Genomic DNA, 82,470 nt, shown 5'->3' with positions numbered 1-82,470 from the left:
CCAGCGTGTTTTGCCGTGCCGTTATCTGACCATGGGGCGCCGTCTGAGGATTTCAACAAGAGACGGGTTAACATACCGTCACCACCGAAGAGTTCGTACGGAATGACTTCGTTCACGCCTGCCGTAAAGGGACCAGGGTGGTTCGCGTTGGCTAGGAAAGAAGCCGGAACATCTGTACTGCCCTTGATATTGTCCGTTATAGATTGCTTAGCTTGAGCAAGAGATGGATCTTCTTGCGCTTTTGAAGCTGTTTCTTTTGCAACTGTTTCTGACGCCTTTTGGATTTTTTTCGCAGCTTCTGCAATGGATTTTCCTGCTTTGTTTTCTTTTGTAACTTCTTGTTTTTCTTGCACCTTTTTATCTGGTGTTTGAGTTGTTCTGCCAGACAAATCTTGTGAGGGCTTAGTTGCATCTGGCGCTTCTTTCTTGTCAGCTGTTGTTTTTTCAGATTGTCCTACTTTCGAATCAAGTATGGATTTCCCAGAGTCTGTTGGACTATTTGACGGGGTTGTTGTCACCACCTTGTTTTGCGTACCAACTTGGGCATTTACCGGATTGCTAATAAGAATAAAGAATCCACTTGCCACAACTACGGACGCAACACCTACACTTAACCGACGGATAGACCATTTTGTATATTTTTCATTATTTGAACGATGATTTTTGTCAACCATATTATTTACTCCTTTGATTATTTTTAATGGTTGATTAAAGTTTACCAAGCTCTTATTAACTATCCGTAAGACAAAGTTAAAGTTTTTCTTAAATAAGCATTATTTCTTACTTATTTATAGAATTTTCAAATGTTGTGATATACTAGATTACATGAACAACACCTATTATTTTGTCCGTCACGCGCACTCAACTTACACACCTGACGAATGGACACGCCCTTTGTCATAAAAGGGACTCACTTCCCTCTCACAATTAAAAATACTAGAGAATAAGCCAATCTCTGCTATTTATTCTAGTCCTTACCAACGAGTAATTGAAACGATTGAGCCTTTGGCACTAACCTTTGGGCTTCCGATTCAACTTGATAAGCGATTGATTGAACGAAAACTAAGCAGTCAGCCGGTTTCCGACCAAACATTTGAAACTACACTCAAACAACTTTGGCAAAATCCTGACAGTTCTCTACCGGGTGGCGAATCAAATCTCATAGCTCAAAACCGAGCTCTATCATTTCTGCAAGAATTAGAAGAAAACATACTAAGATTAGTAGTGAAGAAATCTCCGACGGGAGAGAGTACTCACTACTTTTTCTTTATGTTAAAGTAGTGGTGTCTTGTAAAGTCGTAGGGCTCTATGGCGCTAGACGTCGCTTGACAAACTGGCAAGACACCTAGTTTTAGGTGGAGTTTGATCAAAGTATGTGGGACGCTAAACGTCGCGTATTGAAAATAAAATCACTAAAACATGGAATTATTCAAGACAAAAGAGGTAATGTCATGCGTGCAGTATTTGGAATTGATGTAAGTAAAACAAGTTCTGAGGTGGCAATTTTAGTCAACGGTGAGAAGGTTCATGGCTACTCCATACTCAATGATGCCATTGGATTCAATCGCCTGTTGGGGGACTTGAAAACTGTTCATAACCCTGAGATTATATTTGAGGCCACAGGCGTCTATTCTCGATGTCTTCAGGCTTTTCTTGAGGAATGTGGTTACGCTTATACACGGCTAAATCCACTGGAAGCTAAGAAGCAATTGGACAGTCTGCGAGTTCGTAAAACAGATAAAATTGACGCTGAAAAGTTGGCTAAATCTCAGCTTGTGCACAATCGTAAACCAACTTACGTGCAGGAAGAAGTTTATCAACACCTGCGTGATTTAAGCCGTTTCTATCAAAATATGACTGAAGATCTTGTTCGAGCTAAAAACCGTCTGCACAAGGTTCTACAAGTCACCTTTCCTGAATTGGAAAATCTCTTATCCACACCAACTGGAGAGCAATATTGGAACTTAGTGATGGCTTTTCCATGTAAAGAGTTTGTATTAAGCCTATCTCAAAGTGACTTGTATGAGATTATCCGTCAATCTACCTCCAAACGCATCTCTGAAAAGCGTATTGCTTACCTGACTGATAAACTTATAAAACTCGCTAAACAATCTTTTTGTGCGGTCAAGAAAAACTCTCCAATGCTTGAAGAGGTTCGTTACTATGCTCAAGAATTGCTTCGCCTTTCTGAACGCAGACAAGTTGTCTTAAACGACATGGTAACTCTAGCTCAGCCTTTACCAGAGTATGACATCTTACGGTCAATTCCTGGCATCGCAGAAACCACAGCGACATCTATCATTGGAGAATTGGGAGATATTCGTCGCTTTCAGTCTTCCAATCAAATCAACGCTTTTATTGGCATTGACCTGAGACACTATGAATCTGGGAAATTTCTCGCCAAGGAACACATCACTAAAAGAGGTAATCCCTATGCCAGAAAAATCTTGTTCAAGTGCATTCACAACATCGCTTCAGCTAGTCATACCAATCCCTGCCATATCGCTGACTTTTATGAGAAACGAAAAAGACTATCTACAATAGCTTCAACTAAGCCTCATGCGATTGCCTCTATACATCGTCTCATTCGAACAATGTATTACCTCATTACGCATAACAAACTTTACGATTACTCTTTGACCCAAAATCGATAAGGCTGTCTATGCCGTATTATTGTAACACCTTGTTTCAAAAAATACCAGATGAGGTGTTTTTTTTTGCATGCCCTTTTATGGCTCAAAAAGTGTTAAAAATAAGACAGTAACCTCGGAATAGCTACTGTCTTATCTCATTTTTCACTTAAAGCCTTGACAGACTTGAAAAATGGTAGAAAAAATGGTAGAAAAGAGCCCTTATTTACCATGGGCTGAAACTATTCAGGAAAAGTGCAAATAGAAAACGTTCCAGAGTCAAATCAACTTTGGAACGTTTTTTCAATATACCTTGTTATTGGGCGGTTACACTCAACCACTGCGTCTTGCTCGACAATCCAAAGACAATTTAGAGGCTAGGACTTTTGTCCCAGCCTCTAAATATCAAGCCGAGCTCAGCATCAAGGACTGCAAATACCAGCGATAAGCTGCCCGATAATGATAGGCATTAAAAAACTTCATCTCCCCGATACCGTAGCGTATCAGGTAGTATATCAGATAGTGCAGACGCAGGCTTTCCCACTCCATGCTAGCCTTTTGACAATGGGCATACTCAGCCTCAAGCTCCCCATAGTAATCTCTGAATTGATTATAAATTTCTTGAATTTCCATCATAACTCCAATCTTTTTGCTTTAACACTAGTTTAGCGCAAAAAGGAGAGGTTTCGGGACAAGAAACATATCTGGTCTCATTTTAGAGCCAAAAGGTAGGTAGGGCGCTAGAAAGTGACATTTCAGGGAAGAATTTTGACATTTGGGAGTTGGGGAGTAACCTTTTTGATAATCATTTACGATTAAATACTTTACTATGTTGAAATTTGAGATTGGCTAATATTTTAATGGTTCTTGCACAAACTCACCAACTGCCTCATAAACTGTAAAATGAATCACTGCATCAATATGATTTTCCTCAAATACCTGACTCATAAACTTTTTGTCTGCAATAGAACCTTGATAAAAAGGAACCGTCACACCTGTAATAGTTTTTAATCTATCTAAGACCTGAAGCGAACTATTTGAAAAATCATCTACAACTACAACATCATAGCCACTTTTTAATAATTCCACTACTATGTAGCTACCGATATAACCTGCACCACCTATGATTAAAATCTGTCTTATAAGACTATCACTTCATAATAACAATCTCACTTCAATTTTGATAGTGCAGTCCTCAAATATTGCCCTTGCCGAAGTTTACTACCAATTTGTTTAGCATTTTCTAACATTTCTTTGTATTGCTCTTCTGACAAGGTATCTAAATTTTCTTTTAAATCAGAAAGAGAAGAAACAACTAGACCACACTGTTTATCTATCACAAAATGAGCCAGTGCTGACTCTTCCCAAACAACTACAGGGAAGCCTGCCGCTAAATAAAGTGAAGCCTTGTGCGAGTTGTTATAGCGAAGGTACTCACCAAATACACCACTACATGTCTCAGCGCTATCACCATCCCAGACAAGACCAAAACCACCCTCAAGAGCTGCTGGTAGCTCGTCAGGTAAGAAGGATCCAAAGTAAGTCTCATTCGCAAGAGCTCTGCTCTCGTCGAAGCCAACACCATAAAGGTTATAAGCAGGTTCTTCAGGAAGAGAGTAAAGATAACCAGCTTTTTCCTGAGCCAAATTGCCAGCTACAATGATTGGCTGGTCTTTTGTCAGTCCACTTTTTTCTTGGAAATTTGGAATCAAATAATCAAAAATTCCAAGACTCACAATCTTATCTTCTGCAACTCCTTTATTTACCAAAACAGATTTCATAATAGGATTATGGGCAATAATCCCATCAGCTGCACCAAGCAGACCTGACTCTTGAATTTGAACTCGAATCTTATGCTTCAAAGGTACTGTATCCAAATTGGCATAGCGTAAAGCTTCCAAATCGTGGATAATAAAATGAACTTTTACGCCTTTTTTCTGTGCTTTCTTTACATGATGTGTTGTGAAAAAACTATGATGAAGCATTGGGAACTGGATCAATAACTCATCACCTTGCTTTAGTTGAGCCAAGGCCTGACCAAAAGCCTTGGATTTATGAAGCTGTGCTTTAAGTGTACTCATCTCGTACCAATTATCAACTGAAAGAACCAAGGCTTGATAACCTTCTCTCTTTACAATTTCTTCAACATCATTACGTGCCTTATTCCCGGCATTTTTCACATTATTATCGTGTAAAAATTCTTCTTTTAAATAGTATTTCATCTCTTATTTCTCATTTTTCAAAAGCTGATTTTTCAGGATAGCGTTCTTTCAATATTTCCTTAAAACGAATGATATTCTCCTCTTTAGAGTCAACATCATCATTTACACAAAGCAGTTTTTTATGTTTATCTTTAAAGATACTCTCTAATCGATCCACTTGATTCAGGTCTATCGACTCTCCAAAATTCTTTGACATAGGATAAAACTGATTACTTTCAATCTGCCAATGCTGACAGATGTATTGATTAACATCTACTCCATAGTCTCTAATTTTATTTCGTGACGTTCTATCTAATGTTTCACCCTCAATGTCCCATAAATGTGCCAAGGTACTCTTTTTCATAGGTGCAGCTAAATGGTTATTCACATAGCCCGTTGGCCCCCATGGCAAAAGTAGCAAGTTTTTCAAAACTAAATACCCATAACGATGATTGAAAAATTTCCAAGGCGAGGACTTTAGTGCCTTCTTATTAGGAAAATGGCGATAAATCAATTCAACATTATTGTGATAAGTATTCGTAAATGGTGACCAAGGAACTAAAGCATCATATACAGCTAAAAGCTTAGGTTGCCCATTCTTATAAAAATCCGAAGGTTGACTATCTCTAATCAAGTACACATCATCATTGAAATACAAATAATTCTCCGACAAGCCCTCAATCCGATGGAGGTTGAGTTCAATAGCCGCTGAATTATAGGTAGGTAGATACTCTTTAGGGATAAACTCCTTATGAGTGACCAACTTGAGTTTTGGATGCTCCAAGTTCAACCATTCCGGTTTTTGGCCATTGGTGACTAAGTAAACACGATTTACCCAAGGAGCATGATTTTCAATCATTCGAAACCAGTAATTAAAAATCCCGTAATCACGATAACGCTGCTCTCCGTCGATTTCTTGGTCCAAATCTGCCACTTGACCAGTCACAGCTTGTTTCTCACGGATAAACTCCGGATCACTCCCGTCAACCCAGAGAACCACGATATCAATCTTATCTTCTGTCATTTAGTAAATTCTTTCTCTACGACTTCCAAAGCACGCTCAATGACCACGTGCATGTCGTAGTATTTATAGTCTGCTAGACGTCCACAGAAAATGACCTTGTCATTTTTCTCAGCTTCTTCTTGGTACTTGGCAAACATAGCATTGTTCTTTTCATCATTGATTGGGTAGTATGGCTCATCTCCACGTTTCCAATCAGCTGGGTATTCGCGGGTGATGACCGTCTTCGGTTGGGTTCCATACTCGAAGTGCTTATGCTCAATGATACGAGTGTAAGGGATCTCACGCTCTGTATAGTTGACTACAGCATTTCCTTGATAGTTTTCCTCATCCAAAACTTCATGTTCAAAACGCAGGCTACGATACTCAAGCTCTCCGTGTTTATAATTAAAATACTGGTCAATCATACCCGTAAACACAACCTTTGCTGCTGAGCTTTCCAGTTCTTCTCGGTTGGCAAAGAAGTCAACGCCTAATTCAACTTCTACGTCGCCAAGCATATTTTCAATAATGACATTGTAGCCACCGATTGGAATCCCTTGGTAACGGTCGTTAAAGTAGTTATTATCGAAGGTCAAGCGAACTGGAAGACGTTTAATGATAAATGGTGGAAGGTCTGTTGCAGAACGTCCCCATTGTTTTTCCGTGTATCCTTTGATCAATTTTTCATAGATATCTGGACCAATCAACTTGATTGCTTGTTCTTCCAAGTTTTTAGGTTCAACATCTTTCATATCAGCCGTTTGCTCAGCAATCTTGTCTTTAACTTCTTGCGGAGTCTTAGTGCCCCACATAGCATAGAAGGTATTCATGTTAAATGGAAGATTATAAAGACTGCCCTTATAGTTAGCAATAGGGGAATTGATATAGTTGTTAAATTCAGCAAATTGGTTGACATAATCCCAAACCTTTTTGTTTGAGGTATGGAAAATGTGGGCACCGTACTTGTGAACATTGATTCCTTCAACATTTTCACAGTAAATATTTCCGCCAATGTGATCACGCTTGTCAATCACTTTTACTTTTTTGCCACGTTTTGTAGCTTCGTGTGCGAAGATTGCTCCAGACAAACCAGCACCAACGATAAGATAATCGTACATTATAAACTCCTTTTTATAATTTAACTATTCGATTGATATAAGGGATTTTCATTAATGTCATACTTATTAGAAAACTAATCATTAATGTGAAAACAGGGAAAAATAAGTATGCACCCACTATGTTAAACCCTATCAACTTTTGCCATATTTGCATAACATAGGTATGTATAATAAATACTCCCATCGTTTGGACTGATAACAAGTAGATCATTCTATGTTTAGAAGCATCAATGGTTAGCGTCAATAAGGTAAGAAATAGTCCTAAACTAATTACTTTTACCAAAAGAATGTCATAAAAATATTCAGCAAAAAGATTATGATAAATATTTTTTGCTATGAAAAATAATATTATCGGTGAAATCAATAACAAAAGTATGCTAACTATTTTCATCCATCCCTTAAAGATTGATTTTAAATTATCTATATTGAATTGTGCTACAAAACCACCTAAAATGTAGTAAAAGAACCAAGTCCATAATCTAAACGTTTGTATAACATAAATTTGCACTGGCATTTGAAGCAAAAAATTTATCAATTCAAAAAACAAACCAATAATTGTTAATACAGATAGAAAGTACAAATAACTTCTTTTTGAATGTAAATACTTCTTCAATATCGGCAAACATAAATAAATTAGTATCAATGAGCCAAAAAACCAAAATTGGAAGAAATAACCCTCTTGTATCAAAGAAGCCAAAATTTTTTTAATTGGATTAATTGTGAAGTCTCTTTTAAGTAACCAGATGATAACAGTCCATGACGACACTGTTATTAGAACCCATTTTATTTTATGTTGTATATAGGGATATGTTATCTTGCTTTTGCCCAATAATAAATAACCATTCACCATAAAAAACAAGGGAATTGAATAAGTACCTAAATAATATAAATAAGATGAGTAATTCCATTGCCCTGTTTCCTTAAACCCTGGCATCGTAGTGTGAAGCAAAACAACTCCGATACAAGCAATTATTTTAATCAAATCTAAGTTTATATTACGTATTTTCTTCATTTCTAATTTTTCCCTATTATTTGTTTTAATTCTTTCACATCTACTACTTTCAGAGCTAGAATAGCAAACAGGTAAATGAGGCCGCCAAGCACTGCATACACAAGAACATTTAAAGTAGGTGAAAAATGCAAGAATGGTTTTGCACATAGCAACAAGCCATACATCATAGCAGATGCGCATACAATTTTTGCCATAGACCCAAGAATCGGTACTTCCTTAAGATAAGGAAGGGTATAGTACAATTGAATGAACCATACCAGTGACTCCGTTAGAACTGATACAATAGCCGCGCCGATAAAACCAAAATGAGGCAAGAAGAGCAAATTCAACCCCACACTGACAATAGCAGGAATGGTGGTGGATAGCATAAATTCTTTGTTTTTATCATGCGGGATGAGAATTTGAATCCCCATGATATTGGTCCATCCGATAAAGAACATTCTAAAAATCATGATGGCAATGGCATAACGCGCATCCTGGAAATCCTTCCCTAGGAAGAATTGAACAAAGTCATCATTGACAATCAGCATGCCAGCAATAATCGGGAAAATGACCAAATTATAAATCAAAAAAGACATCTGGTGCATCTTGTTGACAGCCTTGTGATCTCCTGAGGACAAGAGGCTTGATACCCGAGGCAACATGACACTTCCCAGAGACGTCACCAAGGTCAACAAAATATTGACGAGTTTTAAAGCCTGGTCGTAAATCCCGACATCCTTTGTAGAGGCGAGAGCCCCCAGCATGGTCCGGTCAAGAGTAACATAGAGGGAAATGGCAATCTGCGGTAAAAAGAGCAGAATGACCGGTTTTAAATGCACCCGTGCATAGGCCATATCGAAATAGGCTTTCCCAATAAATTCGCGGGCAGGTAACCACATGCTCAGCTGACCTAACAGCTCAAAGATGGTTAGTAAGAATACATAGAGATAAAGATTATTGGCAGATTTAACGAACAAGAAGATGGAGATGACTCCGACTAGCTTAACCGTAATATTTCGCACCGTAATCTTGCGGAAGTCCTCTAAGCCCTGAAAAAGCCAGGAGATATCGAGCCCTTTTGAAACCAAACTGAGTCCCAAAATATAGGCTACAGGATTTTGCATGGATGGAAGCATCAAGCAAAACAAAGCATAAAGGAGGAGAGATACAAATGTTGCGACTAACTGGAGGGTATAGATCCCCCAAAAATTTTTTCGGATGTCTTTCCGGTGTCCTGAAATTTCCTTAGTACCGTAATTGGCCACTCCTAAAGTCGCTAAAAGGATAAAGTAGGTAACAATGGAGTTGAAATAGCCGTAAGTTCCTAAATCTTCAGAGCTAAATACCCGAGTGACATACGGGGTGGTGATAATCGGTAAAATAATCACCAGCAGCTGGTAGGAGAGATTGTAGGCGTAATTTTTTAAAACTTTCATAAGTACAATAACTTGTTTTAGCCTTCCTTTGAATTTGACGAATACTCTTCTTTATTCAATTTTTGTATCCTCATTCACAATAAATAGGCGACTGATAAATAAGATTAATGGAGAATAACGAAGAACTAACATCTGAGGATCAAACATACCATGGATAATCATAATTCCTAAGCAAGCCAGTACGATATCTTTTTGAATAGACACAAAATAACGCATCACTTTTGTCAATGCAAACAACATAAATGCACTGACAATCAAGCCATCAATAACCAATAATTGAACAAAAGAGCTATCAATAAAATTGTAATTACTAGTGAAATTTCCAAACATATCAAGAGTTGTAAAGGAAATTGGTTGCCCTAACCAAGATACCCCAAAATTTTGAAAACCATTGACACTGAGACGCAAGCGATTATGCGTAAATTGATCGACTAAGTGAAATAAATTCCCAGATGAATAAAAACAAAAATACAAGACAATCACTAAAGCTAAAATAAAACCGTACTGCACAAGTGTCTTTGTCCAGAAGTTTCCAATGAGAAACTCTTTTTTAAAGATTTTAATACTCAACAAAGCATAGGTTAGTATCAAAATGCTTAAGTAAAATGGACTAGATGTCGAAGTCTGTTGATACATATAAATGGTAGACATCAACAGAGCTAACAACTCAAGGTAGGAAATCTTCTTCCCTCTAAACATAAGATAACTACATAATGCAAAGAACATACGTTGAGAAGCAAAGGAAACATAGTTAAATCCAAGACTATAACGATAACCACCATCTGCACTCATCAACATATTTGAAATAATTCCCATCTTACTAGCCAAAATAGTGACAATGAGAACTGAGAATGTCGCTAAGGAGAAGGTACCTAATAATTTCTTGAACTCTATATCCCTAGCCGAAAATACTAACAGTAAGACGTTTATATCAGGAAGACCATCACGATTTTTTGACACAATTAACATTGTCAGGGTAAATAATAAGAAAACTAATAATTCCTTCAAGTGAAATCTGAAATAATTAATTGTGTTAGGAAGGTTGATGAGTTCTTTTATCGCAATCATTACTAACGTAAAATAAAGTAATATACGATAAAGTGCCAAGAAACCGTCTAGTCTAACGAAATAAGTTGTAGTTACCAGAGATGCAAATAATACCCAAACAAAGAGTGTAAATAAATAGATTTTCTCTGAAATAAAGCGACTGCTATTCACAAGTACTTTCCATACCTTTCAATTATTCTTATTAATGCTGTAATATCATCTGCATTTTCTTGAGGTAAATCAAAATAATATAAATTCGACATTTTAACAGCATTTTTATGAGGGGATTTAATAGTGAAGAATCATTCCTAATAAAATCTGCCATATCTTTGCTTTTACAAATTTCTTTAACGAGCTTAACTTTTTTTGTAACTGGTAATTTTTGCTTAGAAATATTGTGAATATTGCTCATCAATATTCTTGCCTTTACAGTATTATCAAGATTTGAACTATCTATATGCCAATCCTTTAATAAGTTATCAACCAACTTCAACTCTTGAAGCTGATACTGAAGACGCTTAGGGTTATAGCCCGACATAGCAGAACCCTTCCTGCCGATGACATAAACATAGTAGGACTCTTGAGAAAGATAAACCCTGTTCACATTACGATAAACATTCAGATTGAAGCGCACATCTTCACCCAACTCATACTTCTCAAAAGAAATATTATTTTCAAGAAGAAACTCTCTACGATAAATTTTATTCCACACAGTATAAAGCATATCTGATAAAAATAAATCTGTAAATATCGTGATAAAATCATTTTTATCGTATAATCCACTATGAGGAAGACACTTTTTCGTACGATACTTCTCAGTTAACTCTTGCTCAAAAGAATTGTAATAACTAAATACCACTAAATCTAAGTCTGATACCAACTTATCAGCAAAGTCCGAAAAGAGATTTCCTACAAGATAATCATCGCTATCAGCGAAGTAGATGAACTCTCCCTTAGCTTTGGATAAGCCAAAATTACGGGCAGAACCAACACCGTGGTTTTCAATATGATAGACTGAAATATTATCATATTGGCTAGCATAAGTTTCACAGATATGACCACTACGATCTGTAGAACCATTATCTATCACTATAATCTCCAAGTCATCATAATTCTGAGAAATAACACTTTTTAAACAACGATCAATGTATTTCTCAACGTTATAGACTGGAATAATAACAGAGTATTTCAAATTAAACTCCCATATCATATCAGAAAATGTTTTGAATACTGAAGGCTAGTTTTAATACTTTAAGTCTAAACAGTATATATTTTAACTTATTTGGTTGGTCTTTCATTTGAGAAAGAGAAACACTATTCTTAAGTAATTCTTGTTTCACTTCATTAGTAATGTCTATATATTTTTTATCTAATTTAGATTTATATAAACTTGCCAAGATATGAGTCAAGCCATTCACATAATATAGCTGTGAAATTTGTAATTCTTCTTGATTTAATTGTGAACAAACAAAATCAGAATAAAAAACTTCTTTGTAGAACCCAAACATATCTCTAAACTTCTGCTCATTCCAAGACTGTGTGATGGAATCAGGATTATCAATTAAATAGTGATAATACTTTTGATTGGTAGCAAAGACATTCTTAGCTGAGAGGAAGAGCTTGTAATTCGTTCCCAAGTCTTCATAATATTTTCCTTTCGGAAAAGAAATATTATTATCAACAAATAAAGACTTTTTATATATTTTGTCGTTGGCAAAACCTGTGATATAACTATGCTTGAGCATTTGGACAAAAGCGTCTTTACCTTCAAAGACTTGAGTCACTACTGAATCCGAAACTATAACATCTTCTTCACCTTTGACAAACTCACGATTAAAAGAAATAATGTCAAATTCTCGAGATTCCAGCACCTCTGCTAATTCTTTAAAAGTTTGTGGTTCCAGCCAGTCATCAGAATCAGGGAAATAAACATAGTCACCCTTAGCATGTGAAATACCAGTATTGCGAGCTTCAGAAAGCCCTCCATTTTCTTTATGAATAACTGAGATAAAGTCATACGCCTTAACATAATCATCACAGATTTGAGAAGAACTATCAGTACTTCCATCATCTACAAGTAAAATATCATAATTATGCCACTCTTGGACAAGAACGCTTTCTACACAACGTTTTAAATACTTTTCAACATTATAAACTGGAATGACAACAGTTAAAAGTGGTTTCATGGATTCTTCACCTAAATTTTTATTTTATGTTAAATCTTCCCCACCCTTATTCAACCAAGTAACAGCATTAAAATATCGGTGGTAAGTCTTCAAATCGATACCAACATGCCCTTGCTTCTCGGCTGATTTAAAATGAATCAAGGAAGGTAAATCACTATAATTCTTCGAAGAAAAAATAACCTTACTCTTATATGGAAGTTCTTCGAACTCTTTCATCAATTCATAAGTACAAATATCATTATCATTGAACTTAAAATACAAATTATCTCAATAAATTCTTTCCAAACGGCGTTGCCATTTTTGAGTTGCTTCTTCCTCATCTGCATAATGCAGGAAATGAAGTTCAATATCATCAAGTAGTGCTAAAGGATAGGCATTATCAAAGTCTTTGATATATTTTGATTCTTTAACAAATTTCAAGGGGATGTTCCCGCTCAAATAATGTTTTAAATTCTTGAGCATCTTGATGTAATCAGGAGAAAAGACAAACATCCCTACAAATGGAGTTTGGTAAGGCAAGCCCAATTCTTGATAAACCTTTCCAGCCCAACAATTATCACAAATAATCGTAAAATTTTTATTCTTTAGTCTTCGTCTAGGAATAAAGTTAATAATTGGATAAATAATTGGTTTTAATTTATTCTTAATTTTTTCAGTATTCATCTTAGTATTTCCTATACAACTCCGAAAAATTCCGAATATAACTTTGTAAGGAGAAGAGTTCTTTTTGGCGTTGGACAGAGGCCTTACCAAATTGCTCTCTCTTCTCGGTATTGTCAGCCAATTCTTGAATAGCTTTAGACAATTCTGCAGGCTGATTCGGTGTAGCAAGAAGACCATTTTCCCCTTCCTTGACCATCTCACAGACACCTCCATGACGATATCCCACTACAGGTTTGCCACAAGCCATAGATTCGAGGACGACTGTTGGTAATGGATCTGGATTGGTACTTGGCAAGACAAAGATATCAAACATATTATAGAGTTCTGTCGTCTTGCTATAATAGTCAATTCGCTTGATTTGTCTAGCTACTGGTGAGTCTGAAATGGTTTTTTCCAGCTCATCCACACGCCACTCTTCACCCTCAAATGCACTACCTGCCAAAAAGGCAACTGCTTTTGGATTAGCCTTCAAGATTGGAGTCACAGCTTCTAAAAAGTCGCCTTGACCTTTCCAGGCATTAACTCGTCCGATCATACCGATGACAAGCGCATCTTGTGCGATACCAAACTGATCACGGACGGCGGTGGCATCCATTTCGTGATAGACGGCATTGTCAACACCATTATAGATGACTTGAACTTGGTCATTTTTTACAAAGCGAGACTGCTTGACGTGGTTGGCTACAGCATTTGAAACCGTCACAATCGTATCAGCATAACGTCCCATCAAAAAGTTGATAAAATCTGAAATTGCTTTTGGTTTGACAATAATTTCATGAACATGCCAAATCAAAGGAAGGTTCAACTTACGTTTGAGATAAATTCCCTCAAGTACTGCAGTAGTATTGTTGTGAATGAGAGTAATTCCATTTTCCTTAGCATATTCAGCGATTTGCTTTGAATAACGGTTATATGAGCCAAAATACTCAAGAATCCCCTTAGGATTAAAATATTTACGGCGCAAGATTGGATAATCGATAACTTTAACTTTAGCACCAACATTCTCCAGAGCACCCACCAAGACACCAGCATTGGGTAAAATAACGTGCGTTTCAAATTCGTCTTTATTCAAACCTTTAATAAGCTCCAACAAAACCTTGTCGGCGCCATACATTTCGGCACCAGCATGGAGATATAAAATTTTCTGCATTTCTATCCTTTAAATACTTTTTCGTAGTCTGTAACAATCTTTTCCCATGTGAAAGCTGAGAGAATTCTTCGGCTTGACTTGAAATCCAAGTCAGTTATTGCTGCCTGATCAAATCCCTCTACTTCCTCAATGACGCGTGCCAACTCGTCTTTTTTCCAATAAATAGCCCCGTCTTCACCAACCTCACGGTTAAAGCCAACATCTAGCAACAAATTCAGTTTTGTAGATGCTAGAGCTTCCAGTAGAGAAGGATTGGTCCCTCCAACCTCATGCCCATGGAAATAGGCAAAAGCATTTTCACGAATGTACTTGAGCAATTCTTGGTCATAGACAGTCCCAACAAATTTGACTCTCGGATCTTTGTCGAAGCCTGTATCCTTGAGCAACTGATCGTAAAACTTATTTTGTTCCACATTTGTAATGAGAACAAAGTCTTTTTTAGAATTAGACTTCATAAATTCACGAATCATGGTCTCATAGTTGTTTTCGGGAACGAATCGTCCCACAACTAGATAATATCCGTTTTCAGCAACACCCTTTTCCTGATACCAACTACGAACTTTTTCGTCCTCAGGTTTTAAAACAGACTTACTTGTATCTGTCCCGTAGGCGATGTAAGTCGTCTTGGGCCGATACTGTTTATAGTCTTCTCGGATATATTTTTCGATATTTTTACTATCGCAAACCAATAAGTCCGCATGCTTGACCATGAGTTGCTCTGAGTATTTCCAATACTTACGGACGGGGAAACTCCATTTTGATCGGAGCCACTCATGTCCATCAGGATTGACAAATAAACTGCCTCCGATAGCTTTAATTTTTTTCTTGAGCCCAGCGATAAAAGGCCCAATACGACAAGCTAAAATATAGAAAATAGGAGCCTCATCCCTATTTGCTTTAGCGATTTCAATCGCTCTATTTACAGCAGCAATATCATAGGCAATGGCTCTAGCTGGCCCAATATTAGGCACGTCAATATTGAAACAAATTGCCCCGTTATGCTTAAACTGGTCATCTGTGATTCCAGACTTAGCTGAATTTTCACGCATACAGGCTACATAGTACTGTATACTACTATCTTGCTGATATTCTGTTAATTTCTCAACAAAGGTTTCAAAGCCACCATACTTGGCAGGGATTCCTTTTGAGCCTATGATATAAACTGACTTCTTCATCTTTCTCCTATCAAGGAAGCGAAGTCTCACCTACTTCGCTCCATCTTTCATTAATACAACTTTGACAGTCTTTAGTAAAATTTTAATATCTGACCAGATAGTCCAATCATCAATATAGGACACATCTAGCTTTACAACATCATCAAAATTCGTGATTTCACTGCGGCCGCTGACTTGCCAGAGGCCTGTGATGCCTGGTTTGAAACTCAAACGTTTTTTCTGTTCAGGTGTGTATTTTTCATACTCATCCACAGTTGGCGGACGCGTACCAACTAAGCTCATATCACCTTTAAGAACATTCCAAAATTGTGGAAGCTCATCTAGACTGGTTTTCCGAATGAATTTTCCAATAGGTGTAATCCGTGGGTCATCATCCATTTTGAACATCCCACCACTCATGGTATTATGTGCCATCAGCTCTTTTTTGCGTTCCTCGGCATCTACGTACATAGAGCGAAATTTGTAAAATTTAAAAATCCGACCGTTTTTTCCAACACGTTCTTGAACAAAAATTGCTGGTCCACCATCTTTACGAATCATTGGAACTAGGAAAAGTGCTGCAATTCCACATATAAGAAGTCCAAAGAGAGAACCAATGACATCCAAAACTCTTTTAGCAATGATGTGACTATAATTGTAGAAATTTGTTGAAAAAGTGACCACGCTAAAGCCAGCAATTTCTTGAAGCTTCTTCTCACCAATTTGAAAATCCAAGGCGTTAATATTCACATTAACGGTGATTCCCATATTCTCAAACTGAACAACCAAATCTTCAATGGAATAGTAATCGCTCGGCAAGCTAATAAAAACTTCATCTACAACAGAGCGAGTTGCAAATTCAATGAGGCGTTCTTTTGGTATCGTTTGAATTGTCGGATGTTGGTAATGCGAGTTATCAAATACTGAGATAGCTACTATACATTCATTAAATGTGCGCGCTTCGGTTAATTGTTTTAAAATTCTGTCTAGACGATTAGAAACCGTAATGATGAGTACTTTTTTACTGCTTTTTAATCTTGGATGTACTCGTGCATAATATTGCTTGATTGATAGATTAATGCAATAAACACCCAAAGCATTCAACAAGATAAAAAAGATGAGATTGCTACGGGATAATGAAAAGTTGCCTCCCAGCATAAAAGAAGAGAATGTGATAATGACTGCATAAAAAGCACTGTATTTCAGTGTCTCGGTAAATTCAATTAAATAGCCACGTTGAAAAAAATGATAGTTATAATTACTAATATAAAAAGCAACAATATGTAGCAACATTAACATCACAATTTCTTTATTAGTTAGACTAAAGTTTGAAATTAAATTTATGATTGTAATCACAACAAAAACTGCAACTAGTTGAATAAAAGCAATTCCTGTTTTTTGAAACTCATTTCTATTTTCAAACATCCCTACTCCTAAATGCTAATCTCTACTTTTTCTTTCCGTAATTTCCGTAATTGCCATAATTTCCATAGGAGCCATATTTTTCTAACTGTGTATCATATTTATTTAGAATAACTCCCAAAAATGGCGTCCCGGTTTGTTCTAATTGTTCTTTTGCCTTTTGCAATGTTTTCCGTTTTACATTTCCTGACTCGACGACTAAAACGCTAGCATCACATTTTTGAGCAATGATAGCCGCATCAATGACCAGTCCAATCGGTGGTGTATCAACAACGATATAATCATAATGGTTTCTGAGAATATCAATCATGATACCAAAGTTTTTACTTTGCAATAAAGCTGTTGGATTGGGTGAGACTTGTCCAGCTTCAATCACAAATAGATTGTCAATATTTGTTTCGCATAAACCGTTTGACAAATCTGTCGCACCAGCTAGATAATCTGTCAGACCTGTGATTTTATCACGCGTTTTAAAAATCCCTGACATGACAGAGTTACGAATATCTGCGTCAATTAGTAAAGTATTATAGCCTGAACGTGCAAAAGCAATGGCTAGGTTTGTAGAAGTCGTTGACTTCCCTTCTCCGGACTGTACAGAAGTGACAGCAATGACCTTAATATTATCCCCACTAAGCTGAATATTAGTTCTTAAGGCATTGTAGTATTCTTCTGTTTTCTTTATCGTTTTTTCTTTATTTTTAGCTAATTCTAAACTCGGCATTATTTTCCCCTCTTATAGTTTATTCATATTTGGCACAACTCCAAGAAGAGTAATTCCCAGCGCTTCTTCCACATCTTCTGGCTTTTTCACTCGGTCATCTAACACTTCAACGACAAGAATCACAACTGAGATTAAAAACCCTCCTGCAAGAAAACCAATCAAGGTATTGCGTCTAATATTTGGTGAAGAAGGGGAATTTGGTACTTCTGCCTCTTCTAACGTTGTTACATCGGATACTTTGGTAACAGCAATAATTTTTTCAGCTGCAATTTGACGCAAACTATTAGCAATACGCGCAGCTTCTTTGGCATCCCCATCTGAAACAGCAATAGACACAATACGCGTATCCGTTGGGACAGTGACATTGATTTTTTTAGCTAATGCGCTTGGTTGTACATTTAACTTCAAGTCATCAATCACTTTTGCTAACACATCTTGAGATAAAATAATTTCTTTGTAGTCTTTTACCAAGTATGTCCCAGCTTGAAGGTCTTGATTGGTAAGAGTGGAATTTTCATTGGCTTGTCGATTTACAACGTAAATACGAGTTGTACTAGTATAATTCGGTTTTATAATAAAGGTACTATAGCCTAAAGCAACAATAGCCATTACAAAAGCGGTCACAACGATGAGAAATTTTCGTCTCCACAGGGTCTTAACTAATGATAGAACATCAATTTCCACCGTCTGATTATCTTGATTTTTCATTTCTTCTCCTAAATTAATTCGTCTTTTAATAATATTTCTTGATTTTCGCGAAATAGTGCATCAGCATATGCTTTGCCATACTTTTTAGAGATAATTTGGTAGGCTTCCTGCATATAAGGAGGTCGTGGACCTAAATTGTGCATATCACTTGCCACAAAGTGCACTAAATCCTGCTCCATAAAGAATTGTGCCCGCTTCTTCATGAATTTATACTTTTCACCAAATAACTTCGGCTTGAGGACGCTAGAGCTGTTGATTTGCATATAACAACCCATGTTAATCAAATCCTGCACTTTTTTCGTTTCATTCTCCAAGCAATGATAACGCTCAATATGAGCTACAACTGGTGTAATTCCTAAACGGAGCACATTGTTTAAAGCGCTGTGGATTTCCCTATATGGTGTCGTCATACTAAATTCAATTAAAGCATAACTCGTTCCGCCTAAAGTTGGGATGATTTTCTTATCGAGTTTTTCTAAAATATCGCTGGTATAATAAATTTCAGCCCCATACAAAATAGTGAGATCATCTGCTACTTCTTTAGCGATTTGCTGAACTTCATGAAAGTTTGCTGCGATTTTTTCTTCAGGTGTTTCAAACATCCCTTTTCTACGATGAGACGTTGAAACAATCGTTCGAACTCCTTGACGATAACTCTCTGTCAAAAGCTCTCGTGTGTCCTGACGTGTCTTGGGACCGTCATCCACATCAAACACAATATGCGAATGAATATCGATCAATCTTATTTCCCTTCCATCACTTTCTGAATTGCCGCTTTGGCTGCATTCAAGCTATCTTGATTTAACTCCATCATGTAAAGATTGGCATCCGGCATGGCATAAGACGGAAGGTCCGTCCGACCTTCTCCTGTAACTGCCTGAGAAGTCACGGTATAACTACCACCAGATTCCAGTTGCGTGTTGATTAGACTCATCATGGTTTCAAGACTCATATTGGTTTGAACTGAATCTTGTAGTCCTGAAATAATAGCATTGTAATTCTTCAAAGCACTTGTTGAAGTCAATTTTTTAATAATAGCCGCAATGACCTTTTCTTGGTTTTTACCACGGTCATTATCGCCACCACTCAATGAATAGCGTTCTCGCACAAAGCCTAGAGCCTGCTCAGAATTTAGATGAACATCTCCTACACCAAAATGATAATTACCGTGTAAGCTTGTAAACTCTTGATCATTATAAACGTCAATACCACCTAGCAAATCCACGAGTTTAAGGAAAGAAGTGAAATTGAGTCGGATGTAATAGTTGGTTTTAATGCCATAGAGATTTTCCAATGTATGAATGGACGCTTCCACACCATAAATGCCAGCATGCGTCAATTTATCATTTTGACTGTTGCCACCATCAGCAATCGGTACGTAAGCATCACGCGGTGTTGTTGTTAATAACACTTTTTTTGTTTTGCGATTCACTGTCATGATGATATTCACATCCGAACGAGATACAGACGAAACGGGACCATAAGTATCAATACCACTGACATAGATGTTAAAGACATCGTTATTAGTAGCTGGTGACTGAGCGTTTTCAATCTTTTTACTAATCTTGTAAGTATAGATTTTCTTAATTTTTGAAGCGTAATCTGGATGCTCGTTTTCGATAACACTTTCAAAAACACTATTTAGCACCATAGCCTTCGCTTCACCATTCCTCAAAGAGTTATAAGCTGCCAGATAAGACGAAGACTGATCAACCGTTAGATTGACTTTCTTGGTTTGCGCTAAGTTATCTGTCAATGCTTCAATATTTTTTCCGTCATTCGCTGTCGGAGCGAGGATATTTTTGACCTGACTAATATCTTTGATATCGCTATTTTTCGGTACTACCACACTCATTTCATATTCAGAGTAGTTGGAAGTTGCATTTAGCCCATTAGACAAATCTAGCACTTCTTTAACCGCATACATCGCACCTGAACTTGCCAGAATCGCTAAAATCAGTATAATCGTCGTTGTGACACGCGCTTTGTTTTTAAAAATTAAAAAGCCAGTCCCTAGTGCTACAACTGCTAGCAAGATTGATACCAAAACATTCATGTACCGAAAGGCTAAAATGTTATATCGGAACATTGAAGAAATCAACAATGCTGCTAACAATGCAAAGATGACTAGTAAAGCAATATTTAAGATCCGATTGCTTTTCTTCTTAGAAGAGCGCGATCTTTTTTTGGCCATTTGAAACTCCTATGCAAAAATATCCATTTTATTATCCCTATTATAGCATAAAATAACTGAAAGTTAAACATTCTTTAAGAATTACAAAAACCTTAAATGATAAATGCGTTTTCAATGCGGTTCTTCGCTGTTACATTCCAAACAACAAAAAAGCAGGAACATTCAGTCCTGCCTTGATTCAAATTTATTCTGTTTTATCTCGATTGACTTGTTCAAAACTTTCTGTGCCATCATTCAGTCTATCCCAAATGATCACTTTCCCAGCTTTGAGAGACTTTTGCACATCAATGATTCGTTGATTAGAAGAACCGCGAAATTGCAGCATGAGATTTTTCTTGGCTTTGTCAAACCGTCCATCAACAAGGATATCAATAAGACTCAGCAGTTCCAGCTTATCGGGTGTTTCCAACATCATTTCTTCCCATGTGTAGCCCGTCCAAGACCAAATATCTTTATTTGGCAATTCCTTACGAATCCGCTTAACCAAGGGAATGAGAATACCTGTATTGAGAAAAGGCTCTCCGCCAAGCAAGGTCAAACCTTGAACATAGGGCTCTGCCAAATCTTTCATGATTTGCTCTTCAAGCTCCTGCGTATAAGGAATCCCTGCATTAAAAGACCAAGTTGCTACATTGTAGCAGCCCTCGCAATGGAACATGCAGCCGCTGACATAGAGGGAATTACGCACCCCTTCGCCATCTACAAAATTAAAGGCTTTGTAGTCAATAATGCGACCCTTGCTTAACTCTTCACTTTTCCACTCACCTGGCTTCGGTGTATTCCATGTCATTTTTCTACCCCAAATCTATCCAATAGCGCTCTTTCCCAGCTCGTACATCTTCCAACACTCCACCATTGGCCAAAATCACTGCTCGACTAGCAGCATTATCCATATCGCAAGTAATCAGAACGGGAGAGAGCGCTAATTTTTTGGCTTCAAGTAAAGCCAAGGCTAATTGTTGTTTACCATACCCTTTCCCCCGCTCACTAGGCCGAATGCCATAGCCAATATGCCCGCCCAACTCTAAGTAAAAATCATTTAGTGTCATACGAAGCCCTAAAAAACCTAATGCACGATCATCTGCAAAGGAAGCAAACAAAATAGCTGGAACACGCCCTTCTTTCAAATTCAGTCCTGCCTCTTGATCACGATTGATTTGCAACCAATCTTCGTAATTTTCTGCCCATGCCCAAGTGCTTTCTACACCGCCATTCATGAGAAGCCCCTGCTCTTTGTATTCTGCAATCATTTCAAGTATCGCTTCTTTATCTGCCAATTCTGGTCTTCGTAATTCCATAAATTACTCCTAATTCAAATCTATCCAATAGCGTTCGGTGCCCTGTCGGATGTCTTCTAATATGCCCCCGTTTTTTAAAATAACTGCCCTACTAGCAGAATTGTCCTCCGCACAAGTAACTAGCACTCGGTGGATATTCTTTGAAGCAGCGACAAGAAGCCCTTCTTTCAACATAGCGGTCGCATAGCCCTTCCCCTGCATAGTTGGACGAACGCTATAACCAATATGACCGCCATGTCCGCGTAAATGTTCATTCAGACGCAAGCGTAAATTTAGAAAGCCAACAGCCTGTCCTTTATCAAAGGCAACAAACTGTATAGCCGGCACCCATGTATTAGGAATATTGAGACCCATTTCCGCATCTTGGTTTCCAGCAATCCAATCTTCATAAACGAAATTTTCCTTGTCCCAAAAACCGCCATCGTGTGCAGCATTCGACCTTTCAAATTCTAGTATGAGGTCTATCACCGCCTCTTTATCTTCTAATCTTGGTCGTCTTAATTCCATTTTTCTCACCTTGATAGAAAGAGAGTGAGACTAGCTTCATGCAAACCTCACTCTTTCTCCTATTTTTTCTTTGTTTTTTGTAAGAATTGTTCTCGCAAATTTGCAACACGATCTTTTTTATTGACTCCGCCTTTGGAATGCTTTTCATGATAGCATGCCACCTGCGCTTTGCCCTTATCGTCTAATTGATATTTTCCCATTAGAATTCCTACTTTTCTACATGATGCCCTTCAAATTTAATCGTCGAGCCGTTCATGTGTTTAACACGAGCTGAAATTTCCTTGTGACGCCCATTCACCATTGGACGAGCTTGAGGGTTACCAAGATAACCACAAGTTCGCTTCACAACATCAACTGTCTTTGGATCGCTATTACCACAGTTTGGACAAGTAAATCCGCGCTCTGTTGGTGTGAAATCCCCTTCAAAATCACACTTGTAGCAATGGTCAATCGGCGTATTGGTTCCTAGATAGCCCACACGGTCATAAGCGTAGTCCCAAACAGCTTCAAGCGCCTTTGGATTCTGTTGCAAAACAGGGTATTCACAATAGTGGATAAAGCCTCCCGACGCACCCGCTGCTGGGTAATCTTTTTCAAAGTCTAACTTTTCAAATGGTGTTGGATTCTTACGGACATCATAGTGGAAACTATTGGTGTAGTATTCCTTATCTGTAATATCTTTTACAAGACCAAATTTTTCTGTATCCAAACGACAGAAACGGTCGGTCAGACTTTCAGACGGTGTAGAATAAACAGAGAAGTGGTAATCATATTGGTCAGACCATTCTTCTACACGGCGTTTCATTTCACGAACAATGTCTACTGTAAATTTCTTGGCTTCTGGATTATGTTCCCACTCACCACCATAAAAGACAGTCGCTACTTCATACAGGCCAATATAGCCGAGAGAAACCGTAGCTCTACGATGTTTAAAGAGTTGATCCACCTTATCATATTTGCCAAGACGTTTTCCAAAAGCACCGTATTGATAAAGAATAGGAGCATTGGCTGGTGTTGCTTCTTTTGTACGTTCCACACGATAGACAAGGGCATCTTCAGCGATGTTCATCCGTTCATTGAAGATTTCCCAGAATTTATCCATATTACCTTCAGATTCGAGGGCAATTCTTGGAAGGTTGACAGTTACAACCCCAAGATTCATACGACCAGAATTGACTTCTTGACCATTTTCATCTTTCCAACCTTGTAAGAAAGAACGACAACCCATTGGAACTTTGAAAGAACCTGTTAATTCCACAATTTTGTCGTAAGACAAGACATCTGGATACATCCGCTTCGTAGCGCATTCCAAAGCCAGCTGTTTAATGTCGTAGTTTGGACTACCAGGTTCTAAATTCAATCCACGCTTCAACGTGAAAATCAATTTAGGGAAGATAGCTGTACGGTGCTCAGAGCCAAGACCTTTGATGCGGATTTGAAGAATAGCTTTTTGAATTTCACGCTCAAAACGATTGGTTCCAAGTCCAAAACCAAGTGAAGTAAACGGCGTTTGTCCATTTGATGTAAACAAGGTATTGATTTCATACTCCAAAGATTGCATGGCATCATAAATGTCTTTTTTAGTCTTTGTCCAGGCAAACTCTTCTTGCTTTTCAGGAAGCACCCATTCACGCGCATCCTTCAAATGTTTTTCATAATTTTTTTCAGCGTAAGGCGCCAAAACTTCATCAATTCGATCAGCAGAGCAGCCACCATATTGGCTAGAAGCTACGTTTGCAATGATTTGAGAAATTTGCGCAGTCGCAGTTTGAATTGACTTCGGACTTTCTACCTCTGCATTTCCAATCTTGAAACCATTTCCCAACATGCCTTTGAAATCAATCAAACAGCAATTTGTCATTGGCGTATATGGACTGTAGTCCAAATCGTGATAGTGAATGTCTCCTTTTTGGTGCGCATTTGCCACATGTGGCGGTAACATTTGCAAACCGATTGATTTTCCAACAATCCCCGCTGTCAAATCTCGTTGAGTATTGAAAACGTCGCTATCTTTGTTTGCATTTTCATTGACAACTGCTTGATCTTTGTTGAGCAATTTGCCAATTGTGAAGTTGATATCTGTTGCTTTTGAGCGCGCAAAATCACGTTGAGTGCGGTAAGTAATATAGCTTTCTGCAATGGCATATTCATTGGCATTCAGTAATTCATGCTCAACGATATTCTGAATTTCATAAATTTTAACGCCCGCAGGAAAACGTGCAATTACTTCTGCTACGATTTTATTGGTAATGCCTTCAAGTTTTGCTTCTAACAACGGAGTCATCGTCGTTACTTCTTGACTGGCTTTAACAAGCGCTTTGTAAATCTTATCTGCGTCAAAAGCCACACGACGACCGTCACGTTTTTCTACATAAATATCAGCAAATCCTTGTACTGTGTCTTCTTTTAATGCAATCATGAGCTCCTCCATTCGTATAAGACATATTATATCACTCCAACAAAAAAAATCAATATCTTGTGGTGAAAAACTTTATTTTTTGTTTCAAACACAAGATATTGATTTGTTATTTCAACTTATAGAGCTTGAAATGATTGAGTTTTAGGTCTGTCTGCTGATAATTTTCTTTTAATTGTTTTTTGATATCTTGCAGAAGAGACACTTGATTGTTGACTAAAATATAAGTTGGTGTCGTTTCTTTCAATCTATTCACTAGGGACATTTGATTTTCATCTGTTCCTTGATATAAGCTAGGCGTTAAAATCGGTACAGCAGATAGGCGCCCACTCGCTTGGTAAAGAGCTGCTGTTGTGTCCCAAGCATAGATTTTATCAGTAGTCTTTGATTTACTCTTGATATAATTTGCCGCAGAAATACGCTCACTTGTTTCGCCTGTCGATAAAACATACTGATTGACAAACGGAAAACCAATTAAATAAATCATGGCTAGAAGCGGTAAAAAAGCATTCTTTGTAATATAAGTTCCGAAAACAGACGAAGATTTTTGAACTCTACTGTGCCTTCCACCTCTATTGAACGACTGTTTCCCAAGCCACATACTGACTAGAACCATAAAAAATGGCAAAATCGGCAACAGTTGATAAGCTCCCCAATCTGGCAAAAAGAAAACAAATCCAACAAGAAAGAGAGAAGCTAAAAAACTAAAGAGTTGTAGAAATCGTTCTAAAGAATTCGTTGGCAATGAAAAACTTCTCACCCAAGTCACAACTACGCCAAGCCCAATAATGAGTCCGCCATAAAGCAAACCATTATACAACAAGTGCTGCCCTGAAAAATGCAGACTTTCCAACGGATAAAGAATCTGACTAATGGCGAGACCAAAACTACCATTTAAAACTGTATAATATCCCAAAGGATAAAACACAAGCGAAAAGCCTACAAGTGTAGCTAAAAATTGATAAAGACCACGTGCTTTTTTCTTTGCCCCAATATTATAGACTAACAAAGCAATGAAAGCCACCAGATAAAACACAAGACTTGTCATTGGGTCCGTCATAAACATCAGCGCACCAAGAGCACCAAAACCAATAAAGCCTCTGTCACTAGCTTCTCCTGCCACGTAGCGCATCAGAAAGTATAGCGCACCAAATACAAAAGGAAAAGCAAAAATACTAGAGTATAAGCCGCCCCAGCCTAAAGCGAGCGTCAAACAATAGAATAAAGAAAGGATTTTGATAGAAGTGTTTTTTACAGCCGTTAATTGATATACGATTTTAAACAGATAAATTCCTGCAACAAACAAAGCCAAGCATTGCATTACCGCAAAGAAAATATTGCCAATGAAGAGACCCCCCGCCCAATTAGCTAGATAATAAAGCAGGCCACTCGTTCCATAGATATTTCCATAAATAACCTGCCCTTGCGCCATTGCCCAACCTGCATATAAATTTTGAGATTGCAGGTTTGTGGCAAGATTAGTTAGCAATGGATTAGCGACACTCAAAACGCTCAATAATAAGCTCCACAAAAATAAAACGACAAAAGGAGTCGACGTTAGCTCTATAAAAACCGATTTTTTCTCGTTCTCTTCGTGAAGCGTCTCTGCTACTGTCTCTTTCATCTCTTGTTCAGGCGTTGTATCATACATAAAGATTCTCCTTGATATCAGTCTTATCTAGTATATCAAAATCTTCCCTATCTGTCAGCTTGATTCTGACAAGTTCTGCATCTTTTGCAAAAGTAAAGCATAGTATTCCAATTCTCGAAAACGATGATAACTTACAGCCACATACTCTTTCAAAAATTCCTTTTCTTCACGTGATAAACCTATGACCATTCTGCCTCCTTTTACTAGATTATTCGTAAAAAAGAAAAAATTCCTCTCATTGCAAGAAGAATTTTATAGCATCGGTGCAAATAATTCGACAATTTCTTTAATCAAGCGTTGATACCAGGTATTTTTAATGGTATCTTCATGTATTTCTTGTGAGGTTTCAAACAACTCCTCAAAATCTCGCTTCAAGTCAAACATAGAAGGCGTTTTATACATCAAAACAGCATTTTCATAGTGATGAACTAAGCTGCGGTAATCAAAATTGATTGTTCCGACAACACCAAAGTCATCATCAGCCACTACATGCTTACTGTGAATAAAGCCCGGTGTATATTCGTAAATCCGAACCCCAGCCGCCATTAAATCTGGATAAGCTCCTCGCGTAATGAGCTGAATGATTTTTTTATCTGGAATATAAGGTGTCACAATTCGGACATCTACCCCCCGCATAGCAGCATTTTTGATGTCTTCCGTCAAATCATAATCAATGATTAAATACGGCGTGGCAATATACACATAATCTGTCGCCTGGCTGATTATATTTTGATAGACATTTTTACCCACTTGAGCTTTGTACATGGGCTTCGGTCCACTCCCGTACGGAATATAGAGCCCTGGCGCATCTACAGCTTTGTTATCCAAATGATAGCGATCGAAATCACTGATTTTCCCACGGTTGATATACCAGTTCATCAGAAACAGCCGTGTCAAGGCTTTCACAGCGCGCCCATTCAGACGAATCCCGCCGTCTTTCCAGTGACCAAATCGCTCGATGTGATTGATGTATTCATCTGCCAGATTGATGCCACCAGTATAGCCAATCTGCCCGTCAACGACGAGGATTTTCCGATGATCTCGATTATTATAAGCCACCGTCATCCGCGGAATCACTTTGTTAAACTTATGAGCGTCAATCCCCATAGCCTGCAATCGGCTGGTATAATCTCCCGAAAGAGTTGCCATACAGCCAATGTCATCATAGAGCATTTTCACTTCCACACCTTGGGCTGCCTTTTCACGCAGAATATCCAAAATACTATTCCACATGAGACCTTCTTCTACAATGTAATATTCCAAAAAAATAAATTTTTCTGCATTGCGTAAATCTTCCAGCATTTTCTGGAACATCGCTTCTCCCAAAGGGAAAAATTGCGATTCCGTGCCGTCGTAAACATCCGCATTATGATCCATGCTGAGAAGCGACTTGATAATCCCGTAAGCTGATTTATCTGTCTTTTTCAAGTCTAACCGCAACTCATAGCTATTGTCCTCACGAAATTTCATCTGATCCATATTTTTTAACTGTTTCAGCTCACTTCTGGACAATCGGCGCTCACCAAACATCAAATAAAGCAAGGGGCCAATGACTGGAACAAACGCTACCAAGAGCCAAGTTACTTTGCTTTCTGGTGTCATTGAGCGATTGACAATCGCTAAAATCGTTGCCAAGCTGAATAAAATCACAAAGACAATCCATAAAGTAGGTGTCCAGCGACCAAGCCAAAAGAAAAACCAAAAAATGAGTGCAAGTTCTAGTACCATGATAATAATACTAAAACCATATTTTGACATCAATAGCTGAAATTTCCTAAGATTCATTTTCTCCCCCTGCTTTTACTTAGTACTAGTATAACGGGGATTTCCTAATAAATCAAGCCAGAATCACTCATTCTTCTATATTCAAAGTATTTTTTCATTAGAGCAAAAAAGAGTAAAAGCAAAGTTGTGATTCGTAACCATCAACTTTCTCTCCTACTCCCTATTTCTACATTTTAACTAGAATACTGATTGTTGTCCACTACCAATTTAGAAAGCAGTTAAAGGCAACAGATAAAGTTCATGAAGCAAGCCCCTTTGTGAATAATTCGCTAAAACAAATGCAACTTCTCCTATCGACTTGTATGAATCAATAAACTTAAATCAAACGCGTCCTAGTTTTCACAAGATCATATCAAATTTTGATCAAGAAATTTTGCACCAACATTAGACAGGTTATTGCTTCGTTAAAACGACTGTATCATTTTCTCCATTTTCTTGCTCAATATCCTCAATCGTTAACCGATCGCCATCAATCATATAACGATCAATGTCATCACCAATCGTCATTCTCTGATTTGTCGAATCAATGCTTACTTGTTTTACTTTCTCTTTACCGTTTGGCTCTTTTTCTGTCCACGTACCACTATTTCCTTTGATAACCAAAGTAATCTCATCTTCTTCGTCCATACCTTTATAAGTACCGTCTAATTTTTCTGACGAATTTTCCGCAATAGTTGACGAAGCACTACTCTCACTTGAGACTGTAGTTGATTGGCTGCTTGAGACAGATTGAGAAGACGGTGAAGTTTGGTTAGACTTGGCGCATGATGCCAAAATGATAAGTCCTATCAGAAAAAATGCGATGTAGCTGAATTTCTTTAATTGTACCATTTTTATCCTCCTTTGCTTACATTTCTATTATACTATCCACCATTCTAATCAGTCAATTTCTTTCTCCAAAAGAAAAGCACGAACTTCCGCAATGAAATAAAGAGAACCTGTCACAAAAAGAAGCTGATTATCAGTAGAATTTTTAATGAATTGTTCAATAAACTCCCGATAAGAGGAAACGTAGGTTTCGGTTGTAAGATTCTGCTTATCTATTGCACCGTCATCCTCAAAAGTCGTTACGAACAACTGCACATGAGGCAATTCCTGCTGAAGATAAGACAGCATCCCCTGATAATTTTTGCGTTTCAAAGCACCGAATAAGAGAAAAATTTCTTTTTGTTCTTGCTGGTGAATAAACTCCACCAAACGGGACAAAGCTGGTAAATTGTGAGCCCCGTCCAGATAAATTCCTCGCTCAAAATATTCCAGCCGCCCTGCCCAATGTGTCTCTTGCAGAGCTTTTCGTACTAGCTCTATTTGCACTTGCCAGCTGTGTTGCCCCATAAACAAAAGAAAACTTTGCAAAGCAACAGCGGCATTTTCTTCCTGATAAGTACCTGCTAGGCTCAACTTTAGATGAGGAATATTCACATCTGGGCTGAAAAATTGTCCTTTTGAAAACGAAAAATCTCTGCCATATTCGTACAAAACAACATCTAGCTTTTTCGCACGCAGTTCACAGATCCTTCTCGCTTCTTCAGCCAGTGGTCCGATGACAGCCACTTTTTTCTCCTTAAAAATCCCTGCTTTCTGCTCCGCAATGGCGGCTATGGAGTCTCCTAAGGTTTCTTGATGATCCAAACCCACAGACGTCACCACCGCAATATCTCCTGCCACTACATTTGTCGTGTCTAAAAGCCCACCAATGCCCACTTCAATTAAAGCCACATCTACTTGCTCTTCGTTGAAATACAATAAAGCCATAAGCGTTAAAATTTCAAAATAAGAAAGTAGGTTATGCATCGGTCGAAGCTGTTTTTCCATTTCCTGAACTTGGCGTCCCAGCCGAGTGAAATCTTCATCAGAAATGGGTTCATGGTTGATACAAATCCGGTCATGAACACTTGCCATGTGAGGCGACGTAAAGGTCCCTACTTTCTTTTCGTGCTGCACGAATAGCTGACTCATAAACGCAATCGTTGAGCCTTTCCCGTTCGTTCCTGTCACATGAATAATGGGATAATTTTCTTCAGGATGATTCAAAAGACTTACCGCCTGACTCATTCGGTCTAAACCAGAGCGAAAGTTTAGTCCAATGCGACTTTCCAACCACATTTCAATTTCATTCATATTCTTCTCCCAGCAAAAAGAGGGTGAAACAGAACCAGACTTTGGTTCATGTCACACCCCACAACTCACTTGAATAGTTAGCACTCTTGCTCCACATAGGAATTAAACCAACCATTCATTCGTATACCATAAAATAACGATTCACACAGCCTTTTAATCTCTTCATCGTCTGTAATATGAAAAGCTAGTATACACAATTTTTATTCTTCCATAAAGCTATTGAAAACTTCTTCAATCATGTCCCATTCAGCATCTGAATCTTCTGGGATTGGTTGCAAATCACCTTCTGTTCCGTCTTCATTTTCAGTAAACGAGTAGGCTTGAATTTCTACCTCGCCATTTTCATCTTCTTCTGCGCTAGCTGGAATCAAGAGAACATAGTTTTTACCAAATTCTTCTTTTCCGTCAATGGTCAAGAGAATTTCAAACAAAGTTTCATTCCCTTGCTCGTCTACTAGCGTAATCAATTCACGCTCTTCGTGTTCATGGTCATGGTTATGATCGTGTGCCATGTTTTCTCCTTTATTTATTAAAAATTTCGATCTAAATAATTCTGCAATATGAGCTGCGCTGCGAGCTTATCAATCACTTTTTTCCGCTTCTTTCTGCTCACATCTGCCTGCTCAATCAACATTCTCTCCGCAGCTACCGTTGTTAGGCGTTCATCTTGATAGTCAACAGGAAGCTGAAACAGCTGTTCCAGTCTACCACCATAGGCCTGACTTGCTTCGACACGCGGACCACTTGTATTGTTCATGTTTTTTGGGAGTCCTACAACGAACTTGTCAACCTTATATTCTTTTACAAGCTCACTCAAACGATCAAAACCAAATTCCCCTTTTTCTTCATCAATAGGAATAATTTCAAGTCCTTGAGCTGTAAAACCAAGTGGATCACTAACCGCGACACCGACTGTTTTTGAACCAACATCTAACCCCATCATTCTCATTAGAGATCAATGCCTTGCCCTTTCAAATAATAACGAACTAATTCTTCTACAATCTCATCACGTTCATATTTACGAATTTGATTTCGTGCATTATTATAGCGAGGTACATACGCAGGATCACCACTAAGCACGTATCCTACGATTTGGTTGATTGGGTTATACCCCTTTTCATTCAGCGACACATAGACATCTTTCAATGTTTCGCTAATCTCTTTTTTGTTTGAATCATCAAGATTAAAACGTACTGTCTCATCTGTAAATCCCACAATTACACCTTCTTTCACTAGAATACCTATATTATAGCACATTTCAAGGCTTTTCACAAATGAAAGGGGTTGAAAAAAGCTGAATAAATTCAGCTTTTTTTGTTTCATATACACCTATAAAATCATGGATTTGCAACTTCTTTAGCACCAGCTGCTTTGACAGATTCAATATATTGTTTGGGTGTTAAATTTTTGATAGTTGAAAACATAGAGCCATATGTATCCAGTTTTGATGCTTCATCAAGGTTGATTTTGCTCATATCAATATTGATTGTAACTTTAATAATATAGTCTTTTGTAATGTCTGTTTTAACATCAACACCGCCCAAAGACTTAAATTTATCCAATCCTGCAGCCTTTTCAAAAGCAGAAATCAAGTACGGCTTAGTGCTTTCTAAATCTTGACCCGCTAATGCACTCTTCATATTTTCAGGAAGTATTTGTTCAAGATTTATCACAAACTTCTTAAAGGTTTTTCCTTCATAAGAAATAGTTTGCGTAAGTGTTTGTTCAATCCCTTGGACAGTCTGTTTTTGTTGAAAAGACTTGGTCACAACAGAATCCTTTTTCACAACACTCGAACCAGTCTTACTATTCCCTGACTGATTCTGACCGGATTTTTGACCACAAGCTGTGAGTAGCAACAAACTTGCTCCTAACAAAACAACCGATTTTCTCATAAAAATATCCTCCTTGTATTTTAGAGCTTTATAAGAATAGTATACCATCTTTTGTAAGCGTTGTCAAAAAGAGCCGTCTAAAAAATCAATTCGTGTTTAACAAGTTATTGATTGACTTCCGTTGCACCACTGGCAATCTGATCTTCAACATATTCTTTTGGTTTCATTTTTAAAAATTCTTTTAATTTCATATTCTTTAAATACTCAGTATTTGCGGCTTTATTAACATCCAAAACTTGAAAATCAAAAGTATGAATTCGCTTCAATTCTTGCTCATTTATAATTTCCAAAGAGGTCGAAAAACCTTCCAAACTTTTTGCTTGTGTAAATTTTTCATCTTCAGACAAAGATTTCTCCAATAATTTTTGTGCCTCAGCAACTCCAACTTCCGCAACTACTTTTTTCATTTCTTCTTTCATCGGCATGATTTGCTCAATCGTTAAACTTAAAAATTGATCGCCTTTGTAAGTAATTGTTTGTGTTTGTTGAACCCCTTCAGCTGTTTTAGGGAATGATAAGGTTTTTGTCACAACTGTTTCTTTTTCAGCGTTTGCAATAACTGGCAACGTACTATCAATTGATTGCTTGCTTGTTTTTGATTTTGTTTCTTTCTTTTGACCACATCCTGCTAAGACTGTAAGAATAATGGTTAATAGAATCAGGCTTCTTTTCATGGATTAACTCCTCCTCATTCTTTATTTTATCATATTTTTAATATCAATAAACATCGAAATAAAAAAAGAGTGGAAATTCCACTCTTTACAAGGCTGCGCGTAAACGCGCTTCTGTATTTTCAACATTACGAACCGAGCGAGGTAAGAATGCACGAATATCGTCTTCTTTGTAGCCCACTTGTAGGCGCTTGTCATCTACTAAAATAGGGCTTTTCAAGATGCGTGGAGTTTCCATAATCAAGTCAATCACTTCATTCACACTTAATTCTTCAATATCTACACCTAAGCCTTTCGCATAACGATTTTTTGAAGAAACAATGCTTGCAACCCCATTTTCAGTTTTTGTTAGAATATCTAATAACTCTTCTTTTGTAATTCCTTCTTTACCAAGATTTTGTTCTTTATAAGTTAACTGGTGAGCATTGAGCCATGTTTTTGCTTTTTTACAACTAGTGCAACTTGAGACAGTATAAATTGTAATCATGTAAGTACTCCTTTCGCCACACGGTACTATTATCATACTATATTATACCACAAAATCCCTCCGTCTTGCGACCTATTTTTAAAAAATTATTCCTCAATCTCAATCGCGTCATCCAAGTCTAGCGTTACTTCCTCCACCTTGTTTGCTGATTTAGTTGCTTCTGCATTTTTTTCATCTTCAGCATCATCCTCAATCAAACCGTAATGCACTCGAACTTTATGATCAATTTCATCAAAAATTTCTGGATGATCCGCCAAGTATTTCTTAGCATTTTCAGACCCTTGACCAATCTTTTCATCATTATAAGAATACCAAGCACCCGCTTTTTTGATAATATCAAGGTCTGTCGCAATTTTAATCAACTCGCCTGTTTTAGAAATTCCTTCGCCATACATGATTTCTACGAAAGCTTCCTTAAATGGCGGAGCAACCTTATTCTTCACAACCTTAATCTTAGTTTCCTTACCAACATTGGTATCTTTTTCATCACCAGTTCCCTTGATTTGGGTATTTCCGCGAACATCCAAACGAACAGACGCATAGAATTTCAAGGCACGACCACCAGGTGTTGTTTCTGGATTTCCAAACATAATACCAACTTTTTCACGCAATTGGTTGATGAAAATCGCAATTGTCTTCGTTTTGTTAATAGAAGCAGACAATTTACGCATAGCTTGACTCATCATCCGCGCTTGCAAACCAACGTGACTATCTCCAATGTCTCCATCAATCTCAGCACGTGGTACGAGGGCTGCCACGGAGTCAATAACTACCAAATCTACCGCACCAGAGTCAATCAATTTCCCAGCAATCTCAAGACCTTGCTCACCAGAGTCTGGCTGAGAAAGTAAAAGTTCATCAATATTAACTCCAAGGGCTTGTGCATAAGCCGGGTCAAGAGCGTGTTCTGCATCAATAAAAGCTGCAATACCGCCTTCTTTTTGAGCCTGCGCTACTGCATGAAGAGCTACGGTCGTCTTACCAGAAGACTCTGGTCCATAGATTTCAATAATCCGCCCCTTTGGATACCCTCCTGCACCAAGAGCGATATCTAGCGCCAAGCTACCTGAACTCATGACTTGAACTTTTTGTTCAGCGCGCTCACCTAGGCGCATAATCGCTCCTTTACCAAAATCTTTTTCAATATTTTTAAGTGCAGCATCTAGCGCTTTTTGACGTTCCTCGCCAAATTTCTTTGAAATTTCTTCTAATTTTTTTTGTTTTTTTGCCATTTATTTCTCCTGTATAGTGATAAATTATTTTTTTGCCTACCTAATCATTATAGCATATTTTCGTTTTTTAATAAAGTTTTTCGCAGCAGATTGAAAGCATGCAGAACGGCTATTTCACGTACATCTTTCCGACTGCGACCGGCAATATTAACCTTAATAGACTGAACGTCTTCTGTGGTTGCTAGGCCGATATAAACTGTCCCTGCTGGATGTCCTTCTAAGCTGTCTGGACCTGCGACACCTGTTAAGCTCACCGCATAGTCACTAGCGGTCAATTTTCTTGCCTGCTCAGCCATTTTCTCAGCTGTAAAAGCTGAAACTACCCCATGCTTTTCCAAGCCTGCCAATGAAATGCCCAGCATTCGGCTCTTTTCTTCCATACTGTAGGTAACAAAGCCACCACTAAAGACATTGGAGGCTCCAGCAAAGTTTGCCAAAGTTGCTTGAAAGAGTCCTGCAGTCAAACTTTCAGCTGCTGTGACAGTCTTTCCTGCTCTTCTCAACAGTTCAAAAGCTGTTTGTCCCAGAGAATTATCATCTCCATAAGCATAGAAAAGATCAGCTAAATGTTGTTTCTCAAAAGTCTGTACTGCCAAAATTTTCTTTTCTAAACGAGTAAACTTAACATCCGCTTCCTTTTGACTAGTAGCCTTGGTGGACAATCGCAATGTCACTTCTCCCGTCTTAGCATAAGGAGCAATTGTCGGATCCGTTTGAGTATCAATTAAATCCCCTAAAAGGGTTACTAATTGACTTTCACCAATACCAAAGAAACGCAAAACTCTTGAATACAATTTTTGACCAGTTGCTAAGAGCGGAACCAGCTCATTATTTACCATAGGTTTTAATTCACTAGGCGGTCCAGGCAGAACGACATAAGTCACGCCACTGACTTCAATCACGCCCCCCACCGCAAGTCCGGTTTCGTTTTGGAGAGGAGTCGAGCCTTCCACTATCTGAGCTTGTCGCTCATTATTGGGTGTTCGCACATAGTCTGATCTACTTGCGAAGAAGCGATCCAATTTCTCCGTAGCCATTCGGTCAAATACCAACCTACGATTTAAGAATTTTGACAAAGTCTGCTTAGTCAAGTCATCTTCTGTTGGACCTAATCCTCCAGTTAAGATGATCAAATTACTACGATTTCGAGCGATTTCTAAAATGGATAACAGACGAGCTTCATTATCTCCGACCGCTGTTTGGAAATACACATCTACTCCCAGACTCGCTAATTTTTCAGATAAAAATTGGGCGTTTGTATTGACAATCTGACCTGTCAGAATTTCAGTACCCACAGCAATAATTTCTGCTTTCATAGAACCTCCTACCTTACTATTCGCAATTGATTTTATTTTATCACAAAAAATCTTAAAAAAGTTGATTTTCATTTCAGGAAATAAAAAGAGCTGTCAAGTTCCTTGACACACTTGTCAACATGCTGTGGAAAACTTTAAAAATATTGTTTGTTATGGATAATAACTGGATTGTTAGGTCAATGCTATTGGCAAATAGTTTGAATATTTTTATAATGGAGATGAAAAAAGGAAATCGTCTAAATATTTTTATTCAAAGAAAGGAGATTATCATGAAAATTTCACAAGTGCTCAAAGATATTCGTCAACAAAATCAGCTCACTCAGGAGGCTTTGGCAGAAAGACTCAAGGTTTCCCGCTCCGCCATTGCTCGCTGGGAAAGCGAAAAAGGTATCCCTGATATTGGAAATCTCATTGCCATCAGTCGGGAGTTCGATATCAGACTGGACACACTCATCAAGGAGGATGAGCGCTTGGAGAAAAAGGTCATCGAAGATAGCAAGGCCAAGAAATGGCATTATTTAGTCATTTTCTATCTCTTCTCCGTTTTGGTTGAGATTGCTATTTTTGCCTATTTGCATCATATCTTTATGGCTGGCTTCCTCATCTCCACCCTCTTTATTCTTTTCTATGAACTACGCATCTTTATCAAGGAAAAGATTTGGATGCAGAAAGGAGAATGAGGAAATAAAGAAAATGACAAAAAAACCTAGAGATCTGGAACTTCTAGGTTTTCATTTAATTATGGTCAATAAGGAAATATACTGGATAATTCAGCTATTTTTGTCCAATAAGCTGCAACCCTCTGCCTAGGAATAAAATGGTATATAGAGAGATAAAAATGAGCTGAAATTTTCTTGTTTTCATTGTTCTACTTCCAGTCACAATCCTTTTCGTGATCATTGATAAGGCCGGCTGCTTCTAGGAATGAATAGACACAAACAGGACCGACAAATTTGAAGCCTTGCTTTTTTAGCTCCTTAGACATGCTTTCTGACAGCTCTGTCTTGGCTGGCGCTTCCTTGTAGTTCAAAATTTCATTGTCAATCGTTTTGAAGTCTACAAAAGACCAGATATAGTCATTAAACGAGCCAAACTGCTTTTGAACAGCCAAAAAAGCTTGGGCATTAGCCCTGGTCGCATAAATTTTCATCTTGTTACGGATAATATCAGGATTGCCTAACAAACCATCTAGATCTGCATCTGTCATCTGAGCAATTTTCTGAGCATCATAGAAATGAAAAGCTTCCCGAAAAGCCTGGCGTTTATTCAGAATGGTCTCCCAAGAAAGTCCAGCTTGATAGGTCTCCATGCAAAGTAGTTCAAATAATTTCTGATCATCATGGAGGGGCTTGCCCCACTCCTCATCATGATAGGCTACATACAAGGGGTTATTCATTTTTACCCAGCCGCAGCGTTTGGTCATAGCTTTCTCCTATTTCACTAACATCTTAAGAGCAGACTTGATATAGTTTTCTGCTGTATCCGTCGTTCCTTCAAAGAATTTCTTGATTTTCTTGAGCTCAGCAGCTTTGTAGCCCAAAGCCAGCATGGCTTCCATGGCTTCTTCCAGCTCCTGATTATCCACAGTCTGGATGGGTGCCTTGCTTTCTGACGGACCATCCGCAGCCACTACCTTGCCTTCTAAGTCCAGCACCATCTGCTGGGCTGTTTTCTTACCAATCTTAGGAAACTTGGTCAGGTAGGTGATGTTTTTCTGCTCAATGGCTTGCACTAAGCCCGCATTATCATCTGCCGCAATGATGGCTAAGGCAGACACTGGGCCAATACCTGAGACTGAAATCAAGCTGAGAAAGAGTTGCTTCTCCTCCTCGGTCGCAAAGCCGTAAAGGAGCTCAGCGTCTTCTCTCACCACCTGGTGAACATAGACCTTAGCTTCCTGATGGAGATGTCCTGAGTAAGCATAGGGGTTAGCCACATGAAGAATATAGCCGATAGAGTTGACTTCCAATACAATATATTTAGCTGTAATTTTGCTGATGATTCCTTTAAAATATTCGTACATGACTTCTCCTTTTCAACCCTTTTAGTATATCATATTTTCAACTAGAAAAAATTGAAGCTGTTGGAAAAACCTCACATTGGATAGAAAAAAGCTAAAAAACAGAGAATATGGTAACTCTCTGTTTTCAGGATATTTAGTATTTCCCCAATTCTCTCAGACTGGTATGATTTTCCTGAATCCGACGGAACATTTTTTCCATATCAGATTTGGTAAAGTTGACCAAAACGGGACGACCATGTGGACAATTGTAGGGATTGTCACATTGTGATAACTGAAAAATCAAATCACGCGCTGAATAGTCATCCAAACTGTGATTGGCTTTAATAGAGCGTTTGCAACTCATCATAATAGCTAGCTCAGCGCGATATTTCTTGATAGAGACTTCCTTGGTTAGAAGCAGCATATCGCACATCTCATAAATACCTGATTCGATCTCCTCTTCCTTAAGCCAAATGGGATGTTCACGAAGAATAAATTGATTAGTTCCGTATTCTTCAAGGAAAACACCGACTTCTTCTAAAAGAGTCATTCGTTGTTTCAGACGCAACATATCATCAGCTGGAAATTCAAAGATATAGGGAACCAGAAGCTGCTGCTGACTAGCATCTACATCTCCGATTTTTTCGCGGTAATATTCATACTTTACTCGCTCTTGAGCTGCATGTTGGTCAATAATATAAAGACCACCGTTTCCTTGAGCAAAAAGGTAGGTGCCGTGCATTTGCCCGAAATATTCCAATTCTGGAAACGTTGAAGTTTCTTCTCCACCCAACTTATCTAAAGCTCTCTCTAAGCTCGCCTGATCCAGCTCTGGATGATCTAGTTGATTGTAAGAAGGAGATTGCCTTTCTGCAAATTTGACAGAAGCAACTTTTGAATTGAGTTCATCTGTATCAGCAGATTGTTGGTCTAATCGGGCAGATTCCTCAAAAGAAGGTTGAGCTTCTGACACTTGTGGTTTCACAAAGAAGTCATTTCTTTCTTTATCGTAATAGAGTCGGTTTGCTTTGAGTGGGAGACTCGTCTGCTCAGGTTTATTTGCTCGGTTAATGGTTGATTTTGCTAAATTTTCCAAAGCGTCCGGAATCAAATCCTGCTCTCTTAAACTCGCAGAAATGGCTTGCGAAATCAAGGCCATCAGTTCTCTCTCTTTTGAAATCCGCACTTCTTGCTTGGTCGGATGAACATTGACATCAGCAAGATATGGGTCAATCCGAATATCAATCACAGCAATCGGAAAACGTCCCACCATGAGCTTGCTACCATATCCATCTAAAATAGCTCGATTGAGCAGGAAATTCTTGATGTAGCGACCATTGATGAGAATGGTGATGTAATTCCGATTAGCCCTTGTTAATTCTGGAAAACTAATATAGCCTGATACTTCAAAATCCAAATCAGATGCTGAAATTTCAATCATTTTTTTTGCTGTTGTTAATCCATAGATACCAGCAATTGCTTGACGCAAATTTCCTGTTCCTGCCGTCCGAGTCAACTCTTTACCATCATTGAGCAAGATAAAAGCGACCTCTGGATGTGCTAGACTCAAACGGTTCATTACATCTACAATGTGAGACAGTTCTGCTTGTTGACTTTTCATATATTTTAAGCGAGCAGGTGTGTTGAAAAAGAGATCTTCCACCTTGATTTTGGTGCCTCTAGGACAGCTACTTGGTTCTATAGTTTCAATTTCTCCACCTTGCGCAATCAGAAGCGTTCCATGTGTTCCACCATTTGTCGCAGTTTCAATTGTCAAGCGTGAAACAGAAGCAATCGACGGAAGCGCTTCACCGCGAAAGCCCAATGTCCGAATTCGAAAAAGGTCGGCTTGTTTCTTGATTTTACTAGTAGCATGCCGCCGCAAAGCCAAGGAAACCTCCTCATGCTCAATTCCTTCGCCATTATCAATGACTTGAATGCTCTTGAGTCCCGCTTCTTCAATCTCAATTGTAATTTGGCTAGCGCCCGCGTCAATAGAATTTTCTACCAACTCTTTGGCAACGCTGCTAGGCCGCTCAATGACCTCACCTGCCGCAATCTGATTGGCAAGATTTTCTGGTAGTTCTATAATTTTTGACATAGTTTTTGGTTTTACCCTTTCTAAACGTTGATTTAATAAGGTTCTGATGATGTTTACAGCTATCAAAAACTCAATTTGTTCACCTTTTTGTGGACTAAAGGGAGCTAATGGCTTTCTCAAAGTAAGCTACTGCTTCTTTTTCTTTGTCTCTTGATAGGTGGCTGTAAATGTCTAAGGTCATTGTAATATTTGCATGACCTAAGCGATATTGTAATTCTTTGTATGAGATACCAGCATTCAGCAATAAACTAGCGTGAGTATGGCGGAAAGCGTGAAAGGTAAAGCGAGGGATACCTGCTTCTTTACAACGGGTATCTAAAGCGCTTTGCCTAATTGCCAAATCAAAATATTCTCTTGTAGGGGCGGCAAAGACTACAGACGGAGCACGCGCCCCGGTTTCGAAAAATAGCTGGCGTTGCCTATTCTTGTATAGACGCAGCATATTGACCGTTTTCTTGTCTATGCTAATGGTTCGATTGGCTGACTTGGTCTTAGCTGTACTAACCGCCTTTAAGCCTTTGTTATACGTTTTATTTACTGTGATTGTACTCTTATCAAGGTCTATGTCAGTCCATTCTAAGGCGCAGGCTTCACCAATCCGTAACCCTGTAGACAAGAGCAAATGATAAAGGACATACTCATAATACAAACTATAACGCTTGTACTGCTTCTTTTCTAGATTATCAAGAAAAGCTTTCAAGTCATCTGGAGCAATAAACTTTACCTTGTTATCAGCCTTCTTTTGTCTTCTAGGAAGTATAATATCTCTAGCTGGGTTATTGGTGACAAATTGCAGCAATATTCCTTGCTGAAAAATCCTCCTGATGATTGACCGTATTGTCACAAAGTTTTCAAAATATCTTGATAACTGATTGATAAAAACTTGTATATCACTAGCCGTTATCTTGTCAAGTTGTCTGTTCCCAAAAACTGGGTAAATATGGGTTCTTAGATTGCTCAATGTTGCCTCATAGGTTTGTGGCTTAACGGTCAGCTTATAGCTTTCTAGCCATATATCAGCCAGCTCTTGAAAATTCTTGACCATGACTGCCTTTTGAATGGTTGAGCCATTCAGTTTAAAATCTATCTGGGCTTGTTGAGCTTTTGATTTAACCTCTTTTCTTGTCCGTCCTGTTACGCTGGTTTTTACTTTCTTACCTGTTACCTGGTCAACACCGAGATAAACACTAGCACGGTATACAGTTGTACCGTTTTTCTTTTTGACTTCTGTTATTCTCATGATATCCCTTTCTATCAGCAGGCAAGCCGTAAAAGTTTTAGATTGGGTTTATATCATGCTAGGAGCTACGAGAACGCCCCTATTTTCGTTTGTTTTATGTAAGACGGTAAATTATACCAGAAAAGAAAACAAGCGCTTAAACGGGCTTATATTACGTTTTAAAACATGGCATGTTTTGAGGTAAATAATCTAGGTCAATAAATGAGATTGTGAGGGTATGAGACTATTGATCCGATAGGTGCTTGATTTGTTTTTCTATAGATTGAATTTTACAATCCTTGTTTTACTTGTCACTCTAACATCCAAACCTTTTGCGTAAGATTTTTTGTTAACGTTCAGATATTTTTTCAACATTCTTTAATTATTTAATTTCTCTATCTAAATTGCGTTTCACCTCATTTCTTGGTAAAATAGGTACAAGAAAACGACCTTTTGAACGGTTGTTTCTTATACATGTTTTCCTCACACTCAACGTTTGGCGATGGCGAGTGTGAGGTTTTTTAATAGTGTATCCAGATAATGTCTTCAGGATGATTTCCAAAATCTCTGTCATGACTAACAATTTTTATGTCACTTGTTAACATTTTTGTATAAAGCAAGTCATTGTAGTCTTTCATTTGGTCATAGTCATTTAGACTGCTATCGATATGCGATTGTTTGATTGGTAAAATTTCACTGTACTTTAAGATTTCATTTTTTACACTTTCACAAGCTAGTTGATAGTAGTGTGAGAAGTCTGAAGTCTGTTGATAATCACGTTTGAACTTAAAATTATTCTTATTCAATCTATAAGTTCTTGCGTAGTTCTCGTAAGCGGTTCTACAAATGACATTGATATATTCTGAAATGATTTGCGAGTTGATAAAGAGCTTGCAATTTTTATTTTGTGCTTCGGATAAGAATTTTTGATAACCAAAGCTATTGGTAGAAAATGGCGAGAAGAGATATATCCAGACATTGGTATCAACGATGAAAGTCTCACCTTGATTCAAGGTATAAGTATTCAAATCTTTCTCAATAGCCATCCTGCATTACCTCATCTTGCAAATCGGATAACTCTTGTCTTTTTTCTTTACTGTTAGATAGAACAAGACCTATTTTTTGGAAATGAGACTCACTAACTGATGACCGTTTTATCTTCACTAGCTTTGTGAGTTCGTTTGTTGGTTTTAGGTCATAAAGCTGGCCGATAGCGAGGTTTAGAAATGCTGTGGTTAGAATTTCTATACCTGTAAAATCTAGTATAACTGGCTCGTCTTTCTCAACATATTCTTTAATTTTTTGGAAAACAATTTGTCCAGTTTCATCTAGGATAGCTGATTTATTATTGATGATCTCAGCGATATTTAGTGTTTTCATGTGTACTCCTTATAAAAACCATTCTTCTAGTAGTCCTGATAAATCTATTGTATCAGAAAGGGAAGGATTTTGACAATCATCAAGGAAAAAGGTGATAATAACAAGCGTCCCTGAGACGTTAAATGGGAACTCTAAAAAAGTAATATCACCCGTTTTATCGATGTGATAATATCCGTTATTGGAGACTATTTTTATTTCTCCTTTTCCTCGGAGCTTTTTCTTGAGTTCATACAATCCTACGCCACTGTCATATCTTTCTTTGGTAGACGTCCCTCTGTCAAAAGCCCATTCAAAGTAATCCTCTGTTTTAGAAAAGGAATGTCCTTTGGTTTTGATGTTTTCTATCATTCCAATCCCATTGTCCGATATAGCGAAAGATATAGTGCCGTCTTGACTTCCTCTAGGTTTCCGCGGGTAGTGCTGCCCGCACATATAAGACATCTGAGTGCGAGTGGTCTCGAACGTTGTGTATAATTTCCAACAGAGCTTCTTTTATCTCTCCTAAAAACTCTTCAGAAGTTTTGTTTCGGATCTGTCTTAAAAGCTCGTCATCTATATATTCGTCAATTTCGTCAATTCTTTCTATCGTTTCTCTAAAAAATGGTATGGTGGTGTTGTAGGTATCGGCTAACTCATATTTTAAGCCGAAATGCTTTAAAAAGCCATTTTTTAGAAGTATTTCTTTTGATTTTAAAGAGAGGTTCTCTATAACGGCGTAAACATCTGCCCCTCTATCTGTTACAGCACTGAACAACATCCCTAGAAAAACAGTCATTTCAGCATTTATCCAGCGGATATTTTCAAAGTTAAAATACACTTCGTCTTCGTTTGATAAGTAAGGTAAAATATCGTCTAATTGGTGATAGAGTTCATTCAGGTTATCATATTCATTATCTAGTATCCTTGGTAAAAAAATTTCGTAATCTGTCATACTCACATCCCCACTATTTTTTTAAATTCTTCTTGTATCATATGCTCACCCCCATGTTGTCGAAATTTTGTGGCTTTTTCGCTCACTAGCTCGGATAGAACGCACGCGCTCCAAGAGCTCACGGAAATAGTCTTTTTCCAGAAGGTTCTCACCTTGTTTTAGACGGTCATCATCCATAGCGAAGCCTTTTAGCATATATTCGCGCAGAACTGAAGTAGCCCACTGTCTAAAGCGCGTGGCTTTTTGAGAGTTGACCCGATAACCTACGGAGATAATGGCGTCAAGATTGTAGTAGCTGACATCCTTAGTTTGGGTTTTATCAGCAATTGCACCGTGTTTTGTGGTTATTTCCATTTTGGAAACAACCACTTTTTCTTCTAATTCTCCCTCTTCAAAGATATTTTTTAAGTGTTTACTAATGGCAGGGACACCAACACCAAACAGCCTAGCCATTTCTTTCTGACTAGCCCAGATAGTTTCCCCGCGTATAATAACGCTAGCTGTTTCTTGGTTGTTATCTGCTGAATAGATTAAAAATTGTAATTTGTTCATGGCTTCCTTTCTGTTGGTGTTTTAAAAATTAGATTTTAAGATATTTGACTTGCTGAACTCCGAACGAACCCCGAGAAATCACGCGCAGGTATGAAAAAGTAATATACACAAACATTATAAGAGTTTCAAAAAGTCCAATTCTGATAAAATTTCAATTTCTTGACCTTTGCTAAGTAAGGAGAAGGGTTTTTTCATTTTTGAACTTTGCCCACTTTGTCCGACTATCCTAAAATCCTGTTCTCCTATCACAAGGTATTCTGTCCTTGTTGTTACATTATTTTCTGGAATGCCACCAAGTAGAGCTATTGCTTTAGCTGCCTCATAACGTGTGAAATGTTCCAGTTTTCCAGTAAAGACAATGTGGGCACCATACACTGGATTTGTTGTGTCCATATTAGATTGTTCTTCTTCTGTAGGCTCATAAAATTTATTTTTAGGAGTATAATGCTTACGTTGTGATTGTCGTAAAAATCCTCTTTCTCCTAATGTTCCAAACTTTTTATAGTGAATTGAACTTAGAAAGTCTGCCAAGTCTGTTTTATGATTCATATCCATTAGCTTACAAATCAGTTGACCACAAACTTCAGCATCTGATAAAGCGTCATGGTGATTTAAAGAAAAATTAAAATGTTCCGCTAGACTATCAAGTTTATAACTAATTTGACCAGGATAAGCAAATTTTGAAACGTAGTAACTACAAAAATAATCAATTTTATCAAAAGGGAGTTGATATTTTAAATACACGTCTTTTAATGCATTCATATCAAATTGTGCAAAATGAGCTACAACAGGAAGATCATTTATAAAATCAATAAGTTTAGGGCGTATGTTTGGGAATGTTGGTGCAAATTCAACATCTTCAGAATGAATTCCATGAATAAAAGTATTAAAAAAGGAAAAATCTTCTTCAGGATTAATTAAACTGTAAAAATGATCTATAATTTTACCATTTTCAAATTTCACTAGTCCTATTGAACAGATACTCCCACGAGACTCGTTAGCAGTTTCAACATCAAGAGCAACGAATGAATTCATTTTCATCTCCTTATTTATGTTAGACAAGCGTTGACAAGGTTATAAATAAGATTTAAATCTCCCGCTTCATATATGGCTTCCTTCAAGTACTTTATTATATAATCTATGTGCTTTGATATTGACAAAATTTTATACTCTAGGAAGCACTAAAGTTCAGTAAATCGTAACGCAGGGGTTAGAAAGTATAATCAGGATTATGTCCCTTTTCTTTGTAAAAATTATTTATCCCTTTTGAAGATTGGAAAAGGTCTCCTAGTTCTTTATAACCGTTCTCTAACAAATATTTTCGAGGTGCTCCTGCTTGTTCGGTTATTATCCGCTTGTAATCTATATTATTCACTGAGTTGACATTGAGTTTTGTTATATACTCAAGAGTTGCCTGAATTTCATTATCACTTAATACCAAGTCATGCGAACGTAAGAAAGTTATAAATTCTTTTTTTACGTGTTCTTTATACTCTTCCTGTAATTCATTATGACGTAAAGGACTTAAGGAAGTAAAGCCTCCCTCTCCATTATCTATTAGAATTTCATCATCTCTATATTTATCAGAGACATCACTATACCCTAAAAGATAAGCCACAGACACCCCAAAATAGGCAGCTAATGCTTTAGTTTTATCTGGTTTGATTTGGCGTTCGCCCTTCTCCCAGGCTATTATAGTTCTTTTTGTTACCCCTATTTTATTGGCTAACTCTTCTTGTGTTAGTTTTTCTTTTTGACGTAACTCTTTAATCCTATTCAATTTAATCACAACCTTTCAACGGTCATTTTATCATATTGAGAAATAAAAGTATAGAAAAAGTGAAAAAAAATATCACAAAACTATTGACAACACTAAATAAGTGATATAAAATAACACTACAACTTAAAAAGTGACAGAAAATTTCACTTTGAGTTGGACGGCAGACAAATAAAATCATAACCTTTCAACCGTCTGCCTTTTGCTTTTTTATTAACTTGTGAGGAGGTATAAAATGCTAATTACTGAAGATATGGCCCAACGTGTGCGGGTAAAACGTGCTATTGAGCGTATCACAGCAAAAGAACTTGCTAAAAAGTTGGGAACAACCCACGTCACCCTATCTAAAGTAGAACGCGGTGATTATGATGCACCGCGCCGAATTTACACCGCGGTTATCTCATGGCTAGAGGAATAAGAAAGGAGGCGCAGTATGGAATTAGTTTACATGGACGGCAAGAAAGAGCCGTATACACTTTCAAGCATTATTGCAGAATGTGCAGAGGTAAAACATAGGCATTTGAAAATCTTACTGAATAAGCACCGAGCAGCCTTTGAGAAGTTCGGAAAGGTGACATTTAAAATTTCACCTTCAGAGGCTGGGCAAAATGTACGTGACTATATTCTGAATGAGCAGCAGGCTACGTTGCTAATCACTTACTTACGTAACACCGAGCCAGTTAAAGAATTCAAAACAAACCTAGTCAAAGCATTCTTTGAAATGCGGGACGAGGTGGCGGCGTTTCGCTATCAGAGGGCTTTAGAACAGCCCAAAAGAAAAAGCCTGCATGAGGCGATTGAACATTGGGAACAAGCTCCAAAACACGCGCACCCAACTCTTAACAACCTTTTACTGAAAGGTGCTAGCGGCATGAATAAGCGACAACTGATGGCGGCGCGTGGTGGCTATAATGGCATTGTTAGCCTAACCAGTACCGAGCTAGCCAGATATCAAGACTTAGAAGATATGGCTATTGCTATGATTAAGCTAGGCATGACTTATCAGGAAATAAAAACCATGGTCTTTAGACCACAACAAGGAGGATAAAAAAATGTATCTATCAAACGAACAAGAAAAAGCTCATCTATACGCTATGATCGACCTTGCAGACAATGCTATTTTACAAGGTGATAAAAAACAAGCACTAACTAGCCTTTATTTTATCAAAACAGGGCTTGAAAATATTTTAAAAGATAACGATAACTCAAAAGCTGAATAAGCAGCAAGCGATAGAATCGATTTTAAGCTGATTTTCGCCAATAAGATATAGCCAAAATCAACTTGAAATGTCTCAAGGGTATAATTATATCCCTAACCGTTTCAACCGCTCAAAACGCTTATTAGAGTGCTTAAAAACAGAATAAAACAAAAAGGCTTAACCAACCGACCAAGTAGGAAGCCTTTCACACAAATACTAAAACAATACAGCAGGCAAGCCGTAAGGGTTTTAGTAAAGATTTATAGCTAGATTATACCATATCTAGGACATTTTGACCATACGGAGGGCGCTACCCCTTAAAAAGGGCATAAATACAAGAAAATTTAAACGAGGTAAAACACCATGACAAAAACAACAACAGTATTATTGAGCACTGAAAAACTAATCGACTTAGGCAGCGAACTAACTGACATCATGAACAGCTTAGAAATGAATAACTTAACTCTAGAAGCCTTAGAGATAACGCAAAAAGTAGATACAGCGACCTTTAACTGGATAGCTAAGAAATATATTGAGACTGCTTATGCACAAAACGAAAAACTTTGCCAAAGACTAGACAAAATTGCCTTTCTGCTATTAAACAATGACAAACCCAAGGAACTGGAGGCATTAAACAAATGAGCGAACTACTAGGCGCAATTTTAACGCTACTACTTTTCTTTCTCGCTGGTATTTGTACTCAACTGTTTAATGCTTGGGCGATTGCTTACAAGCGGAGGGGCTATATCACTAAAAAGCAGCTAAGAAAAATTGAAAAATGGCTAGAGGTTATGGAGGCAGAACATGGCAGATAAAAAAGATTTTGACCTTGCAAATGAAAGAGCTAAGAACTTTGGTATTTGGCTAGAAGAAGCCTATCAGACTATGCTAGATTTTTCCCTAGAAGATAAATTTGACTGTTACAGTATTGAGGAACGAAACCAACTAGAACGAGTTTTAGAAACTTTAATGGATTTTTGCGATATGTGGGAAAGAGGGCAGATTATCCTAGCCAGCAAAGAAAGAGAGACGATTGAATGAAGCTTCCAATTTTACCAGAGAATTATAAGCGCGTGCTTGCTCTTATTCCGCAGGGAGCAGAAAGACCACGCACAGGCAAAGAGATTGTTAAACTCACAGGGTTAGATATCCGAACCGTTCGAGGCATTATCCGCGGTTTAGTAATTAAGTATCATATCGCTATTTGTGGAAGCCGTGACCTAGCAGGCGATTACTATATCCCAGCAAATGACAGCGAACGTCTGGCAGGTATCAGAGCACTAGATAGGCAGCGACAAGATGAGCAAAAGCGGATTAGTGCCCTCATGTATGCGAACTTGGACGAACAAGACAAATATTTGAAAGGCGGTTAGTATGGCATTATTTAGCTTAGATACAGAAACACAACTAAAGGCAGAAGCCCTAACCTTGCTTTCTAACTTTCTGCAGTCTTATACACAGCCAAAGCCAAGACAGCTTGGACTAATGACAGCCCAACAGGTTAAGGAGGAACTAGGGATAAAATCCAAAACCTTGGCACGTTGGGAAAAAGCAGGCTTAAAACGATATCGCCCACCACTAGAAGACACTCGCAAAGTCTTTTATAAAGTAAGTGATATTCTGGTATTTTTGGGGGTAGATTAGGGGGAACAATGGCAAAAACAAAAGTTTATTTTTGGTTAAAAATTGATAAAAAGTTTTTTGATAATATCTTTATCAAGAGACTTAAAACTTTACCGGGTGGTTACACTATGACAGTTATATATATCAGACTTATGCTTGAAAGTCTTGATAGTGACTGCATTCTTTACTACGAGGGATACTTTGATAGTTTAAAAGCAGAATTAGCCTTAAAGCTAGATGTTTCAGAAGATGATATTGAAATGACTATGGCATATTTTACAAAATGCGGTTTAATTCAAATTGATGAGGATAAAAATGCAAAGCTGCCACAAGCTAAAGCCATGGTACAACAGGAAACGAACCAAGCCGCCTATATGCGGGAATACCGCAGAGGACAACGAGAAAAAAATAAAAATCTTACAATGTTATCTGATAATCTTACAACGTTAACTACGTGTAAGAAAGAGATAGAGAAAGAGATAGAGCAACAGCTAGAGCAAGAAAAAGCTGGTGAAGCTGGTAAAAATATTATCTTTGAAAAACTAAAAGAGGCTTTTGGTGAAATGTCTGTTAGTGGCACAATGGTGACAGAGGTTGAAGACTTGCTAGCTACTCACGGCCAGACTTTGTTACTTTATGCTCTTGAACAAACCATATTGAACAACGGTAGGTCTATTAGATACACGCGCTCAATCCTTGAACGCTGGCAAGGTCAAGGATTAAAGACTATCGAGCAAGTCAAACAAAATCAAGCAGCTTACGAGGCTAAGAAACAGCCATTAGCACAACCAACACAGGACAACTTCCCTGATGTCCCGTTTTAGGAGGAGGTGAAAACATGGAGGAACAGTTCAAAGAGTATCAAAATAGAAAAATACTTGATAAGGTCTGCTCAATTCATAACGTGAACTATTGGCAAATATCAACACCTATTAGGGGAAGTGATGAACGTAAGTTGCAAGAGTTTTGCCCTGAATGTGTCAGAGAGAATATACAGCGCGAAGAACAAGAGTTAGCTAACGAAGCCACAAACCAACAAGTCTATCAAAAAACTTATCATGTCCTAATGCGTGATAGTGTAATCCCTGATGAGTTAAAAACAGCAACATTTGACAATTTCATAGTCGAGACACAAGAGGAGAAACAACTATTAGCCTTTGCTCAAAATCAGGTAAAGAAGTACCTAGAGGGTATGAATGGAAATACGCTGATTACAGGCTCTACAGGCGTTGGAAAAAGTCATCTAAGTGTTGCTATGGCTAAAGCTATCAACGAGGACAGTAAGGCTAAAAATGAGCCTAAAAGCGTTCTGTTTGTAACCTTTACAGATATTGTTAATAAAATTCAAGATGGTTGGACTTATGGCAAGAATGCAGCTTTTACTAAATCTGATGCCGTGGAACTCTTGAAAAGGCCTGACTACCTTATCATTGATGATCTAGGGGCAAAGAATGCGGTTATTAAACCTAAGAACGATTGGGAACAGGATTTATTATTTGATATACTTAACAATCGTGAGAATACAATTATCAATACCAATCTAAGCGGTGATGAATTAAAAACAGTGTATAACGAACGTAACTATAGCCGCATTCTCAAGGGTTTAGAGGGGAATTCATTCAGGATTTATAGTATCAAAGATAAGCGGTATTCAATTCGACAATTAAAGACTAAACAAGTTAAGAAATAACAAAGAGGCGCGTGCCTCTTTTATTGTTTAGCTAGACTTGAAAATTAAGCGGGCTTTTGGTAAGGTATTGAATATAGGATCTAACAAGATAGCGCGTGATTGAACAAAGAACGAACAAAGAGAAAATAACTATTTGAGTCATGGATAATCCAAAGAACACGCGCAGGAAATAGCAAAAAAAGCCAGCTTGTGCTAGCTCCTTTTGGTATAAATTCGATAACTCTATTATATCATAGGAGAGATAAAACATGCTGGAATTGTTTAGAGAGATTGACGAAAAAGCAACTCAAGCCAAGGCTAAAAAGATTTTACAGACTTATCGCCGTTTGTGTCGAATTGCTGGGAGTGAATACACTTTGCGGAGCGCCAGTGCTTTTTCAGACCAACCACGTAGCAAGAACAATCAGCCAAGCAAAGGACTTGAAACCTTTGTAGTAAAAAGGCTAGACGCAGAAAGAGAGAAAGCAGAGATAGATAAGGCTATTAGTTTGCTCTCTAGTGATATGTACAAAGAAATATTGATTAGAAGATTTTGCAAAGCAAGACAGTGTAGCAATATCTGTATATACATGGAATTAGACTTGTCTGAATCGGAATTTTACAGAGAACAAAGCAAGGCATTATTAGAGTTTGCGGAATGGTATAAAGCCGGTGAATTGCTTGTCTTTAAACCTTACGTAACGGGTTGAAACAGTATTTATACAAACCAAGATACAGGGGCTATTTGCCCCTATTTTTTTGAACGGGGTGGGGGTTATTCGGAATAAAAGAACGCTGCCCTCTTCTGTGCAAAAAATTCCCTTTTTGAAATTTTTGAATGCAATAGGAAAGAGAGAATAATTTTTAAAACACCCCCGCCCCACCTTTTGCGCAAGGAGAGCCGCGACAAGGTGCCTTCTTACGTCGCGCGCCAATTTTTCAGATTTTTAAGGGGTGTCATGGAGCCAGAGTTAGGAGGTGAGTCCGCTTGGTTAAAAATCCTTATTATCGGCAGAACAAAGGGCGTTTACCCAGCGACCCGCCGAACTACTTGGAAAAGGTAGCTAGCGAGGTTTGGCGCAAAATCGTTCCGTTTTTAGAACCTTATTATCAATCCATAGCTAAATGTTAAACTGCAGTATTTTATACATGCTATCAGTTAAAAAACTTTTTCTTTCCACTCGCCTTCAATGTGCATAATGTGTATAATAGAAAATGTAAGGAGGTAACGTACACTATGCCACTTACAGGAAAAGAAATGGCAAAGCTAGCCGAGAAAAATGGTTGGGTAGAAATCCGACAGAACGGCAGTCTTCACCATTTCAAACATGAAGATTTTGATTATATAGTGACTATCCCAATTCATGGAAACCAGGATTTAGGGAAAGGGCTAGAAAGCAAAATCCTGAAAGATTTAGGGCTGAAATAATCCCCCTTATCTTTCATTTTTGGAGGTAACAGACTATGTTAAAATCATATCCAGCAATTTTTCATAAAGAGGAAGACGGTTCTTATTGGGTAGAATTTCCAGAGTTCGGAGGAGGCACACAAGGAGCAAATGTTGAAGAAGCCTTGAAAAATGCCCGTGAAATGCTTGAGAGTGTTTTAGCTGCTTACATAGACGAAGGATTAGATATGCCAAAGCCTAGTGACATCATGACTTTAACCGTTAAAGGCGGCTTTGTTAGCATGATACAAGCAGACCCTACCCCGTTTATTCGCAACAATAAAGCCGTTAGAAAGAATGTGACTGTCCCTGAATGGTTAGTAAGATTAGCAGATCGTGAAAAAGTAAATTATTCTGAAGTGCTAACTCAAGCCCTAGAAACAAAGTTACAAGCCTAGACACAGCCAGCATGCGCAGCAACAGAAATGCGCGTGATAACATGGTATAATAATCTTATCAGCAAGGCTACAAGCAACTAAAAAGCGTAGCTATTCACTACGCCAGTTCTTGCCTACTGAACTCATATTGTAAATGACCTGTAAAGGTCTTTTTTTGTTCACCTTTTTGTGGACTTTTAAGGATTTTCTAACAACTTCTAATACTACATAATATTGATAAAACCCAGTAATACCAACGGTTAAGAGCTGTCAATGAGTTGTAAAACTATCTATTTCCTAGTTCTATAATTTTTGACATAGTTTTCTCCGTAAGTATTCTAGCTATCATTATAACATAAAGCCGTTTTTCTATCAGAGGTCTAGTGTGAGAGGATCTGGACCAGATTCTCCTTTTAAAAGCAACCAAATAGGCGGGCAAAACAACCACTTAGGTAAAAGACCTTGTTTTCCTAGCCGAAATAATGTTTAATAGATTTAGGAAGGGAAGGAAATAATGGATCTCCCTTGCAATGAAAGTCAGCAGTAAGAAAGATACAACATCATTGGGAAAGAAGGGGTGTTTATGAAAGTTCAATTACATATTGATGAAAAATTTTCAGAAGAAAAGATCATTATTGAAGCGCCTGTTTTGTCGGATTCCGTTCAACAACTGCTGACATTTGCTCAACATATCGGTAAAAATAAAACCATTCGAGCCAAAAAAGAGGAGGAAATTTACCTACTAAATAGCACAGAAATACAACGTGTCTATACTGAAAATCGGCAAGTTTGGGCCGAAACAGCAACAGACACTTATCTCTTAGGGCTTCCACTTTATCAAGTTTTGGAATTGCTTCCCACTGATTTTCTACAGATTTCCCAATCTGAAATCATCAATATCAAACAGATTGATCATCTGAAATTGACTGGCAGCGGTCTGATTCAGATTGCAATGAAAAACGGTCTGATAACGTATTCATCTCGCCGTTATCTCAAAGCTATAAAGGAGAAATTACAACTATGAAAAAAACATTATTCAGAGATGCTCTAGGAGGCATTGTAATCGGACTCCTCTTATCCGTCATCTTTTCTTACTTTTTTGCACCTGTCTATCATCCGCTCAACCCTTATTCAGCAGTTGGTCTTTGGATGGAACAGCATCATATTCACGGCGCCTTAGTCGTTCTCTATTGCGCAGTAATATGGGGTCTAATCGGCTTGCTCTTTAGCTTAGGAAAAGAGCTTTTCAAAAAAGATTGGAGCATCCTCAAAGCAACTATCTGTCACTATGGGCTTATGATTCTAGGATTCATTCCCTTAGCTCTTTTAGCTGGCTGGTTTCCAAGTGAACCCATTTTCATCTTACAGTTGATTTTGGAATTTACTGTTGTTTATCTTATCCTTTGGGCAATCCTGTCTTATCTGACTAAAAAGAAAATTGAGAAAATCAATCATCACTTAAAGGAACAATGCAAATAGCAAGAAATAACCGCTGTGAAAAAACTCACGGCGGTTATTTGAACCCAACTAAAAATGCAGATTGATAGAAAACAATCATAGCTTACTAAATTGTTGTGGTTTGAAGATTAGACCCTAGCTGCAATTCTGGTATGACATTTCAGCAAAGTAGGCTGTTAGCCAGCCACACCCACTATAGCTTCAACATTTTAAAGTTTCTTCTTCATCTCTGCCACAGCCAACATCACTTCCATTGGAGTCATGTTATAGATGTCCAACTGACGTAACTCGTCTAAAATAGGTGATTCGGTTATTTCTGGAAATAAAGACATCTGCTCAGCCACTTGATTTTTTTCACGAGCATCCGCAGGCAATGTATTAGAGATGCCAAGAGATGACTTCTCATTTGCTTGGCTTTCTAATCGTGTCAATATTTGATCCGCTCTTGTCAACAAATCATTTGGCAAACCTGCAATTTTTGCTACATGAATCCCATAAGATTTATCAGCAGGTCCAACTTCAATCTTATGAAGAAATGTTACTTGACCATCTTTTTCTAGGGTTGCTACATGGACATTTTCTAGTTGTGTCAAGCTAGTTGACAGTTCTGTCAACTCGTGATAGTGAGTCGCAAAAAGTATCTTGGAGCCTGTCCGATTGTGAATATACTCAATAATCGCCTGAGCAAGCGCCATGCCATCATAGGTCGCTGTTCCTCTTCCTAACTCATCGAAAAGAATGAGTGAATTTTCTGTTGCTTGAGAAATAGCATGGTTCGCTTCCATCATTTCAACCATAAAGGTTGATTGTCCAGAAACCAAGTCATCCGCTGCACCAATTCGAGTAAAGATTGCATCAAAAATCGGCAATTGAGCGCTTTCAGCTGAAACATAAGAGCCCATTTGAGCCATAATCACAATGATTGCTAACTGCCGCATATAAGTTGACTTCCCACTCATATTTGGACCTGTAATTAGCTGAACATTAACATTCTCGTCCATTGAAATGCTGTTAGGAATATAGGTTTGTGCACCCATAACTTTTTCTACAACCGCATGCCGCCCTTTATCAATTTGGATAGAGCGCTGCTCAATAAATTCTGGTCTCACAAAGTGTTGCTTTTCAGCTACAGTTGCAAAGCTTTGCAGCACATCAACTGTTGCCAGAGTTTGCGCCAAGAATTGCAGGCGTTTGATATATTTACCAGCTTCCTCACGAATGCGCATAAAAATCTCGTATTCCAAATTAGCTGATTTTTCACGCGCTTCCAACATCTCGCCTTCAATACGAGCCAGTTCTTCCGTACCAAAACGCTCCGAATTTTTCAAAGTTGCCTTGCGGAAAAAATGACTGGGAACGTGTTCAAGCTGGGAATTGGTGACATGGAAATAATAACCATCTTTTTTATTGTAATCAATCTTCAGGTTGTTAATTCCACTAGTTTCTCTTTCTTTCGCCTCAATATCTGCAATCCAACTCGTTCCATCTCGCATGACCACTCGATACTTGTCCAAAGTTTCATCAAAACCTGTTTTAATAATATTACCCTCTGTAATGACATTTGGAGCATCCGACGAAATTGCTGACTGAATCAAGGCCGCTAATTCAGGAATTTCATCCAATTTGGCAATCAAATCTTCCAAAACTAGGCTGTCAATTCCTTTTAAAATTCCCTTAATCTGAGGGACATTGCTCAATGTTGCTGCCAACTGCAATAAATCTTTCGGATTGGTCTTGCCAAACGAAACACGACTGGCTAAACGCTCAATGTCATACACACCTTTGAGACTATCTGCTAAATCACTGCGCTCAAAGAAATGATCTAAAAAGACTTGCACTACATCCTGCCGCTTGACGATTCGCTCTTTATCAATCAACGGACGTTGAATCCACGCTCTCAACAATCGCGTTCCCATAGCTGTCTTGGTCTCATCCATCAACCAATAAAGGCTACCGTGCTTCTTTCCTGTCCGAGCATTCTCTGTTAAATCCAGACTTGCCATAGTTGAGTAGTCCATCTGCAAGAAATCTTTGATTTCATAATGATGAACTTGTTTCAAATGACTAAGCTCACGTAGCTGCGTTTTATGAACATACTCTAATAACTTTCCAGCTACTTGGTGCTCTAGCGGCGACAAGTCCTTTCCTAGTAGCTGAACATCATCAAATGTAGTTTCTACTTGCGATAAAAGGAGATTCATTTGAGTCTCCAATACTTGACGCTCCATTTCAGGCAATTCATACCCTATGACCACTTCACGCGCTCGTAGGTTTCGGATTTCTCCACAGACCATGTTAAAATCACTGAGAGTTGTAACTTGAAATTCACCTGTTCCCACATCCATATAAGCCAGCCCATATATACCTGCCAGCTTATCTAAAGCCACTAAAAAGTTGTTCTGACTGTCTGGCTTTGAAGAATCAACTACTGTCCCCGGCGTGATGACCTGCACCACTTCACGTTTGACTACTCCAACCGCTTTTTTAGGATCTTCCATTTGCTCTGCAATCGCAACTTTATAGCCTGCTTCAATTAAGACATCAATGTATTGCTGCACCGAATGATAAGGAACTCCTGCCATTGGGATTGGATTTTCCGAGTTTTTATTGCGGCTAGTCAGAGCAATCTCTAAAATCTGTGCCGCATTGGTCGCATCATCATAGAATAATTCATAAAAATCTCCCATGCGAAACAACAAAAAAGCATCTGGATAATCTTTTTTTATATCTAAATACTGTTGCATTCCTGGAGATAGTTTTTCTTTTGTCATTCTCATCCTTTCTGTTGGTTAATAGTGATAAGAGTGGGATAGAAAACAATAGTTTCGTAGAAACTTGATTTCGTCGTCCCACATCCGCATAGCTGGGAGTGGGACAGGACTCATCTTGAAAATTTTCAGTTCGTCATCTCACCCCGCAAGGCTTGCTCAACAGTCTGAAAGACTGTTGAGGTGGTGGATAAAGAAAACAAAGTTTTTGTCAAAAGTGTTTTTCCGAGCCTGAAAAACAACAGCTTTGAGACGTGTTTCGCAAGTTCTATCCACCACCTCAAAGCATTGCTTTGAGCAATCAGCTACTGCGTCTTGTTGACTACATAAACAAAGGAAGCTGAGCTCTTTGTCCCAGCCTCATCATTCATTCTCTTAATCCATTTTCTCAAGGAGCTGCTCTTCCATTTGTTTTGCAGCTGCTGTATCACGACAAATAACTAAGAGCGTGTTAGCCCCTGCTACCGTTCCTAAAATCAGCTCACCTTTATTGGCATCCACAAAGTTAGCCAGAATAGAAGCATCTCCTAAGCGAGTATGAAGAACCAAGGAAAATTCCGCCCGAGAAACACCCTCTACATGATAAGACAAGAACTCAACCAAATCGATTTTATTTGTTTCATCTGCTAAAACATAATAAACTTCATTGTTTTTCTTGGCTTTCGTCAATCCAATTTCACGTAAGTCCCGAGAGAGGGTTGTCTGTGTTACAATGATGCCTTGTGCCTTTAAACGATCCTGAATATCTTTTTGTGTACTCAGTTTTTCTTCCTTAATCATTCGCTTAATTAGTTTATGACGTTCACTCTTTTTCATTTTATCCTCAATAATGTATATTTATACTCAAAATTATACCAAAAAAATTGAAGATTCGTCAAAAAATATGTTAAAATACTAGTAAAAGACCAAAGGAGAAACCATGGATAATAAACAATTGATTGCAAGTGAACTGGCTAAGGTCATTGACAGCTTAGACCAAGACGCTATTTTAAATTTACTAGAAAAACCCAAAAGCTCAGATTTAGGTGATATTGCTTTTCCTGCCTTTTCTTTAGCGAAAGTAGAACGAAAAGCGCCTCAAGCGATTGCAGCAGATATTGCAGCAAAAATTGACTCAACAAACTTTGAAAAAGTAGTGGCAACCGGTCCTTATGTTAATTTCTTCCTTGATAAATCAAAAATTTCAGCTCAAGTTATCAAAGAAATTGTAAAAGAAGGAAACAACTATGGTCAGCAAAGTGAAGGAAATGGAGAAAACATTACCATTGACCTCTCCAGTCCAAACATTGCAAAACCATTTTCAGTTGGTCATTTGCGCTCCACCGTTATCGGTGATGCTCTTTCTAATATTTTCCGTAAATTGGGTTACAACACCATTAAAATCAATCACTTAGGTGACTGGGGAAAACAATTCGGTCTTTTAATGGTGGCCTATAAAAAATGGGGCAGCAAAGAAGCCGTCGAAGCAAATCCAATTGATGAATTACTGAAACTGTACGTTCGTATCAATGCGGAAATCGAAACAGATCCTGAGCTTGATGACGAAGGTCGCCTCTGGTTCAAAAAATTAGAAGACGGTGATCCTGAAGCTACTGAATTATGGCAATGGTTCCGCGACGAAAGCCTGAAAGAATTTAACCGTATCTACAAATTGCTTGGCGTTGAATTCGATAGTCTGGCTGGTGAAGCCTTCTATAATGACAAGATGGACGAAGGCATCAAAATCCTTGAAGAAAAAGGATTGTTGGAAGAGTCTAAAGGAGCTAGCATCGTCAATCTTGATGATGTCAACCTTCCGCCAGCTATGATTAAAAAATCTGACGGAGCGACACTTTACATTACACGTGATATTGCGACAGCTATGTACCGTGCTCGCACTTACAACTTCGTTAAAAACATTTATGCTGTAGGTCAAGAACAAGCTAATCACTTCAGACAATTAAAAGCCGTTTTGAAGAAGATGGGATTTGACTGGAGCGATGATATGATTCACGTAGACTTTGGATTGGTAACAAAGAACCGCCAAAAATTGTCTACACGTAAAGGAAATATCATCCTTCTTGAGCCAACTCTCCAAGAGGCTATCAGTCGTGCTAAATCACAAATTGAAGCCAAAAATCCTGACCTCGAAAACAAAGAAGCCGTTGCTCGTGCTGTCGGGGTAGGAGCTGTTAAATTCTACGATTTAAAAACAGACCGTCGCAACGGTTACGACTTTGATTTGGAAGCCATGGTATCCTTTGAAGGAGAAACAGGTCCATACATCCAATACGCTTATGCACGTATCCAATCAATCCTTCGCAAAGCTGACTTCAAGCCAAGTGCTGAAGCAACATACAGCCTAGATGATGCTGAAAGTTGGGAAATCATTAAACTGCTACAAGATTTTGCCCGTGTTGTCAAACGTGCAGCTGACAATTATGACCCTTCACTCATTGCAAAATATGCGATCAGTCTTGCACAAGCATTTAACAAATTCTACGCACACACTCGTATCTTGGACGAAAGCCCTGAACGTGACAGCCGTCTGGCTCTCAGCTACGCAACAGCTGTTGTTCTAAAAGAATCTCTTCGTCTTCTCGGCGTTGATGCTCCAGAAAAAATGTAATTTTCTAACCCTATCAAAAAATCCTATCGGTATTTACAACGATAGGATTTTTTATTACATTCCGTATAATTCTTCAATTTTCAGACCAATTCGTTTGACATCTTCATTCAAGCCACGAAGTTCAAATGTGTCCAAGACTGGAAAGTCAAATCGCTCTGCATATTGCTTAGCTGTTAAACAATATTGGTTGTTAAAATTACGATTACCACTACCAACAATGCCAAAACAGCGTTTGTAATTTTCTTCAAAAGCGATAAAGTCACCTAAATCATTGGTAAGAATCTCCACATCTCCATTATCCAAACCATTCCCACCTTCTAAGTAGGTTGGCAAAAAGGCTACAAAGGGCTGAGACATGGCGTAAAATGGTCGCTCCTCTTTCACCATATCTTTTATATCCACCTGCTCAATCTCAACATTTTCATGTCGCTCTTGCAAAAAAGCAGACAAACGTTTGATAAAACTCGCTGTGTTGCCACTTAAGCTAATATAAACTAAGGAAATCTTCATATTTTCTCACTTTCTAAAAATAAAACACATCTATCATTCTCTTAAAATTTTAAGCTGATAGATATGTGTTGTCAACTATTGTAATTCTTCTTTTGCTAAGTCTTGTTGCTGCCGTTTCATCTTGAAAAAGACAATAACAAGGAAAAGAATATTAAATGCAAAATAAATAATGGTCAAAACTCTTGTCGATGAGATTGCTGTGGCACGCATCGTTTGATCTTTATAAAGATTGTTGAGTGGCATACCACCGATATAATTGTAAATTGTCCCAATAATTCCTAATAACACATAAGCAATATAGGCAAAATTAGCGTATAAAATGTTTTTCTTGACGATAAACACAATAGCAGCAATCAACAATAAAATTGAAAGGACAACTAATATTTTATGCGGAATATTATGAAGAAAGACAAGACTTCTTTCAGTTACTTCCACGATTTGCTTCACAACCGTTTCAGACAGTCCTTTATAAGAACTTGTATTCGTTATTTTTTCACTGCCAAAAAAGGTTCCTACAAATGTAAAAGATGATAGAATGGCTGATAGTGTCAGCAAGACATATAGATAAATTGGTCGTTTTTTCACAATAATCCTCCTCGTTGTGAAAAAGTTTTCAGTTTTATTTATTATAACGTACGCAGTCAAAAATGGCAACAAAAATAAACAAAAGTTTCACTAGTGTCCTTTATTTTTTTCAAACAAAAGCCCCTCAACTACCAATCAAGGGGCCTATTCGCTATTGAACTAGTTCAAATGCCAAATTTCATCGTTATATTGAGCAATCGTACGGTCAGCAGAGAAGAAGCCTGCTTTTGCAATATTGACAAGAACTTTTTCAAGCCAAACATCACGGTCTTCATAATCCGCAAACATGCGTTCTTTTGTTTCGATATAATCTTCCAAGTCAAGAAGCGTCATGAACCAGTCTTTGTTGATTAATTCATTGTAAAGTCGCTCCAAGCGCTCTTTCTTACCAACTGCAAGAACGGCATCGCTGACAATGAAATCAACCAGCGGTTTGATTGCTTTACGAGCATAGAATTCACTTGACTTATAAGCTTCTTTGGCATACAAATCAATAACTGTTTCAGAATCTTCACCGAAGATATAAATATTGTCATCGCCGACTAATTCATGAATTTCAACATTCGCACCGTCTGAAGTACCAAGCGTTAAAGCACCATTTAGCATGAATTTCATGTTACCAGTACCTGAAGCTTCTTTAGAAGCAAGGGAAATTTGCTCAGAAATGTCACCGGCTGCAATTAAGAAGCTAGCTGCTGTTACATTATAGTTTTCAACCATAACGACTTGCAAGTACGGAGAAACTTCTGGGTCGTTAGCAATTACTTCTGATAGGCAAAGGATTAAATGAATAATATCTTGCGCAATCGTGTATGCTGGAGCAGCTTTCCCACCAAAGAAGACTGTAATTGGACGCGCAGGAATGTTTCCGGCCTTGATATCCAAGTATTTGTGAATGACATAAAGAGCATTCATTTGTTGGCGTTTATACTCGTGAAGACGTTTGATTTGGATATCAAAGATTGATTCAGGATTGATTTCAACACCTTGGTGCTCTTTCAAGTGACGAGCTAATTTCCGTTTGTTGTGAGCTTTGATTTTTTCAAGTTCAGCTTTCACATCAGCCTTACCAGAAAATTCAAGTAAGTCTTCTAATTTTGAAGCATCATGGTGCCAATCGCGGCCAATCAAGCTATCAATGTAATTTGACAAGCGTGGATTTGCATGCATGAGCCAGCGACGGAAGGTGATTCCGTTTGTTTTATTGTTGAATTTTTCTGGATAAATGTCGTAAAAGGCTTTGAGTTCTGAGTTTTTCAAGATTTCTGTATGAAGAGCAGCAACCCCATTGACACTATATCCATAGTGAATATCCATGTGAGCCATGTGCACACGATCGTGTTCATCAATGATTTGAACAGCTGGATCTGCGTATTCAGCCTTCACGCGCTTATCCAATTCTTTGATGATTGGAACCAAGTGTGGAACAACTTCTTCCAAGAATTCAAGTGGCCATTTTTCAAGCGCTTCAGCAAGAATTGTGTGGTTTGTATAAGCCGTCATATTCTTAACGATATTGATTGCTTCATCAAGAGAAATGCCACGTTCTGTCAAGAGACGAATCATCTCTGGAATGACCATAGATGGGTGTGTATCGTTGATTTGGATAACAGCATAGTCAGCCAAGTCATGAAGATTGCTACCTTTTTCAATCGCTTCATCAATAATCAATTGTGCGCCATTTGACACCATAAAGTATTGTTGGAAGATACGGAGCAATTCACCTTGCTTATTACTATCATCTGGATAAAGGAATAGAGTCAAATTACGAGCAATATCTGTCTTATCAAAGTCAATCCCATCTTCAATGATACTTGCATCTACTGAGTCAAGGTCGAACAGACGAAGACGGTTTTTAGTAGCTGTTTTGTAACCAGGCACATCAATATCGTAAAGAGTTGATGTTAAAGTGAAATCAGCAAATGGTACTTGATAGCTACGGCTTGATTTTACTAACCAATTTTGCTCTGTCAACCAGAAGTTTGGTACTGTTGTTTGCTCATTATTTTTCAAAACTTGTTGGAAAAGACCAAAGTGATAGTTCAGACCTACACCGTCTCCATTCAAACCAAGTGTTGCAATAGAATCAAGGAAACAAGCAGCCAGACGTCCTAAACCACCATTACCAAGTGAAGGTTCTAATTCTACTTCTTCCACTTCAATCAAATCTTTACCAGCATCTGCCAATTCTTTTTTGACATCATCATAAAGGCCAAGATTAATGAGGTTGTTTGACAACAGTTTTCCAATCAAAAATTCTGCTGAAATGTAATATAATTTCTTTTTACCAGTATTAACTGGCTTTTGTGCACTAGCCAATTTTGTATAGTTTAAAAGGGCAATATACAATTCTTCATTGCTACATTCAGCAATTTCCTTTTGATAAGTTTGTTGAATAAATTCTTGTAAATTCGACATTTTTCTCCTACCTAGAAAAGAACGTTACAGTCCATTCTCTTTCTTTAATAATTTTTTATTTACACGACGATATGTTTTCGTCAAGCTATATAACTCTGCTTCAATCACAGGGTCCAATTCATCTGCTGTCATACGCCATGACCAATTGCCACCAATGCTTGATGGATAGTTCATGCGAGCTGAGCCGTCTAGTTCAAGCAAATCTTGCATGGTTGCAATTGCCATAAAGCTGACAGAAGCAAAGATAGTCCGTAGCATAGCATGAGGTACTGTTTCATATTCTTTACGATTAGTATATTGAGCCATATATTCACGTGTGGCATCATCAATTTCATCGCGATACCAACCAAGTACCGTGTTATTATCATGCGTACCTGTGTACATGACAGAATTGTTAGGCGCAAGATGTGGACTATCAATACTTTCAGACTCTGGATTAAAGGCGAATTGAGTGACTTTCATACCCGGGAAGCCTGTTTTTTCCCGCAAAGCAATAACTTCGTCGGTCATAAAGCCTAAGTCCTCAGCAATAATATTCAGATCACCCAACTCTTCTTTCACTGCCTTAAACAAAGCATAGTCAGGTCCCTTAACCCATTTACCAGGAGCTGCTGTATCGGAACCAGCAGGGATTTCCCAGTAAGATTCAAATCCACGGAAGTGATCAATACGCACTACATCGTAGATTTTGAAGCTTTCGCGTAAGCGTTCGATCCACCAACTATAGCCATCTTCATCCATTGCTTTCCAGTCATAAATTGGATTCCCCCAAAGTTGACCGGTCGCAGAGAATTCATCTGGCGGACATCCTGCTACACATGTAGGCTGTCCTAATTCATCTGTTTTAAAGAAATGCGGTTGCGCCCAAACATCACAGCTATCAGCTGCCACATAGATTGGCATATCGCCAACGATTTCAATATGATGTTCGTTAGCATAATTTTTCAATTCTAACCATTGTTTGAAGAAGAGATATTGCGTAACACGATGATAGGTCAATCGATCAGCTAGCTTTTCGCGATAAGTTGCCAAGCTAGACGCTTCACGATGACGTACCGCTGCATCTGGCCATTCAGTCCAAGCTTTCAAGTCGAAATGCTCTTTAATCGCCATGTATTCAACAAATACTTCAAGCCAAGACGCATTATCTGCTACAAATTTTTCATAAGCCGCTAAATCTCCGCGTTCTAAGAAACGTTTCACAGCTTTTTCCAAAACAGGCCTGCGATTGTTAAACACTTTCGCATAATCTACTTTTCTTGGATCTTGACCAAAGTCTAATCCTTCAAGATCACTTTTTACAAGCAGTCCTTCTTCAACCAGTCGATCAAAATCAATAAAATGTGTATTTCCCGCAAATGCAGAGAATGATTGGTAAGGAGAATCTCCATAACTGGTCGTGCCTAAAGGCAAAATTTGCCAGTAGCGTTGCTTTGTTCTTACCAAAAAATCCACAAAATCGTAAGCACTTTTTCCAAATGAGCCGATTCCGTATTTCCCTGGAAGAGAAGAAATATGCATGAGAACACCACTTTGACGCTCTTTCATCTTATCACCTCAATAAATTTTTCTGTTAAATTTTGCATTCATTTAACGAAAACGTTTGCGTTGATTTGATTATAACTTAATTCCGACCTGTGTGCAACCATTTTTCTAGTTTTTTTATAAAATTTTAAAATATTTTGGACAATTGAATCATTTTCTTCTATATTTTTTCAAGATTTTTGGAGTGGAAAATAAAAAATTTTCAAGATTTTTTAAAAAAGTGTTGCAACCGTTTTCTATTTGTGGTATACTTAAGCATAGTTTAAGAAAACGTTTGCGTAAACTATTTTAAATTGTTATCTTATTATTTTATTCTTTAGGAGGAATAAATCATGAAACATAAAATGTTGAAAAGTGTTGCAGTTCTTGGAACTGTAGGATTAGCTAGTTTGTTACTAGTAGCTTGCGGTAGCAAAAATAATAAATCAGCTTCTTCTGGTGATGGTAAAAACCTCACTGTTTACGTAGAAAAACAATACGAAGGCTACATGAAGAAAGCTGCTGCTGCTTTTGAAAAAGAAAATGGAACAAAAGTTACTATTAAAACTGGCGACCAACTTAAAGGTCTTGAAAATCTTTCACTTGACAACCAATCTGGCAAAGCTCCAGACGTTATGATGTCTCCATATGACCGCGTAGGTAGTCTCGGTTCGGACGGCCAACTTTCAGAAGTGAAACTTGACAAAGGTTCAATGACTGATGACACAACAAAAGCACTCGTAACTACAAAAGGTAAGACTTATGGCGCACCTGCTGTTATCGAAACATTAGTTATGTACTATAACAAAGACCTTATCTCTAAAGCTCCAACAACATTTGCTGAATTAGAAGAACTGGCAAAAGACAGCAAATATGCTTTTGCTAACGAAAATGGCAAAACAACTGCTTTCCTCGCGGACTGGACAAACTTCTATTATACTTATGGTCTTTTAGCGGGTAATGGTGGATACGTCTTTGGTAAGAACGGTACCGATCCTAAAGACATTGGACTTGCAAATGACGGTTCTATCAAAGGTGTTGAATACGCTAAAACTTGGTATGCAAAATGGCCAAAAGGAATGCAAGATACTAAAGGTGCCGCAAACTTAATTCAAACTCAATTCCAATCAGGTAAAACAGCTGCTATCATTGAAGGCCCTTGGAAAGCTGCATCATTTAAAGAAGCTAAAGTGAACTATGGTGTTGCCACTATTCCTACACTTCCAAATGGTAAAAACTATCAAACCTTTGGTGGTGGTAAAGCTTGGGTCATCCCTGCAGGATCTAAAAATGCCAAAACAGCTCAAAAGTTTGTTAACTTCTTGACTTCAACTGAACAACAAAAAGCTTTCTATGATGCTACAAACGAAGTACCTGCAAACACAGAGGCTCGTAAATACGCTGAAGGAAAAAATGATGAATTAACTTCAGCTGTTATTAAACAATTCCAATCTGCTCAACCTATGCCAAATATCTCTGAAATGAGTACTGTATGGGATCCAGCAGCAAGTATGCTCTTTGATGCTGTAAGTGGTAAAAAAGATACTAAAACCGCTGTAAATGATGCCGTTAAATTGATTAAAGATACTATCAATCAAAAATTTGGTAAAAAATAAAACAGATTGAGGTAGGATAGAACTCGATTGGCAGCACCAGTCGAGTTCTATATTTTAGAAAAAGGAGACTCTGATGACTACACAACAACAGCCACGTAAAGCATTGCTGCTCTCCCTCATCCCAGGACTTGGGCAAATTTATAATAAACAAAAAGCAAAAGGGGTTATCTTTTTAGGAGTTACCATCTTATTTTTGATTTACTTTTTCGCCATTGCTGCTCCTGAGTTAGGAAACTTAATTACTCTCGGTGAGGTGCCCGGACGCGATAACTCTCTTTTCATGTTGATTCGTGGTGCATTCCACTTTATTCTTGTCATTGTTTATTTCATCTTTTATGCTCTCAATTTAAAAGATGCTTATACTATTGCGAAACGTTGGAATAATGATTATCCAGTTCCTACGACTTTCAAAGATATGTTAAAAGGAATTTACGCTAATGGTTTTCCTTACCTATTGATTATTCCTTCATATATTGCAATGACTTTTGCTATCATTTTCCCTGTATTGGTCACTCTTTTAATCGCCTTTACAAACTATGATTTCCAACATTTGCCTCCAACCAAGCTCTTGGATTGGGTTGGCGTGACAAACTTCACTAATATTTGGCGACTTAGCACTTTCCGCTCTGCTTTTGGAGCCGTTCTTGGTTGGACTATTATCTGGGCACTGACTGCCTCAACCGTCCAAATCGTTATTGGTATTTTTACCGCTATTATTGCAAACCAACCATTTATTAAAGGAAAACGCATTTTCGGCGTTATCTTCCTACTGCCTTGGGCTGTCCCAGCATTTATCACTATCTTAACTTTCAGTAACATGTTCAACGATAGTATCGGTGCGATCAATACCCAAGTCATTCCGCTTCTTGGTAAAGTTTTGCCATTCTTAAATGGACATCTGATTCCTTGGAAAACAGATCCAACCTGGACTAAAATTGCTTTGATTATGATGCAAGGTTGGCTTGGATTCCCTTACATTTATGTATTGACACTTGGTATCTTGCAATCCATTCCAAACGATCTTTACGAAGCAGCTTACATTGATGGTGCAAATGCATGGCAAAAATTCCGCAATATCACTTTCCCAATGATTTTAGCAGTTGCTGCCCCTACACTCATCAGTCAGTATACTTTCAACTTCAACAACTTCTCTATCATGTACCTCTTTAATGATGGCGGTCCTGGTACAGTTGGTGGTGGTGCAGGTTCGACCGACATCCTCATTTCATGGATTTATCGTTTAACGACAGGTGCAGCTCCTCAATACTCAATGGCTGCTGCGGTAACACTTATCATTTCTCTTATCGTGATTTCAATCTCCATGATTGCGTTCAAGAAACTACATGCATTTGATATGGAGGATGTGTAAGATGAATAATTCTATTAAATTTAAACGCCGTTTAAACCACTTCCTAACTTATTTCTATTTAGTGGCTTTATCTATTATCATTATCTATCCTCTCTTGATCACGATTATGTCCGCTTTCAAGACAGGGAATGTCCTTGCGTTCAAGTTGGATACTGATATTAATTTCAGTTTTGAAAACTTTAGCAAGCTCTTTACCGAAACTCTTTATGGGACTTGGTACTTTAACACTTTAATCATTGCTATCTTGACAATGATTATCCAAACAAGTATAGTTGTACTAGCTGGTTACGCTTATAGTCGTTATAATTTCCTAGCTAGAAAACAAAGTCTGGTCTTCTTCTTAATCATTCAAATGGTGCCAACAATGGCTGCCCTTACTGCCTTCTTCGTTATGGCTTTGATGTTAAATGCGCTCAACCACAGTTGGTTCCTCATCTTCCTTTATGTCGGCGGTGGTATCCCAATGAACGCTTGGCTCATGAAAGGGTACTTTGATACTGTACCTATCTCGCTTGATGAGTCCGCTAAATTGGACGGTGCTGGTCACTTCAGACGCTTCTGGCAAATTGTACTGCCACTCGTTCGTCCAATGATTGCTGTACAAGCTCTCTGGGCTTTCATGGGACCATTCGGAGACTACATCTTATCTAGTTTCTTACTTCGTGAAAAAGAATTCTATACAGTTGCTGTTGGTTTACAAACCTTTGTTAGTGATGTGAAGAATTTGAAGATTGCCTACTTCTCAGCAGGTGCTATCTTGATTGCCTTGCCAATCTGTATCTTATTCTTCTTCCTACAAAAGAACTTTGTATCTGGTTTAACAAGTGGTGGCGACAAGGGATAATCTTGTCCCACCCTCTTTTATTTATAGTTGTATGATAGCCAATAAACACAGTTTATTGGTCGTCACCTGATTATAAATTTTAGAAAGAAATGCTTATGTTACCTTATCCATTTAATTATTTTTCCAGTATTTATGGTTTTAAAAAGCCTTTTGCTAATCGGAAATTGCTGACATGGTTTCAGCTGATTTTCACTAGTGTTTTTTTAATTTCCTTATCCATGATACCAATTGCGATTCAAAATTCTTCACTCAAAAGTTACCCACTCACCACTTTTGTAGACGGTGTTTTTGACTCGCTAACAAAAGAAACAATGGCTGATATTGCAGAGAACGCTAAAATAGAAAATCATCAATTTAGCTATTCTGGCCAGCAAGCAACTCACAACAGCAAAACGGGAACTGTCATTCTTGGAAAAGAGAATACAACCTTAGAAGAAAAGTTAACGCTTGCTTTTGAGCCAAAGCAATTGGTTATTAGTAAAAAAGGAAGAAAACTAGCAGAAATTCAATACCAGCATATTAATCAAGCTACTTTGAAAGATAAAGCCGCTCTGAGTGCTGCCATTTCTCAAGACTGGTTCCAACAAAATCGTGTGACAGTCAGTCTATTTTTGATTCTGATTTCAGGATTTCTATTGGCATTAAACTTCTTTATTATCCTTCTAGGTGCTACTTTTTTCCTTTATTTAACGAAAAAATCCCGTCTCTTCTCCTTTAAAACAGTCAAAGAATGCTATCACTTTGCTTTGAACTGTTTGGGATTGCCAACTTTGATTGCTGTTGCAGTAGGGTTATTGTTCGGTCAAGCCATGACCACTATGATTACCATTCAAAACATTCTTTTTGTTCTTTATCTCGTCATTATTTTCTATCGGACACATTTCCGTGATGAAAAAATGAAAAAGTAGGAGGTTTTTTATGCGAGTTACTATTAAAGAAGTTGCTAAATTGGCAGGAGTTTCGCCTTCTACCGTTACCCGTGTGATTCAAAACAAATCCAGCATTAGCGATGAAACAAAAAAAAGAGTCCGCAAGGCTATGAAAGAATTGAATTATCACCCTAATCTCAATGCACGTAGTCTTGTTAGCAGTTACACACAAGTCATTGGGATTGTTTTACCTGATGATTCAGACACTTTTTATCAAAATCCGTTCTTTCCTTCTGTTTTCCGCGGAATTGCTCAGGTGGCTTCCGAGCATCACTACGCTATCCAAATTGCAACCGGGAAAAATGAAAAAGAGCGCATGGAAGCCATTTCCCAAATGGTTCTTGGCAAACGAGTAGACGGACTCATCTTTCTCTACTCTCAAGAAAATGATCCACTAGTGAAAATGGTCAGTGAAGAACAATTTCCTTTCTTAATTTTAGGAAAATCGCTTTCTCCGTTTATTCCTTTGGTGGATAATGACAATATCCAAGCTGGATATGACGCAACAGAATATTTTATCAAAAAAGACTGCCACAATATTGCTTTTATTGGTGGTAGCAAAAGACTATTTGTAACGCAAGATCGCTATAAAGGGTATCAAAAAGCACTAGAGGATTATCACTTAGAGCTTGACCCTCAAAATACAGCCTTTGCAAATGAATTTTTGGAAGACAAAGGATATCAATTTACCAAGCGCCTTCTCAGTCATGATACAAAAATTGATGCTATTATCACAACAGACAGTATGCTGGCAGAAGGAGTTTGTAATTATTTAAATGAAAATCAATTGTCTGTTCCCACTCTAGCCTTTGACTCTATTAAACCCAAACTTGATTTAACAGCTTATGTAGACATTAACACATTAGAGCTAGGGCGGGTTTCGTTCAAGACTATTCTACAAATTATCAATGATACCAAAGAAAATCGACAAATTTGCTATCGCCAATTGATTCCACATCGCATTATCGAACGATAAAGAAAGGAAGTTTATGGCTTTCCGAACATTCCAAGCCTATTTAGATGACCAAAGTCTCATCACTATTGAGTTAGAAAAACAATTTTATGCCGAACCATTACAATTTACAATTGAAACGGTTGATCGTGCAGAAACTTTACGGATAAGAGCTGTAGGAGAACATGACAACTTCGTGCAATACCGTCTTGCTCCTCTTGAGCCGTTAGATTTAACCAGTCATTATTGGATTTACGACCAAGATCGCAATAAAACTTTCTTACAATTTCGCCATATTGTGAGAAAACCGATTTTTGACCAAACATTTACCTACAACGGAAGCGATTTAGGGGCTCATTATACTCCACAAGCAACTATTTTTAAGCTTTGGGCACCAATTTCTGAACAAGTATTGCTTCATTTGCAAAATGACATTTACCCAATGATGCTCGGAGAAAAAGGAGTTTGGCAAGCAGAAGTCTCTGGAGATTTTGATGGGGCGGCTTATTACTATCTACACAAAGTGAATGGTCATTGGGTGGAAGTACACGATCCTTATGCCTTATCTTCAGAAAGCAATTCTGGCGTTAGTTATGTTGTCAATCCAGAGAAAATTACCCGCCCAATTCACCGAGCAGCAACACAAATTCCAATAACAAAAGCTGTTATCTACGAGATGAGTGTGCGAGATTTTTCCATGCAAAAAGAAGCTGAGTTTTCTTACCCTGGTAAATTCAAATCCCTAACAGAGTCTCCGCAATTGCAAGAGCATACTTTAGGAATGGATTACATCAAACAGCTTGGAGTAACCCACATTCAGCTCATGCCTTTGTATGATTTTGGCAGCGTTGATGAAAATCATACAGAACTCGTGTATAACTGGGGCTACGACCCTATGCAATACAATCTTCCTGACGGTAGCTTTGCAACGAATCCACATGATCCTTATACAAGAATCGTTGAATTGCAAGAAGCAATCGCTACTTATCATCAAGCCGACATTAGTGTTATCATGGACGTCGTTTACAATCATGTCTACGATCCTAAAGCCTATGCTTTTGAAAAAATCGTCCCAGGCTATTTCTTCCGCTACGATCACAACGGCAATTTGACAAATGGGACTTTCTGTGGGAACGATGTGGCAAGTGAGCGGGCAATGGTTCGTAGCTATATTAAGCATTCCCTCAAACAATGGCTAACTCTTTATGGAATGGATGGCTTCCGCTTTGACCTCATGGGCATTCTAGATATGGAAACCATGAAGCAGATTGCAGAGGAATTGAAGTTTCTTTATCCAAATGTTTATTTGTATGGAGAAGGGTGGCGTATGGCTACCGGACTGGATAGCAATCGACTTGCACATCAATTCAACGCCGCTCAATTACCAAACTATGGTTTTTTCAGCGACCACTTCCGCAATACAATCAAAGAAACGATTTTAGAAGGCAGTCAAATCCAAGATCCTAAACCAATAGATACAATAGAAAATGTATTGACGGCTAATGTTGGATTAACGGAAACAGCACATTTTATTGCACCCCAGCAAGCTATCAACTACGTAGAATGCCATGATGATGCAACGGCTTTTGATTATTTTGCAATTAAAAAGCCAGATATCTCTCTAAATAAGCGGTTAGCAGATGCACGACTTGCTTTGCATATTACTTTGTTAGCTCAGGGAGTACCATTCATCCATAGCGGGCAAGAGTTTTTCCGCAGTAAAAACCTCATGGATAATACTTATAATACTCCAGACACCATCAACCGTCTTGATTGGCTACGCTCCATTGAATATGAGAAAGATGTAGATTTTATTCGCCAGTTAGTCCAATTCAGAAAAGCAAATCCGCTCCTCAGTTTGGAAACAAGAACAGAAATTAAAGATTACTGTTCTATCGAATGGCTAACTGATTCTGTGGTCGAATATAAAATTAAAGAAAAAGAAGATCAAATCACAATCCTCATTAACTTTGGAAACGAAGCATTTAGCTATCCAAATCAGGATAAACAAGCTATTTTTATCAACTACCCAGAGATCAGCCTTGACGTTCCTCTCAATACTAACAAAGATTCCTATACTGTCCCTGCAAAACAAGTTCTTGTACTTAAATAATCGTAACATCTGTTTTATTTGTCTCGCACTAAAAACCACGAGACGGACTGCAAGTCATATAACAAAAAACATCAGATTGGCTAAACAAACCAATCTGATATTTTATTCTTCTACGAAACGTCCAAGAATGTGAACATTATCTGCTACCGATACAAAAGCATGCGGATCAGTTTTACGCATAATATGTTTAAATTCATTAAATTCAGCACGCGTAATGACTGTAATCAAAACAGTCTTTTTCTCATGATTGTAAGTTCCTTCTGCACCATTAACCATGGTTGCACCACGATGCAATTTGTTATGAATTTTATCAACAACTTCTTCGGGATGACTGGTAATAATCATCGCCTGCATCTTCTTTTGCTTAGTAAAGACTGCATCTGTCACACGGCTTGACACAAAAATCGTAATCATCGAATATAGTGCATATTTCCAGCCGAAAGTCACACCGGCAATGATCATAATCATGCCATTAACCATAAAGGAAATATTTCCCACATTTCTGCCGGTTTTCTTCCGAACCGTCAAGCTGACAATATCCGTCCCCCCACTGGAAATATTGGAACGCAAAGCAAAGCCGATTCCCATTCCCATGATGACCCCACCAAACAAGGCATTGATAATCGGGTCATTTGTTAAACTCACTTCAGGAACAAACTGGATAAACAGCGAGCTCATGGAAACGGTTATAAAAGTAAATACCGTAAACTTGTGCCCAATTTGATACCAAGCCAAAATCATCAGCGGGATATTGATGAGGTAGAAAGTCACAGAAACCGGAATAGTAAATCCTAAAAAATGTGTACTTAAAGCAGCTAAAATCTGTGCCAATCCAGTCGCACCACTTGAATAAACATGTCCCGGTTGAAAGAAAAGATTCACTGCAACCGCAGATAGAAAACCATAAATGAGCGAAGCAGAAATCTTTTCATCGTATTTCTCACGAGAAATACTCTTAAGTACTCGTATCAACTTAAAATCATAGGCTAGACGGCGCAAATAATAACGCAATCGTTTGTAAATCTTACTTTTCTTCATGAGTTTCTACTTGTAAACTTAATTCTTCAAGTTGTTTGGCGTCAACTATGCTTGGTGCCTGAGTCATTGGATCACTTGCTTTGTTGTTTTTAGGGAAAGCAATCACTTCGCGGATATTTTCCTCACCAGCCAGCAACATGACAAAGCGATCGAGTCCAATTGCCAGTCCACCATGCGGCGGGAAACCATAATCCATTGCTTCTAGCAAGAAACCAAATTGATCAGTAGCTTCTTCTTCAGAAAAACCAAGGGCTTTAAACATTCGTTCTTGCAAATCTTTGTGGTTAATACGAAGACTTCCACCACCCAATTCATAACCATTCAAGACAATATCATAAGCAATGGCACGAACCCTGCTCAAATCACCTTCTAATTCATGAGCTGTGTCCGCTTGTGGAAGAGTGAAGGGATGGTGTGCACTCATATAACGACCTTCTTCTTCCGACCATTCAAACATTGGCCAATCCACAACCCAAAGGTAATTAAATTTCGATTCATCAATCAAGCCCAACTCTTTTGCCAAACGTATACGCAAAGCACCTAGTGCTGCATTGGCAACTTCTAGAGTATCCGCTACAAAAAGAACCAAATCATTGTCTTCAAGCTGTAAAGCATCTGTCAAGTCACTTGTCAAGTCTTTCAAAAACTTAGCAACTGGTCCATTTAGTTCACCTGATGCTACTTTCACCCAAGCAAGTCCTTTTGCTCCATACTGTTTTGCTTGCTCTGTCAACTTATCTATATCTTTTCGCGAATAGCTGTCAGCTGCATTTTTCACAACAACAGCTTTAACAGCTGGTGCTTCTGAGAAAACTTTGAAGTCAATTCCTTTGACAAGATCTGTCAAGTCTTGCAATAGCATCTCAAAACGTGTATCTGGTTTATCACTTCCATACAAAGCCATTGCATCATCATATTTCATTCGTGGGAATGGTAGTGTAACCTCAATCCCCTTCGTTTCTTTCATCACTCGAGCAATCAAGCCTTCTGTAATATCTTGAATTTCTTGATCAGATAGGAAAGAAGTTTCTAAGTCAACTTGTGTAAACTCTGGTTGACGGTCTCCACGCAAATCCTCATCACGGAAGCATTTTACAATTTGATAATACCGATCAAATCCAGCATTCATCAACAGTTGCTTGGTAATTTGAGGACTTTGTGGCAGAGCATAGAAATGACCTTGGTTCACTCGACTTGGTACCAAATAATCACGCGCTCCTTCTGGAGTTGACTTAGTAAGGAACGGCGTTTCCACATCAATAAATTCAAGCTCATCTAAGTAATTGCGGATAGAATGTGTTACTTTAGCTCGCAATTTCAAATTTGCCAACATTTCAGGACGACGAAGGTCTAAATAACGGTAACGGAGACGGGTATCATCATTCGCTTCAATACCGTCTTTGATTTCAAATGGAGTCGTTTTGGCCGTATTGAGAACTGTCAGATTCTCCACGTGTAGTTCAACAGCTCCCGTTGCTAATTTATCATTCGCCTGCGTACGGGCTTCTACTTTTCCAGTCACTTCAATCACATATTCGCTTCGCAAACTTTCAGCGGTTTCCATGACTTCTTTGGCTACATTTTCGGGATTGATAACTAGCTGCATTATGCCTTCACGGTCACGCAAATCAATGAAAATCAGTCCTCCCAAGTCACGACGACGGGACACCCAACCTTTCAAAGTGATTTCTTGACCAACATGTTCACTACGAACACGCCCAGCATACATTGAACGTTTCATTTTTATTCTCCAAACTTTTAATTCTTTTACTATTTTACCACAAAAGCGATGAAAAAGAAGATATGCTTTTCAAAATCTTCATATCTTAACGTAATATTTCACAAAAGAAGATGACGACTCACCTCTTACTTTCTTTGTCATATAATTCAGGATGCAAAACCTTGACCACATAACTTGATGCTAAGCGCAATAGCCCTGCTGCTAAACCAAAAATCGGTGCTAAAAACCGAAAAAAGAAATCCCCTCTTACAAAATAGGCAATTCCTCCTATAATCAAAAAAACAATTAGAAACTGAATTACAGACGGAATGATTATTTTTTTCATTGTTCTCTCCACTTCTACTTCAACATTCTACTATGTTATGAGAAAAAAGCCATTTGACTGGCTTTCTCCCTTTTTAAATTAAAACCCCAGTTGTTCAAAAATTGTTTGAAAATCTTCTTGGATCTGATTTAAATCAACCGTTAATTCTTCACGAGTGTGATTGTTTTTGACGGTAACTTGGTTACTTTCAATTTCACTTTCGCCAAGAGTTATCAACACTTTAGCAGAAAAAGTATCTGCTGACTTGAATTGCGCTTTCAACTTACGGTTTAAATAATCACGTTCAGCTGTAAATCCTTGCTTGCGAAGTGCTTGTGCAATTTCCAAAGCTTTGTTATTAGCACCGTCTCCCAAAACTGCAACATAAACGTCCAAACTATCCTCTAGCGGCAAGACTACACCCTGCTTTTCAAGAACAAGAAGCAGGCGCTCCACGCCCATTCCAAAGCCAAAACCAGCCGTTTCTGGTCCGCCAAAATAAGCAACGAGGCTATCATAGCGGCCGCCTGCACAGATTGTCAATTCATTGCCCGCCACATCTGCAGTAAATTCAAAAATCGTATGATTGTAATAATCCAATCCGCGAACCATGTTGGTATTGATAACATAAGGAATTTTTAGTGATTCCAACATCGAACGCACAGCTTGAAAATGAGTTTGGCTTTCTTCATCTAGATAATCCAGGATAGAGGGTGCATTTTCAACAGCGAGTTTATCTTCTTTTTCCTTACTGTCTAGCACACGGAGAGGATTTTCTTCCAGACGACGCTGGCTATCTTTAGAAAGACTGTCTTTCAGCGGCGTCAAATAATCAATCAATGCTTGACGGTAAGCGGCGCGACTCTCTGCATTCCCCAAACTATTCAACTGCAACGTTACACCTTGAATACCAATTTCATTGAAAAATTGAGCTGCCATGGCGATTGTCTCCACATCAGTCGCAGGATTGTTGGATCCAAAACACTCTACACCAATCTGATGAAACTCACGCAAACGTCCAGCCTGAGGACGCTCATAACGAAACATAGAGCCCATATAATAAAGTTTCACCGGCTTTTGGACTTCTGGTGCAAAGAGCTTATTTTCCACATAAGAACGTACAACTGGTGCTGTTCCTTCTGGGCGTAATGTGATATGACGGTCGCCTTTGTCATAAAAATCATACATTTCTTTGGTTACAATGTCAGTCGTGTCTCCAACAGAACGACTAATCACTTCATAATGCTCAAATAGCGGGGTGCGAATTTCTGCGTAATGATATTTTTTAAACGTTTTGCGAGCAAATTCTTCTACATATTGCCATTTGACAGACTCTTGAGGGAGAATATCCTGAGTCCCTTTCGGTTTTTGTAATTTCATAGCTTTCCTCTTCATTCATATAATATAATTATTTTACCACAAGTAACAGATTTTGAGGACAGTTTCGGTATATTTTCTCTGAAAAGCTAGCACGCTCTGCTATTTTACAAAAAGTAAAAGAAAATCTGTCAAGTAACTTTACTTTACAAAATTTTTTTGATATACTATTACAGTTGATGAAAATCAAAGAGATTGAATCGAACTTATATTAAAAGGAGAATAAAGAAAATGGCAGTACCTGCACGTCGCACTTCAAAAGCGAAGAAAAACAAACGCCGCACTCACTACAAAATTACAGCTCCATCTGTACATTTTGACGAAACTACTGGAGATTACTCACGTTCTCACCGTGTATCCCTCAAAGGATACTACAAAGGACGTAAAATCGCCAAAGCTGCAGCAGAATAATAGAAGGGAGCTATCATGCGCGTAAATATCACACTTGAACACAAAGCATCTGGTGAACGCTTGTACCTTACTTCTAAAAACAAACGCAACACTCCAGACCGTCTTCAATTGAAAAAATACTCACCAAAATTACGTAAACATGTAGTGTTTACAGAAGTTAAGTAAGGGTTTCAGTACACGTCAATAGACGTCAAAATATTGATTTTAAGCGATTTTTGATTTTTTGAAACTCATTATATCGCACTACAAATCAATAAAAACTCTACCTTTTACTCTACCTTTTTTAGATAAATATATCATCTGGATATTGAAGTTAAGCCCTGCTATCATTTCGATGGCAGGGCTTTTTAATATTTGGTACACTAACTTCTTATCTATATTTTGGTGGATTTTAAGTTGACATCTACAAAGTTTAATGTTAGAATACATTCAAAAATATATTTGAATGAGGTGTTTTATGATTCAAAATGTTGTTACTTCAATAATCCTGTATTCTGGGACAGCCGTAGATTTACTTATTATCCTAATGTTATTTTTTGCCAAAAGAAAAAGCAGAAAAGACATCATTAACATCTATTTAGGACAATTTCTAGGCTCTGTTAGTCTAATATTGCTAAGTTTACTTTTTGCATTTGTCTTAAATTATATTCCTAGTAAAGAGATTTTAGGTTTGCTCGGTTTGATTCCAATTTTCCTAGGCCTCAAAGTTTTGCTTTTAGGAGATTCTGATGGAGAAGCTATTGCAAAAGATGGTTTGCGTAAAGATGATAAAAACCTGATTTTTCTAGTCGCTATGATTACTTTTGCAAGTTGTGGTGCTGACAATATTGGTGTTTTTGTCCCATATTTTATTACCTTAAATTTAGCGAATTTGATAGTGGCTTTACTTACTTTTCTAGTCATGATTTATCTCTTGGTTTTTTCTGCCCAAAAATTGGCACAAGTCCCTTCTGTTGGAGAAACTTTGGAAAAATATAGCAGATGGTTTATTGCCGTTGTTTATTTAGGATTGGGGATGTATATCCTGATTGAAAACAACAGCTTTGACATGCTAAGGACTGTGTTCGACTAGGAGAAAAAAATATGAAAAAAGATAGTATCTGCCAAGTGAATATTATAAATCAACAAAATGTTACAACTGCAACGAACTACCTTGAAAGGGAAAAAGTCCAAAAATCACTTCGAATTTTATCAAAGTTTACCGATAATAAACAGATAAATATCATCTTTTATCTCCTTGCTGTTGAAGAACTCTGTGTCTGTGATATAGCCTGTTTACTAAATCTCAGTATGGCATCTGCCTCCCACCATCTTCGTAAACTAGCCAATCAAAACATCTTGGATACTAGAAGAGAGGGGAAAATTATATATTATTTTATAAAAGATGAGGAAATCAGAGATTTTTTTAATCAACTAGGATAACAACTATTTTTACTACTTTCTACTTTTCCATGATTATAGGGGGATTATATATGAAATTTTTTGAAGAAAATTATTCACAAGAAATACCTACTCGTATCAAAAATTTAAGAAAAAAATACAATATTACACAAAGCGAACTAGGCAATGCAGGTCAAGTTAGTCAAGTTGAAAGTGGTAAGCGACCAATTACGAGTTCGATGTTAGTTTATTTAAATGCTCTAACCGCTTCGAGCTATACGTATATCGTTTTTGGAGAGTTAGATGAGTTTATTGAGAATCTGTTTCATTATTTTTTCAGTTCTATTTTATATAGAGATTTAGAGGCTGTAGATGAAAAACTATATTCTTTCATGAGTGATGATTTAATTTCAATCCAATCAAGTTGTCTAAGTATTGCCAAGACATTTGCAAATTTCAATATTCAAAGAAAAAGATTTATGATTTCTACTGAAACTGAAATGGATACTTTTCACAAGAAAGATGACATTGACGTATGGGTTGGTGGAAAAAGTTATAACCCCGCTAGAAGTTTTAGAACCCGTACCATCAATGAATTGACTGTCATTGATTTTGAAGAAATGTTTGATATTCTTTGGTTGATGTTAGGGGATAATTTAATTAAATCATTTGAAGTTAATGTCTGTGGTATCCTATTTGAATTAGGCGGAAATGACATACCCTCAACATTTAGGCAAGAAAACATTGATCCTCTCATCAATAAATGGTGGTATGATAATGTTTCGACAGAAATTATCCCTAATCTAATAAAAAAACTCAAAGAAAATCCCTTGTTTAATATCGGATTTATGGTAAATGATATATTAGAAAGAATGTATAAAGAGAATATTCCAAAATCTTACCTTACATCCGTCCCATTAGTTATTTCTCAAAAAGGAAGAACAACCTATTCGTTTAGTATGACTGGTGGTCAACAAATAGATGGAGTGAAATTCAAACAGATATATGAGGACTATATGAAATTACTCAGTCAAGGTAAGGATATCACAGAGTTATATCAAAAATATTCTAAAGAAGAGTTGGCAAATCTAGGCATTAATATTTATCAATCCAATGATATAGAAAGGACTGAGGAAAGAACTTTTGATGAAATTATCAGTTGGGTTTCCAACCCTTATGCAACAAGACCAATTCAAGAAAGGCACACTATTCAATTAGAGCCAACAAGATTTTCACTAGAGGATAAGAAAAGAATTGAAGAAGCTGCAGCTCAAGGACTAAGCGAAATCGACCTTATTGATTTAGTTGACCTATATGATATTAATTTAGACAATACAAGCGTCAATCGCCATATTGTGGGGTTATTGACTAATAACACCCAAGTAACATACTATTTCCAAGAACAATTAAATAAGGAGTTGCTGTCAATGGCTCACGCTTTAGATAACGTACAACAGGCCTTTATTAAATTATTAAGTGAAGAGGAGATACGAAAATTTGCTCTTTAAAGACTAGGTGAATCGCCTAGTCTTTTTTTGCGCCTCGTTTTACAAATTAGTCTATTGAAGTAAAAAAAGAAGTAAAAAATAAAAGAACATTACGCCTTATACTGAATATATCAAGAAAAACTCTTGATATAAATTTTAATAGTCCAAATTGATGGCCATCAAAGGACAGATTGAAACAAATATGATGACATGACGATAAAGGTCATGTCTTGCATAGAATTGTTTCGCTGTTTCTTTGTTGTGCCTTTTAGCATACTCAGCGTTCAATATTTGCTCATTTTGTTTCCTTCTGTCCAAGGACGGAAAGGAGCTCATCATTATGAGCAATAAAGTTAAAGAACGCAGAGATGCAAAAATCGCAAAAGCTGTTGAAGCTAAAAATTGGGACGAAGTAAGTCGTCTTCTCCAGCAAGAACAAAGCAATGCTGAACGTCGTGACCGATACCACCATAAAAGAAGCCTTGAAGAGAGCCTCTCTCGTAATGACGGTAAACGACGTGAACGCTATGAAGTAGTTGCAAGCTCTGATTTGAATCCCGAAGAGGCTTTAATCCTAGAAGAGTTAAGACAAGCTATTCGTGAAGCTAAAGCATCCTTATCAGCAATTGACAGTAAAATTGTTGAAATGGTGGCTGAACAAGGATGTAGCTATAAGGCGACGGCACGCTATATCAGTGAACACTATAAAAAAATGAGTGATGTAACCGTCAAATCTCATTATTCTAAAGCGCTTGAAAAATTAGCTTCTTTATTAGAAGACTATCGCTAATACCTTAAATCCAGTGCTAAGAGGCGCTGGATTTTTTGTTAAAAAAATTAAAAATTCAACAAATAACTTTGCGTTTAACTGTCTCATTCTCCTTAGTAATAAGGAGGTGGTATACAACTAAAACAACTATGTCCAGCTCACGACCAAAACCGAGCAAGTCGCATTCGTATTATTTCTCAATAATAAAGGAGGAACAGCCCCATGGCATTCAAAATGAAAACCACAAAAGGTGGTTATACAACTACATTGGCTGATAAAATTATCAGTCAAAAACAACCGATTTACTCACTCAGTACCGAACTTGAACCACAACAACGGTTTGAAGAAGGAAAACCAACTGGCGAAATCGTAGCCTATAAAGCATGGTTTGTACAGGAAGGGCAAGACCCTTTCCAAGTAAAATTTGAAGATTCGATTGAGCTTCCAGCTTTTCAATCCATGATTCAATTTGACACCCTACAAGCCTGCGAAGTCAAATATAACGTTTACTTCAAAGCAAATGGTATCAAGGAGGTTCGATAATGACTTCACAATCTCGTGATGTGCTGAACCAATCTTTCCTGCAATCTTACCTGCTCCAGAGCCTAAACATGGCTCTGGGGGCTTTAATGCAGGGGGAAACCAGCTATACTAATTCTTTTAACGTCATTATTCAAGAAGACGGCTTTGTCTTTGTCCCTCGCCTGCCGTGCGCCTATATCCTCGATGACGACTTGTACAAGAAAATATTTCTGATTGCCAATGCTTCACTTTACCCACAATATACGCTTCTAAAACAAAATGCTACCTACTTTGTCCCCCTAGAAACAGATGATTTACACATTCAACGTGGCTTATTCTTCCCTTGGAAAAAAGGAATTTCAGAACGGTTGGCAATTCCTGATTTGGATAAGTTTTCAGCCAGCTTAACACATGGGAAAATCCCTGTCATGAAGCACTTTGAACTCAATTTAGATAGGGTCAATCACTGGGCTATTGCTGGAAATTCAGGTTCTGGGAAATCGTACGCTCTCACTTACTTCTTGAGTGTACTGAAGCATATGTCTGACTTGATTATCATTGACCCTAAATTTGATACACCAAGTCGATGGGCAAGGGAAAATCACATTGCGGTTATCCACCCTGTTGAAAACCGTTCAAAATCAGATTTTGTCTCACAGGTTAATGAACAATTAAGCCAGTGTGCAACTCTCATTCAGAAACGACAAGCTATCTTATATGATAATCCCAATCATCAATTTGCCCATCTAACTATTGTTATTGACGAAGTCCTAGCTTTATCCGAGGGAGTCAATAAGAGTATCAAAGAAGCCTTTTTCTCCTTACTCTCACAGATTGCCTTGTTAGGACGTGCTACAAAAATCCATCTGTTTTTAGTAAGCCAGCGTTTTGACCACAATACCATTCCTATATCGGTGAGGGAACAGCTAAACGTATTGTTACAAATTGGAAATATCAATCAGAAAACTACTCAATTTTTATTTCCAGACCTAGACCCAGAGGGGATTGTCATTCCAACAGGACATGGGACAGGTATCATTCAAGTTATAGACAATGAACACCCTTATCAAGTTCTACCCTTACTCTGTCCAACCTACTACACTAAACGAGGTATTCTATGACCAATAAAACCTACTTTATGAGAAGTTTTAATCTCATACTATATTTATTTCTATTTGCACCTATCTGTTCTGCATTTGGATGGTTATTCAATTATCTTTCCGTTCAACTAACAAATATCACGTTTGTCAATTTAGATACGGTCAAAAGTATTACGGATATCATTAGTTCCGTTTGTCATGGATTTGCACTTATTTCTCTTCTACTTGCCTTATTTTTGGTTGGATTAGAAATAATACAACGGTTGAAAACAGATAGTCTTTGGAACTATATCCAATCTGTCTATCACACTTTTCTGTTGCGACACTTCCTGTTTCAGCGTGAACGAGTACAGAAGATAAGCAA

Annotated in this window: 89 protein-coding genes and 5 pseudogenes (1 of these 94 cut by a window edge); 35 read left to right on the top strand and 59 right to left on the bottom strand. The window is 37.9% G+C overall.

All coding sequences use genetic code 11. The features are described 5' to 3' along the window. Positions 1-674: SSURE domain-containing protein (locus HMPREF2984_RS06125; RefSeq protein ID WP_142350450.1), on the bottom strand; the 674-nt coding region annotated here is incomplete at its 3' end. A 151-nt stretch (positions 675-825) separates the two neighbouring features. Here HMPREF2984_RS06125 and HMPREF2984_RS06120 point away from each other — a divergent pair. Both HMPREF2984_RS06120 and HMPREF2984_RS06115 read left to right on the top strand, forming a co-directional pair. Beyond that, a pseudogene (locus HMPREF2984_RS06120) lies at positions 826-1,281 on the top strand (histidine phosphatase family protein). A 170-nt stretch (positions 1,282-1,451) separates the two neighbouring features. Further along, positions 1,452-2,654 (top strand): IS110 family RNA-guided transposase, encoded by a 1,203-nt coding sequence (locus tag HMPREF2984_RS06115; protein ID WP_070670789.1) that lies wholly within the window; start codon positions 1,452-1,454, stop codon positions 2,652-2,654. A gap of 381 nt (positions 2,655-3,035) precedes the next feature. Here HMPREF2984_RS06115 and comW read toward each other — a convergent pair whose 3' ends face one another. From comW to HMPREF2984_RS05945, 36 genes and pseudogenes are all read right to left on the bottom strand, one after another. Continuing rightward, positions 3,036-3,263, bottom strand: a complete 228-nt coding sequence (comW, locus tag HMPREF2984_RS06110) for a sigma(X)-activator ComW (RefSeq protein WP_003040495.1) — start codon at positions 3,261-3,263, stop codon at positions 3,036-3,038. Between the two features lie 219 nt (positions 3,264-3,482). Continuing rightward, positions 3,483-3,773: pseudogene (locus tag HMPREF2984_RS06105) on the bottom strand (SDR family NAD(P)-dependent oxidoreductase); the annotation flags it as partial. 26 nt (positions 3,774-3,799) lie between these two features. Beyond that, the gene (locus HMPREF2984_RS06100; protein ID WP_003026587.1) at positions 3,800-4,852 is read right to left on the bottom strand and encodes a glycosyltransferase; all 1,053 of its coding nucleotides are present in this window, start codon (positions 4,850-4,852) and stop codon (positions 3,800-3,802) included. 10 nt (positions 4,853-4,862) lie between these two features. After that, positions 4,863-5,855 (bottom strand): stealth family protein, encoded by a 993-nt coding sequence (locus HMPREF2984_RS06095; RefSeq protein WP_003026589.1) that lies wholly within the window; start codon positions 5,853-5,855, stop codon positions 4,863-4,865. Further along, a complete protein-coding gene (glf, locus tag HMPREF2984_RS06090) occupies positions 5,852-6,952 on the bottom strand; it encodes a UDP-galactopyranose mutase (RefSeq protein ID WP_003040714.1) in 1,101 nt (366 codons plus the stop codon). The genes HMPREF2984_RS06095 and glf overlap by 4 nt, the downstream gene beginning before the upstream one ends. A gap of 13 nt (positions 6,953-6,965) precedes the next feature. After that, complete coding sequence (locus HMPREF2984_RS06085) at positions 6,966-7,964, bottom strand: acyltransferase (RefSeq protein WP_003040757.1); 999 nt, start codon at positions 7,962-7,964, stop codon at positions 6,966-6,968. A 2-nt stretch (positions 7,965-7,966) separates the two neighbouring features. Next, a complete protein-coding gene (locus HMPREF2984_RS06080) occupies positions 7,967-9,382 on the bottom strand; it encodes a flippase (RefSeq protein WP_003040805.1) in 1,416 nt (471 codons plus the stop codon). Between the two features lie 51 nt (positions 9,383-9,433). After that, entirely contained in the window at positions 9,434-10,600 is a 1,167-nt protein-coding gene (locus HMPREF2984_RS06075) for a polymerase (protein ID WP_070670787.1), read from the bottom strand. A gap of 31 nt (positions 10,601-10,631) precedes the next feature. Continuing rightward, positions 10,632-11,621 carry a glycosyltransferase family 2 protein gene (locus tag HMPREF2984_RS06070; protein ID WP_003026598.1) on the bottom strand — a complete coding sequence of 330 codons (990 nt, stop codon included), beginning with the start codon at positions 11,619-11,621 and terminating at the stop codon, positions 10,632-10,634. A gap of 19 nt (positions 11,622-11,640) precedes the next feature. Continuing rightward, positions 11,641-12,615, bottom strand: coding sequence for a glycosyltransferase (locus HMPREF2984_RS06065; protein WP_003026599.1), 975 nt, complete (start codon positions 12,613-12,615; stop codon positions 11,641-11,643). Positions 12,616-12,639: 24 nt separating this feature from the next. Then, positions 12,640-13,278 (bottom strand): annotated as a pseudogene (locus HMPREF2984_RS06060) (DUF1919 domain-containing protein). Position 13,279: 1 nt separating this feature from the next. Further along, a complete protein-coding gene (locus HMPREF2984_RS06055; protein ID WP_003040815.1) occupies positions 13,280-14,428 on the bottom strand; it encodes a glycosyltransferase family 4 protein in 1,149 nt (382 codons plus the stop codon). A 2-nt stretch (positions 14,429-14,430) separates the two neighbouring features. Next, on the bottom strand, positions 14,431-15,603 hold the full coding sequence (cps2T, locus tag HMPREF2984_RS06050; protein WP_021002187.1) for a beta 1-4 rhamnosyltransferase Cps2T: 1,173 nt from the start codon (positions 15,601-15,603) through the stop codon (positions 14,431-14,433). Between the two features lie 30 nt (positions 15,604-15,633). After that, positions 15,634-17,007, bottom strand: a complete 1,374-nt coding sequence (locus tag HMPREF2984_RS06045) for a sugar transferase (protein ID WP_059221610.1) — start codon at positions 17,005-17,007, stop codon at positions 15,634-15,636. 22 nt (positions 17,008-17,029) lie between these two features. Beyond that, a complete protein-coding gene (locus HMPREF2984_RS06040) occupies positions 17,030-17,725 on the bottom strand; it encodes a tyrosine-protein kinase (protein WP_003026604.1) in 696 nt (231 codons plus the stop codon). Between the two features lie 12 nt (positions 17,726-17,737). Further along, entirely contained in the window at positions 17,738-18,433 is a 696-nt protein-coding gene (locus HMPREF2984_RS06035) for a CspC family polysaccharide chain length determinant protein (RefSeq protein WP_049533441.1), read from the bottom strand. A gap of 8 nt (positions 18,434-18,441) precedes the next feature. Beyond that, on the bottom strand, positions 18,442-19,173 hold the full coding sequence (gene cps4B, locus HMPREF2984_RS06030) for a capsular polysaccharide biosynthesis protein Cps4B (RefSeq protein ID WP_022525209.1): 732 nt from the start codon (positions 19,171-19,173) through the stop codon (positions 18,442-18,444). A gap of 2 nt (positions 19,174-19,175) precedes the next feature. Beyond that, the gene (locus HMPREF2984_RS06025; RefSeq protein WP_049533439.1) at positions 19,176-20,627 is read right to left on the bottom strand and encodes an LCP family glycopolymer transferase CpsA; all 1,452 of its coding nucleotides are present in this window, start codon (positions 20,625-20,627) and stop codon (positions 19,176-19,178) included. 184 nt (positions 20,628-20,811) lie between these two features. Continuing rightward, on the bottom strand, positions 20,812-21,417 hold the full coding sequence (gene nrdG, locus HMPREF2984_RS06020) for an anaerobic ribonucleoside-triphosphate reductase activating protein (RefSeq protein WP_003027750.1): 606 nt from the start codon (positions 21,415-21,417) through the stop codon (positions 20,812-20,814). Between the two features lie 4 nt (positions 21,418-21,421). Next, on the bottom strand, positions 21,422-21,925 hold the full coding sequence (locus tag HMPREF2984_RS06015; protein WP_049533438.1) for a GNAT family N-acetyltransferase: 504 nt from the start codon (positions 21,923-21,925) through the stop codon (positions 21,422-21,424). 9 nt (positions 21,926-21,934) lie between these two features. Further along, the gene (locus HMPREF2984_RS06010) at positions 21,935-22,432 is read right to left on the bottom strand and encodes a GNAT family N-acetyltransferase (protein ID WP_049514671.1); all 498 of its coding nucleotides are present in this window, start codon (positions 22,430-22,432) and stop codon (positions 21,935-21,937) included. A 59-nt stretch (positions 22,433-22,491) separates the two neighbouring features. Continuing rightward, positions 22,492-22,632 carry a hypothetical protein gene (locus HMPREF2984_RS09615; RefSeq protein ID WP_142350447.1) on the bottom strand — a complete coding sequence of 47 codons (141 nt, stop codon included), beginning with the start codon at positions 22,630-22,632 and terminating at the stop codon, positions 22,492-22,494. An 8-nt stretch (positions 22,633-22,640) separates the two neighbouring features. Then, positions 22,641-24,851 carry an anaerobic ribonucleoside-triphosphate reductase gene (nrdD, locus tag HMPREF2984_RS06005; protein WP_049533436.1) on the bottom strand — a complete coding sequence of 737 codons (2,211 nt, stop codon included), beginning with the start codon at positions 24,849-24,851 and terminating at the stop codon, positions 22,641-22,643. Between the two features lie 106 nt (positions 24,852-24,957). Beyond that, positions 24,958-26,499 carry a glycosyltransferase family protein gene (locus HMPREF2984_RS06000; protein ID WP_049533435.1) on the bottom strand — a complete coding sequence of 514 codons (1,542 nt, stop codon included), beginning with the start codon at positions 26,497-26,499 and terminating at the stop codon, positions 24,958-24,960. A 54-nt stretch (positions 26,500-26,553) separates the two neighbouring features. Continuing rightward, entirely contained in the window at positions 26,554-26,688 is a 135-nt protein-coding gene (locus HMPREF2984_RS09895) for a hypothetical protein (protein WP_003031261.1), read from the bottom strand. A 63-nt stretch (positions 26,689-26,751) separates the two neighbouring features. After that, a complete protein-coding gene (cls, locus tag HMPREF2984_RS05995) occupies positions 26,752-28,284 on the bottom strand; it encodes a cardiolipin synthase (RefSeq protein ID WP_049533434.1) in 1,533 nt (510 codons plus the stop codon). A gap of 393 nt (positions 28,285-28,677) precedes the next feature. Next, the gene (locus HMPREF2984_RS05990) at positions 28,678-29,115 is read right to left on the bottom strand and encodes an SP_0198 family lipoprotein (protein ID WP_003027763.1); all 438 of its coding nucleotides are present in this window, start codon (positions 29,113-29,115) and stop codon (positions 28,678-28,680) included. A gap of 48 nt (positions 29,116-29,163) precedes the next feature. After that, complete coding sequence (locus tag HMPREF2984_RS05985) at positions 29,164-30,405, bottom strand: bifunctional folylpolyglutamate synthase/dihydrofolate synthase (protein ID WP_070670785.1); 1,242 nt, start codon at positions 30,403-30,405, stop codon at positions 29,164-29,166. Positions 30,406-30,605: 200 nt separating this feature from the next. Beyond that, complete coding sequence (locus tag HMPREF2984_RS05980) at positions 30,606-30,917, bottom strand: DUF1292 domain-containing protein (protein WP_003027765.1); 312 nt, start codon at positions 30,915-30,917, stop codon at positions 30,606-30,608. A 17-nt stretch (positions 30,918-30,934) separates the two neighbouring features. Beyond that, a complete protein-coding gene (gene ruvX, locus HMPREF2984_RS05975) occupies positions 30,935-31,354 on the bottom strand; it encodes a Holliday junction resolvase RuvX (RefSeq protein WP_049533432.1) in 420 nt (139 codons plus the stop codon). Then, complete coding sequence (locus HMPREF2984_RS05970) at positions 31,354-31,620, bottom strand: IreB family regulatory phosphoprotein (RefSeq protein ID WP_009569646.1); 267 nt, start codon at positions 31,618-31,620, stop codon at positions 31,354-31,356. The genes ruvX and HMPREF2984_RS05970 overlap by 1 nt, the downstream gene beginning before the upstream one ends. A 122-nt stretch (positions 31,621-31,742) precedes the next feature. Then, complete coding sequence (locus tag HMPREF2984_RS05965) at positions 31,743-32,300, bottom strand: SP0191 family lipoprotein (protein ID WP_049533431.1); 558 nt, start codon at positions 32,298-32,300, stop codon at positions 31,743-31,745. A 104-nt stretch (positions 32,301-32,404) separates the two neighbouring features. Continuing rightward, the gene (locus tag HMPREF2984_RS05960) at positions 32,405-32,974 is read right to left on the bottom strand and encodes an SP0191 family lipoprotein (RefSeq protein WP_003040606.1); all 570 of its coding nucleotides are present in this window, start codon (positions 32,972-32,974) and stop codon (positions 32,405-32,407) included. Between the two features lie 85 nt (positions 32,975-33,059). After that, positions 33,060-33,458 (bottom strand): transcriptional regulator Spx, encoded by a 399-nt coding sequence (gene spx, locus HMPREF2984_RS05955; protein ID WP_003027770.1) that lies wholly within the window; start codon positions 33,456-33,458, stop codon positions 33,060-33,062. A gap of 86 nt (positions 33,459-33,544) precedes the next feature. Then, positions 33,545-34,690 carry a recombinase RecA gene (gene recA / locus HMPREF2984_RS05950; protein WP_049533430.1) on the bottom strand — a complete coding sequence of 382 codons (1,146 nt, stop codon included), beginning with the start codon at positions 34,688-34,690 and terminating at the stop codon, positions 33,545-33,547. 47 nt (positions 34,691-34,737) lie between these two features. Continuing rightward, the gene (locus tag HMPREF2984_RS05945; protein WP_070670783.1) at positions 34,738-36,006 is read right to left on the bottom strand and encodes a competence/damage-inducible protein A; all 1,269 of its coding nucleotides are present in this window, start codon (positions 36,004-36,006) and stop codon (positions 34,738-34,740) included. A 269-nt stretch (positions 36,007-36,275) separates the two neighbouring features. On the opposite strand from HMPREF2984_RS05945, the gene HMPREF2984_RS05940 reads away from it, so the two are divergent. Then, complete coding sequence (locus HMPREF2984_RS05940) at positions 36,276-36,686, top strand: helix-turn-helix domain-containing protein (RefSeq protein WP_049533428.1); 411 nt, start codon at positions 36,276-36,278, stop codon at positions 36,684-36,686. 188 nt (positions 36,687-36,874) lie between these two features. Here HMPREF2984_RS05940 and HMPREF2984_RS05935 read toward each other — a convergent pair whose 3' ends face one another. The 11 genes and pseudogenes from HMPREF2984_RS05935 to HMPREF2984_RS05885 all read right to left on the bottom strand — a co-directional run bounded on the left by HMPREF2984_RS05935 (position 36,875) and on the right by HMPREF2984_RS05885 (position 45,980). Beyond that, a complete protein-coding gene (locus HMPREF2984_RS05935) occupies positions 36,875-37,429 on the bottom strand; it encodes a DNA-3-methyladenine glycosylase I (protein WP_049533427.1) in 555 nt (184 codons plus the stop codon). Positions 37,430-37,438: 9 nt separating this feature from the next. Beyond that, a complete protein-coding gene (ruvA, locus tag HMPREF2984_RS05930) occupies positions 37,439-38,029 on the bottom strand; it encodes a Holliday junction branch migration protein RuvA (protein WP_049533426.1) in 591 nt (196 codons plus the stop codon). Between the two features lie 133 nt (positions 38,030-38,162). Next, positions 38,163-40,109: a DNA mismatch repair endonuclease MutL gene (mutL, locus tag HMPREF2984_RS05925; protein ID WP_070670806.1), complete on the bottom strand. Its 1,947-nt coding sequence runs from the start codon at positions 40,107-40,109 to the stop codon at positions 38,163-38,165. A gap of 94 nt (positions 40,110-40,203) precedes the next feature. Continuing rightward, positions 40,204-41,349, bottom strand: a complete 1,146-nt coding sequence (locus HMPREF2984_RS05920; protein WP_070670782.1) for a tyrosine-type recombinase/integrase — start codon at positions 41,347-41,349, stop codon at positions 40,204-40,206. A 500-nt stretch (positions 41,350-41,849) separates the two neighbouring features. Next, positions 41,850-42,374, bottom strand: a complete 525-nt coding sequence (locus HMPREF2984_RS05915) for a type II toxin-antitoxin system VapC family toxin (RefSeq protein WP_070670780.1) — start codon at positions 42,372-42,374, stop codon at positions 41,850-41,852. After that, positions 42,364-42,708, bottom strand: coding sequence for an STAS-like domain-containing protein (locus HMPREF2984_RS05910; RefSeq protein ID WP_070670778.1), 345 nt, complete (start codon positions 42,706-42,708; stop codon positions 42,364-42,366). Before HMPREF2984_RS05910 ends, HMPREF2984_RS05915 begins: the two co-directional genes overlap by 11 nt. Before the next feature lie 9 nt (positions 42,709-42,717). Further along, positions 42,718-43,056 carry a hypothetical protein gene (locus HMPREF2984_RS05905; protein ID WP_070670777.1) on the bottom strand — a complete coding sequence of 113 codons (339 nt, stop codon included), beginning with the start codon at positions 43,054-43,056 and terminating at the stop codon, positions 42,718-42,720. A 52-nt stretch (positions 43,057-43,108) separates the two neighbouring features. Continuing rightward, the gene (locus tag HMPREF2984_RS05900) at positions 43,109-43,639 is read right to left on the bottom strand and encodes an MBL fold metallo-hydrolase (protein ID WP_070670775.1); all 531 of its coding nucleotides are present in this window, start codon (positions 43,637-43,639) and stop codon (positions 43,109-43,111) included. Between the two features lie 75 nt (positions 43,640-43,714). Further along, positions 43,715-44,191 (bottom strand): annotated as a pseudogene (locus HMPREF2984_RS05895) (virulence RhuM family protein); the annotation flags it as partial. 114 nt (positions 44,192-44,305) lie between these two features. Next, positions 44,306-45,226, bottom strand: coding sequence for an exonuclease domain-containing protein (locus HMPREF2984_RS05890; RefSeq protein ID WP_070670773.1), 921 nt, complete (start codon positions 45,224-45,226; stop codon positions 44,306-44,308). Positions 45,227-45,401: 175 nt separating this feature from the next. Further along, entirely contained in the window at positions 45,402-45,980 is a 579-nt protein-coding gene (locus HMPREF2984_RS05885) for a helix-turn-helix domain-containing protein (protein WP_070670771.1), read from the bottom strand. 223 nt (positions 45,981-46,203) lie between these two features. Here HMPREF2984_RS05885 and HMPREF2984_RS05880 point away from each other — a divergent pair, with 223 nt between their 5' ends. From HMPREF2984_RS05880 to HMPREF2984_RS05820, 16 genes and pseudogenes are all read left to right on the top strand, one after another. Then, positions 46,204-46,386 (top strand): helix-turn-helix domain-containing protein, encoded by a 183-nt coding sequence (locus tag HMPREF2984_RS05880; RefSeq protein WP_070670769.1) that lies wholly within the window; start codon positions 46,204-46,206, stop codon positions 46,384-46,386. A 15-nt stretch (positions 46,387-46,401) separates the two neighbouring features. Then, complete coding sequence (locus HMPREF2984_RS05875) at positions 46,402-47,016, top strand: Rha family transcriptional regulator (RefSeq protein ID WP_070670767.1); 615 nt, start codon at positions 46,402-46,404, stop codon at positions 47,014-47,016. Positions 47,017-47,020: 4 nt separating this feature from the next. Further along, positions 47,021-47,188 carry a hypothetical protein gene (locus HMPREF2984_RS09725; protein WP_003075312.1) on the top strand — a complete coding sequence of 56 codons (168 nt, stop codon included), beginning with the start codon at positions 47,021-47,023 and terminating at the stop codon, positions 47,186-47,188. Between the two features lie 342 nt (positions 47,189-47,530). Continuing rightward, positions 47,531-47,809 (top strand): hypothetical protein, encoded by a 279-nt coding sequence (locus HMPREF2984_RS05870; RefSeq protein ID WP_003027794.1) that lies wholly within the window; start codon positions 47,531-47,533, stop codon positions 47,807-47,809. Continuing rightward, complete coding sequence (locus tag HMPREF2984_RS09720; protein ID WP_003027795.1) at positions 47,806-47,982, top strand: hypothetical protein; 177 nt, start codon at positions 47,806-47,808, stop codon at positions 47,980-47,982. Before HMPREF2984_RS05870 ends, HMPREF2984_RS09720 begins: the two co-directional genes overlap by 4 nt. Continuing rightward, positions 47,972-48,208 (top strand): hypothetical protein, encoded by a 237-nt coding sequence (locus tag HMPREF2984_RS05865; RefSeq protein WP_070670766.1) that lies wholly within the window; start codon positions 47,972-47,974, stop codon positions 48,206-48,208. Before HMPREF2984_RS09720 ends, HMPREF2984_RS05865 begins: the two co-directional genes overlap by 11 nt. Beyond that, the gene (locus HMPREF2984_RS05860) at positions 48,205-48,540 is read left to right on the top strand and encodes an NADPH-dependent FMN reductase family protein (RefSeq protein WP_070670764.1); all 336 of its coding nucleotides are present in this window, start codon (positions 48,205-48,207) and stop codon (positions 48,538-48,540) included. The genes HMPREF2984_RS05865 and HMPREF2984_RS05860 overlap by 4 nt, the downstream gene beginning before the upstream one ends. Position 48,541: 1 nt before the next feature. After that, positions 48,542-48,811: a MerR family transcriptional regulator gene (locus tag HMPREF2984_RS05855; RefSeq protein ID WP_070670762.1), complete on the top strand. Its 270-nt coding sequence runs from the start codon at positions 48,542-48,544 to the stop codon at positions 48,809-48,811. Between the two features lie 8 nt (positions 48,812-48,819). Then, positions 48,820-49,614: a phage replisome organizer N-terminal domain-containing protein gene (locus HMPREF2984_RS05850; RefSeq protein ID WP_070670760.1), complete on the top strand. Its 795-nt coding sequence runs from the start codon at positions 48,820-48,822 to the stop codon at positions 49,612-49,614. Between the two features lie 14 nt (positions 49,615-49,628). Then, positions 49,629-50,480: an ATP-binding protein gene (locus tag HMPREF2984_RS05845; RefSeq protein WP_070670758.1), complete on the top strand. Its 852-nt coding sequence runs from the start codon at positions 49,629-49,631 to the stop codon at positions 50,478-50,480. A gap of 248 nt (positions 50,481-50,728) precedes the next feature. Beyond that, positions 50,729-51,169: an ArpU family phage packaging/lysis transcriptional regulator gene (locus HMPREF2984_RS05840; RefSeq protein WP_049533414.1), complete on the top strand. Its 441-nt coding sequence runs from the start codon at positions 50,729-50,731 to the stop codon at positions 51,167-51,169. 278 nt (positions 51,170-51,447) lie between these two features. Next, a pseudogene (locus HMPREF2984_RS09890) lies at positions 51,448-51,561 on the top strand (phage terminase small subunit P27 family); the annotation flags it as partial. A 135-nt stretch (positions 51,562-51,696) separates the two neighbouring features. Then, on the top strand, positions 51,697-51,888 hold the full coding sequence (locus tag HMPREF2984_RS05835) for a type II toxin-antitoxin system HicA family toxin (RefSeq protein ID WP_049533413.1): 192 nt from the start codon (positions 51,697-51,699) through the stop codon (positions 51,886-51,888). Between the two features lie 35 nt (positions 51,889-51,923). Continuing rightward, a complete protein-coding gene (locus tag HMPREF2984_RS05830) occupies positions 51,924-52,304 on the top strand; it encodes a type II toxin-antitoxin system HicB family antitoxin (protein WP_049533412.1) in 381 nt (126 codons plus the stop codon). Positions 52,305-52,866: 562 nt separating this feature from the next. Continuing rightward, positions 52,867-53,307, top strand: a complete 441-nt coding sequence (locus tag HMPREF2984_RS05825) for a LytTR family DNA-binding domain-containing protein (RefSeq protein WP_049533411.1) — start codon at positions 52,867-52,869, stop codon at positions 53,305-53,307. Beyond that, positions 53,304-53,762: a DUF3021 domain-containing protein gene (locus tag HMPREF2984_RS05820; RefSeq protein WP_003027807.1), complete on the top strand. Its 459-nt coding sequence runs from the start codon at positions 53,304-53,306 to the stop codon at positions 53,760-53,762. Before HMPREF2984_RS05825 ends, HMPREF2984_RS05820 begins: the two co-directional genes overlap by 4 nt. A gap of 188 nt (positions 53,763-53,950) precedes the next feature. Here the strand turns inward: HMPREF2984_RS05820 and mutS are convergent, their stop codons facing one another. Then, a complete protein-coding gene (mutS, locus tag HMPREF2984_RS05815) occupies positions 53,951-56,512 on the bottom strand; it encodes a DNA mismatch repair protein MutS (RefSeq protein ID WP_070670757.1) in 2,562 nt (853 codons plus the stop codon). 372 nt (positions 56,513-56,884) lie between these two features. Then, positions 56,885-57,325, bottom strand: coding sequence for an arginine repressor (gene argR / locus HMPREF2984_RS05810; RefSeq protein ID WP_003027809.1), 441 nt, complete (start codon positions 57,323-57,325; stop codon positions 56,885-56,887). Positions 57,326-57,428: 103 nt separating this feature from the next. On the opposite strand from argR, the gene argS reads away from it, so the two are divergent. After that, positions 57,429-59,117, top strand: coding sequence for an arginine--tRNA ligase (gene argS / locus HMPREF2984_RS05805; RefSeq protein ID WP_059221617.1), 1,689 nt, complete (start codon positions 57,429-57,431; stop codon positions 59,115-59,117). Between the two features lie 54 nt (positions 59,118-59,171). On the opposite strand, the gene nrdI is transcribed toward argS, so the two are convergent. The 4 genes from nrdI to malQ form a co-directional block, all read right to left on the bottom strand. After that, entirely contained in the window at positions 59,172-59,627 is a 456-nt protein-coding gene (gene nrdI / locus HMPREF2984_RS05800; protein WP_003027811.1) for a class Ib ribonucleoside-diphosphate reductase assembly flavoprotein NrdI, read from the bottom strand. 75 nt (positions 59,628-59,702) lie between these two features. Next, the gene (locus HMPREF2984_RS05795; protein ID WP_003027812.1) at positions 59,703-60,212 is read right to left on the bottom strand and encodes an ABC transporter permease; all 510 of its coding nucleotides are present in this window, start codon (positions 60,210-60,212) and stop codon (positions 59,703-59,705) included. A 159-nt stretch (positions 60,213-60,371) separates the two neighbouring features. Beyond that, complete coding sequence (gene glgP, locus HMPREF2984_RS05790) at positions 60,372-62,630, bottom strand: glycogen/starch/alpha-glucan family phosphorylase (protein ID WP_049508821.1); 2,259 nt, start codon at positions 62,628-62,630, stop codon at positions 60,372-60,374. 24 nt (positions 62,631-62,654) lie between these two features. Continuing rightward, a complete protein-coding gene (malQ, locus tag HMPREF2984_RS05785; RefSeq protein WP_070670755.1) occupies positions 62,655-64,178 on the bottom strand; it encodes a 4-alpha-glucanotransferase in 1,524 nt (507 codons plus the stop codon). 329 nt (positions 64,179-64,507) lie between these two features. On the opposite strand from malQ, the gene HMPREF2984_RS05780 reads away from it, so the two are divergent. The 6 genes from HMPREF2984_RS05780 to pulA all read left to right on the top strand — a co-directional run bounded on the left by HMPREF2984_RS05780 (position 64,508) and on the right by pulA (position 71,977). Next, positions 64,508-65,770, top strand: coding sequence for an extracellular solute-binding protein (locus HMPREF2984_RS05780; RefSeq protein ID WP_070670753.1), 1,263 nt, complete (start codon positions 64,508-64,510; stop codon positions 65,768-65,770). Positions 65,771-65,843: 73 nt separating this feature from the next. Beyond that, positions 65,844-67,139 carry a sugar ABC transporter permease gene (locus tag HMPREF2984_RS05775; protein WP_070670751.1) on the top strand — a complete coding sequence of 432 codons (1,296 nt, stop codon included), beginning with the start codon at positions 65,844-65,846 and terminating at the stop codon, positions 67,137-67,139. 1 nt (position 67,140) lies between these two features. Further along, positions 67,141-67,983, top strand: coding sequence for a sugar ABC transporter permease (locus HMPREF2984_RS05770; protein WP_049514631.1), 843 nt, complete (start codon positions 67,141-67,143; stop codon positions 67,981-67,983). A 95-nt stretch (positions 67,984-68,078) separates the two neighbouring features. Next, the gene (locus tag HMPREF2984_RS05765; protein WP_022525223.1) at positions 68,079-68,891 is read left to right on the top strand and encodes a hypothetical protein; all 813 of its coding nucleotides are present in this window, start codon (positions 68,079-68,081) and stop codon (positions 68,889-68,891) included. Positions 68,892-68,901: 10 nt separating this feature from the next. After that, complete coding sequence (locus HMPREF2984_RS05760) at positions 68,902-69,888, top strand: LacI family DNA-binding transcriptional regulator (protein ID WP_003027820.1); 987 nt, start codon at positions 68,902-68,904, stop codon at positions 69,886-69,888. A 13-nt stretch (positions 69,889-69,901) separates the two neighbouring features. Continuing rightward, positions 69,902-71,977 carry a type I pullulanase gene (gene pulA, locus HMPREF2984_RS05755; RefSeq protein ID WP_070670749.1) on the top strand — a complete coding sequence of 692 codons (2,076 nt, stop codon included), beginning with the start codon at positions 69,902-69,904 and terminating at the stop codon, positions 71,975-71,977. Between the two features lie 102 nt (positions 71,978-72,079). On the opposite strand, the gene HMPREF2984_RS05750 is transcribed toward pulA, so the two are convergent. The 4 genes from HMPREF2984_RS05750 to hisS form a co-directional block, all read right to left on the bottom strand. Further along, positions 72,080-73,015: a YitT family protein gene (locus tag HMPREF2984_RS05750; RefSeq protein WP_070670747.1), complete on the bottom strand. Its 936-nt coding sequence runs from the start codon at positions 73,013-73,015 to the stop codon at positions 72,080-72,082. Next, entirely contained in the window at positions 73,002-74,756 is a 1,755-nt protein-coding gene (aspS, locus tag HMPREF2984_RS05745) for an aspartate--tRNA ligase (RefSeq protein WP_070670746.1), read from the bottom strand. Before aspS ends, HMPREF2984_RS05750 begins: the two co-directional genes overlap by 14 nt. Before the next feature lie 118 nt (positions 74,757-74,874). Continuing rightward, positions 74,875-75,081 (bottom strand): hypothetical protein, encoded by a 207-nt coding sequence (locus tag HMPREF2984_RS05740; protein WP_003027825.1) that lies wholly within the window; start codon positions 75,079-75,081, stop codon positions 74,875-74,877. A gap of 78 nt (positions 75,082-75,159) precedes the next feature. Then, positions 75,160-76,440 (bottom strand): histidine--tRNA ligase, encoded by a 1,281-nt coding sequence (gene hisS, locus HMPREF2984_RS05735; protein ID WP_070670744.1) that lies wholly within the window; start codon positions 76,438-76,440, stop codon positions 75,160-75,162. A 228-nt stretch (positions 76,441-76,668) separates the two neighbouring features. Between hisS and rpmF the strand changes: the two genes are divergently transcribed. Continuing rightward, a complete protein-coding gene (rpmF, locus tag HMPREF2984_RS05730) occupies positions 76,669-76,848 on the top strand; it encodes a 50S ribosomal protein L32 (protein ID WP_049533400.1) in 180 nt (59 codons plus the stop codon). 15 nt (positions 76,849-76,863) lie between these two features. Then, complete coding sequence (gene rpmG, locus HMPREF2984_RS05725; RefSeq protein ID WP_003026692.1) at positions 76,864-77,013, top strand: 50S ribosomal protein L33; 150 nt, start codon at positions 76,864-76,866, stop codon at positions 77,011-77,013. Between the two features lie 78 nt (positions 77,014-77,091). Here the strand turns inward: rpmG and HMPREF2984_RS09885 are convergent, their stop codons facing one another. Beyond that, positions 77,092-77,277 carry a hypothetical protein gene (locus HMPREF2984_RS09885; RefSeq protein WP_002892741.1) on the bottom strand — a complete coding sequence of 62 codons (186 nt, stop codon included), beginning with the start codon at positions 77,275-77,277 and terminating at the stop codon, positions 77,092-77,094. A 28-nt stretch (positions 77,278-77,305) separates the two neighbouring features. On the opposite strand from HMPREF2984_RS09885, the gene HMPREF2984_RS05720 reads away from it, so the two are divergent. The 7 genes from HMPREF2984_RS05720 to HMPREF2984_RS05690 all read left to right on the top strand — a co-directional run. Continuing rightward, positions 77,306-77,920, top strand: a complete 615-nt coding sequence (locus tag HMPREF2984_RS05720) for a CadD family cadmium resistance transporter (protein ID WP_058669969.1) — start codon at positions 77,306-77,308, stop codon at positions 77,918-77,920. 11 nt (positions 77,921-77,931) lie between these two features. Continuing rightward, a complete protein-coding gene (cadX, locus tag HMPREF2984_RS05715; RefSeq protein ID WP_058669970.1) occupies positions 77,932-78,270 on the top strand; it encodes a Cd(II)/Zn(II)-sensing metalloregulatory transcriptional regulator CadX in 339 nt (112 codons plus the stop codon). 50 nt (positions 78,271-78,320) lie between these two features. Continuing rightward, a complete protein-coding gene (locus tag HMPREF2984_RS05710) occupies positions 78,321-79,736 on the top strand; it encodes a helix-turn-helix domain-containing protein (protein WP_000667638.1) in 1,416 nt (471 codons plus the stop codon). Positions 79,737-80,055: 319 nt separating this feature from the next. Next, entirely contained in the window at positions 80,056-80,505 is a 450-nt protein-coding gene (locus tag HMPREF2984_RS05705) for an RNA polymerase sigma factor (protein WP_058669971.1), read from the top strand. 201 nt (positions 80,506-80,706) lie between these two features. After that, a complete protein-coding gene (locus HMPREF2984_RS05700) occupies positions 80,707-81,027 on the top strand; it encodes a hypothetical protein (protein ID WP_002931600.1) in 321 nt (106 codons plus the stop codon). Beyond that, entirely contained in the window at positions 81,027-82,127 is a 1,101-nt protein-coding gene (locus HMPREF2984_RS05695; protein WP_002931602.1) for a type IV secretion system DNA-binding domain-containing protein, read from the top strand. Before HMPREF2984_RS05700 ends, HMPREF2984_RS05695 begins: the two co-directional genes overlap by 1 nt. Continuing rightward, positions 82,124-82,470, top strand: partial view of a hypothetical protein gene (locus HMPREF2984_RS05690; RefSeq protein ID WP_000182709.1) — the 5' portion only. Its footprint extends 259 nt past the window's final position; the window shows 347 of its 606 coding nt (coding positions 1-347); the start codon lies at positions 82,124-82,126; its stop codon lies off the right edge, out of view. Before HMPREF2984_RS05695 ends, HMPREF2984_RS05690 begins: the two co-directional genes overlap by 4 nt.

It is taken from the genome of Streptococcus sp. HMSC066E07 (assembly GCF_001814695.1).
Classification (GTDB): Bacteria; Bacillota; Bacilli; order Lactobacillales; family Streptococcaceae; genus Streptococcus; species Streptococcus hominis.
The sequence above is the reverse complement of the archived record's forward strand: the minus strand, read 5'-3'. Positions and strand labels throughout refer to the sequence as shown.

Bases quoted from the DNA above. Each gene is read 5' to 3' on its own strand.
- HMPREF2984_RS06040 (WP_003026604.1), bottom strand. From the start codon at position 17,725: ATGCCGAGTTTAGAATTAGCTAAAAATAAAGAAAAAACGATAAAGAAA.
- HMPREF2984_RS06025 (WP_049533439.1), bottom strand. From the start codon at position 20,627: ATGGCCAAAAAAAGATCGCGCTCTTCTAAGAAGAAAAGCAATCGGATC.
- recA (WP_049533430.1), bottom strand. From the start codon at position 34,690: ATGGCAAAAAAACAAAAAAAATTAGAAGAAATTTCAAAGAAATTTGGC.
- HMPREF2984_RS05935 (WP_049533427.1), bottom strand. From the start codon at position 37,429: ATGACCAAACGCTGCGGCTGGGTAAAAATGAATAACCCCTTGTATGTA.
- HMPREF2984_RS05855 (WP_070670762.1), top strand. From the start codon at position 48,542: ATGGCATTATTTAGCTTAGATACAGAAACACAACTAAAGGCAGAAGCC.
- ruvA (WP_049533426.1), bottom strand. From the start codon at position 38,029: ATGTACGAATATTTTAAAGGAATCATCAGCAAAATTACAGCTAAATAT.
- HMPREF2984_RS05940 (WP_049533428.1), top strand. From the start codon at position 36,276: ATGAAAATTTCACAAGTGCTCAAAGATATTCGTCAACAAAATCAGCTC.
- nrdG (WP_003027750.1), bottom strand. From the start codon at position 21,417: ATGACATGGAATACACCGAAGCCAGGTGAGTGGAAAAGTGAAGAGTTA.
- HMPREF2984_RS09720 (WP_003027795.1), top strand. From the start codon at position 47,806: ATGAGCGAACTACTAGGCGCAATTTTAACGCTACTACTTTTCTTTCTC.
- HMPREF2984_RS06080 (WP_003040805.1), bottom strand. From the start codon at position 9,382: ATGAAAGTTTTAAAAAATTACGCCTACAATCTCTCCTACCAGCTGCTG.
- HMPREF2984_RS05985 (WP_070670785.1), bottom strand. From the start codon at position 30,405: ATGAATGAAATTGAAATGTGGTTGGAAAGTCGCATTGGACTAAACTTT.
- cps2T (WP_021002187.1), bottom strand. From the start codon at position 15,603: ATGAAGAAGTCAGTTTATATCATAGGCTCAAAAGGAATCCCTGCCAAG.
- HMPREF2984_RS05825 (WP_049533411.1), top strand. From the start codon at position 52,867: ATGAAAGTTCAATTACATATTGATGAAAAATTTTCAGAAGAAAAGATC.
- malQ (WP_070670755.1), bottom strand. From the start codon at position 64,178: ATGAAAGAGCGTCAAAGTGGTGTTCTCATGCATATTTCTTCTCTTCCA.
- HMPREF2984_RS05865 (WP_070670766.1), top strand. From the start codon at position 47,972: ATGGCAGATAAAAAAGATTTTGACCTTGCAAATGAAAGAGCTAAGAAC.
- spx (WP_003027770.1), bottom strand. From the start codon at position 33,458: ATGATTACAATTTATACTGTCTCAAGTTGCACTAGTTGTAAAAAAGCA.
- HMPREF2984_RS05740 (WP_003027825.1), bottom strand. From the start codon at position 75,081: ATGAAAAAAATAATCATTCCGTCTGTAATTCAGTTTCTAATTGTTTTT.
- HMPREF2984_RS05840 (WP_049533414.1), top strand. From the start codon at position 50,729: ATGCTGGAATTGTTTAGAGAGATTGACGAAAAAGCAACTCAAGCCAAG.
- HMPREF2984_RS05905 (WP_070670777.1), bottom strand. From the start codon at position 43,056: ATGATAGAAAACATCAAAACCAAAGGACATTCCTTTTCTAAAACAGAG.
- HMPREF2984_RS06045 (WP_059221610.1), bottom strand. From the start codon at position 17,007: ATGTTTGAAAATAGAAATGAGTTTCAAAAAACAGGAATTGCTTTTATT.
- HMPREF2984_RS09615 (WP_142350447.1), bottom strand. From the start codon at position 22,632: ATGGGAAAATATCAATTAGACGATAAGGGCAAAGCGCAGGTGGCATGC.
- mutL (WP_070670806.1), bottom strand. From the start codon at position 40,109: ATGTCAAAAATTATAGAACTACCAGAAAATCTTGCCAATCAGATTGCG.
- argR (WP_003027809.1), bottom strand. From the start codon at position 57,325: ATGAAAAAGAGTGAACGTCATAAACTAATTAAGCGAATGATTAAGGAA.
- HMPREF2984_RS05770 (WP_049514631.1), top strand. From the start codon at position 67,141: ATGAATAATTCTATTAAATTTAAACGCCGTTTAAACCACTTCCTAACT.
- HMPREF2984_RS06055 (WP_003040815.1), bottom strand. From the start codon at position 14,428: ATGCAGAAAATTTTATATCTCCATGCTGGTGCCGAAATGTATGGCGCC.
- argS (WP_059221617.1), top strand. From the start codon at position 57,429: ATGGATAATAAACAATTGATTGCAAGTGAACTGGCTAAGGTCATTGAC.
- HMPREF2984_RS05845 (WP_070670758.1), top strand. From the start codon at position 49,629: ATGGAGGAACAGTTCAAAGAGTATCAAAATAGAAAAATACTTGATAAG.
- cadX (WP_058669970.1), top strand. From the start codon at position 77,932: ATGAAAAAAGATAGTATCTGCCAAGTGAATATTATAAATCAACAAAAT.
- HMPREF2984_RS05860 (WP_070670764.1), top strand. From the start codon at position 48,205: ATGAAGCTTCCAATTTTACCAGAGAATTATAAGCGCGTGCTTGCTCTT.
- HMPREF2984_RS06085 (WP_003040757.1), bottom strand. From the start codon at position 7,964: ATGAAGAAAATACGTAATATAAACTTAGATTTGATTAAAATAATTGCT.
- rpmF (WP_049533400.1), top strand. From the start codon at position 76,669: ATGGCAGTACCTGCACGTCGCACTTCAAAAGCGAAGAAAAACAAACGC.
- HMPREF2984_RS05875 (WP_070670767.1), top strand. From the start codon at position 46,402: ATGGAATTAGTTTACATGGACGGCAAGAAAGAGCCGTATACACTTTCA.
- hisS (WP_070670744.1), bottom strand. From the start codon at position 76,440: ATGAAATTACAAAAACCGAAAGGGACTCAGGATATTCTCCCTCAAGAG.
- HMPREF2984_RS05850 (WP_070670760.1), top strand. From the start codon at position 48,820: ATGGCAAAAACAAAAGTTTATTTTTGGTTAAAAATTGATAAAAAGTTT.
- HMPREF2984_RS06095 (WP_003026589.1), bottom strand. From the start codon at position 5,855: ATGACAGAAGATAAGATTGATATCGTGGTTCTCTGGGTTGACGGGAGT.
- pulA (WP_070670749.1), top strand. From the start codon at position 69,902: ATGGCTTTCCGAACATTCCAAGCCTATTTAGATGACCAAAGTCTCATC.
- HMPREF2984_RS05695 (WP_002931602.1), top strand. From the start codon at position 81,027: ATGACTTCACAATCTCGTGATGTGCTGAACCAATCTTTCCTGCAATCT.
- glgP (WP_049508821.1), bottom strand. From the start codon at position 62,630: ATGTCGAATTTACAAGAATTTATTCAACAAACTTATCAAAAGGAAATT.
- HMPREF2984_RS06010 (WP_049514671.1), bottom strand. From the start codon at position 22,432: ATGGAATTAAGACGACCAAGATTAGAAGATAAAGAGGCGGTGATAGAC.
- HMPREF2984_RS05705 (WP_058669971.1), top strand. From the start codon at position 80,056: ATGAGCAATAAAGTTAAAGAACGCAGAGATGCAAAAATCGCAAAAGCT.
- HMPREF2984_RS05820 (WP_003027807.1), top strand. From the start codon at position 53,304: ATGAAAAAAACATTATTCAGAGATGCTCTAGGAGGCATTGTAATCGGA.
- HMPREF2984_RS05765 (WP_022525223.1), top strand. From the start codon at position 68,079: ATGTTACCTTATCCATTTAATTATTTTTCCAGTATTTATGGTTTTAAA.
- HMPREF2984_RS06015 (WP_049533438.1), bottom strand. From the start codon at position 21,925: ATGGAATTACGAAGACCAGAATTGGCAGATAAAGAAGCGATACTTGAA.
- HMPREF2984_RS05980 (WP_003027765.1), bottom strand. From the start codon at position 30,917: ATGGCACACGATCATAACCATGACCATGAACACGAAGAGCGTGAATTG.
- HMPREF2984_RS05870 (WP_003027794.1), top strand. From the start codon at position 47,531: ATGACAAAAACAACAACAGTATTATTGAGCACTGAAAAACTAATCGAC.
- HMPREF2984_RS05990 (WP_003027763.1), bottom strand. From the start codon at position 29,115: ATGGTACAATTAAAGAAATTCAGCTACATCGCATTTTTTCTGATAGGA.
- HMPREF2984_RS05750 (WP_070670747.1), bottom strand. From the start codon at position 73,015: ATGAAGAAAAGTAAGATTTACAAACGATTGCGTTATTATTTGCGCCGT.
- HMPREF2984_RS05760 (WP_003027820.1), top strand. From the start codon at position 68,902: ATGCGAGTTACTATTAAAGAAGTTGCTAAATTGGCAGGAGTTTCGCCT.
- HMPREF2984_RS05780 (WP_070670753.1), top strand. From the start codon at position 64,508: ATGAAACATAAAATGTTGAAAAGTGTTGCAGTTCTTGGAACTGTAGGA.
- nrdD (WP_049533436.1), bottom strand. From the start codon at position 24,851: ATGATTGCATTAAAAGAAGACACAGTACAAGGATTTGCTGATATTTAT.
- HMPREF2984_RS05710 (WP_000667638.1), top strand. From the start codon at position 78,321: ATGAAATTTTTTGAAGAAAATTATTCACAAGAAATACCTACTCGTATC.
- HMPREF2984_RS05920 (WP_070670782.1), bottom strand. From the start codon at position 41,349: ATGAGAATAACAGAAGTCAAAAAGAAAAACGGTACAACTGTATACCGT.
- nrdI (WP_003027811.1), bottom strand. From the start codon at position 59,627: ATGAAGATTTCCTTAGTTTATATTAGCTTAAGTGGCAACACAGCGAGT.
- cls (WP_049533434.1), bottom strand. From the start codon at position 28,284: ATGAATCTTAGGAAATTTCAGCTATTGATGTCAAAATATGGTTTTAGT.
- HMPREF2984_RS05915 (WP_070670780.1), bottom strand. From the start codon at position 42,374: ATGGCTATTGAGAAAGATTTGAATACTTATACCTTGAATCAAGGTGAG.
- HMPREF2984_RS05900 (WP_070670775.1), bottom strand. From the start codon at position 43,639: ATGACAGATTACGAAATTTTTTTACCAAGGATACTAGATAATGAATAT.
- HMPREF2984_RS05775 (WP_070670751.1), top strand. From the start codon at position 65,844: ATGACTACACAACAACAGCCACGTAAAGCATTGCTGCTCTCCCTCATC.
- HMPREF2984_RS05965 (WP_049533431.1), bottom strand. From the start codon at position 32,300: ATGAGAAAATCGGTTGTTTTGTTAGGAGCAAGTTTGTTGCTACTCACA.
- HMPREF2984_RS05830 (WP_049533412.1), top strand. From the start codon at position 51,924: ATGTTAAAATCATATCCAGCAATTTTTCATAAAGAGGAAGACGGTTCT.
- ruvX (WP_049533432.1), bottom strand. From the start codon at position 31,354: ATGAGAATGATGGGGTTAGATGTTGGTTCAAAAACAGTCGGTGTCGCG.
- HMPREF2984_RS06100 (WP_003026587.1), bottom strand. From the start codon at position 4,852: ATGAAATACTATTTAAAAGAAGAATTTTTACACGATAATAATGTGAAA.
- mutS (WP_070670757.1), bottom strand. From the start codon at position 56,512: ATGACAAAAGAAAAACTATCTCCAGGAATGCAACAGTATTTAGATATA.
- HMPREF2984_RS05700 (WP_002931600.1), top strand. From the start codon at position 80,707: ATGGCATTCAAAATGAAAACCACAAAAGGTGGTTATACAACTACATTG.
- rpmG (WP_003026692.1), top strand. From the start codon at position 76,864: ATGCGCGTAAATATCACACTTGAACACAAAGCATCTGGTGAACGCTTG.
- HMPREF2984_RS05835 (WP_049533413.1), top strand. From the start codon at position 51,697: ATGCCACTTACAGGAAAAGAAATGGCAAAGCTAGCCGAGAAAAATGGT.
- glf (WP_003040714.1), bottom strand. From the start codon at position 6,952: ATGTACGATTATCTTATCGTTGGTGCTGGTTTGTCTGGAGCAATCTTC.
- HMPREF2984_RS06000 (WP_049533435.1), bottom strand. From the start codon at position 26,499: ATGTATGATACAACGCCTGAACAAGAGATGAAAGAGACAGTAGCAGAG.
- HMPREF2984_RS09895 (WP_003031261.1), bottom strand. From the start codon at position 26,688: ATGGTCATAGGTTTATCACGTGAAGAAAAGGAATTTTTGAAAGAGTAT.
- HMPREF2984_RS05960 (WP_003040606.1), bottom strand. From the start codon at position 32,974: ATGAAAAGAAGCCTGATTCTATTAACCATTATTCTTACAGTCTTAGCA.
- HMPREF2984_RS05720 (WP_058669969.1), top strand. From the start codon at position 77,306: ATGATTCAAAATGTTGTTACTTCAATAATCCTGTATTCTGGGACAGCC.
- HMPREF2984_RS05880 (WP_070670769.1), top strand. From the start codon at position 46,204: ATGCTAATTACTGAAGATATGGCCCAACGTGTGCGGGTAAAACGTGCT.
- HMPREF2984_RS09725 (WP_003075312.1), top strand. From the start codon at position 47,021: ATGTATCTATCAAACGAACAAGAAAAAGCTCATCTATACGCTATGATC.
- HMPREF2984_RS09885 (WP_002892741.1), bottom strand. From the start codon at position 77,277: ATGTATTCTAACATTAAACTTTGTAGATGTCAACTTAAAATCCACCAA.
- comW (WP_003040495.1), bottom strand. From the start codon at position 3,263: ATGGAAATTCAAGAAATTTATAATCAATTCAGAGATTACTATGGGGAG.
- HMPREF2984_RS05910 (WP_070670778.1), bottom strand. From the start codon at position 42,708: ATGAAAACACTAAATATCGCTGAGATCATCAATAATAAATCAGCTATC.
- HMPREF2984_RS06115 (WP_070670789.1), top strand. From the start codon at position 1,452: ATGCGTGCAGTATTTGGAATTGATGTAAGTAAAACAAGTTCTGAGGTG.
- HMPREF2984_RS06035 (WP_049533441.1), bottom strand. From the start codon at position 18,433: ATGAAAAATCAAGATAATCAGACGGTGGAAATTGATGTTCTATCATTA.
- HMPREF2984_RS06065 (WP_003026599.1), bottom strand. From the start codon at position 12,615: ATGAAACCACTTTTAACTGTTGTCATTCCAGTTTATAATGTTGAAAAG.
- HMPREF2984_RS05890 (WP_070670773.1), bottom strand. From the start codon at position 45,226: ATGAATTCATTCGTTGCTCTTGATGTTGAAACTGCTAACGAGTCTCGT.
- aspS (WP_070670746.1), bottom strand. From the start codon at position 74,756: ATGAAACGTTCAATGTATGCTGGGCGTGTTCGTAGTGAACATGTTGGT.
- HMPREF2984_RS05945 (WP_070670783.1), bottom strand. From the start codon at position 36,006: ATGAAAGCAGAAATTATTGCTGTGGGTACTGAAATTCTGACAGGTCAG.